The following is a 110,583-nucleotide window of genomic DNA, read 5'->3' as shown; positions in this document are numbered from 1 at the left end:
GGCTCCGGGGGCGGTGCGCGGTCGGAAATTACGGGACCGGGAGGTCAGGCGCCCATCATGTGCACGCCGCTGTCGACGTGGATGATCTCGCCGGTGGTCCGCGGGAAGAAGTCGGAGAGCAGCGCGACGATGCCGCGGCCGGCCGGCTCCGGGTCCTTCATGTCCCAGGCGAGCGGCGCGCGGGTGTTCCACACGTCGGCGAGCCCGTCGAAGCCCGGGATGGACTTGGCGGCCATGGAGCCGAGCGGCCCGGCCGAGATCAGGTTGCAGCGGATGCCGTCCGGGCCCAGGTCGCGGGCCAGGTAGCGGGAGGTGGCCTCCAGGGCGGCCTTGGCCGGGCCCATCCAGTCGTACTGCGGCCAGGCGAACTGCGCGTCGAAGGTGAGGCCGACGATCGAGCCGCCCTCGCTCATCAGCGGCTTGCAGGCCATGGCGAGCGACTTCAGCGAGAACGCCGAGACGTGCATCGCCGTGGAGACCGACTCGAACGGGGTGTTGAGGAAGTTGCCGCCGAGCGCGTCCTGCGGCGCGAAGCCGATGGAGTGCACGACGCCGTCCAGCGAGCCCAGCTCGTCGCGGACCAGGCCGGCGAGGCGGTCCAGGTGCTCCTGGTTGGTCACGTCCAGCTCGATGACCTTGGCGGGCTTGGGGAGCTTCTTGGCGATGCGCTCGGTCAGCGTGGGCCGCGGGAACGCGGTCAGGATGACCTCCGCGCCCTGCTCCTGCGCCACCTTGGCGGCGTGGAACGCGATGGACGACTCCATCAGCACACCCGTGATGAGGATGCGCTTGCCGTCGAGAATTCCGCTCATGGTGATCAGTGACCCATGCCCAATCCGCCGTCAACGGGGATGACGGCTCCAGTGATGTACGACGCGTCGTCGGAGGCGAGGAAGCGCACCGCGGCGGCGATCTCCTCGGGCTGCGCGTAACGCGCGAGCGGCACCTGGGCCACGATGCCCTTGCGCTGCTCCTCGGTGAGCACCTGCGTCATGTCGGTGTCCACGAAGCCGGGCGCGACGACGTTGAAAGTGATGTTCCGCGAGCCGAGCTCGCGCGCCAGGGACCGGGCGAATCCGACCAGACCGGCCTTGGACGCCGCGTAGTTGGCCTGGCCGGCCGAGCCGAGGAGGCCGACGACCGAGGAGATCAGGACGACGCGGCCCTTCTTGGCGCGGAGCATGCCGCGGTTGGCGCGCTTGACGACCCGGAAGGTGCCGGTGAGGTTGGTGTCGAGGACGGACGTGAAGTCCTCCTCGGACATGCGCATCAGCAACTGGTCCTTGGTGATACCGGCGTTGGCGACCAGCACCTCCACGTTGCCGTGCTTCTCCTCGATCTCCTTGTAGCCCTGCTCCACCTGCTCGGGGTCCGTGATGTCGCAACGGACCGCGAGAACACCGGCTTCGATGAGCTCGGCGGGCGGCTCGCCGGAACGATAGGTGATCGCGACCTTGTCGCCGTTGTCGGCGAAAGCGCGGGCGATGGCGAGGCCGATGCCCCGGTTTCCTCCGGTGACGAGAACCGAGCGGCTCAACGGATCACCCTTTCGTTAGCGGTCTGGTACCTCGGAAACCTATCGGTACCGTCCGCGCGGCGGAGAATCGGCCCCTGACAGCGCCTTTGGCCGGGCACTGTCGGGTTCCTACAGTCCGAGGTCCGGGCCGGCCCGGGGAAATCGTCCGCGACGGTGCGTGGGCCGTGCTTCACTGCCTCGTAAACGATCCGAGGGTATGTGACCGCGAAGGAGAGCCCGCCCGTGCCCCATGAGGTAGATCAGTCGTTCCTGGCGCTTCCGCTACGGGCCCTCGCCGACGCGGCGCTCGCCCGGGCGCGGGCGCTCGGGGCGGCGCACGCCGACTTCCGGTTCGAGCGGGTGCGCAGTGCCACCTGGCGGCTGCGGGACGCCCGGCCCGCCGGGGGCTCCGACACCACCGACCTCGGTTACGCGGTCCGCGTCGTGCACGGCGGGGCCTGGGGGTTCGCCTCGGGCGTCGATCTGACGATGGACGCGGCGGCGCGGGTCGCCTCGCAGGCCGTCGCGATGGCCAAGCTGTCGGCGAAGGTGATCGCGGCGGCGGGTTCCGACGAGAGGGTGGAGCTGGCGGACGAGCCCTCGCACGGGGAGCGCACCTGGGTCTCGGCTTACGAGGTCGACCCCTTCGACGTACCGGCCGGGGAGAAGGCCGGACTGCTCGCCGAGTGGAGCGCGCGGCTGCTGGCGGCCGAGGGCGTGGCGCATGTGGACGCCTCGCTGATGACCGTTCACGAGAACAAGTTCTACGCGGACACGGCGGGCACGGTCACCACGCAGCAGCGGGTCCGGCTGCACCCGGAGTTCACGGCCGTGGCGGTGGACTCGGCGACCGGCGAGTTCGACTCGATGCGCACCATCGCGCCGCCGGTGGGGCGCGGCTGGGAGTACCTGACCGGGACCGGCTGGGACTGGGACGCGGAACTGGAGCGCATCCCCGGGCTGCTGACCGAGAAGATGCGGGCGCCGAGCGTGGAGGCGGGGACGTACGACCTGGTCGTCGACCCGTCCAACCTGTGGCTGACCATCCACGAGTCGATCGGCCACGCCACGGAGCTGGACCGGGCGCTGGGTTACGAGGCGGCCTACGCGGGAACGTCGTTCGCCACGTTCGACCAGATGGGCAAGCTGGCGTACGGCTCGCCCGTCATGAACGTGACGGGGGACCGCACCGCCGAGCACGGGCTCGCGACGGTCGGCTACGACGACGAGGGCGTCGAGGCGCAGTCCTGGGACCTCGTGAAGGACGGAACGCTGGTGGGCTACCAGACGGACCGCCGCATCGCGAAGCTCACCGGCCTCGGCCGGTCCAACGGGTGCGCCTACGCGGACTCCCCCGGCCATGTCCCCGTGCAGCGCATGGCGAATGTGTCGTTGCGGCCGGACCCGGGCGGGCTCTCCACGGAGGACCTGATCGGCGGGGTGGAGCGCGGGATCTACGTGGTCGGGGACCGGTCGTGGTCCATCGACATGCAGCGGTACAACTTCCAGTTCACCGGGCAGCGGTTCTTCCGCATCGAGAACGGCAGGCTGGCCGGACAGCTGCGCGATGTCGCGTACCAGGCGACGACGACGGACTTCTGGGGCTCGATGGAGAAGGTCGGCGGCCCGCAGACGTACGTACTGGGCGGCGCCTTCAACTGCGGCAAGGCCCAGCCGGGCCAGGTCGCGGCGGTCTCGCACGGCTGCCCCTCCGCCCTGTTCCGGGGCGTGAACATTCTGAACACGACGCAGGAGGCCGGGCGATGAGCGGCGACCACGGAACCGGCTGGGGGTCCGGGGGTCGTCCCCCGGGAGAGCACAGCCTGAACACGACGCAGGAGGCCGGGCGATGAGCCGCGTCAGCAAGCCGTACGAGATCGTCGAGCGGGCGCTCGAACTGTCCACCGCCGACGGCTGTGTGGTCATCGCGGACGAGGAGTCGTCGGCCAATCTGCGCTGGGCCGGCAACGCGCTGACCACCAACGGGGTGACCCGGGGCCGGACCCTGACCGTCGTCGCCACGGTCGACGGAGCCGAGGGCACCGCGTCCGCCGTGGTGTCCCGGGCCGCCGTCACCGCCGAGGACCTGGAGCCGCTGGTCCGGGCCGCCGAGGCCGCCGCGCGGTCCGCGGGACCGGCCGAGGACGCCCAGCCGCTGGTCACCGGGGTGCCGGCGTCGCCCGACTTCACGGACGCGCCCGCCGAGACGGACTCCGATGTGTTCGCCGCGTTCGCGCCGGCCCTCGGGGACGCCTTCGCCCGGGCCCGGTCCGGGGGGCGCGAGCTGTACGGCTTCGCCCACCACCAGATGACCTCCACGTACCTGGGCACCTCCACGGGGCTGCGGCTGCGCCACGACCAGCCGAACGGCACGCTGGAGCTGAACGCCAAGTCGCCCGACCGCACCCGTTCCGCCTGGGCGGGCCGCTCCACGCGGGACTTCAAGGACGTCGACCCGGCCGAGCTGGACGCGGAGCTGGCGCGGCGGCTCGGCTGGGCGGAGCGCCGGATCGAGCTGCCCGCCGGGCGGTACGAGACGCTGCTGCCGCCGACCGCGGTCGCCGACCTGCTGATCTACCAGCTCTGGTCGTCCACGGCGCGGGACGCGGCGGAGGGCCGGACGGTGTTCTCCAAGCCGGGCGGCGGTACCCGGCTCGGCGAGACGTTGTCCCCGCTGCCGCTGACCCTGCGCAGCGACCCGCACGCGCCGGGCCTGGAGTCGGCCCCCTTCGTTATCGCGCACTCCTCCGGCGACGGCGGCTCGGTCTTCGACAACGGGCTGCCGCTGGCCCGGACCGACTGGATCGCCGGCGGCCGCCTGGAGCAGCTGACGACGACCCGGCACACCGCGGCACTGACCGGGCTCCCGCTCGCCCCGGCGATCGACAACCTCCTCCTGGAGGGCGGGGGCGAACGGTCGCTGGAGGAGATGGTCGCCGCGACGACCGGCCGCGCGCTGCTGCTGACCTGCCTCTGGTACATCCGCGAGGTGGACCCGGCCACGCTGCTGCTGACCGGGCTGACCCGGGACGGGGTCTACCTGGTGGAGGACGGCGAGGTGGTGGGCGAGGTGAACAACTTCCGGTTCAACGAGTCCCCCGTCGACCTGCTCTCCCGGGCCACCGAGGCGGGCCGCACCGAGAAGACGCTGCCGCGTGAGTGGGGCGACTGGTTCACCCGGGCCGCGATGCCCGCGCTGCGCATCCCGGACTTCAACATGAGCTCGGTCAGCCGGGGCGTCTGACCGGCCTAGACTGACACGTAAAACGTATCGCCTTAAGGAGCACTGGAACCGTGACGGACATCGTCGACGAGCTGAAGTGGCGCGGGCTGTTCGCCCAGTCCACCGACGAGGACGCATTGCGCAAGGCTCTCGCGGACGGTCCCGTCACCTTCTATTGCGGCTACGACCCGACCGCGGCCAGCCTGCACGTCGGCCATCTGGTGCAGGTGCTCACGATGCGCCGGCTCCAGCAGGCCGGGCTGCGGCCGCTCGCCCTGGTGGGCGGGGCCACCGGCCAGATCGGTGACCCCCGGCCGACCGCGGAGCGCACGCTGAACGACCCGGAGACGGTCGCCCAGTGGGTGACCCGGCTGCGTTCGCAGATCGAGCCGTTCCTGTCCTTCGAGGGCGAGAACGCCGCGGTCATGGTGAACAACCTGGACTGGACCGCGGGCCTGTCCGCGATCGAGTTCCTGCGGGACATCGGCAAGCACTTCCGGGTCAACAAGATGCTGACCAAGGAGTCCATCGCCCGACGGCTGGAGTCCGACGAGGGCATCAGTTACACCGAGTTCAGCTACCAGCTGCTCCAGAGCATGGACTTCCTGGAGCTGTACCGCCGCTACGGCTGCACCCTCCAGCAGGGCGGCAGCGACCAGTGGGGCAACCTCACGGCCGGCCTGGACCTGATCCACCGCCTGGAGCCGGGCGCCGAGGTGCACGCGCTGGCGACGCCGCTGATGACGAAGGCGGACGGCACCAAGTTCGGCAAGTCGGAGGGCGGGGCCGTCTGGCTCGACCCCGGGATGACGACGCCGTACGCGTTCTACCAGTTCTGGCTGAACGTGGACGACCGCGACATCTCGCGCTACATGCGCATCCTCAGCTTCCGGACCCCGGCCGAGCTGGAGGAGCTGGAGAAGGTCACCGAGGAGCGCCCGCAGGCGCGGACGGCGCAGCGCGCGCTGGCCGAGGAGCTGACGACGCTCGTCCACGGGGCGGACCAGTGCGCTGCGGTCGTCGCCGCGTCGAAGGCCCTGTTCGGTCAGGGTGAGCTCGGCGAGCTGGACGAGGCGACGCTGGGCGCCGCCCTGTCCGAGGTGCCGCACGCCCGGGTCACCGAGCTGGGCCCGCTGGTGGACCTCCTGGTGGAGGCCGGTCTGGCGCCGAGCAAGTCGGGGGCGCGGCGCACGGTCAAGGAGGGCGGCGCGTACGTGAACAACGTCAAGGCCGTCGACGGCGAGGCCGTCCCGGCCCGCGAGGAGCTGCTGCACGGGCGCTGGCTGGTGCTGCGCCGGGGCAAGAAGAACCTGGCGGCGATCGAGGTCACGGCCGGCTGAGCCGTATCCGTACCGCATGACGGAGGCCGGGCGCGCATGGAGCGTGCCCGGCCTCCGCCGTGGGTTCCGGGGGATTCAGGTGCGCTGTCTGTTGCCCCGCAGCGAGGCGTACAGCATGTCGCCGAGACCGACGATCACGACCGCGCCGATGAGCTGGAGCACATGGCGCGTCCAGTCGATGCCCTTGGTGTCGTTGACGCCGATCCACGTGGCGACAGCATTTCCGAGGATGCTGCCGACCATGCCGCAGATGATCGTCAGCCAGAGGGGGATCTGCTGTTTGCCCGGCAGGATCGCCTTGGCGATCAGTCCGAGCACCAGGCCCACGATGATTGCCCACAACCAGCCCATGTGCTGCCTCCTTGTGCGACACGGTGTCGCGCATGTCCCGCCCAGTCTCGGCGCTGCGGCGCTCAGCCGCACGTTGTGGGGGTCCGTGCGGGCCAGGGGCGGAATGCACGCAATTGGCGCGACCCGGTCTCGTACGCGGCGGAGGCCGGGCGTAGCGTAGGAGCGGCCGGTCCGGGGCCGGGGAAGGTTGGTGGGGACGTGGTGCGCAAACAGGGTGGTGCGGAGGTCTTCCGGATCACGGGGGCCCGGCAGGGACTCGCCGAGGACGTGCGCGGCAGACAGCGCCGCTATGTGATCTCGATGAGCGTGCGCACGGTGTCGGTGGTGGCCGCCGCCGTCCTGTGGAACGTGGAGCGGCACATCGCGTTCGTGGCGCTCGGCCTCGGAGTGCTGCTGCCGTACGTGGCCGTCGTGATCGCCAACGCGGGCCGCGAGACGAGCCCCGCGCTGCCGTCGACGTTCGTCCTGCCGCCCCAGTCGTACCCGGCGCTCGACGCCGGTACGGCCGTGCCCTCACCGCAGTCCGGACGCGGTTTCCGGTCTCCGGATGGGACGGAGCACGACTGAGCCCACGACGGGCCCAAGCTCAAGAAAAGCTCAGATCAATCATGAAGTTCCGGTGCACCGCGACAGGGTGTGCGTGACATACTTGCCACGCGCTCCGCATCCCCCGTCGGAGCGACGGACCGACGCCGGGCAGCTCCCCCCGTGGCTGCCCGGCGTCGCCATGTCCGGCAGCGGACGCGCCGCAGGGCGCGCCCTGTCGCCCCCCCCTGCCCCCACGAAGCCCGTCAGACCGCTGACGGGCTTTTCCTCATCCGCCCGCACGCCCCCCGAAGCTCAAGAAAAGCTCAGATCAGTCACGGAGTTCCGGTGCACCGCCCCCGGACACGCGTGCCATAGTTGCCGTCGGGCTGGCGCCAACCCCTCAACGCCCATGCGAAAGGGGTCACCTCACATGAGACACGGACCGCGGAGACATCCGCTCGACGGGCTGGATGATCACCGCACCTGGCTGATCATCGTCATCGTCATCGTCGCGGCTGCACCATGGGTCGGTGAGCAATCCGCCGCTGCCGCGCTCACCCTGCTCACGGCCGCGCTCCCCGCGACCGCCCGAGCCCGCCGCGAGAACACGACCTGATCCCACCGTCGACGGCAAGTGCTCGGCTCCGGAAGTCCGGGCCGAGCACTTCGCACGTCAGCCCCCACTTCCACTCGGCCAACGGCCCCTCGGGCTCCCGGGAAGCGAGAGATTAGGGTGAGTCCGTGAACTCCCCGGAATCCGCCGAGAATCCCGCCCCCGTGTGTTCGGCCAAGGGCTGCCGGGCCGACGCCGTCTGGGTGCTGGCCTGGAACAATCCGAAGCTGCACACGCCGGAGCGCCGCAAGACGTGGCTGGCCTGTGAGGAGCACCGGGAGCACCTGTCCTCGTTCCTCGGGGTGCGGGGCTTCCTCAAGGACGTGGTGACGCTGGCCGAGTGGGAGGCGCGCCCCGCGTCCTCGTGACCGGGACGGGGTCAGCCGCCGATCGCGGACATCGGGCGGTCGGGCTGGAGGAAGCTCGGGTCGTCAAGTCCGGATCCGGCCTTCTTGCCCCACATCGCCTGCTCCCAGAGGCGGGCGATCTCCTCGTCGGGCGCCTCGGAGCGCAGCGCGCCGCGCAGGTCGGTCTCCTCGCGGGCGAAGAGGCAGGTGCGGACCTGCCCGTCGGCGGTGAGCCGGGTGCGGTCGCAGGCCCGGCAGAAGGGGCGGGTGACGGAGGCGATGACGCCGACCCGGTGCGGTCCGCCGTCGACGGTCCAGCGCTCGGCGGGGGCGGAGCCGCGCTCGGCGTCCTCCTCGGGGGTGAGGTCGAAGCGGGTGCGCAGCGAGGCGAGGATGTCACCCGCGGTGATCATGCCGTCGCGCTTCCAGCCGTGCTGAGCGTCCAGCGGCATCTGCTCGATGAAGCGGAGCTCGTAACCGTGCTCGACGGCCCAGGCGAGCAGGTCGGGGGCCTCGTCGTCGTTGAGCCCCGGCATCAGGACGGTGTTGACCTTGACGGGGGTGAGCCCGGCCTCGCGGGCGGCCTCCAGGCCGGCCAGCACGTCGTGGTGGCGGTCGCGACGGGTGAGGGTCTTGAACACCTCGGGCCGCAGGGTGTCGAGCGAGACGTTGACCCGGTCGAGGCCGGCGTCCTTGAGGGCGGCGGCGGTCCGCTTGAGCCCGATGCCGTTGGTGGTGAGGGACATCCTCGGGCGGGGGTCCAGCCCGGCGCACCGCTGGACGATGGAGACGAGGCCGGGGCGCAGCAGCGGTTCCCCGCCGGTGAAGCGGACCTCGGTCACGCCGAGCCGGGTGACGGCGATGCGGACGAGCCGGACGATCTCGTCGTCGGTGAGCAGGTCCGGCTTGCCCAGCCACTGCAGGCCCTCCTCGGGCATGCAGTAGGTGCAGCGGAGGTTGCACCGGTCGGTGAGCGAGACGCGCAGGTCGGTGGCGACCCGCTCGTAGGTGTCGATGAGCACGGTGGGCCCCCTCCCCCGGTGACTTCCCGGTCGCGGTATCTGACTCTTTCGAGCCTACGCGAGACCGGTGGCGGTGGAGGGGCCCGTTTGGCACGAGGTGCGGCGAGGCCGCGTCGTAGGACCCTACGACGCGGCCTCGTACGGGCACGGGGTCAGTGGGCCCCGATGCCGGTGAGGGACTTGACCTCCAGTTCGGCGTACTTGCCCTTGTCCGGCTCCTCCTTGGACAGGAGCGAGCCGATCCAGCCGAGCAGGAAGCCGAGCGGGATGGAGATCAGGCCGGGGTTCTCCAGCGGGAACCAGGCGAAGTCGACGCCCTTGAACATCGAGGACTTCTCGTTGCCGGAGACGACCGGCGAGAACAGCACCAGGAGCACGGAGGAGGCCAGGCCGCCGTAGATCGACCACAGCGCGCCCCGGGTGGTGAAGCGCTTCCAGAAGAGGCTGTAGAGGATCGTCGGCAGGTTGGCGGAGGCGGCGACGGCGAAGGCGAGGGCGACGAGCCCGGCGACGTTCATGTCGCGGGCGAAGACGCCGAGGACGATCGCGGCGGCGCCGATGAAGACGGTGGACCAGCGGGCTGCCTTCATCTCCTCCTGCTCGGTGGCCTGTCCCTTGCGGATGACGTTGGCGTAGATGTCGTGCGCGAAGGAGGACGAGGAGGCGAGGGTCAGTCCGGCGACGACGGCGAGGATGGTGGCGAAGGCGACGGCGGAGATGACGGCGAGCATGATCGCGCCGCCGGTGGTGCCCACGCCTCCGAGGTATTCGGCGAGCTGCGGGGCGGCGGTGTTGCCGGGCGCGGCGATGTTCTTCGGGCCGATCAGCGCGGCGGCGCCGAAGCCCAGGGCGATGGTCATCAGGTAGAAGGCGCCGATGATGCCGATGGCCCAGTTGACGGACTTACGGGCGGCCTTGGCGGTGGGCACCGTGTAGAAGCGGATCAGAATGTGCGGGAGGCCGGCGGTGCCGAGGACGAGGGCGATGCCGAGGGAGAGGAAGTCCAGCTTCGAGGTGCCGGTGGCGCCGTACTTCAGTCCGGGCTCCAGGAACGCGGAGCCGTGGCCGCTCTTCTCGGCGGCGGTGCCCAGCAGGTCGGAGACGTTGAAGTCGAACTTCCACAGCACCATGAGGGTCATCAGGAGGGCGCCCGCGATGAGCAGGACGGCCTTGACCATCTGGACCCAGGTGGTGCCCTTCATGCCGCCGATGGTGACGTAGACGATCATCAGTACGCCGACCAGCGCAACGATGAGGATCTTTCCGCCGTCGCTGCTGATGCCGAGGAGCAGGGTGACCAGCGCTCCGGCGCCCGCCATCTGAGCCAGCAGATAGAAGATCGACACGATGATGGTGGAGACGCCCGCCGCGGTGCGCACCGGGCGCTGGCGCATCCGGTAGGCGAGGACGTCGCCCATGGTGTAGCGGCCCGAGTTGCGCAGGGGTTCGGCGACGAGCAGGAGCGCCACCAGCCAGGCGACGAGGAAGCCGATCGAGTAGAGGAAGCCGTCGTAGCCGAAGAGGGCGATGGCGCCGGCGATGCCGAGGAAGGACGCGGCGGACATGTAGTCGCCGGAGACCGCGAGTCCGTTCTGGAAGGCGGTGAACTGCCGCCCGCCCGCGTAGAAGTCGGAGGCGCTGCGGGTCTGGCGGCCGGCCCAGACGGTGATGCCGAGGGTGGCGGCGACGAAGACCGCGAACAGCGTGATGATGAGCGGCCGGTGCTCGCTGGTGGACGAGGCGGCGAGGGTCACGGCGGTGTGGGAGTGGTACGCGGCGCTCATGCGTCGGCCTCCATGCGGTCCTTGATGGCCTCGGCCTTCGGGTCCAGCTTCGCGTTGGCGTGGCGCGAGTAGAACCAGGCGATGAGGAAGGTGGTGACGAACTGGGCGAGGCCGAAGACGAAGGCCACGTTGATGTTGCTGAAGACCTTGGTGCCCATGAAGCCGCCCGCGTAATTGGAGAGCAGCACGTAGAGCAGGTACCAGAGGACGAAGGCGATGGTCAGCGGGAAGGCGAACGAACGGTAGGAGCGGCGCAGTTCGCCGAACTCCGCGCTGCCCTGCTCCGCGAGGAACGCCTCGGTCGTGGGCTGGGCAGGGCTCTTCTCCGTACTGCCCTCGGGCGGCGGTGCATCGGTAGCCACGGATTCTCCTCGCGACGCGGGTGCGGTGGTGGGGACGGTGGGTTGCACTGGGGACCTCGTGTTCAGGGGGTGGTGGTGCGCTTCCCCTGACAACGGCACGCAACGCGCGGCGAAGCGGTTCACTTGGGTTCGCCGCTTCTCTCCGTCACCCCTTCGGGGGGTCCGATGTGCACGTGTTCGCGCGAATCGATTGATGTGCCGGGATGATCGGCGCTAGCTTCACTGGTCATGTACGCGACCGGACACGCCTCGTGTCCGGTCGGCTGACACGGATGAAGTGGAGACCCCATGGCTCATCTGGGATCCGGACGGACGCGCGCACTGACGCTGCCCGTCGGATTGGCCCTCACCGCCTCGCTCGGCTTCCTGCCGGCGGGGGTCGCCTCCGCCGCCCCGGCGGGGCACGGTGCCCCCGCCGCGGCGGCGGCGGACGGACCGGAACTGTCGTACGTGGTCAACACCCAGGGCGGTCCGGGGACCGTCAAGCAGGTGCGCAAGGCGATAGAACGGGCCGGCGGCACGGTGGTGATCGCCTATGACCGGATCGGCGTCATCGTCGTCCACTCGCAGAACCCGGACTTCGCGAAGACGGTCCGCCAGGTCAGGGGCGTCCAGTCGGCGGGCGCCACGCGGACCAACCCGATCGTGCCCCAGGCCACCAAGGACATCGGGGTCGAGCAGCCCCTGACGGCCGCGCAGGAGAAGGCCGCGGCGGCGAAGGCGACGGCCGACCAGGACCCGATGGAGCCCCTGCAGTGGGACCTGCCGGCCATCAAGGCGGACAAGGCCCACCAGAAGTCGCTGGGCAGCTCCAGGGTGACGGTCGCGGTCATCGACACCGGGGTGGACGACACCCACCCGGACCTCGCGCCCAACTTCGACCGCGCGGCCTCCGCGAACTGCGTGTCGGGCGCCCCGGACACCACGGAGGGCGCCTGGCGTCCGAACCCCGGCGAGAGCGACCACGGCACCCATGTCGCCGGCACCATCGCGGCGGCCAAGAACGGCATCGGTGTGACGGGCGTGGCGCCGGGCGTGAAGGTGTCCGGCATCAAGGTCGCCAACCCGGACGGCTTCTTCTACACCGAGTCCGTGGTCTGCGGCTTCGTCTGGGCCGCCGACCACGGGGTCGACGTCACCAACAACAGCTATTACACCGACCCGTGGATGTACAACTGCAAGAACGACCCGGACCAGGGCGCCCTGGTCGAGGCCGTGTACCGGGCCACCCGGTACGCCGAGCTGAAGGGCGCGGTCAACGTCGCGGCCGCCGGGAACTCCGCCGAGGACCTGGCGGCGGACTCCATCGAGGACACGACCAGCCCGAATGACACCACCCCGGGCGGCCGCACCGTCGACCCGCGCCAGTGCCTGGACATCCCGACGATGCTCCCGGGCGTCGTCACGGTCTCGGCGACGGGCGCGAAGGGCCTGAAGGCGTCGTACTCGAACTACGGGAACGGGGTCATCGACGTGGCCGCGCCCGGCGGGGACTCGACGATCTACCAGACGCCGGAGCCCCCGGCGACGAGCGGACTGATCCTCTCGACGCTGCCGGGCGGCAAGTACGGCTACAAGGCCGGTACGTCGATGGCGTCCCCGCACGTCGCCGGCGTCGTGGCCCTGATCAAGTCGAAGCACCCGTACGCCCCGCCCGCCGCGGTCAAGGCGCTGCTGACCCTGGAGGCGGACGCGAAGGCGTGCGACGCCCCGTACGACATCGACGGTGACGGCACGGCCGACGCGGTCTGCGAGGGCGGCAAGAACCGCAACGGCTTCTACGGGGCCGGTGTGGTGGACGCGCTGGACGCCGTGCGCTGGTGACGCCGGGGTCCGGGGGCCGGTGCGTCACGGCCCCCGGACCGCCGGGTCACGGGTGGTTCACGGCGTGATGAGGACCTTCAGCGCCGTGCGCCCGTCCATCGCCTTGTAGCCGGCCGGTACGCCGTCGAGCCCGACGGACAGGTCGAAGACGGGCGAGGGGTCGATGGTGCCGTCCAGCACGTCGGGCAGCAGCTCCGGGATGTACGTGCGCACGGGGGCGACGCCGCCGCGCAGCGCGATGTTCCGGTTGAACATGTCGCCGAGGTCGAGTCCGGTGCCACTGCCGTGCGGGACGCCCACGTAGCCGATCGCCCCGCCGTCCCGGGTGATGCCGACGGCGGTGCGCATCGACTGCTCGGTGCCCACGGCCTCGATCACACTGTGCGCGCCCTCGCCGCCGAGCAGCTCCCGCACGGCCGCGACCGCCGCATCGCCGCGCTCGGCGACGACGTCCGTGGCGCCGAAGTCGCGGGCGATGTCCGTGCGCGCCGCGTGCCGGCCGAGCGCGATGATCCGCTCCGCGCCGAGCCGCTTGGCGGCCATCACCCCGCACAGCCCGACGGCCCCGTCCCCGACGACGGCGACGGTCGAGCCGGCCCGTACGCCCGCGCCGACCGCCGCGTGGTGGCCGGTGCCGAGCACGTCGGAAAGGGCCAGCAGGGCGGTGAGCAGCCGGTCGTCGGAGGCCGCGGCGGCGGGCAGGGCGACCAGGGTGCCGTCGGCGAAGGGGACGCGGACGGCCTCGCCCTGCCCGCCGTCGGAGCCCACCGAGCCCCAGAAGCCGCCCTGCGGGCAGGAGGTGGTCAGGCCCTCGGCGCAGTACGCGCAGGTGCCGTCGGACCAGACGAACGGGGCGACGACCAGGTCCCCGGCGGAGAAGCCGCGCACCTCGGACCCGGCCTCCTCGACGATCCCGAGGAACTCGTGGCCGATGCGCTGGCCCGGCTGCCGGGCGGACTCACCCCGGTAGGCCCACAGGTCGCTGCCGCAGATGCAGGCCCGCAGGACCCTCAGCACCACGTCGGTGGGCTGCTGGATCACCGGGTCGGGCACCTCCTCGACGCGGATGTCGTGGGGGGCGTGGATAACGGTGGCGCGCATGCGTGGGGGTCCTTGCTGATCTCAGATGCTGATACTCCTTTCACGGTACGCCCCCGGCGCGGCTTCCCGCCGGGCCGGGCCCAGCGCCCCCAGGGTGAGCAGGAGCTGCGCGGCGACGTAGGTGAGCATCACCCAGAAGCCGGGGGCCGGGAGCTGGGGCCAGTTGGCGATGCCGGTGGCGATGAGCGCGTCGGAGAGCAGGAAGAGGGCCCCGCCGGCCGCCGCGTACCGGCCGAGGACGCCGGAGCGGTACGCCATGGCGGTCAGCAGCAGGCTGTAGCCGGCCATCGGGATCCGCAGCCCGGCCGGCAGCCCGTCCCAGATGAGGACGAGGAACACGGTGAGCACGACGGCGTACACGAGCGCCGGGATCAGCGCCCCGCGCGCCCGCCCGAACAGCACCAGGTAGCAGACGTGCCCGGCGGCGAACCCGGCCATCCCGACGAGGAACGCCAGGTCGGAGTCGATCAGCAGGAACACATCGCCCGCCCAGCCGCACAGCAGCGCCGCGATCAGCAGCCTCGGCCCGCGCCGGGCGAGGGCGTATCCGGCGAGCAGCGGCATCAGGAGCGGCTTGGCGCCGAGGTGGAGCCAGTCGGGGCCGGTGAGCACGCCGACGAGGTCGGCGGCGCACGCGACGAGGAAGGCGACGAGCAGGGGCCGGGCGAAGCGCTCGTTCATGCGGTGCCCTCAGGGGCGGGCGCGGCGACGGGAGCGGGCGCGGCAACGGCGACGGGGGCGGTGGGGGCACCGGACGGCCGCCAGCCCGGGCCGCGGAAGATCCGCCCGGCCCGCTCGCCCCAGCTGCCCGCCGCACGGACGTCGCGGGCGATGGCGGCGTACTCGTGGGTGGCGACGCGCAGCGGGTTGTACGTGTGGATGTTCTTGGTGAGCCCGTAGACCGGCCGCACCGTCTCCTGCGCGAACGAGCCGAACCAGCGGTCCCACACGATGAGGATGCCGCCGAAGTTGCGGTCCAGGTAGCCGCCCTGCGAGGCGTGGTGCACCCGGTGGTGCGAGGGCGTGTTGAGCACGTACTCGAAGGGCCGGGGCAGCTTGTCGATCCGCTCGGTGTGCACCCAGAACTGGTAGACGAGGTTGGCCGACGAGCAGAACGCGAGCGCCGCCGGGTGCACCCCGCACGCGATGAGCGGCAGGTAGAACGGCCAGGAGGTCAGCGAGGTCCAGGGCTGGCGCAGCGCGGTGGAGAGGTTGAACTTCTCGCTGGAGTGGTGGACGACGTGGCAGGCCCACAGGATGCGGATGACGTGGTGGCCGCGGTGGGACCAGTAGTAGAAGAAGTCCTGCGCGAGCAGCATCAGCGGGACCGTCCACCACAGGACCGGGACGCGCAGCGGCGTCAGCTCGTACACCGCGGTGTAGAGGGCGACGATGGGCACTTTCCACATCAGGTCGAAGACCAGGCTGCCCAGCCCCATGGTGATGCTGGTGGCGGCGTCCTTCGCCTCGTACCCGGCGGCGTCCTCATCGGGATGGAAGTGGTGCAGCGCCATCTCCAGGACGGTGAGCAGGACGAAGGCCGGTATGGACCAGAGCACTACGTCGGGCAGGTTCGTCGGCATGCCTGCACGGTAGGGCCGGGTCCGGCCGGGGGCCAGATGTTGTTACCAACAAGTATGGGAGACCTGCGGTCGGCGCTCTTTGGTGACTTCCGACAGGGTGCGCGTCGCACGATCGCTGCACCGGTGTGGCTCTGGGAGAGGAACTGCCGTGCCGGGAATGGAAGTTGCGCCGCTAAACCCCAGCCGCCCCCAGCAAATGCCCCGCCGCATACGTCACCGCCATGGCCACCGCTCCCCCGCCCATGTTCCGCAGCACCGCCGGGCCCGCCGCAGCCTCGCCCAGGCGGGCGCTCCACCAGCCCGTCACGGCCAGCACCGCGAGAACGGAGAGCACGGTCACCGGGACCCGGGCGGCGGACGGGGGCAGCACGATGGCCAGCAGCGGGAGCAGGGCGCCGACGGTGAACGCGAGGAAGCTGGCGCCCGCCGCGTGCCACGGGTTCGTCAGGTCGTCCGGGTCGATGCCCAGCTCCACCTCCGCGTGGGCGCGCAGCGCATCGCGTTCGGTGAGCTGGACGGCCGCCTCCCGGGCCACCTCGCGGCTCAGCCCCTTGCCCTGCAACAGGCCCGTCAGCTCGGCGAGTTCCTCCTCCGGGGTCTCCTGGAGCTCCCGCTTCTCCGTGGCCAGCGCGGCCTTCTCCGAATCGCGCTGGGTGGACACCGAGACGTACTCCCCGGCCGCCATGGACAGCGAACCGGCGAGCAGCCCGGCCAGCCCGGCCGTCAGCAGGGCGCCCCGGTCGTCGGTGGCGCCGGCGACACCGACGACGAGCCCGGCGGTGGACACCACACCGTCATTCGCCCCGAGCACGGCGGCCCGGAGCCAGTTGAGCCGGGTGCCGAGGCCGGCACCGTGCGGTTCGTCGTGCTCCGGCGCTCGTGTCATCCCGGGATGTTCTCATCTCGCGCCGCCCGCGGGCGTGCACGCCCACCGAATAGGGGACTGTCCGAGTCGGCCCGTATTCTCTGTGACCATGCTCGACGACCCGCAGACCGCAGCACCGTGGCCCGCCGCCTACCCGCAGGGGTACGCGGTTGTCGACGTGGAGACCACCGGGCTCGCCCGGGACGACCGGATAGTGTCCGCTGCCGTCTACCGCCTGGACGCGCGGGGCGATGTCGAGGACCACTGGTACACGCTGGTCAATCCGGAGCGCGATCCGGGTCCGGTCTGGATCCACGGGCTGACGAGCGACGTGCTGGAGGGGGCGCCGCTCTTCCCGGAGATCGCCGCCGAGCTGTCCGAACGGCTCGCGGGCCGCGTGCTCGTCGCGCACAACGCCGCGTTCGACTGGTCGATGCTGGCCAGGGAGTACGCGCGCGCCTCGGTCACCGCGCCGGTCCGGCAGCGGCTGTGCACCATCGCGCTGGCCAAGGAGCTCCGGCTGCCGCTGGCCAACCACAAGCTGGCGTCCCTCGCGGAGCACTTCGGCGTGGTCCAGCAGCACGCGCACCACGCGCTGGACGACGCGCGGGTGCTGGCCGAGGCGTTCCGCCCGAGCCTGCACGCGGCGGCGCGGGACGGAGTGCGGCTGCCGCTCCTCGAATGCCGCCCGCTGACCGAGTGGCAGCACTCGCCGGTGACCCCGCGGTCCGGCTCGTCGTCCTCGTACGGGGGACACGGCACCTGGCGCGCCTCGCGGAAGCGTCCGGCGTGCCCGTATCCGAATCCGGGACGGTACGAGAAGGACAAACCACTCAAGCAGGGCATGCGGGTGGCGTTCTCCGGGGACACCTCGGTCGACCGCGAACTGCTGGAGGACCGCGCGGTGGAGGCGGGGCTGCACGTGGCGACCAGCGTCTCCCGGCTGACCAGCCTGCTCGTCACCAACGACCCGGACTCGGCGACGTCGAAGACGGTGAAGGCGAAGGCGTACGGCACCCCGGTCCTGGACGAGAGCGCCTTCACGCACCTCCTGCGTGATGTCGCCCCGGCCGTCGCGAAGGTGCCGGCGCCCACGCCGTCATCGGAGTGAACCGGGGGCGACTCGCCGCCCGCCGACCGCCCGCCGCCGCCCCCGCGTCCGACCCTGTGGCGCATGGCACGTTGTGAGGTCTGCGGAAACGATTACGGGATGTCCTTCGAAGTGCACGCGCAGGGCGCGGTGCACGTCTTCGACTGCTTCGCCTGCGCCATCCACCGCATGGCGCCCATCTGCGAGCACTGCCGGGTCCAGGTCATCGGCCAGGGCGTCGAGGTCGACGGGCACTGGTTCTGCGGCGGGCACTGCGCCCGTGCGGAGGGGAAGGTGGGCATCGTGGACCGCGTCTGAGGACACGGGGCGGCCACCCCTTCGGCCACCCCGTGCGCGAGACACCCCACGGCCGGTTGTACCGTCGTGGGGTGTACCGCTTCCTGATGACCCGGCAGTGGCTGATCCTCGCCCTCCTCTCGCTCGTCCTCATCCCCACGATGATCGAGCTGGGTTTCTGGCAGCTGCACCGGCACGAGCACAAGGTCGCGCAGAACGCCCTGATCTCCCGCAACCTGAAGGCGGACCCGGTCGCCGTGTCCGCGCTCACCTCCCCCGGGCACACCGTTCCGCGGGCGGACTACTGGCGCGCCGTGACGGCCACCGGGACCTTCGACGAGAAGCACGAGGTCGTCGTCCGCCGCAGGACCGCCACCGACGGCTCCATCGGCGTCCATGTGCTGGTCCCGTTCGACCTCAAGGGCGGCGGCACGGTCCTGGTCAACCGGGGCTGGGTCCCCTCCGCCGACGACCAGCACGCCTTCCCCGACGTACCGGCCGCCCCGAAGGGCGAGGTGACCGTCACCGGGCGGCTCAAGGCGGACGAGACGACCGGCGCGAGCGGCATCAAGGATATCTCGGACCTTCCGGACCGTCAGGTGATGCTGATCAACAGCGCCCAGCAGGCCCGGCTGCTCGACCGCCCGGTGCTCGGCGGCTACATCGAGCTGACCTCTCCGGCACCGAAGAACGGCTCGCCCGAACCGATCGAGGCCCCCGACGACAGCTCCATCGGCCCGCACATGGCGTACGCCGTGCAGTGGTGGCTGTTCGCCGCCGGGGTCCCGGTGGGCTTCGTGGTCCTGGCCCGGCGCGAGAAGCGCGACCGGGTCGCCGCCGCGCAGGCGGCCGCCGCCGCCGAAGAGGACGCCGCACCGGAGCCGGAGCCCGAACCGGCCCAGGGGTGACACCCGCCTCTCCCGGCACACGGTCTGCTTAACGGAGGCCGGGTTCGGGAAGACGCCTGAACGTGACACCACGCATCGAGGACTACGCCCTCATCGGCGATCTCCAGACCGCGGCCCTGGTCGGCAAAAACGGTTCTGTCGACTGGTTGTGCCTGCCCCGCTTCGACTCGGGCGCCTGCTTCGCCGCGCTGCTCGGCGACGAGGACAACGGCCACTGGCGGATCGCACCCAAGGGCGCGGACACCTGCACCCGGCGTGGCTATGTGGGCGACTCCCTCGTCCTGGAGACGTACTGGGAGACGCGCACCGGCACCGTCAAGGTCATCGACTTCATGCCGCAGCGCGACAAGGAGCCGGACGTGATGCGGATCGTCGAGGGGGTCAGCGGCACCGTCGAGATGGCGTCCGTGATCCGGCTGCGCTTCGACTTCGGGTCCATCGTGCCCTGGATGCGCCGTTCGGACGGGCACCGGGTCGCGGTCGCCGGGCCGGACTCCGCCTGGCTGCGCAGCGAACCGCCGGTCAAGACGTGGGGCCAGCAGTTCTCCACCTGTTCCTCCTTCACCGTGTCCGAGGGCGAGAAGGTGGCCTTCGTGCTGACCTGGCACCCCTCGCACTCCCCCCGGCCCAAGCTCGTCGACCCGTACCAGGCGCTGGAGAACTCGCTGACCGACTGGGCGGAGTGGTCCGCCCGCTGCAAGTACGAGGGGCCGTACCGGGACGCCGTGATCCGCTCGCTGATCACCCTCAAGGCGCTCACCTTCGGACCGACCGGCGGCATCGTGGCGGCCCCGACCACCTCGCTCCCGGAGGAGATCGGCGGCGTACGGAACTGGGACTACCGCTTCTGCTGGCTGCGGGACTCCACGCTCACCCTCGGCGCGCTGGTCTCGGCCGGCTATCTGGAGGAGGCGGCCGCCTGGCGGGACTGGCTGCTGCGGGCGGTCGCCGGGGACCCGGCGGACCTCCAGATCATGTACGGGCTGGCCGGTGAGCGCAGACTCCCCGAGTCCGAGCTGCCGTGGCTGCGCGGTTACGAGAACTCCGCCCCGGTCCGCATCGGCAACGCGGCGGTGCGCCAGCGCCAGCTGGACGTGTACGGGGAGGTCATCGACTCGCTCCGGCTGGCCCGGGACGCGGGCCTGGACGACAAGCCGCACGCCTGGAGCCTCCAGCTCAGCCTGCTCGGGTTCCTGGAGTCCACCTGGCGCGAACCGGACGAGGGCCTGTGGGAGATCCGCGGGCAGCGGCGCCACTTCGTGCACTCGAAGGTGATGGCCTGGGTCGCGGCCGACCGGGCGGTGCGCAGCCTGGAGGACGACCCCTCGCTGGCCGGGGACGCCGACCGCTGGCGGGCCATGCGGGACGCCGTGCACCGGGAGGTGTGCGAGAAGGGCTACGACCCGGTGCGCAACACGTTCACCCAGTCGTACGGCTCCCGGGAGCTGGACGCCGCGACGCTCCTGATCGCCCGGACCGGCTTCCTGCCGCCGGACGATCCCCGGGTGATCGGCACGGTGGACGCGGTGCGCGAGGAGCTGGGCAGCGGCGGCCTGGTCCGCCGCTACAGCACGGACGGCGGCTCGATCGACGGGCTGCCGGGCGGTGAGGGCGCGTTCCTGGCCTGCTCGTTCTGGCTGGCGGACGCCCTGCGGATGACCGGCCGCACCGAGGAGGCCACGGAGCTCTTCGAGCAGCTGCTCGCGCTGCGCAACGACGTCGGCCTGCTGGCCGAGGAGTACGACACGGCGGCCGGGCGCCAGCTCGGCAACTTCCCGCAGGCGTTCAGCCACATCGGCCTGGTCGGCACGGCGGTCGCGCTGGCCGAGGCGCAGCCCGCCGAAGCACGGGCCGCCGAGGACGGTGCCGGGGGCGGCACGGCAGGATAGGGCCATGGATCTTGGACTGAAGGACCGTGTGTACATCGTCACGGGAGCGACGCGCGGGCTCGGCTACGCCACCGCGCGGGCCCTGGTGGCGGACGGCGCGAAGGTGATCATCACCGGCCGGGACGAGCGGCGCGCCCAGCAGGCCGCCGCCGACCTGGGCCCCGGCGCCGTCGGCCTGGCCGCCGACAACGCCGATCCGGCGGCGGCCGGACGGCTTGTGGAGGCCGCCCGGGAGGGCCTGGGCCGGCTCGACGGCATTCTCATCAGCGTCGGCGGCCCGCCGCCGGGCGGCATCGCGGACAACACCGACGAGCAGTGGCAGTCGGGCTTCGAGTCCGTCTTCCTGGGTGCGGTACGGCTGGCCAGGGCGGCCGCCGCGGCGCTCGGCGAGGGCGGGGTCATCGGCTTCGTGCTCTCCGGCTCCGTCCACGAGCCGATTCCCGGGCTGACCATCTCGAACGGGCTGCGCCCCGGTCTGGCGGGCGTCGCGAAGTCGATGGCCGACGAGCTGGGCCCGCGCGGCATCCGGGTCGTGGGTCTGCTGCCGGCCCGGATCGACACGGACCGGGTGCGGGAGCTGGACGCGCTGTCGGGCGACGCGGAGAAGGCGCGTACCGCCAACGAGGCGAACATCCCGCTGCGCCGCTACGGCACCCCGGAGGAGTTCGGCCGCACGGCCGCGTTCCTGCTGTCCCCCGCCGCCTCGTATCTGACGGGCATCATGGTGCCGGTCGACGGCGGTCACCGGCACGGCTTCTGAGCCTCGTGCGGTGATACGGCGGTGGCGCGGGATGCCGCGCCACCGCACCGCCCGTCAGCTCACCCGCGAGGCCCGGTGCTTGACGGCCTTGAGCCGGACCTCGGCGGGCAGCCGGGCCAGCCCCGCGGAGTCCCGGGCGTGGGCCAGCGCCTCGTCGCTCAGCCTCCCCAGTGCCTCGTCGGGCGCGGCGTGCGGCTCCATCAGCAGCCGGACCCGGGCGGCCGGGGTGGAGCGCTTGCCGGTCAGGGTGACCTGGGCGCGGGCGACCCCGTCCAGGGCGCCCGCCTCCCCGGCTAGCACGCCCTCCAGGGCGCGGCCGCGCAGCAGGGCACCCTCGCCGTCGCCGCTCTCCACCAGCACCTCGTTCAGACGGGCGCGGCGGAACTGGGCCAGCAGCCACCACAGGGCGAGGACCACGAGGACGGCGAGGACCGCGATGACCGTCGGCCACCACCAGCCCTCCCCGCGCCAGCGGTCCCGGTCCGCCTCGCTGAGCAGCACGTCGTTCTTGCCGTACCAGGGCCACCAGGACGGCACGGAGAGGCCCGCCGCCGCGGCGAGCACCCCGCCGCCGACGCAGAGCAGCACCAGTCCGGCCAGGCCCAGCAGTACCCGGTTGACGGTCCTGAGCACGCCGCTCACCCCTTCTTCGCCGGCCGGCGGACATGGACCGACAGGCTCGGCTGCCTGGCCAGTCCCAGTTCCCGGATGCCTGTGGAGAGCACGGTGTCCAGGTCGGCCCGTACGTCGTCGAGTTCCCGGAAGTGCGAGACGGCACGCACTCCCACCTTGCGCCGGCCCATGCGGACCCGGACCGACTGGACGCCGGCCACCTCGACGGCCCGGTCGCGCAGCACCATGGCCGCCGCCGTCCGGTCGAGCCCGGCGCGCACGTCGGGGTGTTCGCGGCGCATCGGCAGGAGGTCGCGCAGCCCGGGGGTGAGCGCGAGGAGCAGCAGCCAGAGCCCGAGGGCGGCCGCGACGGACGCGCCGGTCAGCACCCAGACGTCGTCGAGCTTCCGCGTCGCCAGTTCGTCCGCCAGGGTGCGGCGCCACTGCATCGCGGGGTGTCCGGCGCGGACCGCCGACACGTCGTAGAGGAGGAGGCCGCTCGCACCGAGGACCACCGCGGCGACGATGCCGGCGGGGATGCGGCGGGCGGACCAGAAGCGCCCCGCGCCGCCCTCGGGCCGTTCCTTGTCGGGCACGGGGTCGTAGGCCGCGGAGGAGGCCGACTGGTCGAGCGCGAGGACACTGCCGTGTTCCACCGCCCCGGCCTCGGGCGGCCGCCGGGTGCCGTCGTCCGGGTCGTGGGGCTCGGTCATCGAATCCTCCCCTGTGCCGCCAGGCTCGCTCCGGTGGGATGCAGGCGTTCGACCTGGACGGCCACTTCGGGCACCTCCATCCCCGCCAACGCCTTTACCCGCTCGGCGACCCGTCGACGCACGGCACCGCACTGGTGGCCGATGTCGGTGGGATATCCCAGCTCCAGGCTCACCCGTACGCGGGCGGTGTCGCGGTGCACGGTGACCGTGGCACGCGGCGACGCCGCCTCCTTCGGGGCGGCGTCGACCGCCTCCTTGGCCGCCTGCGCGGCGATCTTCGCGACCACCCGGTCGGCGATCCGCGTCTCTCCGCGCTCCCCGGCCGGGACCGGCCCGTTCGCCCCCGACACCGCCGTCACCGCCGTCGGTCGCCGCGCTCGCGACTGCGGAAGAAGTCGCCGGGTTCCAGGTCGCCGTCGACGAAGCGGCCGGCGACGAAGCCGACCGCTCCCAGGGCGGCCACCAGCACAAAGGCTCCGAACCCGCCGAAGTACCCGGCGAAACCGAGCGCCATGCCGGCCAGCAGACCGGCCACAGCCATGCTCATCGTGTGCTCCTCAACCGCTCGGGGATGCCGGGACTACTGGACGCGGGACTCTGACTCGTCGTCATCGTCGTCCTCGTCGGGCAGCTTCACGTCGCTGACGGCGATGTTGACCTCGACCACTTCCAGGCCCGTCATGCGCTCGACGGCCGCGACGACGTTCTCCCGCACATCGCGGGCGACGTCCGCGATCGACACGCCGTAGTCGACGACGATCTCCAGGTCCAGCGCGGTCTGGGTCTCGCCGACCTCGGCCTTGACGCCCCGGGTGACGGACTTGGAGCCGCCGGGGACCCGGTCGCGGACCGCGCCGAACGTGCGGGACAGGCCGCTGCCCATCGCGTGCACCCCGACGACGTCGCGTGCGGCCATTCCGGCGATCTTCTCGACCACTCCGTCGGCGATGGTCGTACGGCCGCGGGTGCCGGGGTCGCCTCCGCCGCGCTTGGTGAGGCTGCTGCCGCCCGAGGCGTTGCTGTCGGAGTTCTCGGGCCGGTTCCGCTGTGGGGTCTCGGTCATCGCCACTCTTCCCTTCGGGGCAGATTTGACTACTTTGCACACATTAAGGGCGCTTGCCCCGGCTCGCGCCGTGGATACGGCAGTCTGGTGGCCATGACGACGGCTGACGGCCCGCACAGGGCCCACGCGTGGACGGCTGCGGTACGGCAACGGCTCTCACTGGGCCGGCTGCTCCCTCTGGGCGGTCCGGCGGACGGCGCCTGGATCGCGGAGCGGGCGGCGGTGGCGGAGCTGCGCCGGGCTGTGGCGGGCCCGGAGCCCGGCCCGGTCCTCGGTGCGCTGCGGATCGCCGTGGCCGACCCGGACTCGGCCCCCGCCGCACAGGTGCCCCCGCCCCCGAGCGCACTGCCGCCGGGTCCCCTACGAATCGAGGCGACGATGACCGCGACCGCCGACCGGCCCCTGCCCGCAGCCGCCGACGCCTTGCGCGCGGCCCTTCTGTCGGCCGCCGCGCGCCGGCTCGGCCTGGTGGTCTCCGAGGTGGACCTGCGGGTGACGGGGCTGCTCGACGGCTCACCCGAACGGGTGGAGCCGGAGCCGGTGGAGGTGCGCCCGGTGGACGCGGAGAACGCGGCGGGGCGGGCCGCCGCCTCGGTGACCGGGGTCGCGGCGCTGACCGGGGTGCTGGGCCCGGCGGTGCGGACGGGCGAGGACCATGTGCGCGTCGAGCTGGCGACGGAGAGCGGTCACCGCGCGCTGGACGTGGCCCGGGCCGTCCGCGAGGCGGTGACGGAGGCGGCCGAGGGGCGGCCCCCGGTCGCGGTGCTGGTCACGGCGGTCGCGGAGGGCGGCGCGGCGGGCTGACCCCGGTGCGGGGTGCGGGCCGGAGGGCGCGTCGCGGCTCCGGCCCGCCCGTACGTCAGCCGAGGGCGCTCGCCAGATCGCGCAGGCGGCGGCCCTGCGCGGCCCGCTCGGCGGCGCGCTGCTCCTCGTACGTACGCGAGAGGGCACCGCCCAGCAGGGCCTTGGTCTCGATGACGGCGTCGCGCGGGGCAGCCAGCAGGGCGCCGGCCAGATCGCGCGCGGCGCCTTCGAGCTCGGCGGCGGGCACGACGAGGTTGGCCAGGCCGGTGCGCTCCGCCTCCTCGGCGTGGACGTAGCGGCCGGTGGCGCAGATTTCCAGCGCGCGGGCGTACCCGACGAGGTGCACCAGGGGGTGCGTGCCGGTGAGGTCGGGCACCAGGCCGAGGCTGGTCTCGCGCATGGCGAACTGGACGTCCTCGGCGACGATGCGCAGGTCACAGGCGAGGGCGAGCTGGAAGCCCGCACCGATGGCATGGCCCTGGACGGCCGCGATCGACACGAGGTCGTTGCGGCGCCACCAGGTGAACGCCTCCTGGTACTCGGCGATCAGCGCGTCGAGCTCGGCCTCCGGGCCGCGCCCCATGTCGAGGAACGACGGCTCGCCGTCAAAACCCTCGGGGGTGAACGCCTGGCGGTCGAGCCCGGCGGAGAACGACACGCCTTCGGCGCGCAGCACGACGACCCGCACACTCCCGGGCAGGGCCCGTCCGGCCTCGGTCAACGCCCGCCACAGAGCGGGAGACTGGGCGTTGCGCTTCGCCGGGTTGGTGAGGGTCACCGTGGCAACCGCGTCGTCGACGGTGAGTCGTACGCCGTCCTGGTCGAGCACGGAGTCGAGCGAGGTCATACGGGGCCTCCGGTTCGGGTGCAGTCAGCACATGAAGCTAAGTGACTGAACAGTAACCACCGGATCGGCTCTGGGGCCGACCGGGTGGCGCACCCGGACCAGGGAACTCCCGTCAGGCCGTCGCGGCCTTCTTGCCTCGTGTGGCGCCGCCGCGTCCGCGGAGCGTCACGCCGGATTCGCTGAGCATCCGGTGGACGAATCCGTAGGAGCGGCCCGTTTCCTCGGCCAGCGCCCGGATGCTCGCACCGGAGTCGTACTTCTTCTTCAGGTCTGCCGCGAGCTTGTCACGCGCGGCGCCGGTCACCCGGCTGCCCTTCTTCAGAGTCTCGGCCACCCGTGCCTCCTCATGGGAAGTGCGCTCTGGACTCTCATGATCACCCCTCCCGCGCTTCCTGGCCACCCATTCGGCAAGGTCTCTGCGACCGGATTCGCGCCCCGGGAGTGCGCCGGTGCGACCGGAATGCCTCATTCCAGCAGGTCGCGGGGCGCGTCGGGCGGGCACCCGGGAAGGAACCTCCAGGTCAGGGCCCGCACGGGCGGGGAGGCGCACATGGGTGCGCCCGGCAGCTATCTGCCGGGCGCCGCGCCGAGGTATGAGACGTACTCACACAGATGACGGATCTCGGATAGGCCGAATGATCCAGTCGGGGGGATCAGGCCAGGGCGACCAGGTCCCGGTAGTCCGCTCCCCACAGGTCCTCGATGCCGTCCGGGAGCAGGATGATCCGCTCCGGCTGGAGGGCCTCGACCGCGCCCTCGTCGTGCGTGACCAGGACGACCGCGCCCTTGTACGTGCGCAGCGCGCCGAGGATCTCCTCGCGGCTGGCCGGGTCCAGGTTGTTGGTGGGCTCGTCGAGCAGGAGCACGTTGGCGGAGGAGACGACCAGCGTCGCCAGGGCCAGCCGGGTCTTCTCGCCGCCGGAGAGCACCCCGGCCGGCTTGTCCACGTCGTCCCCGGAGAACAGGAACGAGCCGAGCGTCTTGCGGACGGCGACGAGGTCCAGGTCGGGCGCGGCGGAGCGCATGTTCTCCAGGACCGTGCGGTCCGGGTCCAGGGTCTCGTGCTCCTGGGCGTAGTAGCCGAGCTTGAGGCCGTGGCCCTCCACGACGCGGCCGGTGTCGGGCTTCTCGGCGCCGCCGAGGAGCCGCAGCAGCGTGGTCTTGCCGGCACCGTTGAGGCCGAGGATCACGACGCGGGAGCCCTTGTCGATGGCCAGGTCGACGTCGGTGAAGATCTCCAGCGAGCCGTAGGACTTGGAGAGCCCTTCGGCCATCAGGGGGGTCTTGCCACACGGCGAGGGGTCGGGGAAGCGCAGCTTGGCGACCTTGTCGGCGACCCGGACCTCGTCCAGGCCGGACAGCAGGCGGTCGGCGCGCTTGGCCATGTTCTGGGCGGCGACCGTCTTGGTCGCCTTGGCGCGCATCTTGTCCGCCTGCGCGTTGAGGGCGGCGGCCTTCTTCTCGGCGTTCTGGCGCTCGCGCTTGCGGCGCTTCTCGTCGGCCTCGCGCTGCTGCTGGTAGAGCTTCCAGCCCATGTTGTAGACGTCGATCTGGGAGCGGTTGGCGTCGAGGTAGAACACCTTGTTGACGACCGTCTCGACCAGCTCGACGTCGTGGGAGATCACGACGAAGCCGCCGCGGTAGGTCTTGAGGTAGTCGCGCAGCCAGACGATCGAGTCCGCGTCGAGGTGGTTGGTCGGCTCGTCCAGGAGCAGCGTGTCGGCGTCCGAGAAGAGGATGCGGGCCAGCTCGACGCGGCGGCGCTGACCGCCGGAGAGGGTGTGCAGCGGCTGGCCGAGCACCCGGTCGGGCAGGCTGAGCGCGGCGGCGATGGTGGCGGCCTCGGCCTCGGCGGCGTAACCGCCCTTGGTGAGGAACTCCGTCTCCAGGCGCTCGTACTTCTTCATCGCCTTCTCGCGGGTGGCGCCCTTGCCGTTCGCCATCCGGTCCTCGTTCTCCCGCATCTTGCGCAGGATCTCGTCCAGGCCGCGGGCGGACAGGACCCGGTCCCTGGCCAGGACGTCGAGGTCGCCGGTGCGGGGGTCCTGCGGGAGGTAGCCCACCTCGCCGGAGCGGGTGATGGTGCCGGCGGCGGGGACGCCCTCGCCCGCGAGGCACTTGGTGAGGGTGGTCTTGCCCGCTCCGTTGCGGCCGACGAGGCCGATGCGGTCGCCCTTGGCGATGCGGAAGCTGGCGGATTCGATGAGCAGACGGGCGCCGGCGCGCAGCTCGATGCCGGAGGCGGTGATCACGGGGAGGTACTCCAGGGCGGAAGGGAGGGCGGAGGAACGACGGGTGGTGACGGATCGACGCCGCTACTCACGCACACGCACAAGGAGAACTGCCATGGAAACCAGTCTACTGGCGGTGTCCAACGACTTTTCCGCGTGCTCCGTACCGGGCGCCCCCACGGGCGCAGGACGTGAACAGGGCATGACGGGGCGTATCACCGGATACTCGGCTGAGGGACCGTGATCCGTGGCGGAGGGTGTGCGATGCAGTTCGACGACGACGCCGGTCTGGACACGTCGGAGGTCAGGGACGTACGCGGCAGCCGCGTCCCGGGCGGCCGGGCCACGGTGGGCGGTGGCATCGCCGGGGTGATCGCGCTGATCCTCGGCCTCCTCTTCGGGGTGGGCCCCGATCAGCTCGGGCTCTCCTCGGGCGACTCGCCGACGGCGACCGCGTCCTCGGCGGGGCAGGTGGCGAGCGAGTGCCGGACCGGGCGGGACGCCAACACGAAGGACGACTGCCGGATCGTCGCGGTGGTCAACAGCGTGCAGGACTACTGGGGACAGGAGTTCGCCCGGCGCGACGCGCGGTACGCGACGGCGCGGACCGTCCTGTTCACCGAGCGGGTCGGCACGGCGTGCGGCTCCGCGACCTCGGCCGTGGGGCCGTTCTACTGCCCCGGCGACCGGCAGGTCTACCTCGACCTGGGGTTCTTCGACGAGCTGCGGACGAAGTTCGGGTCGAGCGGCGGGCCGTTCGCCCAGGCGTACGTCGTCGCCCACGAGTACGGGCACCACGTCCAGAACCAGATGGGGACGCTGGGCCGGACCCAGGACGGGCGGACCGGCGAGAACAGCAACGCGGTCAGGGTGGAGCTCCAGGCGGACTGTTACGCGGGGGTCTGGGCGCACCACGCGACGACCACGCCGGACGAGTCGACCGGGCGGCCGCTGATCACCGAGGTCACCCGGGCGGACATCCGGGACGGCCTGGACGCGGCGGCGTCGGTCGGGGACGACCGCATCCAGGAGCGGTTCCAGGGGCGGGTCACGCCGGAGTCCTGGACGCACGGGTCCGCGGCGCAGCGGCAGGAGTGGTTCAGCACGGGATTCCGGAGCGGGGACATGGGGGACTGCGACACGTTCCGCTGATCCGTCACCGGGGGCGGCTCCACCGGATCACGAGCCGCCCGTGTGGACCTGGAAAGCCGCCTTGCGGACCGCCTTGGCCAGGGCCGGGTCCGGGTGGGCCGCGGCCAGGGCCACCAGGACCTGGACCGTGCGCGGGTGGCCGACGGCGCGGACCTCGTCCAGGAGGGCCGGGACCGTGCCCTGGACCGCCGAGTCGAGGTGGCGGACCAGGAGGCCCGTCTCACCGTGGTCGGCGACGGCCGCCGCCGTGTCGACCCAGAGCCATGTGGCCTCCTCGCGGCTGAGGACCTCCTGAGCGTCCTCGGGGTCCTTGCCGTCGTACTCGGCGAGCCAGAGCAGCGCGTACGGGCGCAGCGACGGGTCGGCCAGGACGGCCCGGACCTCGGGCTCCGCGGGGGCGCCGACCACGCGCAGGGCCTCGAAGGCGAGCCCGCGCAGCAACGCGTCCTCGCCGCGGGCCACGCCGAGCAGTTCGGCGACGGCGCTGCCGACGGGGCGGGCGGCCAGCCAGGCGCGGTATTCGGCGCGGGCGGGGCCGGGGGTGAGGCGGGCGCACCCGAGGAGCATGTCGGCGGCGGCCTGCTCGATGTTGCCGGCGGGGCTCTGCGCGGCGACGCAGATCTGTTCCAGCTTGACCCAGACCGCCCAGTTGCCGAGCGGGGTCAGCGTGGCCTGGCCCGTGCCGAGGGTGAGCGCCCCGACGTCGGCCAGGCCCTCCAGGGCCCAGTCGAGCAGGCGGGCGACGAGCGCCGGGGGGTGGGCGGTGAGGGCCGGTTCGGCGGGGGCGGGCAGCGGCTCGGGGCCGTACGGCACCTCGCAGCGCTCCTCGTGGAGCTCGGCGACGCGCTGGCCGAGGAGGTCGAGGAGGGCGGGCACGGTGACCGGGCCGGCCGAGAGCTGGAGCAGCGAGAGGACCTGGGGCACGGCCTCGACGGCCTCGGCGACGGCGGTGGACTCGACGCCCCGGGGCGCGGGGTGGACGAGCGACCAGGCGTCGAAGAGGGCCACCCAGCCGCGCAGCACCGCAGAGTCGTCCCGGTCCCAGGCGCGCAGCCGCCAGCCGGGCCGTGCGGTGTCACCGTGGAGTTCGACCAGTCCGGCGAGCCGGGCCCGGTCCCAGCCGGAGCGCACCTGCTCCGGGGAGATGTCCAGCGCGGCGGCGGCGTGTTCGAGGGCGGCCGGCGGTGTGGTGCCGGGGACCGCCCCGTCGGCCGCCCAGCGGGCGATGCGTACGGCGTCGGCGAGGACCGTCCGGGCCTGGCGGGCCAGCTCCGCCCGGGGTGGGGTGCCCTCGGGCGGGCGCGGCGCCGGCCTGGTGCGCCGGGTGGTCACGGCCCTTCGGGCGGTGGTGAGGGGTCGCGGGCGGACAAGACGCAGCCTGGAGTCGCGCGGGGTACGGGACGTCACGGGAGCAGTCTTGCCCCTGACGGCCCGAAAGCCCAAACGGAACCCGGGTCACTGGCGTTGACGGGCCCGCGCGGCGCCGGGACCAATCGGCCGAACCGGCGCATCACCTCACATCAGGGGCGTGAGGAAGCGGCGCAGGATCTCTTCGTAACGGGCCGGGTCGGCATTCCACATCGCCGCATGCGGAGCGCGGTCCACGGTGTGCAGGGCGACCGTGTCGGGGCGGGTCGCGGCGAGCCGGCGGGAGTGCACCCAGGGCGCCAGGGTGTCGTCGGGGCCGTGGAAGATCAGCGTCGGGACGTTCAGGGTCGTCGGCAGCGAGGTCTCCAGGAGCCCCGTGCCGTGCAGTCCGGTCTGCCCCTGGGCGGCGCGGACGGCCAGCGGCAGCAGCGCGGCGGGGACCCCGCGTGCGGCGGCCAGGCCGCGCAGGGTGTCGGTCCAGTCGAGGACGGGCGAGTCCAGGACGAGGCCGGAGATCCGGTTGCGGAGCGCGGAGCCCACGCAGGCGTGCACGGCCATGGACGCGCCGGTGGACCAGCCGTACAGGACGACCTGCTCGGCGCCGCCCCGGACGGCGAAGCGGATCGCGGCGTCCAGGTCGCGCCACTCGGACTCGCCGAGGTGGCCGAGCCCGTCCGGGGAGCGGGGGGCGCCCGGGTCGCCCCGGTAGGCGAGGTCGAGCACGGGGAACTGCTGGTCGTGCAGGAAGGGCACGAGGTTCAGCGGGTGCTCGCGCGTGGCCCCGATGCCGTGGACGGTGATGACCCAGGTGGAGCGGGGCCCCGGGACGTACCAGGCGGGCAGTTCGCCGAGTTCGCCGGGGATCCGCACCTCGCGGAAGGCCAGGCCGAGCGCGCTGCCGGGGTCGCCGCTGTGGACCTGGGGCGTGAGGCGGACCTTGTCGCCGGGGGCGAGGATGCCGTGGTCGACGCGTTCCAGTCGGCGCCCGACGGTGTCGGCGGCCTGGTGGGCGCGGTCGAGGACGGGGCCGACGACGGCGTGGACGTCCTTGCCGGTCAGCCCGTACGTGCCGGGGCGCAGCGAGGTGAGGGACCGGGTCAGGGTGACCTGCCCGGCGGCCGTCGCGTGGACGGTGAGTTCGCGGTCGGCGGGGAGCGGTCGGCCGGGCGGCGTCCTGAGGGCGACGTCGCCGGCGAACCGGCCGGCCGCGACCGCTGCCGCGCCGGCGCCGATGAGTGTGGTGACGGCCGCTGCCGTCGCGGTAACCGGGCGCACACCCTCAGTGTCGGGGTCGCAGCGCCCCGATGCCAGTGGGCAGGGCCGTCCGGGCCGGTCCGGACCGCGTACGGACCGCGTACGGACCCCGTACGAACCGCCTCAGCGCTGCCCGTATCCCTTCAGGGCCTCCAGCACCTCGCCGAGCTGGTCCGCCGAGAGCAGGGCCGGGGTGCGGCCGGGCACGGCGCTCGCGGTGAGCCAGACGTGGCAGAGCCATTCGAGCTGGGCGGTGCGGTCGTACGCCTGGTCGAGGGTGGCGCCGTAGGTGACGGTGCCGTGGTTGGCGAGCAGGCAGCCGGTGCGGTCGCGGAGGGCGGTGAGCATGTTCGCGGCGAGTTCGGGGGTGCCGTAGCGGGCGTAGGGGGCGACGCGGACCGTCCCGCCCAGCATCGCGGCGGCGTAGTGGACCGGGGGGACCTCGGTGACGAGGGTGGAGACGGCGGTGGCGTGGACCGCGTGGGTGTGCACGACGGCCCTCGCGTCGGTGTTCCGGTATACGGCGAGGTGGAGAGGAAGTTCGCTGGTGGGGGTGAGTTTCCCGAAGGTCTGGTTGCCTTCCGGATCGACGCCGGTCAAGTCCTCGGGACGCAGCCGGTCGTACGGCACTCCGCTGGGGGTGACCAGCACCGTGTCGCCCACCCGCAGCGAGACGTTTCCGGAGGTTCCGACGACCAGTCCCTCGGCCGCCGTGCGGCGTGCCGCAGCGACGACGGACTCCCATCCACGGGCCAGCGCGCCGTGCTCTCCGTCACTCATCCGAAGATCCTTTCCAAGCCCCGTCCGGCCCCCGTTCAGGGGGTCACCGCAACGCCCTGCTCAGTTCATCTTCCGTTCACTCAAGTTGCCTACGTTCCACGTGCCAATGACGTCGAACGATTGCCTGGGTAAATGGAACACATCACGCTGCTGCTCGCGATAGTGATCGTGACAGCTCTAGTGTTCGATTTCACGAACGGTTTCCACGACACCGCCAACGCGATGGCCACGACCATCTCGACCGGCGCACTCAAACCCAAGACGGCGGTCGCGATGTCCGCCGTTCTCAATCTGGTCGGCGCGTTCCTGTCCGTGGAGGTCGCCAAGACGATCTCCGGCGGGATCGTCAACGAGGACGGCCTCAGAACCGAGGTCATCTTCGCGGCGCTCGTCGGCGCCATCCTGTGGAATCTTCTGACCTGGCTGGTCGGGCTCCCGTCCAGCTCCTCCCACGCACTGTTCGGCGGCCTCATCGGCGCCGCGGTGATGTCCGCCGGCTGGTCGTCGGTCAACGGCGGCACCGTCGTCACCAAGGTGCTGCTGCCCGCCGTCGCCGCCCCGATCGTGGCCGGTGTGGCCGCGCTCCTGGCCACCAGGCTCACGTACCGGATCGGCGGGAAGATCCGCAACGACGCCCAGGAGAAGGCCACCGCCAAGGGCTACCGGGCGGGGCAGATCGCCTCGGCCGGGCTCGTCTCGCTCGCCCACGGCACCAACGACGCGCAGAAGACGATGGGCATCATCACCCTCGCCCTGGTCACCGGCGGCGTCCTCTCCCCCGGCTCCAACCCGCCGGTCTGGGTCATCGTCAGCGCCGGCCTGGCCATCGCGCTCGGCACGTACCTCGGCGGCTGGCGCATCATCCGCACCATGGGCAGCGGCCTGACCGAACTGAAGCCCCCGCAGGGCTTCGCCGCCCAGACCAGCGCGGCCACCGTCATCCTGGCCTCCTCGCACCTCGGCTTCTCCCTCTCCACCACGCAGTCCTGCTCCGGGGCCGTGATGGGCGCGGGTCTCGGCCGTGCCGGGGGTGTGGTCCGCTGGTCCACCGCCACCCGGATGTTCGTCGCCTGGGGCCTGACCCTGCCGGCCGCCGGTCTGGTCGGCGCGGGCGCCGAGTTCCTGACGAAGCAGGGCACCTGGGGCGTCGTGGTCGTCGCGGCCCTCCTGGTCGCCGGGTCCGGGGCGATCTGGGTGCTCTCGCGCCGCAAGCCCGTCGGCCACGGCGATGTCGCACCCGGCACCGAGGACACGGCCCCGGCCGAGCCCGCCGGTGTCGTCACCCAGGCCATCGCGGCCGTGAGCCCGCCGCCCACTGTGGCGCACGACCTCGCCGCCACCATCCCGGCGCCCGCCGCTCCGGTCGCCGCCGATCCGGCCCGACCCGCCACGGTCTGACAGACCCCGGTACTCCGGTAAAGGACACCCCGTATGAACATCGACTGGGCAGCTCTGGGCACCGTCTTCGGCGTCTCCCTCGTCACCACCGTCGCCCTGGTGGGCCTCTTCACGCTCGGCATCGTCGGCCTCTCCAAGCAGCCGGAAGCGGCTGCCGGGGGCGGTCCGGCGGGCGGGTCGGTCCTGCTGGCGCGGGCCGGGGCGTACGTCTGCTTCGGGCTGTGCGCGGCGGCGGTCGCGTACGGCATCTATCTCATCGTCGCCTGACGCGGCACCACCCCATCGGGCCGGACGCACCTCGGGTGCGCCCGGCCCGATGTGCGTCCGCCCACACTCCGCCACCGCAGGTCAACGGCGAGTTGACGGGCGTTCGCGGGGCGTGGTGGACTGCCGGAGCCATTACGGCGACAGCAGAGGAAGCCGGTGCGAATCCGGCGCGGTCCCGCCACTGTCACCGGGGAGCGGTCCCCCACCGCACGTCACGGCCCGCCCAGCGGGCTGGAAGACCGGGGGAATCCGCCGATCCGGAAGCCAGGAGACTCCTGTCGCCGTCACGTCGAACCAGGGCGCGGACCCTGAGTGAGGACATATCGCCATGCCCGGCTGCCGTGCGCCCCTCTCCCCACAGCCCCTTCCGGCGGACTCCGGTACGGCCGGCTGAACCGTGCGTGCCGATCGCATCTACGCGTACGGCGCCACCGCCGGCCTGATCGGCGACCTGCTGCTCGGTGACCCCCGCAGGGGCCACCCGGTCGCCGCCTTCGGGCGGGCCGCCGCGGCCGTCGAGGACCGGCTCTGGCGCGACCACCGCGGCCGGGGCGCCCTGCACACCCTGATCTGCGCCGGGGGCGCCGCCGGGAGCGCCGCGCTCGCCGCCCGCGCCCTGCGCCGCCACCCCGCCGCTTCCGTGGCGCTGACCGCCGCCGCCACCTGGTCCGTCGTCGGCGGTACGTCGCTGGGGCGCGAGGCCCGGGCGATCGGCGGGGCGCTCGCCGCGGGGGACATCGAGCTGGCCCGGGAGCGGCTGCCGCACCTGTGCGGGCGCGACCCACAGGCGCTGGACGGCCCCGGGATCGCGCGCGCCGTGGTGGAGTCCGTCGCCGAGAACACCTCGGACGCCGTGGTCGGCGCCCTCGTCTGGGGCGCCCTCGCCGGAGTTCCCGGGCTCGTCGGCTTCCGCGCCGCCAACACGCTCGACGCGATGGTCGGCCACAAGTCGCCGCGCCACCTGCGGTACGGCTGGGCATCGGCCCGGCTCGACGACCTCGCGGGCTGGCCCGGCGCCCGGCTCACCGCCCTGCTCGCCGTGGCCTCCGGCGGCCGCCCCCGGGAGGCCGTACGCGCCTGGTCGGCGGATGCCGCGAAGCACCCGAGCCCCAACGCGGGCCCGGTGGAGGCCGCGTTCGCCGGGGCACTCGGCGTACGCCTGGGCGGGACCCTGGCCTACGGCGGGCGCGTCGAGCACCGGCCCGTGCTCAACGGGGAGGCCGGGCGGGCGGTGGAGACCGGGGACATCGAGCGCGCGGTGCGGCTCTCGCGCCGGGTGGGCGTGCTCGCCCTCGGCGTCACCGTGGCCGCCCGGCTGGGCGCGGCGGCGGTCGCGCGCCGCATCGCGGGAGCGGGGCAGGCCCGGAGACCTCACGGATCCCGTACTGCTGGACGGAGAGCGATATGAGTGGCGGACTGCTGGTCGCCGGGACCACATCGGACGCGGGCAAGAGCGTCGTCACGGCGGGCATCTGCCGCTGGCTGGTGCGCCGGGGCGTGAAGGTCGCCCCGTTCAAGGCGCAGAACATGTCGCTGAACTCCTTCGTCACCCGCGAGGGTGCCGAGATCGGCCGGGCCCAGGCCATGCAGGCCCAGGCCGCCCGGGTGGAGCCGACCGCCCTGATGAACCCGGTGCTGCTCAAGCCCGGCGGCGACCGCTCCAGCCAGGTCGTCCTGATGGGGCGGCCGGTCGGCGAGATGAGCGCCCGCGGCTACCACGGCGGGCGGCAGGAACAGCTGCTGTCCACCGTCACGGACTGCCTGGAGCAGCTGCGGGGCACGTACGACGCGGTGATCTGCGAGGGCGCGGGCTCGCCCGCCGAGATCAACCTGCGCCGCACGGACATCGTGAACATGGGCATCGCCCGCGCCGCGCGCTTCCCGGTCGTGGTGGTCGGGGACATCGACCGGGGCGGGGTGTTCGCCTCGTTCTTCGGCACCACCGCGCTGCTCGCGCCGGAGGACCAGGAGCTGATCGCGGGGTATCTGGTCAACAAGTTCCGGGGCGACGTCTCGCTGCTGGAACCGGGGCTCGACATGCTGCGCGATCTGACGGGCCGTCCCACGTACGGGGTGCTGCCCTTCGCGCACGGGCTCGGCATCGACGAGGAGGACGGTCTCAGGGTGTCGCTGCGCGGCACCGTACGCGAGTCGACCGTCGCCCCGCCGCACGGCGAGGACGTCCTGCGCGTCGCCGTGTGCGCGATCCCGCTGATGTCGAACTTCACCGATGTGGACGCGCTGGCCGCCGAACCGGGCGTCGTCGTGCGGTTCGTGGACCGGCCCGAGGAACTGGCCGACGCCGACCTCGTCATCGTGCCCGGCACCCGGGGCACCGTGAAGGCGCTCGCCTGGCTGCGCGAACGCGGGCTCGCCGACGCGCTGCGGCGGCGCGCCGCCGAGGGCCGGCCGGTGCTCGGGATCTGCGGCGGCTACCAGATCCTCGGCGAACACATCGAGGACGAGGTCGAGTCGCGCGCCGGGCAGGTCGACGCGCTCGGGCTGCTGCCCGTACGCGTGCGCTTCGACCGCGAGAAGACCCTCGCCCGGCCGGCCGGCGAGGCGCTCGGTGAGCCCGTCGAGGGGTACGAGATCCATCACGGCGTCGCCGATGTGCGCGGCGGCGAAGCGTTCCTGACGGACGGCCGGGGCACCCCGCTGGACGGCTGCCGGTCCGGTGCCGTCTGGGGCACGCACTGGCACGGCTCGCTGGAGAGCGACGCCTTCCGCCGCCGTTTCCTGGCCGAGGTCGCCCGGCTCACCGGCCGCCGCTTCGTGCCCGCGCCCGACACCTGCTTCGCCGCGCTGCGCGAGGAACAGCTCGACCGCCTCGGCGACCTGATCGAGGAACACGCGGACACCGACGCGCTCTGGCGGCTCATCGAGTCGGGCGCGCCGTCCGGTCTGCCGTTCATCCCGCCGGGAGCGCCCGCCATGCCCGTCAAGGAGGCCCTGTGAGTACGCCCTACCCCTTCACCGCCCTCGTCGGCCAGGACGACCTGCGGCTCGGGCTGCTGCTCAACGCGGTCAGCCCGGCCGTGGGCGGGGTGCTGGTCCGTGGCGAGAAGGGCACCGCCAAGTCGACCGCCGTGCGCGCGCTGGCCGCGCTGATGCCGGAGGTCGCCGTCGTGCCGGGGTGCCGCTTCTCGTGCGACCCCGGCTCGCCCGACCCGGCGTGTCCGGACGGCCCGCACGAGGACGCGGCCGGCGCGTCGCGGGCGGCGCGGACCGTGGAGCTGCCGGTCGGCGCCTCCGAGGACCGGCTCGTCGGGGCGCTCGACATCGAACGGGCCCTCGCGGAGGGCGTGAAGGCCTTCGAACCGGGGCTGCTCGCGGACGCGCACCGCGGCATCCTGTACGTGGACGAGGTCAACCTCCTCCACGACCATCTGGTGGACCTGCTGCTGGACGCGGCGGCCATGGGTGCCTCGTACGTGGAGCGCGAGGGCGTCTCCGTACGGCATGCGGCGCGGTTCCTGCTCGTCGGCACGATGAACCCGGAAGAGGGCGAGCTGCGGCCCCAGTTGCTCGACCGGTTCGGGCTGACCGTGGAGGTCGCGGCGTCCCGGGAGACGGACCAGCGGGTGGAGGTCGTGCGGCGGCGACTCGCTTACGAGGACGACCCGGCGGGCTTCGCGGCGCGCTGGGCCGACGAGGAAGCGGAGTTGCGGGACCGGATCACCGCCGCCCGGGCGATGCTGCCCGACGTGGTGCTCGGTGACCAGGCGTTGCGGCAGATCGCGGCGACCTGCGCGGCCTTCGAGGTCGACGGGATGCGCGCGGACATCGTCATGGCCAGGACCGCGACCGCGCTGGCCGCGTGGGCGGGGCGCACCGACGTACTCGCCGAGGACGTCCGGCAGGCGGCGCTGCTCGCGCTCCCCCACCGGAGGCGGCGCAACCCCTTCGACGCGCCGGGGCTCGACGAGGACAAGCTCGACGACACGCTGGAGCAGAACGGCGGCGGGGACGACGAGCCGGAGCCGGACGGGCCCGGTGACGGCGGCGGTGGCGGCGGGCTCCCGCCGCGGGGGGACGGACCCGACACGCCGCCCGCGCCCGCCGACGGGGCGGACGACACGCCCGGCCGGGGCGACTCGGAGCAGTCCGGGCCGGGCGCGCCCGTGCCCGGGCAGGGCGGTGAGCAGCAGCCCGTACGGGCCGGTGAGCCGTTCCGTACGAAGATGCTCAGCGTGCCGGGGCTCGGCGAGGGCGCGGCGGGGCGGCGGTCCCGGGCGCGCGCCGAGCACGGGCGGACGACGGGGGCGCGGCGGCCCGAGGGCGCGCTGACCAAGCTGCATCTGGCCGCGACGGTCCTGGCCGCCGCCCCGCACCAGCGGGCGCGGGGCCGGTCCGGGCGGGGGCTCGTGGTGCGCCGGGACGATCTGCGGCAGGCGACGCGGGAGGGGCGCGAGGGCAATCTCGTGCTGTTCGTCGTGGACGCCTCCGGGTCGATGGCCGCCCGGCAGCGCATGGGCGCCGTGAAGGGCGCGGTGCTGTCCCTGCTGATGGACGCCTACCAGCGGCGCGACAAGGTCGGTCTGGTCACCTTCCGGGGCCGGGACGCGGAAGTGGCGCTGCCGCCGACCTCGTCGGTGGATGCGGCGGCGGCCCGGCTGGAGTCGCTCCCGACGGGCGGGCGGACCCCGGTGGCCGCAGGGCTGCTGAAGGCGCACGACGTGCTGCGGGTGGAGCGGCTGCGCGACCCGTCCCGGCGGGCCCTGCTGGTCGTGGTGACGGACGGACGGGCGACCGGTGGCCCGGACCCGGTGGCGCTGGCGGCGCGGGCCGCCCGGCTGCACGCGGCCGAGGGCACCGCGTCGGTCGTCGTGGACTGCGAGACGGGCCCGGTCCGGCTGGGGCTCGCGGCGGACCTCGCGGCCGAGCTGGGCGGCACCGCCGTCACGCTGGACGAGCTGCGCGCCGAATCGATCGCCGGGCTGGTCAAGGACGTCCGGGGCGCGGGCCCCGGGCACACCGACAGGAGGGTCGCGTAATGCCGCAGGGACAGCCGGAGAGCGTGCCGGACGACGGACTCACCACCCGGCAGCGGCGCAACCGGCCGCTGCTGATGGTGCACACCGGCATCGGCAAGGGGAAGTCGACGGCGGCCTTCGGGCTCGCGCTGCGCGCCTGGAATCAGGGGTGGCCCATCGGGGTCTTCCAGTTCGTCAAGTCGGCGAAGTGGAAGGTCGGCGAGGAGAACGCGCTGAAGGTCCTCGGCGCGAGCGGCGAGGGCGGGTCCGTCGCCTGGCACAAGATGGGCGAGGGCTGGTCCTGGGTCCAGCGCGACGACCAGACGGACAACGAGGCGAAGGCCCGGGAGGGCTGGGAGCAGGTCAAGCGCGACCTGGCCGCCGAGACGTACCGGCTGTACGTGCTGGACGAGTTCGCCTATCCGCTGCACTGGGGGTGGATCGACACCGACGAGGTCGTCTCGGTCCTGCGCGACCGTCCCGGTACGCAGCACGTGGTGATCACGGGCCGCAACGCGCCCGCCGCGCTGCTGGACGCGGCGGACCTGGTGACGGACATGTCGAAGGTCAAGCATCCGATGGACGCCGGGCAGAAGGGCCAGAGGGGCATCGAGTGGTGAACATCCCCCGGCTGGTCGTCGCCGCGCCCTCGTCCGGGAGCGGCAAGACCACCGTCGCGACGGGGCTGATGGCCGCGTTCGCCGCGCGGGGGCTCGCCGTGTCCGGGCACAAGGTGGGCCCCGACTACATCGACCCCGGCTTCCACACGCTGGCGACCGGGCGCCCGGGGCGCAACCTCGACGCGTACATGTGCGGGCCCGAGCTGATCGCGCCGCTCTTCGCGCACGGCGCGCAGGGGTGCGGGCTGGCCGTGGTCGAGGGCGTGATGGGGCTGTACGACGGGGCCTCGGGCCTCGGTGAGCTGGCGTCCACGGCGCACGTGGCGAAGCTGCTGCGGGCGCCGGTGGTGCTCGTCGTGGACGCGTCCTCGCAGTCGCGGTCGGTCGCGGCGCTGGTGCACGGGTTCGCGTCCTGGGACGCGGAGGTGCGGATCGGCGGGGTGATCCTGAACAAGGTGGGGTCCGACCGGCACGAGGCGCTGTTGCGGGAGGCGTTGGAGGAGTCGGGGGTGCCGGTGCTCGGGGCCTTGCGGCGGGCGGAGGGGGTTTCCGTGCCGTCGCGGCATCTGGGGTTGGTGCCGGTGGCGGAGCGGCGGTCCGATGCGGTGGCCGCTGTCGCGGCGATGGCGGGGCGGGTGGCGGAGGGGTGCGATCTGGAGGGGTTGTTGGCGTTGGCGCGGTCGGCGCCGGTGTTGCCGCCGGGTGGGGTGTGGGATGCGGGGGCTGCCGTCGCCGGGGGTGTTCCCCTACCCGCCCCTTCCCGTAACCGGGGCTCCGCCCCGGACCCCGCTCCTCAAACGCCGGAGGGGCTGGGTGGGACGGCGGCGGGGCTGGGTGGGACGGCGGCTCGGCCCGTCGTTGCCGTTGCCGGTGGGGCCGCCTTTACGTTCTCGTATGCCGAGAACACCGAGTTGCTTGCCGCTGCCGGGGCCGACGTCGTCTCCTTTGATCCGCTGCGGGACGAGGCTCTGCCGCTCGGGACCCGGGGTGTCGTCATCGGGGGCGGGTTTCCCGAGGTGTACGCCCCCGAGTTGTCGGCCAACGAGGCCTTGCGGAAGGCCGTGGCGGCGCTGGCGTTCTCCGGGGCGCCGGTGGCTGCCGAGTGTGCCGGGTTGCTGTATCTCGCGCGGTCGCTGGACGGGCTGCCGATGTGCGGGGTGCTCGACGCCGATGCGCGGATGACCAAGCGGCTGACGCTCGGGTACCGGGACGCCGTGGCGCTCACCGACAACGTGCTGGCGCCCGCCGGGGCGCGGATGCGGGGGCACGAGTTCCACCGGACCGTCATCGAGCCGGGGGCCGGCGACGAGCCCGCCTGGGGCATGCACCGGCCCGAGCGGCGCGTCGAGGGGTTCGTCCGGGGCAACGTACACGCGAGTTATCTGCACACGCACTGGGCCGCCTCGCCCGGGACGGCCGCGCGGTTCGTCGAGCGGTGCCGGGGGTGAACGCGCGGGCGCGGTCACTGCGCGAGGCCCACCACCAGCCAGATGAAGCACACTCCGGCCACCGTGCACAGCAGCGTGGAGCGGGCCGGGTGGTCGTGGTGGGCCTCGGGCAGGATCTCGGCGGCGGCGAGGTAGAGCAGCGCGCCGCCGAAGAAGCCGAGATAGCAGCCGAGCAGTTCCTCCGGCAGGGTGAACAGCAGCGTCGTGGCCGCCCCGACGACGGGCGCCGCCGCGTCCGCGAAGAGCATCGTCAGGGCCTTGCGGCGGGCGTTCCCGTACAGGCTGGTGATCGTGTACGTGTTGAAGCCGTCCGCGAAGTCGTGCGTGATCACGGCGAGCGCGACGGCCGCCCCCATGCCGCCGCCGACCTGGAAGGCGGCGCCGAGCGCCACCCCGTCCATCAGGCTGTGGCCGACCATCGCGGACGCCGCCGTCAGCCCGACCTGCGGGACGCGCTCCTCGGCGGCCCCGTGGGCCGCCTGGCGCACCGCGAGCAGCCGCTCCACGAGGTGGGCGACGAGGAAGCCGCCGACGAACAGCAGCAGCGCCGCCGGGACGCCGAAGACCAGGCCTCCCGCCGCCTCCACCGCCTCGGGCAGCAGGTCCAGGCCGACCACGCCGAGCATCAGCCCGCCGGCCAGCCCGAGGACCAGGTGGCGGCGGTCGCTGACGCGCTGGGCGACCCAGCCGCCCGCCAGGGTCATCAGGAACGCGCCGAGCGCGACGAACACCGCCATGGCCTCTTGCTAGCCGATGCACCCCGTTCCGCGCATCTCGGCGCGCTCGTCGCCGGCGTCGGCGCCTCCCGGGGAGTCTCCGCCGACGAGGTCACCGGACTGGTCCTGGAGGTGCTGCGGGAGGCGGGGCTCACGGGGATCGCCGAGCTGGTCACCGTGACGGCGAAGGCCCGGGAGCCGGGACTGCTGGGCGCCGCCGCGCGGCTCGGGGTTCCGCTGCGCGCGTACCCGGCGGAGGTGCTCGCCCTGGTGCCCGTCCCGCACCCCTCCGGGGAGGCGCTCACCGCCCTCGGCACCCCCTCGGTGGCCGAGGCCGCCGCCCTCGCCGGCGGCGGTCAACTCCTCGTGCCCAAAAGGAAGTCACGGCCGCGCCACGGGCGCCCGTCGATGGCCACCTGCGCGCTCGTGCGCCGGCCGGTCGGGACCGTTGCGTGAAACAGGGTGCGGGGCGCATAGTCATCCTGCCGGAGTCCACCCAGGCCACGGCGCACACCCCCACACCACACCCCCACCACGGCGGTCATGCACACTCCCACTGAGAGTCCCGACGCGACAGGCGCGGGCACCCACGATCTGCGTCACCACGGAGACGCGGAAGTACGCGGACGGGGCCGGGATCTGACCGATCTCGCCGTCAACGTACGGGCCGGTACCCCACCGGCCTGGTTGCAGGAACGTATAGCCGGCTCCCTGGGCACGCTCGCCGCGTACCCGGACGGCCGCGAGGCCCGCGAGGCCGTCGCCGCCCGGCACGAACTTCCTCCCGAACGTGTGTTGTTGACGGCAGGTGCGGCTGAGGCGTTCGTCCTCATCGCACGCGCGCTGCCCGCCCGGCGGCCGTACGTGGTGCACCCTCAGTTCACCGAGCCCGAGGCGGCGCTGCGCGCGGCCGGGCACGAGGTGGGGCGGGTGCTGCTGCGGGCCGACGACGACTTCCGGCTCGACCCGGCGGACGTGCCCGACGAAGCGGACCTGGTGGTCGTCGGCAACCCGACCAACCCGACGTCCGTCCTCCATCCCGCCGCCGTCCTCGAACGCCTGGCGCGTCCCGGCCGGACCCTGGTGGTGGACGAGGCGTTCATGGACGCGGTGCCGGGCGAGCGCGAGGCCCTGTGCGGGCGTACGGACCTCCCCGGGCTCGTCGTCCTGCGCAGCCTCACCAAGACCTGGGGGCTCGCCGGGCTGCGCATCGGTTACGCGGCGGCCGACCCGGAGACGATCCGCACCCTGGAGGAGGCGCAGCCGCTGTGGCCGGTGTCGTCGCCCGCACTGGCGGCGGCGGAGGCGTGCGTGGAGCCGCGCGCGCTGGCGGAGGCCGCCGGGGCGGCGGACCGGATCGTGGTGGACCGGGCGCATCTGGTGGCCGGGCTGCGGGAGTTCGCGGAGGTCCAGGTGGTGGAGCCGGCCGAGGGGCCGTTCGTGCTGATCCGCCTCGACGGGGCCGCCGAGATAAGGGAGCGGCTGCGGATGCTGGGGTTCGCGGCGCGGCGAGGAGATACGTTTCCCGGTCTCGGGGACGGCTGGCTGCGGCTGGCGGTAAGGGACCGGACGACGACCAACCGCTTCCTCCAGGCGCTGGACCTGGCGCTCCAGGCACTGACGGTGGCGGGGCGTTAGCGGGGCGCTCCCATAAGTGAGCGGTGCTCCCCCCTCGGAGCACCGCTCACCATCCCCTCCCCCGGGGTTCCTCCCCTCGGGCCGTCAGCCTCGGGCGCGGCGCCGGGTCAGGACCATGGCGCCCGCCCCGGCCGCCAGCAGCAGTGCCGCGCCGCCCGCGATGTACGGGGTGCTGGAGCTGCTGCCCGTCTCGGCGAGGTCCGCGTCGGTGGCGGCCGGGGCCTGGTCCGTACCCGTCTGGGTCTTCACGTCGCCGCCGCCCCCGGTGGAGCCGGCCTGGTCGCCGCCGCCCGTGGAGCCGCCGTTACCGGAGCCGCCGTCGGTCGCGCCGCCGTCGGTCGCGCCGCCGTCACCCGAGCCGCCGTCCGTGGAACCGCCCCCGGTCGCGCCGCCGTTCTCGTTGCCGCCGTTCTCGTTCCCGCCGTTGTCACCGCCGCCGTTGTGGCCGCCACCGTTGTCGCCGCCGCCCGTGTGGCCGCCGTGCTCCTTCGGGGTTTCGCAGGTGGCCTCGGCGAGCGTGACCTCGCCCTTGACGTCCGCGACGTTCAGGTCGAGCGGGTTGACCGACACCTTCAGCTGGAGCGCCACCGCGGCGGCCGTGCGCGAGGTGGTCTGCGTCTTCGACAGGTCGAGCGTCACCTCGCCGACATGCGGCACCGCGACCCGCGTGGTGCCACCGGCCGTGAGCGTGACGCGCTTGCCGAGCACGGAAACCGACCCGAGCACATTGGACTCGGCGACCGGCCGGCTGCCCACCTCGCAGACCGCCTTCGAAGTGACCTTCTCCACCTTGAGCAGCGGGAACACCGTGAGCCCGGGGAGGCTCACCCTGGCGTTGGCGAGGTTGCTGTACCCGGCGGCCCGGTGCTTGTCGGCGGTGGCCTTCGCGGTGGCCACATCGGCCTTGAGGACGCTGAACGGCTTGCCGTGGTCCACCCCGTCGAGCCGCACGCTGAGCGCGGTCTGCTCGGCGCTGCGCGGAGCCTGCACCTCGTTGAGGGTGACCTTCAACGGCACGTCGACCGTCTTGTTGAGGAGGGAGACGTCGAGTGCGGTACGGAGCACGACCGCGCTCGCCTTCCCGCCGCGGGCCGAGTCGGTGGTCGCGGGGGCGGCGTGGGCCGGGACCGCGACCAGGGCGGCGACGGGGGCGGCGGCGACCGCCAGGGCGGCGAGGCGGAAGGTGTTGCTGTTCAAGATGGTGGAACCCCCACAGGAGACATGGAGCCACCGGTGCGCCGTCCAATGGGGGACATCGCGGGCACCGGTGGCCTCGACTCCGTGAATCTTTACGCACAGAGGGTGAACTGGCGGACACCTGGAGCCAGTTCACTCCAAAGGGGGGTTTCCGCGCCTGTATTCGAATATTCCGGCACGTGCGTTCCTCGGGTTCACCCGCTTCACTGAGCGCCGGGGCGTTTCGGACCGCGCGGGGGCCGCCCGTAACGCCGGCGCTCCGCAGGCGCGGAGAAGTTCAACGAGCCGGCCGCCCTCCGGTCACTGCTGGTCAACGCGGCGTGTCAGCCGATCACGCGCCCGTTCAGGACGACCCGGCGTGGCCCGGCCAGCACCCGCACGTCCGCCCGCGGGTCCTCGTCGTACACCACGAGGTCGGCCGGTGCCCCCTCCTCCAGGCCCGGCCTCCCGAGCCAGGCCCTCGCACCCCAGGTCGTCGCGGACAGCGCCGTCAGCGGCGGGATGCCCGCCTTGACCAGCTCCGCGACCTCGTCGGCCACCAGGCCGTGCGCGAGGACCCCGCCCGCGTCGGTGCCGACGAAGACCGGCACCCCGGCGTCGTAGGCGGAGCGCACGGTGTCGTAGCGGCGTTCGTGGAGCCGGCGCATATGGGCGGACCAGCGCGGGAACTTCGCCTCGCCGCTCTGCGCCAGCGCGGGGAAGGTGGCGATGTTGACCAGCGTCGGCACGATGGCCACACCGCGCTCCGCGAAGAGCGGGATGGTGTCCTCGGTGAGGCCCGTGGCGTGCTCGACGCAGTCGATCCCGGCCTCCACCAGGTCGCGCAGCGAGTCCTCCGCGAAGCAGTGCGCGGTGACGCGGGCACCCAGCCGGTGCGCCTCCGCGATGGCCGCCCCGACCGCCTCGCGCGGCCAGAGCGCCGTCAGGTCGCCCACCTCGCGGTCGATCCAGTCGCCGACCAGCTTCACCCAGCCGTCGCCCCGGCGCGCCTCCTGGGCCACATGGGCGACGAGTTCGTCGGGCTCGATCTCCCAGGCGTAGTTACGGGTGTAGCGGCGGGGCCGGGCGATGTGGCGGCCGGCCCGGATGATCTTCGGCAGGTCCTCGCGGTCGTCGATCCAGCGGGTGTCGGCGGGCGAGCCCGCGTCCCGCAGGAGCAGCGCCCCGGCCTCCCGGTCGGCCAGGGCCTGCTTCTCACTGGTCGCCGCGTCCACCGCGCCGTGGTGGTCGAGCCCGACGTGGCAGTGGGCGTCGACCAGGCCGGGCAGGGCCCAGCCGGTGACGGTGACCGCGTCGTCCGCGCCGGGCGGACGCTCGTAGGTGACCCGGCCGCCGACCGCCCAGAGCTCGTCCCTGACCTCCTCGGGTCCGACGAGCACCCGCCCCTTCACATGCAGCACCCGCGATGCCTCGTGATCACTCATGCACAGCACTGTACGAGGGGCCCACCGCGTGCGACATGCCCTGTCCCAGCCGGTCCGAAGGGTGCTGGGTACTCTCAAAGGCGCCCGGTCAGCAGGCCGGAGCCCGCCGACCGAAACCGAAGAGAGCACCGCCGTGACGCACCCCTTCCTCGACCTCGCTCCGCTGACCGCCGCGCACTTCGCGGCGATCGAGCGGCGGGTGGCCGGTCTGCTGGCCACCGAGCAGGACGTCGTCATCATGCAGGGCGAGGCGCTGCTGCCCCTGGAGGGCTGCATCCGGGGCGGCGCCCGGCCCGGCTCGACGGCGCTGAACGTGGTGACCGGGCCCTACGGGCAGACCTTCGGCAACTGGCTGCGCGACTGCGGGGCCGAGGTCATCGACCTGGAGGTGCCGTTCCACACGGCCGTCACCGCGGACCAGGTCGCCGAGGCGCTGGCCGCGCACCCGGAGATCGACTTCGTCTCGCTGGTCCACGCCGAGGCGGCGACCGGCAACACCAACCCGGTCGCGGAGATCGGCGAGGTGGTCCGGGCGCACGGCGCGCTGTTCATGCTGGACGCGGTCGCCTCGGTGGGCGCCGAGCCGCTGCTGCCGGACGCCTGGGGCGTCGACCTGTGCGTGATCGGGGCGCAGAAGGCGATGGGCGGGCCCGCCGGGGTCTCGGCGGTGTCGGTGAGCGCGCGGGCCTGGGAGCGGATCGCCGCCAACCCGCAGGCGCCGCGCCGGTCCTACCTGTCGCTCCTCGACTGGAAGGAACGCTGGATCGACGGGGGCCGCAAGGCGCTGCTGCACGCCCCGGCCCAGCTGGAGATGCTGGCCCTCGAAGCGTGCGTGGAGCGGATCGAGGCGGAGGGCCTGGACGCGGTGATGGCCCGCCACTCGGCGGCCGCGGCGGCCACCCGGGCCGGTGCGGTGGCGCTGGGCGGCGGCCTGACCCCGTACGTCCACGAGGCCCGGGACGCGGCGCCGGTGGCGACGACGCTGCGCACGCCGGAGGGCGTGGACGCGTCCGGGCTGGTCGCCCGGGCGCTCGCGGGTGAGCCCTCGCAGCCGCTGATCGCGGGCGGGGGCGCGCTGGCCGAGGAGATGATCCGGGTCAATCACTACGGGGTGGATGCGACGCGGGGCGCGGTGCTCTCCTCGCTCGCGGCTCTGGGGTCGGCGCTGGCCGAGGCCGGCCGGCAGGTCGATCTGGAGGCTGCCCGGAAGGCCGTTTCGGAAACCTGGCCCAGCGCATAAAAGCGCATCCGATAAACAATGCGGGGAGCTGTCTGAATCAGAACAGCTCCCCGCATTCTTATGCCCGCATCCCCCAGGGCTAAACACCCCAGTTATCAAGCTGTTCCCGGACCTCATTTCGGTTGTGTGTGGAGAGAGTTATGGGCTTGTGACCGACTCCACACAGTCGGAGATTTGCCCGAAAAATACCGGACAGAACGCCAGAAACCGAAGACGATTCGCGCCGGTGCGCGCACCCGCCTGATAACACAGATGGCCGCCCCACCCAACCCCTTGCCTCGATGCAATTTAAAGACTTGCTAGGTAAATTCAAATGCCATGACCGCCGCACCAGCAGATTTTGCAAGTGCCCGAAGCGAATTCCTTACGATCGACACGCCGCGAGTGGAGGACGGGGCCGCGATCTGGCGTATCGCCCGCGACTCCGAGGTCCTGGACCTCAACTCCTCGTACAGCTACCTGCTGTGGTGCCGTGACTTCGCGGCGACCTCCGTGGTCGCCCGTGACGAGACCGGCTCCCCGGTCGCCTTCGTGACGGGGTACATCAGGCCGGACCGTCCCGAGACGCTCGTCGTCTGGCAGGTGGCCGTCGACCACGGCCACCGCGGTACGGGCCTGGCGGCGAAGCTGCTGGACGCCCTGACCGCGCGGGTCGCCGCCGAACAGGGCCTGGCCTCGGTCGAGACGACCGTCACCCCGGACAACACCGCGTCGGACCGCCTGTTCACCTCCTACGCGCAGCGCCACGACGTGGCCCTGGAGCGCGAGGTGCTCTTCGACGGCGGACTGTTCCCCGAAGGCACCCACCTGCCGGAAGTGCTGTACCGCATCGGCCCGTTCCACGCCTGAGCGCGCACTCCGCCCACCGCAGCATCCTTCAACGCCGCCCGTCACACCCCCTCACGCAGGAGACCCGCTGTGACCATCACCCCGCCTGCCCTCAGTGTCTTCGAGACCCTGGAATCCGAGGTCCGGAGCTACTGCCGCGGCTGGCCCGCCGTGTTCGACCGCGCCCAGGGCGCCCGGCTGACCGACGAGGACGGCCACTCGTACCTGGACTTCTTCGCCGGCGCGGGCTCGCTCAACTACGGCCACAACAACCCGGTGCTCAAGCGCGCGCTGATCGACTACATCGAACGCGACGGCATCACGCACGGCCTCGACATGGCGACCACCGCCAAACGGGCCTTCCTGGACACCTTCCAGAACGTCGTGCTGCGCCCCCGCGACCTTCCGTACAAGGTGATGTTCCCCGGCCCGACGGGCACCAACGCCGTCGAGGCGGCGCTGAAGCTGGCCCGTAAGGTCAAGGGGCGCGAGTCCGTCGTCTCGTTCACCAACGCCTTCCACGGCATGTCGCTCGGCTCGCTGGCCGTGACCGGCAACGCGTTCAAGCGGGCCGGTGCCGGCATCCCGCTGGTGCACGGCACGCCAATGCCGTTCGACAACTACTTCGACGGCCAGGTCCCCGACTTCCTCTGGTTCGAACGGCTCCTGGAGGACCAGGGGTCCGGGCTCAACCACCCGGCCGCCGTGATCGTGGAGACCGTCCAGGGCGAGGGCGGCATCAACGTGGCCCGCGCCGAGTGGCTGCGCGCGCTCCAGGACCTGTGCCACCGCCAGGACATGCTGCTGATCGTCGACGACATCCAGATGGGCTGCGGCCGTACCGGCGGCTTCTTCTCCTTCGAGGAGGCCGGTATCACGCCGGACATCGTGACGCTGTCGAAGTCCATCAGCGGTTACGGACTGCCCATGTCGCTCTGCCTGTTCAAGCCGGAGCTGGACGTCTGGGAGCCCGGCGAGCACAACGGCACCTTCCGGGGCAACAACCCCGCGTTCGTCACCGCCGCCGCCGCGCTGGACGCCTACTGGGCGGACGGCCAGATGGAGAAGCAGACGCTGGCCCGGGGCGAGCAGATCGAGCAGACGATGCTGGCCATCTGCGGCGAGCACGACAGTGCCCGCTTCCGGGGCCGCGGTCTGGTCTGGGGCCTGGAGTTCGACGACCCGGCGCGCGCCGCCGCGGTCTGCGCCCGCGCGTTCCGGCTGGGGCTGCTCCTGGAGACCTCCGGCCCGCAGAGCGAGGTCGTGAAGCTGCTGCCGCCGCTCACCATCACGCCCGAGGAGCTGGACGAGGGCCTGCGCACGCTGGCCCGTGCCGTCCGCGAGACCGCCTGAACCGCACGACCCACCGACGCACCACCGTCGTAAAGAGAAAGGCACCGAACCACCGTGATCGTCCGATCCTTCGCCGACGTCGAGAACACCGACCGGCACATCAAGGCCGCCTCCGGCACCTGGGAGAGCAAGCGCATCGTGCTCGCCGAGGAGAAGGTCGGCTTCTCGCTCCACGAGACCACGATGTACGCGGGTACCGAGACGTCGATGTGGTACGCGAACCACATCGAGGCGGTCCTGTGCGTCGAGGGCGAGGCAGAGCTGACCAACGACGAGACCGGTGAGAAGCACTGGATCACGCCGGGGACCATGTATCTGCTCAACGGCCACGAGCGCCACACGATGCGGCCCAAGACCGACTTCCGCTGCGTCTGCGTCTTCAACCCGCCGGTCACCGGACGGGAGGAGCACGACGAGAACGGTGTCTATCCACTGCTGACCGAGGAGGGCTGAACCCATGACCACCGACGTACGCACCGATCTGTACCCCTCGCGCGGCGCCGCCGAGATGACCACTCCCCGCCAGGACCCGGTCATCTGGTCCGCGCCGGGCGCACCGGGTCCGATCAGCGCCAAGGAGCTCCAGGGCTACGAGCACGACGGCTTCCTGACCGTCGAGCAGCTGATCACCCCGGACGAGGTGGCCGGCTACCACACCGAGCTGGAACGGCTGATCACCGACCCGGCCGTCCGCGCCGACGACCGCTCGATCATCGAACCGAAGTCGCAGTCCGTGCGGTCGGTCTTCGAGGTCCACCGGATCAGCGAGGTCTTCGCCCGGCTGGTCGCCGACGAGCGGGTGGTGGGCCGGGCCCGCCAGATCCTCGGCTCGGACGTCTACGTCCACCAGTCGCGGATCAACGTCAAGCCCGGGTTCGGGGCCTCGGGGTTCTACTGGCACTCGGACTTCGAGACCTGGCACGCCGAGGACGGTCTGCCGAACATGCGGACGGTGTCCGTGTCGATCGCGCTGACCGAGAACCACGACACCAACGGCGGGCTGATGATCATGCCCGGCTCGCACAAGTCGTTCCTCGGCTGCGCGGGTGAGACGCCGAAGGACAACTACAAGAAGTCGCTCCAGATGCAGGACGCGGGCACCCCGTCCGACGAGGCGCTGACGAAGATGGCCGACCGGCACGGCATCAGGCTCTTCACGGGCAAGCCCGGTTCGGCGACCTGGTTCGACTGCAACGCGATGCACGGTTCGGGCGACAACATCACGCCGTACCCGCGCAGCAACGTGTTCATCGTGTTCAACAGCGTGGAGAACACCGCGCAGGAGCCGTTCGCGGCTCCGGTCCGCCGCCCGGAGTTCATCGGGGCGCGCGACTTCACCCCGGTGAAGTAGGGCCTTCGGAGGGGGTGGTACGGATTTCCGTGCCACCCCCTCCGGCATATCCCGGTGGACCGGGGCAGGCCCGGCGGCGAAAGTGAGCGCATGACATCCCACGTACAGCACATCACCATCGACTGCGCCGACGCCTACACCCTGGGCACCTTCTGGGCGGCCGTGCTCGGTGCCCCGCTCTCCGACGACGACTACCCCGGCGACCCCGAGGCACTGGTCGAAGCGGAGGACGCCGCCCTCCTGTTCGTCACCGTGCCGGACAAGAAGCAGACCAAGAACCGCGTCCATCTGGACATCAGGCCGGCGGACCGCACCCGGGACGAGGAGGTCGAACGGCTGCTGGCCCTCGGCGCGACCCTGGTCGCCGACCACCGCAAGCCGAACGGACGGGGCTGGGCGACCCTGGCCGATCCGGAGGGCAACGAGTTCTGCGTGGAGTGCGGTGCCGGCGAACGGGCCGCGCTCAGCGGCACGCGGCTGCCGGTCACCGCGGACGACGTGACCGAGGCGGTCCGCCTTGCGGTCGACACGCTCGCCGCCGCCCCGGACGCCGACTGGCGCGTCCCGGCCGGGACGCTGACGTGGGACTGCTGGGAGACCGCGGAGCACCTGAGCGACGACCTGTTCGCGTACGCCGTCCAGCTCGGCCCGCGCACCCCCTCGCTGGAGACCGAGGTGCCCTACCACTGGGGCCCCCGGCGCGAGGGCGGCCCGTGGAACGCGGTCTTCGCCGACCCGGAGGCGGGCGTGTCCGGGCTGCTCCGGACCGTGGAGGCGAGCGGCGCGCTGCTGGCCTCGATGGTCCGTACGGCCTCGCCGGCCACCCGCTCGTTCCACGGCTACGGGGTCTCCGACCCGGAGGGTTTCGCGGCCATGGGCGTCGTGGAGACCCTGGTGCACGCCCATGACATCGCCTCGGCCCTGGGCGTCTCCTGGGAGCCGCCCGCCGCCCTGTGCGACCGGGCGCTGGCCCGGCTCTTCCCGGGGGCGCCGGACGACAAGGACCGGTGGGCCGTGCTGCTCTGGTCCACCGGCCGCGCCGAACTGCCCGGCCGCGAGCGCCTGACGTCGTGGAAGTGGCGGAGCGCCCCGCTGGACGCCCAGGACTAGGGGCTGTCTGTCAGACAGGACCTAGGAAGCCAGCGCGTCCAGCGCGCGGTCCACGTCGGCCTCGGTGTTGTAGAGGTGGAAGGACGCGCGCAGGTTGCCGGCCCGGCCTGCGACCAGCACCCCGGCCCGTTGGAGCTCCGGTGCCCGGTCGCCGAGGCCGGGCACCGCGACGACGGCGGTGTCCGCCGCCACGGGCTCGTGCCCGAGGGCCGTCACTCCGGCACGGAAGCGGCCGGCCAGCGCGATGGCGTGGTCGTGCAGCGCCTCGACACCGATCTCGTGGAGCAGGGCGAGGGAGTGCTCGGCGCCGTGGTACGCGAGGTAGACGGGCGGCTCGTCGTAGCGGCGGGCGTCGGGCGCCAGCTTGGTGACCGGTCCGTACACGCTGCCCCACGGGTCCTCGGACGCGGCCATGCCCACGTCGACCGGCTTCACGTCCTCCTGCGCCTCCTCGGTGACGGTGAGGAAGGACGTGCCGCGCGGGCAGAGCAGGTACTTGAAGCCGCCGGTCACCGTGTAGTCGTAGGCCCCCGCGTCCAGCGGCAGCCAGCCCGCGGACTGGGTGGCGTCCAGCAGGGTACGGGCGCCGTGCGCGGTCGCGGCGGCCCGGACCGCGTCCAGGTCGGCGCGGCGGCCGTCCGCCGACTGCACCGAGGAGAAGGCGACGACCGCGGTGGAGGGGCGCACGGCCCCGGCCAGCTCGGCGAGCGGCACGTAGCGCATGTCGAGGTCGCCGCGGACCGCGAAGGGGCTGACGACCGAGCTGAACTCGCCTTCGGGAGCGAGCACTTCGGCCCCGGGCGGCAGGGAGGCCGCGATCAGGCCGAGTGGGCGACGACCGAGCTGCCGACGGCCACCCGGTCCGCCCCGACGCCGGCCAGCCGTGCGAAGCCGTCCCGGGCGCGGTTCACCGCCTCGAAGTCGCCCGAACCGGCGCGGCGGCCGGTCGCGCTCTCCTCGGCGAGGGCCTTCACCGCGTCGACGGTACGGCGGGGCAGCAGCCCGCAGGTGGAGGTGTTGAGGTAGGTGGTCTCGGGCGCGAACTCGCCGGCGACGGCGCGGCTGAGCGGAGAGATCGTCATGCGTTCAGCCTGAACCCTCGCCGACCTGGGGTCAATTGACATAAATTCACGGTCGACCCCAAGCGATGCTTATGTGTCCGGCCCCGCGGGCGCGACCGGTGCGCGGGCCGCCGGGGCGGCCCGCGCGGCGGGGTCAGGCGTTCCGGGCCGCCGTCCCGGGGACCTCGCAGGCCCCGTCGGCGTCGCAGGCCGCCGCGTCGTCGCCGGCGGTCACCGGGCGGTCCTTCCACGCCTGCTCCAGCGCCTGGGCGAAGACCTCGGCGGGCTGGCCGCCGGAGACGCCGTAGCGCCGGTCGAACACGAAGAACGGCACCGCGTTGGCGCCCAGCTCGGCCGCCTCCCGCTCATCGGCGCGCACCTCGTCGGCGTAGGCCTCCGGGTCGGCGAGCACCGCGCGCGCCTCCTCGGCGTCGAGTCCCGCCTCGACGGCCAGGTCCAGCAGGACGGAGTCGTCGAAGACGGACCGCTCCTCGGCGAAGTTGGCCCGGTAGGCGAGGGCCAGCAGCTCGTCCTGGCGGCCGCGGGCCTTGGCCAGGTGCAGCAGGCGGTGGATGTCGAAGGTGCTGCCGTGGTCACGGCCCTCGGTGAGATAGCCGAGCCCTTCGGCCTGTGCGTTGGCGGCGACGTTGGCCTCCATCGCGCGGACCTCGTCGGGGGTGCGCCCGTACTTCCGCGCCAGCATGTCGGTGACCAGCTCGGTGTCGTCCTTGGCGCGGCCGGGGTCGAGCTCGAAGGAGCGGTGCACCACCTCGACGTCGTCGCGGTGGGCGAAGCCCGCGAGGCCCTTCTCGAAGCGGGCTTTTCCGACATAACACCAGGGGCAGGCGATGTCGCTCCAGATCTCGACGCGCATGACTCTTCTTCTCTCCGGACTCATCGACGACTGCGGCAGGGGCGGAGGCTCCCTCCGCTCCCCGCCCCAACGCGTGGCGGGCCCGTGCCATTCCCGGGCCCGCGCCCCTTGTGGTCAGCCTCTCGCGGGCGCGTCCGGCGCTGCTTCTGGAACCGCGAGGCGCAGCACCACATGGTCGCCGTGCCGGGGCGTCTCCGGGTCGGTGACCCAGCCGGACGCGGCGTAGAACGCCTGGGCGCGCTTGTTGGGCCCGAAGACCTCCAGCCGGGCCCGCGTCACACCGCGCCGCTGCCAGTCGGCGACGCACGCGCGGTGCAGGGCGCTGCCGACGCCCTCGCGCCAGCGGGCCGGGGAGACGTGGAGCTGGGTGAGATACGTCCATCCGTCGCGTACGGAGTGGGCGGCGATGCCGACGAGGGCGCCGTCCCTCTCGGCGACGAGCACGGTGGCGTCCTCCCGGTCCACGGCGCGCGACCAGCCGTCCCGGCTCCGGCTCACCTCGGCCGGGCCCGCGTACTCCTCCTCGTCGAGATGCCCGCTGTAGTAGGTGGCCCTGGCCTCGGTGTGCAGGGTGACTATCGCGTCGAGGTCGTCCTGCGTCGCTGTACGGATCATGGTGGGGAGGACGTAGGGGCCGGGGCTCCGGTTCCGGTCAGGGACCGAACCGCTCCCCCGCCCGCAGCGCCCGTACGACGACGGCTCCGGGCTCGTCCGCGCGCCGGACGAGGCGCACCTGCCCCGTCCCGGCCACCGTCGCCCGGCCGTCGGGCGCGACGGACAGCGTGGTGTTCTCGTCCAGGGCGAGGCCGCGTTCCACCTCGCCCCGGGCCACCGCCGCGACGAGCCGGCCGAGCGTCCCCCAGGCGGAGGCGTGCACGTCGACGGTGTACGGGACGAGCCCCAGGCCCACGCGGACCTCGATCTCCTCCAGGTCCTCCGCCGCGTCGTCCGGGCAGACCGCGACACCCCGGTCCAGCCACCCCCCGACGAGCGCGTGCTCCGCGGCGACGACGGCACCGGCGGAGAACCCCGCGTACGGCAGTCCGCGCTCCGCGACGGCCCGGGCCACGGCCCCGCGCACGGGGGCGAGGGCGGCCTGATAGGCGGGGGTCAGTCCGCCGCCGACCAGCAGTCCGTCGAGCCCGGCCAGCGCCCCGGCGTCGAACACGCCGCCCTCCGGGACCAGGAGGGGGACCGGCCGGACGCCCGGTGCGACCCGGCGCAGCGCGGTGGCCCAGCGGGCGAACTGCTCGCGGCCGTCGCCCTCGTCGACGAGGAGGCAGCCCACGACGCCCTCGTGCCCGGCCTCGGCGAGGAACGGGCCGTGGACGAGCGGCGCGGCCTCCTCGTCCCAGCCACCACCGGTCAGATGCACACCCATGACGCTCTCCGCCCCTTTTCCGGCCCGGCTCCCGGACCGTCGGGCAGGCTCTCACGGGCGGGCGGCGGGCGGCACGGAATTTCCGCGCGCCGCCCCGCCGCGTGCCGGGTGCGTCAGCTGCCGTCGCGGAGGTCGGCCAGGCCCTCCGGGCGGAAGGTGATCCGGTCGAAGGTCACCTCGCAGCCCTCGCCGGTGGGCGACTGGGCGAGGAAGCCGACGGATGCGGTGGCCACCCGGTCCGGAGTGCCGAGGGTGAAGACGCGGACGAAGGTCCACTTCTCGCCGTCGGCCGAGGCGTGGAAGGCGAAGGCGTGTCCCGTACGGCTCAGGCGCAGCCAGTGGGTGTCGCCGTCCACCACGGAGGAATTGACGTCGTCCGAGTGGCCCCGGGTGACCACCGTGCAGATGGTCGGGCGCTCCGGGGACAGCTCCAGGCAGAGCTTGGCCCACTCCCGGTCGCCGACGTGGAGGTAGAGCACGCCCGCGTCGAAGGCTGCGGCGAAGCCCACCGTCACCCGGGCGATGAGCTGGAAGTCGCCCGCCGGGGCGGCGCCGAGCAGCCGGGGCGCGTCGCTCGCCGGTTCCGGGCTGTCGCCGCCCGGCGGGACGAAGCGGTCCTGGCGGGCTCCGGCGCGACCGGTGAGCGTGCCGTTCTCGTACGTCCAGCCGCCCTCGGGGCCGTACGGCCGGAGCGCGAAGGGGAGTTCGGGGAGGTTCATGCGGGTCGTCCGTCCACGCGGCGGGGCAGGCCCAGCGGGTTGTCCTCGCGCAGCTCCGGCGGGAGGAGCGCTTCGGGGGTGGTCTGGTAGCTGACCGGGCGCAGCCAGCGCTCGATGGCGGTGGCGCCGACCGAGGTGGAGGTGGAGGTGGTGGCCGGGTAGGGGCCGCCGTGGTGCTGGGCGGGGGCGACGGCGACGCCGGTCGGCCAGCCGTTGACGAGAACCCGCCCGGCGAGCGGGGTGAGGGCGGCGAGGAGGTCCGCGGCGCCGCCCTGCGCCTCTTCGGCGGCGATGTGGAGGGTGGCGGTGAGGTTGCCGGGGAGGCGGGTGAGGACGGCGGTGATCTCGTCCTCGGAGGCGTAGCGGGCGACGACGGCGACCGGGCCGAAGCACTCCTCCAGGAGCGCGTCGTGCGGGCCCTCGGCGGTGAGTTCGCGGGCCGGGACGGTCAGGAAGCCGGCCGCGACGGTGTGCTCGCCGCCCGCGCCGGGGGTGACGGGCGCCTCGACCCCGGGGAGCGCGGCGCGCTCGGTGACCCCGGCGAGGAAGGCGTCGCGCATGCGGTGGTCGAGGAGGACCCCGGCCTCGGTGTCGCTGACGGCCTCGGTGAGCGCCTTGAGGAGGCGGTCGCCGCCCTCGCCCTCGGGGACCAGGACGAATCCGGGCTTGGTGCAGAACTGGCCCGCGCCCATGGTCATCGAGCCGGCCAGGCCCGCACCGATCTCCTCGCCGCGCTCGGCGGCCGCGGCCTCGGTGACGACGACGGGGTTGAGGGAGCCCAGCTCGCCGTGGAAGGGGATGGGCGCGGGGCGGGCTGCGGCCGCGTCGAACAGGGCGCGACCGCCGCGCACCGAGCCGGTGAATCCGGCGGCGGCGACGAGCGGGTGCCGGACGAGGGCGACGCCCGCCTCGAAGCCGTGGACGAGGGTGACGACGTCCTCGGGCAGCCCGGTGCGCGCGGCGGCCCGGCGCAGCACCGAGGCGCAGAGCTCGGAGGTCGCCGGGTGGTCCGGGTGGGCCTTGACGACGACGGGGCAGCCGGCCGCGAGGGCGCTGGCGGTGTCGCCGCCGGGCACGGAGAAGGCCAGCGGGAAGTTGCTGGCGGCGTAGACCGCGACGACGCCGAGTGGGATCTTGTAGCGGCGCAGGTCGGGCCAGGGCGGGGTGCGGGTGGCGTCCGCGTGGTCGATGTGGATGTCGAGGAAGGCGCCCTCGTCGACGACCTCCGCGAAGGCCCGCAACTGGGCCGCCGTGCGTGCGAGTTCGCCGGTCAGCCGGGCCGGGCCGAGGGCGGTCTCGGCGTCGGCGGCCTCGATGACGTGGTCCCCGGCCTCGGTGAGCAGTTCGGCGGCCGTACGCAGGAACGCGGCGCGCTTCGCGCGGTCGGCGAGGGAGCCGCGCACCGCGTGGGCGGCGCGGACCGCGCGGTCGACCTCCTCCGCTGTGGCCTCCACCGCAACCTGCTCGCGCGGGTTCCCGGTGCGGGGGTCGACGCTCCAGACTGGTGCTGCTGCCACCGTGTTTCCTTCCGCTCCACTGCCGCACATCAGAAGTCGTCCGGTATAAGCTGTTCGGTATTCTGAACAGCGTTCCTGAACGTGAATGTGAAGCGACTCTATTTCCGGGCGTTCGGTGTTGGCAAGAAGTCGCAGGGTTTCGTCGGCGGGGTGAAAGGGGTCAGGGCGATGTCGGTTCCCGAGTCGGGTGGGGCGCAGGTCAAGTCCGCGGTACGGACGGTCGAGCTGCTGGAGTACTTCGCGGGACGGCCCGGCATGCACTCGCTCGCCGCGGTCCAGGAGGCCGTCGGCTACCCGAAGTCCAGCCTCTACATGCTGCTGCGCACCCTGGTGGAGCTGGGCTGGGTGGAGACCGACGCGACCGGCACGCGGTACGGGATCGGCGTACGGGCCCTGCTGGTCGGGACCTCGTACATCGACGGTGACGAGGTCGTCGCCGCGGCCCGCCCCACGCTCGACCGGCTCTCCGACGACACCACGGAGACCATCCACCTGGCCCGGCTCGACGGCACCAACGTGGTCTACCTCGCCACCCGCCAGTCCCAGCACTATCTGCGCCCCTTCACCCGGGTCGGCCGCCGGCTGCCCGCGCACTCCACCTCGCTCGGCAAGGCGCTGCTGGCCACCTACAGCGACGAGCAGGTCCGCAAGATGCTGCCCGAGACGCTGCCCGCGCTCACCGAGCACACCCTGACGGACCGGGAGAAGCTCATCGAGGAGCTGCACCAGATCCGCGAGCAGGGGTACGCGGTGGACCGCGAGGAGAACACGCTGGGGCTGCGCTGCTTCGGCGTCGCCGTCCCGTACCGCACCCCGGCCCGGGACGCCATCAGCTGCTCGGTGCCGGTCGCCCGGCTGACACCCGCGCACGAACAGATGGTCAAGGACGCGCTGTTCGACGCGCGCGACCGGCTGACGCTCGCCACCCGCAGGCTCTGACACCCCAGGGCTTTCGGAGGACCCGGTCCGTCTCCCCCGCGCGGCGGAGGCGGATCGTCGCCGGGCAGGAGGTGCGGGGGCGCGCCGCCCGGCAGCGTGGAGGCCATGACCACCGCCTCAGCCCGCACCGCGCTGCGCACCGTCGCCATCGCCGCCTGTCTGCCGTACATCACGCTCAAGCTCGCCTGGGTGGCGGGCAGCCGCGTCGGGATCCCGGCCGGCAGTGAGCTGCTGGACCACCGCGCCCTGATGGCCGTCGCCAACGGCGGTTCGGTGCTGATGGACGGTGCGGTAGTGGTCCTGGCCCTGCTGCTCACCCGGCCCTGGGGGCTGCGGGTGCCCGCGTGGCTGCTGGCGCTGCCGGTGTGGACGGCGACCGGGCTGCTGCTGCCGATCATGACCGGCTATCCGGCGCAGCTGCTGGTCCGGGCGCTGGGCGGGAGCACCGACGGCGCGGACGCCGCGGGCCGGCCGTTCCTGCGCGAGTGGGTGTTCGGTGTCGTCTACGGCGGCTTCATCCTCCAGGGCCTGTCCCTGGGCGCCCTGTTCGTGCTGTACGCACGCGAGCGCTGGGGTCACCTCTGGCGGGGCACGCTGGGCGAGCTGCCCGCGAGCCCGACCGCCCCCGCGCTGCGGGCCGCCGCCGTCACCGCGTCGCTGCTCGCCCTGGCGCCCGGCACCGCGCATCTGCTGTGGGCGGCGGGCTCGACGGCCGGGCTCACCCCGGACCGGGTGGCCGGGCGGGACAGCGGCTTCCACGTGCTGGAGGCGGTGTACGTGCTGTGGATCGCGGTCGCCGTGGCCGGGGTCCTGCTGCTGGCCTTCCGCCGGTCCGCGCTGCCGCTGCGGGTGCCGCTGGCGCTGGCCTGGGGCGGGTCCGGGGCGACGGCCTGCTGGGGCGGCTGGCTCTGCCTGGCCGCGCTGGGGTCGGCCGGGGAGGGCGCGGAAAGCGCCACGCCCGGCATGGTGCTCACCTACGCTGTGCAGATGCTGGTCGGAACGCTGGTGGTGACCCTCGGCGCGTACTTCCTCGCGGAACGCGCGGCCGGGACGCGGAACGCCTCGGCATGACCCCGCTCATACTCCGGCCGGTGGGCCGCCGGGCCCGGCTGCGGTGGCTGCACCTGATCATCGGCGGTGCCCTGCTGATGCCGTACTTCCTGGTCGGCACGGTGGTCGTCGGCCTCTACGCGCCCGGCGCCAACCCCTTCACCTCGCTCTCCGCCCAGTTCTCCGCCTTCGGTTACGCGCTGCCGATGGCCGCCGTCACCGCGCTGCTGCCCACCGCCCGGCCGCTCTCGGTGGCCACCGCCCGCGCCCTGTGCGGGCTCGCCCCGGACCGGCCGCTGGCGGACGGGCCCGCCACCTCCCGGCAGGCCCGGGTGCGCTCGGCCGCCTGGTTCACGCTGCACGTCGGGCTCGGCGGGATCATCAGCGGGATGACCCTGGCGCTCGTTCCGTTCGCGGTCTGCGTGATGGCGCTGCCGTTCGTCCCGGCCCTCCGCGCATCCCCCGCCCTGGGCGCCCGCCCGGCCCTGGACCACACCTGGGTCCTGGCCGTCGCACCCCCGGCCGGGGCGGCCATGCTCCTGGCACTCGCGGGGTGCGCGGCGGCGGCCGGGGCGCTCCTCGCGAACCGGGCGCCGGTGCTGCTCGGTCCGACCCCGGACGACCGGCTCGCCGCCGCCGAGCGCCGGGCCGGCGAACTGGCCGTCCGCAACCGGCTCGCCCGGGAGCTCCACGACTCGGTGGGCCACGCGCTGAGCGCCGTCACCCTCCAGGCGGGGGCCGCCCGCCGGGTCCTGGACAGCGACCCCGGGTTCGTCCGGGAGGCGCTCACCGCGATCGAGGAGACCACGCGGCGCACGGTCGGCGAACTCGACGCGGTCCTCGGGCTGCTGCGGCAGGACGGCGACGGGTCCGACGCGCTCGCCGGCCCCGGGCTCGACGTGCTCGGCGGGCTGCTCGCCCGGTGCGGGGTGCCCGTGCGCTACGAGGCCGACGGCGACCCGGGCACGGTGCCGGGACCCGTCTCGGCCGAGGCGTACCGGATCGTGCAGGAGGGCCTGAGCAACGCGGTGCGGCACGGCGTCCCCGGCTCGCCGGTGCGGCTGCGGATCGGCGTCGGCCCCCGCGAGCTGGCCATCGTCCTGGACAGCGCGCTCCCGCCGCGCCCGCCGGTCGTCCGCCCCGGCGGCGGACGCGGACTGACCGGCGTCGCGGAACGCGCCCTGCTGCTCGGCGGCGCCACCGAGGCCGGGCCACGCGACGACGGCGTGTGGCGGCTGGCCGCCCGCCTCCCCCTGCGTCCCCCCGCGAAGGAGCCCCGATGAGCACGCCGGTCCGGATCGTCCTCGCCGACGACGAACGCATGGTGCGCACCGCGCTGCGGGCCATCCTGGACGCCGAGGACGGTCTGGAGGTCGTCGGCGAGGCTGCCACCGGTGCCGAGGCGGTCTCCGTGGTGCGGGCACTGCGCCCCGACGTGGTGCTGATGGATGTGCGGATGCCCGAGACGGACGGCATCCGGGCCACCGGGCAGATCCTCGCCACGCTGGACCCGGCCCCGCGCGTCCTGGTCGTCACCACCTTCGAGCACGACGCCTATGTCTACGAGGCGCTGCGCGCCGGGGCGGCGGGTTTCCTGCTGAAGCGGGCGGCGGCCGCGGAGCTGGTGCAGGCGGTGCGGCTGGTGGCGTGCGGCGACTCGCTGCTCTTCCCGGCCGCCGTGCGGCAGCTCGCCGCCGCGTACGGGACGCCCGCGCCGGCCCCCGCCCCGCCGTGGGCCGCCCGGCTCACCGAGCGGGAGGCGCAGGTGCTGCGGCTGATCGCGGCGGGGCTGACGAACGCGGAGATCGCGGACCGGCTGGCGGTGGGCGCGGCGACGGCCAAGACGCATGTGGCGGCGGTCCTCGCGAAGACCGGGGCCCGGGACCGTACCCAGGTGGTCATCACCGCGTACGAGTCGGGGTTCATCACGCCGGGCTGAGCCCGTGCGGCCGTGCACGCCGTGGTCACCGTATGAGGAATCGGTGAGAAGCGGCACAACCGGGAACGACCCGCCCCGCCCCGCTCGTCCACCGAGCGGGATGAACAAGACGATCAAGCGCGCCTCGGTCTTCTGCCTGCTGCTGGTCCTCGCCCTCCTCGGGCGGGCGACCTGGGTGCAGGCGTACCAGGCCAAGGCGCTCGCAGACGACGACCACAACCGGCGGAATTCCATCGCGCAGTACGCGCAGCCGCTGGGCGACATCATCGTGGCCGGTTCGCCGGTCACGGGCTCGAAGCGGACGGAGGGCAGCGATCTCGCGTACAAGCGCACCTACACACAGGGCGACCTCTACTCGTCCGTGACCGGCTACAGCTCGCAGGCGTACGGCTCGACGCAGCTCGAAGGGATCTACAGCCATGTGCTGGACGGCACCGACGACCGGCTGAAGAGTCCGCTGGACGCGATCACCGGGAAGCGGCCCGCGCCCGGTGACGTGGTGACGACGATCGACCCGGACGTCCAGAAGGCGGCGAGCGACGCGCTCGGCGACGACAAGGGCGCGGCCGTGGCGATCGACCCGAGGAGCGGGCAGATCCTGGGCATGGTCTCCTCGCCGTCGTACGACCCCTCGGACATCAGCGGGACGAACGACGGGGACACCTGGCAGAAGCTGCTCGCCGACCGGGACAAGCCGCTGGTGAACCGGGCGATGCGGCAGCCGCTCGCGCCCGGCTCGACGTTCAAGCTGGTCGTGGCGTCGGCCGCGCTGGAGAACGGGCTGTACGACTCCGTGGACGAGCCGACGAAGAGCCCGGTGCCGTACACGCTGCCGGGCACCAGCACCCCGCTGCGGAACGAGAGCGCGTCCGCCCCCTGCGAGAACGCCTCGCTGCGCGTCGCCCTCCAGTACTCGTGCAACAACGTCTTCGGCAAGGTCGCCGCCGACCTGGGCCAGGCCAAGGTGCGGGCGATGGCGGAGAAGTTCGGCTTCAACGAGAAGGAGCTGGACGTGCCGGTGCGGGCGTCCGAGAGCGTGTATCCCGAGGACATGGACAGGCCGCAGACGGCGTTGTCGGGCATCGGCCAGTTCGAGGTGACCGCGACCCCGCTCCAGATGGCGATGGTCTCCGCCGCCCTGGCCAACGGCGGTGAGCTGGCGGCCCCGCACATGGTGTCGAAGGTGACCGACGGGGACGGTGGCACGCTGGAGGACTTCGCGGACGGCGACACGAAGCGGATCGTCTCCGAGGACACCGCGAAGCAGCTGCGCAGCGCGATGGTGACCGTGGTGGAGAAGGGCACCGGCACCAACGCCCGGATCGCCGGGGCTGAGGTCGGCGGCAAGACGGGCACCGCCGAGAACGGCGTGGACAACAGCAACACCCCGTACGCCTGGTTCACCTCGTACGCCAAGTCCGGCGGCCAGGAGGTCGCGGTGGCGGTGATCGTGGAGGACTCCGGTTCGACCGCGTCGGAGGTCAGCGGCAACGGGCTGGCGGCGCCGGTCGCCAGGAAGATGATGGAGGCGGCGCTGCGGCGGTAGCCCTCTCCTTCTGTCGAAGCGCTTGCGGTACGCTCACGCCCCGGCGGGGGGCGTACCGGGCGGGCCGGGCGGGCGAGCGCAGGGGACGGGGTAGCCGTGGGCACAGCAGTCGACGATGCCGCCGCCGAGTTCCACGCGTTCTTCGAGGCCCATTACGCGGAGCTGGCCCGCCTCGCCCATCTGCTGACCGGTGAGGCGGATGCCGCCGACGATCTCGCGGCCGACGCCCTGCTCGCGCTCTGGCACCGCTGGGACCGGGTCCGCGAGGCCGGGAACCCGGTGGCGTACGCGCGGGGTGTGGTCGCCAATCTGGCCAGGACGCGCATCCGCAGCGCGGTCCGGGAGCGGCGCCGGATCGCGCTGTTCTGGGCGCCGCGCGGCGGCGGGGACGGCGGGGCGGCCGAGGGGCCCGACGTCCCGGCGGTGGTGGACGTGCGGGAGGCGCTGCGCAGGCTGCCGTTCCGCAAGCGGGCCTGTGTGGTGCTGCGGCACGCCTTCGACCTCTCGGAGCGGGACACCTCGCTGGTGCTGGGGATCTCGGTGGGTACGGTGAAGAGCCAGACCTCGCGCGCCGTCGCGGAACTGCAGCGGCTGCTGGGGCCGGAGACGCCCGCCGCGCGGGTCCGGCTCGCCGTCGCGGCGCAGCGCAGCGGAGGAGAGCGGTGAACGACGAGGAGTTGTCCGGGCGGCTGCGGGAGGCCGCCGAGGCCCACCGCCCCGACCGGGCCCGGATGCTGGCCCGGATCGAGCGCGGGATGGCGGGCGGCCGTCCGGCACCCCGGTCCGTGCGCCCGCCGCGCGCGGTCCGCCCGTGGCTGCGGGTGGCCGGGGCGACGGCGGCGGTCTGCGGGGTGCTGGCGGCCGGAGCGTTCGCGGCCACCTCGGCGGGCGACGACGGCCGGGCACGCGGCGGGCGGGTGGCGTCGGCGCCCTCCGTCACCGCGAAGGCCCCGCACTCCCCCGCCGCGAAGGCGCCGCTCCGGCCCGAGGACGGACCGCTGTGGACCGGCGGCGTGGTCGACCCGCACAGCAACGCGTACTGGGCGCAGAGCAACGTCACCCTGCGGACCACCGAACCGCTGTCCGCGCTCACCGTGGAGCTGCGGGTGGCCCAGACCGGCGGGGTGAACAGCACCGGCTCCTGGCGCTCGCTGCCCGAGCCGGACTTCACCGTGTCGGTGGACGAGAGCGGCGGCTTTCTGGTCTACCGGTGGACGCTGCGTCCCGGCCGGACCGTCCCGGCCGGGACGCACACGTTCGCCGGGCAGTACAACCACGCGGAGGGCGACCGGGACGCCACCGGCGACACCGTGACCGCGCACGCGGTCCGTGCCTCGGGCGGCGAGGCGGCGGTGGGCGACCGCTTCGGGCGGTCGCGTTAGGGCCTCCAGTCGCCGAACCAGGCGGCGGGGGTGTGCTGCCGCGCCTCGGTCCGGGTGAGCTGGGGGCGGTTGGCCGGGACGGTGACGCGCGCGCCCGGTCCCGTGTTGCGGTACTCCGCGAACCGCTGGTCCTGCCACGGGAAGCCCGCCGACATGGTGCCGTACGGCTCGTCCGTGTCGATGCCCGCGCCGAGGTGGCTGTCGCGGACGGTGAGCATGGGGTGCGCGGTGAGGTCGGAGGACGGCACCCAGGGGCGGGCCAGCTTGAAGTACCCGTCGGGGGCGGTGCTGGTGACCCGGGAGCGCAGGACCAGGAAGCCGTGCGGGTCGGCCCCGGCGGTGCTGGGCGCGAAGACGAAGCCGTGGGGCGGTCCGGTCAGGTCGGTGCGGGCCAGGGTGCGGAAGTGGCAGCGGTCCAGGACCGCCGACGCCCGGCCGAAGACGAAGTCGACGTCCCCCTCCACGTAGCAGTCGCGGTAGTGCTGCCGGGCGAAGTCGGTGAGGGACGCGGAGTCCGCGTACAGCGTGTCCTGGTGGCCCAGGAAGCGGCAGCCGGTGAACGACGAGCGGTCGCCGGTCACCTTGAGGGCGACGGCCTGGGTGCCGGTGTAGTCGGGGTGGTCGGCGCGCAGCCAGTCGTTGGCGAAGGTCAGGTCGCGGGCGGTGAGTCCGGCGGGCCGGGCGGTGACCGTGGCGGACCCGCTGGTGCCGTAGGTGCCCGAACCGTCGGGGCGCGGGGTGCCGTTGGCGTTGTCGTACACGATCACCGTGTCGCGCGCGTCGCCGCTCGCGCCGATCAGGGTGAGGCCGGTCCGGTCGGCGGGGATGTCCACGGTCTCCCGGTAGGTGCCGGGGGCGATGACCAGGGTGCGCCCGGTACCGGTGGCCGCGTCCACGGCGGCCTGGACGGTGGTGTGGTCGCCCCGGCCGCGCGCGTCGACGTACAGGGTGGCGCGGTCGCGGCGGCGGGCGGGCGAGCCGTGGCGGCCGAAGGGGCGGGCGTGGGCGAGGGCGGGCGGGGCGGTCCCGAGGGCGAGGGCGGTGGCGGAGCCGGCGAGGAGGGCCAGGGCGGTGCGTCGGGTGGGCATGGGTGCTCCTTTCTGCGGGGGCGGCCTCCGCCGGTGCCCGCGCGGGCACCGGCGGAGGAAGGGGCGGCCGGTCAGGCGCCGGGCAGCCGGCCCGCGCCCGCGCCGAGGCCCACGACGAGCGGCACCAGCAGCGGGTGGTCGACCCGGTTGCGCAGGGTCGGGGTCCAGCCGGCGCCCGTGGTCAGCTGCTCCTCGGGGACGCCCGCGTTGTGGACGGCGATCAGGTCGGTGCGGCGGCCGTTGACCCAGTTGTCGGCGGCCGTCAGCGAGGACTCCGACCACTTCTTGAGGATCTTGGCCTTGTCGAACTCGCCGCTGAGCGTGAACGCGTTGTGCTCGGCGACCAGATGGGACTCGGCGCCGATCCCGTACGAGTAGCCGTAGACGCTGCCCTTCGTGGCGACGAAGTGGTTGTTGTACGAGTCGACCTGTCCGAAGCGGACGCGGGGCGCGCGCTCGTTGACGTCCTTGAACAGGTTGTGGTGCAGGGTGACGCGGAGCTTGCCCCGGTCGGTGTCCCCGGCCTTGTCGCTGTTGCCGAGGAGCATCGTCTTGTCGTGGTCCTTGAGGACGTTCCAGGAGGCGGTGACCAGGTCGGCGCCCTTGACGATGTCGAAGAGCCCGTCGTGCTGCTGGTACAACTCGTCGAAGTAGCGGGGCTGGTCGGCGTCCGGGCGGTCCCCGTCGCTGAAGGTGTTGTGGTCGACCCAGACGTGGTCGGAGCCGTAGACGACGAGGTTGTCGTACTCGGAGTTCCAGTGGCCGGTGTCGCCGTCGGTCGGGTCCCACTGCGGGAAGCAGTCGTAGGTGTCCTCGAAGGCGATGTTGCGCACGATGACGTTGGAGACGTCCTGGATCTGGATCGAGGCGCCGATGACCGTGGCGTCCCGGCCGACGCCGATCAGTGTGGTGTTGGACGGGACGTAGACGTTGACGGCGGCCTTCTGGAGCTTGGCGGAGGCGAGCCGGGCGTCCTCCATCGGCCCCGAGGGGACCTCCTCGCGGCCCCAGGTGTCGGGGTCGTAGGCGGCGAGGTACTTGTCCAGGGTGTAGCCGTCGGTCTGGTACGCCTCGCAGTCGATCGGGTTGCCCTCGGCGTCGGCGTTGCCGTGCACGGTCCCGGCGATCCGGACGATCTTCGGGGCGTCGCCCGCGTCCTCGAAGGCGGCAATGAGCTCGGCGCGGTTGTGCACGGTGTAGACGTGGTCGGGCGTCGCGGCCGCACCGCCGGTGGTGGAGCCCTCGGCGGAGGCCCAGCCGTCGCCCTTCGCGAGGACGGCGCGCTCGGCGCCCCTGGTGCCGTGCGGCCGCGGGGCGGCCTGCGCGGGGACGCTCAGGGCGAGGGCCAGCGAGGCGCAGCCCATCGCGACGGCGATGGCACGGGCACGGTTCCTGCGGGACGGAATGAATGTGGACATGACAAATCCTCGGTTCTGGTGCGGGACCTGTGGAAGGGAGAGGAAGGGGGGTGGCGGGGCGGGGCGGGCCGTCCGTGCGACGGGCTCGCGCCCGGCCCCGCGCCGGGGGGCCGGATCAGCCGTTGCCGCGCTCCTTCCACTCCTTCTGGGCCGCGTTGAGCTCGTCGGCCATCTTGTCCAGGAACGCCTTGGCCGTGACCTTGCCGAGCAGCAGCTTCTGGAACTCCGGCTCGTTGTCGGCCTTGCTGATGTTGTTCCAGTCGGGCAGGTAGTACGGCAGCTGCACGATCTTGGTGGAGCCGTCGGTGAGGGCCTTCGCGGCCAGCTCGGTCGGCGCGGCCTCGCTGATCCACGGGTCCTTGGCGGCCTCGGTGTTGGCGGGGATGGCTCCCGCGGACTCGTTCCACTTGCTGTTCGACTCGTGCGAGGCGGCGAACTCGATGAACTTCCAGGCGGCCGTCTTGTTCTTGCTCGCCTTGAACAGGCCCAGGCCGTCGACCGGGTTGGAGACCTGGACGCGGGTGCCGCCGTCGCCGACCGGGTTGGGGATGCCGGCGAACTTGTCCTTGCCGAGGGCCTTCAGGTGGTCCTGGTAGGAGCCGAGGTTGTGGCTCAGCATGCCGATGGTGCCGGTGTCGAACTGGGCGACCATCTTGGTGAAGTCGTTGTTGACGTCGGCGGACGGCGTCGTCTTCTTGTAGAGGGCGGCGTACTTCTCCAGCGCCGCCACGTTCTTGGGGTCGTTGAGGGTGGTCGTGTCGCCGTTCCAGAACTCGGTGATGCCCGACTGCCCGTACGCAGCGTCGAGGGCCTGGGCGATGGAGCCGGCGCCGCCGCGGATGGTGTAGCCGAACTTGTTCTTCCCGGCGTCGGTCAGCTTCTCGGCGGCCTGGTAGAACGTGGCCCAGGTGGTGGGCGCGTCGAGCCCGGCCGCCTTGAAGAGGTCGGTGCGGTACCAGAGCGCGCCGTTGTTCGCGGAGGTCGGCACGGTGTACATCTCGTCGTCCCGGCCGGCCGCGTCCTTGACGCTCTCGACCATGCCCTCGACGAGCTTGCCGTTGAGCGAGGAGTCCTTGATCCGGTCGCCCAGCGGCTCCAGGGCGTCCTGCGAGACCATGTTGGCCAGGTAGGCGGTGCCGACGCCGCCGACGTCCGGCACTCCGCCGCCCGCGATGGCCGTGTCGTACTTGGACTGCACGTCGGCGATCGGGATCGGCACGTACTTCACCTTGATGTCCGGGTACTTCTTCTCGAAGTCCTGGATGATCTCCTTCCAGACGGCGGTCCGCGGACCGCCGTTGTTGTCCCAGAAGGTGATCTCGCCCTTGCCGCTGCCCTCGCCGCCGCTCGCGCTGCCGTCGTCGCCGCACGCGGTCGCCGTCAGGGCGAGTACCGCCGCGAGGGAGACGGCGGCCGCGGCGCGCCCCCGCTGCGTCTTCGAGATGTTCATGATCGGCTCTTCTCTCTCGGTTCGATTGCGTGTGACGCGGTTACGTGGAAGCCGGTGAAGCGGGCGGTCCCGGTCGGGCCCGTCCCGGGCGGCGCGGTGGCGAACAGCCCGAGCAGCGCGCCGACCCAGCGCCACGGGGTGGCGGCGAAGACCTGCCCGGAGGGCCGGAACCCGGTCCCGTCCCCGGTGTCGGCGAGGAAGCGGCACCGGGCACCCGCCGCCACCTCGATCCGCAGCCGCGCCGTCCCCGAAGGCGCCGCCCTGGCCTGCCCCGCGTCGCGCTCGGCGGCGGCCGCCTCGGCGAACCGGTGCACCAGCCGCACCCCGCCCTCCGCCGGCCGTTCGAGCCCGATCCAGGAGTAGGCGTCCCCGAGCACGGCGACCCCCGCCCTCGCCCCGGGCGCCTCGCTGTCGAGGGCGAGGCCCACCTCGGCGGTGAACGTCTCGGCGGGCAGCCGCTGGACCAGGACGTGGGGCAGGAGCCGCAGGTCGTGCGCGTCGTCCGCCGGTACGCAGCTCAGCCGCAGCCCGTCCCCGGCGTGCTCGACGGTCCAGCCGGGGCGCGGGTTCGCCGTCCACTGCCACTGCCTGCCGTGGCGGCCGCCCGGGAATCCGTCGTCGCAGGCCGGGGCCTCGACGGGCTGGGCGGGCAGGGCGGGCTTGCGGTGCGTGGCGACGGGTTCGCCGGCGTCGCCGATGACCGGCCAGCCGTCACCGTCCCAGCGCATCGGCTGGAGGTGGACCACCCGGCCGTAGGCACCGCGCTCCTGGAAGTGCAGGAACCAGTCCTCACCGGCCGGGGTGTCCACCCAGGCGCCCTGGTGCGGCCCGTTGACCCCGGTCCGGCCCTGGGCGAGGACGACGCGCTCCTCGTAGGGGCCGAAGAAGTCGCGCGAGCGAAACGCGCCCTGCCAGCCCGTCGCGACCCCGCCCGCCGGGGCCAGGATCCAGAACTCGCCGTTGCGCCGGTGCAGCTTGGGGCCCTCCAGGGTGAACCAGCCGGGCAGTGCGTCGGCGTCGATCAGGGTCTTGCCGCCGTCGAGGAGTTCCCGTCCGTCGGGGCTCATCCGGTGTCCGGTGAGCCGGTTCTTGATCCCGGAGCGGGACTTGGCCCAGGCGTGCACGAGGTACGCCTCGCCGGTCTCCTCGTCCCACAGCGGGCACGGGTCGATCAGCCCCCGTCCGGCCTTGACCAGGTGGGGCGCGGTCCACGGGCCCCGGACGTCCTCGGCGCTGATCTGCTGGATGCCGTGGTCGGGGTCGCCCCAGAAGATCCAGAACCGCCCGGCGTGGTGCCGCAGCGCGGGCGCCCACACCCCGCAGTCGTGGCGGGGCGCGGCGAACTCGGCGGCGGGCTCCAGGCGGTCCAGGGCGTGCCCGGTCAGCGTCCAGTTGACGAGGTCGCGGGAGTGGAGCAGCGGCAGCCCGGGGGCGCGGCCGAAACTGGAGGCGGTGAGGTAGAAGTCGTCGCCGACGCGGATGACGTCGGGGTCGGACCAGTCGGCGGCGAGCACCGGGTTGCGGTAGGTGCCGTCGCCGAGATCCGCGGTCCAGGGGCGGGTTCCGGTCACGCGGTCACCGCCCGGCGGACGAGGGCGGCGGCGCCTGCCCGGTCGAGGCGGCCGTCCGCGACGACGGTGACCACGCGGCGTACGACCGTGGCCCCCGCGGGCACGGGCAGCCGTTCGGTGGCGGCGAGGGATGAGCCGACGCCCGGGTACTCGGCGGTGCGCACGAACCACGGGTCGCGGCGGGTCTCCTCGGTCGCCCCGGCGAACACCAGCGACCAGCCGTCGCCGCGGAGCGCGACCCAGTCGGCGGCCCGCCCGTGCACCGCCCCCTCGCCGTCCGCCTCCGGGCCGAACACGGCGGGCGGGGACGCCTCCTTGGGGGCGCGCCAGAAGAAGCCGCCGTATCCGGCGCCGGGGCGGCCGTTGGTGGCGGGGCTGCCGATCGACAGGTCACCGGGGCCGGGGTTGGTGAGCGAGAAGGAGAGGTCGAGCGCCCAGGCGGTGTCCGAGAGGGCGGTGGCGGCCACCGTGCGGTGCTCGCGCAGCAGTTCGCCGCCTGCGGCCTCCCAGCCGAGCTCCTCCACGAAGCCGTCCGGGTCGCAGAGCTTCCAGCCGAGGTGGCGCTGGGTGCCGTGGTTGTCGAGCACGGTGGGCCCCTGGCCCCGGACGAAGGTGCGCCCGCCCCAGAAGTTGTGCCCGGAGACGTCCGGGACGGCGACGGAGGCGCCCAGGTGGTGGATGTGGTCGGCGGGGCGCTCCTCGGTGACGGAAATCCCGGCGAGGGTGGTGACGGGGTGGAGGTAGGGGCGGCCCGCGTCGGCGGGGCGGTAGGTGTAGCGGCCGACGGGGCGGCCGGCGCAGCTGAGCAGAGCGGTGTTCGTCATGAGGAGGTCACCTCGCTGCGGGCCCAGGGGGCGCCGAGTTCGGAGAAGAGCGCGAGGGTTTCGGCGCCGGACGCGACCAGGGCGTCGATGCCGCGCACCACCCGGCGGGTGGCCCCGGAGCCGGGGACGGGGGCGGTGTGCCAGGCGTCGGACGGCAGGGGGCGCGGTTCGGGCGCGGTCCGTACGGCCTCCACGACCTCCATGAAGGCGCCGGTGCGCTCCGGCGGTACCAGGAGCGGGGCGCCCTCGGTCAGGTGGGCGGCCAGGTTCTCCAGGAGGTCGGTGCGCCCGTGCACGGTCTCCAGGGGGCCGTGTCCCGCGCGCTGGACGAGGACGCGGTCCTGCTTGTACCAGAAGGTGATCCGGCCGCGGTCGCCGTGGACGATGACGTACGGCTCCCCCGCCTGTTCCGCGCAGAGGGTGACGGCGGCGGTGACGGGCGGCCCGGACGCGGTGGTGACGCGTACGCAGGAGGTGTCGTCGGCCTCGATGTCATGGGCCCGGAAGAGCTCGGTGTCGATGGCGGTGACGTCCTCGGCGGTGGTCCCGGCGAGTTCGAGGGCCGTGGCGACGGCATGGGCGAGCGGGTTGGTGAGGACTCCGTCGACCACGTCGGTGTTCCCGATCCGGCGCCGCCCGGCCCAGGGCGCCCGCCGGTAATAGGCGTCGTCGCGGACCCAGGCGCCCGCCGCCGCGTATCCCCGTACGGTGCCGATGGCACCGGTGGCGACGAGTTCCCGGATGGCGGGGACGGCGTGCGAGCCGAAGGACTGGAAGCCCACCTGGCAGGCGGTGCCCGCGTCGCGCACCCCGGCGAGGATGCGGTCGAAGTCGGCGCGGGTGGCGGCGGGTGGCTTCTCCAGGAGGAGGTGCACGCCGCGCCCGGCGGCGGTCAGGGCGAGGGCGGTGTGGGTCTGGATGGGGGTGCAGATCACCGCGGCGCGGGCCCCGGTGGCGTCCAGGAGGGCGCCGAAGTCGGCGGACTGCTCGGGGGGTTCGTCCGCGAAGGCGGCGAGCTCGGTGGCGTCGAGCGGGGTGAGTTCGCAGATGCCGGCGAGGCGGACGAGGCCCTGGTGCTGGAGGCGGCGGATGTTGGCGAGGTGCCGGAGGCCGTGGCCCCGGGCGCCCGCGAGGACGATCGGGAGGGGGGTGACGGCGGGGGGCAGCGAGGTCATGTGCGTCACCCCTTCACGGCGCCGGCGCTGAAGCCGGTGATCAGCCACTTCTGGATGAAGGCGAAGACGATCACCACGGGCACCGCGGCGATCACCCCGCCCGCGGCGAGCGCGCCCAGGTCGACGCTGTCCGCGCCGATGAGGGTGTTCAGGCCGACCGGGATCGTCTGCTTGTCCTGCTCGCTGAGGAACATCAGCGCGAACAGGAAGTGGTTCCAGCTGTGCACGAAGGCGAAGGAGCCGACGGCGATCAGCCCGGGCCGCAGCAGCGGCAGCACGACGGCGCAGAAGGCCCGGAAGCGCGAGCAGCCGTCCACCCAGGCGGCCTCCTCCAGCGAAGGGGGCACGTTCTTGATGAATCCGCTGATCAGGATGATGGAGAGCGGCAGTTGGAAGACCGTCTCGGCGATGACCACGCTCCCCAGGGAGTTGATCATTTGGAGGTTCTTGAAGATCTCGAAGAGCGGGACGAGCATCAGGGCGCCGGGGATGAACTGCGAGCAGAGCAGCGCCAGCATGAAGCCGTTCCTGATCCTGAAGTCGAACCGGGCGAGGGCGTAGCCGCCGGCCAGCGCGACGAGGGTCGTGGCGATCAGGGTGCAGACGCCGACGATCATGCTGTTCTGGAAGAAGACGGCGAAGCTGCGCTCGTTCCAGACCTTGGAGAAGTGCTCCCCGGTCATCGGCCACGGCACCAGCGAGGTGGAGCCCGCGGGCCGGACGGCGAAGAGGAACATCCAGTAGAACGGGACGAGCGTGAAGACCAGGTAGAGGCCCAGCGGTACGTAGATCTGCCAGCGCGGTACGTCGTCGAAGGCGCGTTCGCGGCGGGGCGTGGCGGGCGGCGGGCCCTCGGGGGCGGCCGGCCGTGCGGCCCGGGTGCCGTTCTTCTCGGCGAGTGCGGCAGTCACTTGTGGTCGCCTCCGAACTTGCTCAGGCGCAGATAGACGATCGAGCAGAAGAGGAGGATCACGAAGGCGACGGTGGTGAGCGCGGATGCGTAGCCGAAGTCGTGGCCCTCGATGCCGGTGTTGGCGACGTAGAGCGGCAGGGTGGTGGTCTCGCCGGCCGGTCCGCCGCCGGTGAGCGTGTAGAGGAGGTCGACGTTGTTGAACTCCCAGACGCCGCGCAGCAGCGTGGACAGGATGATCGCGTCGCGCAGGTGGGGCAGGGTGATGTGGAAGAACTGCCGCAGCCGTCCGGCGCCGTCCACGGCGGCCGCCTCGTACAGCTCCTTGGAGACGGACTGGAGGTCGGCGAGGATGAGGATGGCGAAGAAGGGGACCCCGCGCCAGAGTTCGGCGACGGTCGCGGCCCAGAAGACGGTGCCGGTGTCGGAGAGCACCGAGGTGCCGTACTCGCCGATCCCGGCGTCGGCGAGATAGCGGCTGAAGCCGGTCGACGAGTTGTAGAGCAGGATCCAGATGGTGCTGGTCAGCACACCGGAGACGGCCCAGGGCGAGAAGACCATGGCGCGGGAGATGCCCCGGCCGATGAAGGTCTGGTTGACGATCAGGGCCAGCGCGAGCCCCAGCGTGAGCTGGAGCGCGACCTGTACGAGGACCCACTGGGCGCTGAAGCCGAGGGTCGTCCAGAACTGGTCGTCCTCGGTGAAGATCCGGGTGAAGTTGTCGAGGCCCGCGAAGCCGTTCCGCCACGGCTTGGTGACGTTGTAGTTCTGCAGGCTGTAGTAGAAGACGCTGACCACCGGGTAGGCGATGAAGCCGAGCATCAGCAGCCCCGCGGGGGCGATCAGCAGATACGGCAGCCGGCGGGGGCTCGCGGAGCGGCGCCGGGGCACCTTGGGCGGTGTGGCCGCGGCGGAGGCTTGGGCCATGACACGTCTCCGTTCTCTCTGTACGGGGGTGCGGGTGGTGCGGTGTTCCTTCGTGCGGTGGTACGCGGCGGAGCCGGTGGTGCGTGTAGTACGCAAGCGCTTCCCGCATGCTGTTCGGTATCCCGAACAAGGAGGCGCCGGGATTCCTGCGGGGCCGTTCAGCCGGCGTACGGGTCGGGCACTTCTCCCGGCCGGGCCAGGAAGGCGAAGTCGCAGCCGGTGTCGGCCTGGGTGATCTGGTCCTGGTAGAGCGCCTGGTAGCCGCGCTCGTACCGGACGGGCGGCGGGGTCCACTCGGCGCGGCGGCGCGCCAGTTCCTCGTCGGGCACGTCGAGGCTGAGCAGCCGCGCCTCGACGTCCAGGGTGACGAGGTCACCGGTGCGGACGAGGGCGAGCGGCCCTCCGACGTAGGACTCGGGCGCGATGTGCAGCACGCACGCCCCGTAGCTGGTGCCGCTCATCCGGGCGTCGGAGAGCCGGACCATGTCCCGTACACCCTGCTTGAGCAGGTAGTCGGGGATCGGGAGCATGCCGTACTCGGGCATCCCGGGACCGCCCTTGGGCCCCGCGTTGCGCAGGACCAGCACATGGCCGGGGGTGAGCGCGAGCGCCGGGTCGTTGATGGTGCGCTGCATCTCGCGGTAGTCCTCGAAGACGACCGCGGGTCCGGTGTGGCGCAGCAGGTGCGGTTCGGCGGCGATGTGCTTGATGACGGCGCCGTCCGGGCAGAGGTTGCCGCGCAGCACCGCCACGCCGCCCTCGTCGGCAAGGGGGTTGGAGCGCTTCCGTATGACGTCGTCGTTGTGCACGAGCGCCCCGTCGAGCTGTTCGCGCAGGGTGTCGTGGGCGACCGTCGGGCGGTCCAGGTGCAGGACGTCGGTGAGCCGGGCCAGGAAGCCGGGGAGCCCGCCGGCGAAGTGGAAGTCCTCCATCAGGTATTTCCCGCCGGGGCGGAGGTTGGCGAGGACGGGGACGGTGCGGGCGATGCGGTCGAAGTCGTCCAGGGTGAGCTTGATCCCGGAGCGTCCGGCCATCGCGATGAGGTGGATGACGGCGTTGGTGGACCCGCCGAGCGCGAGGACGGTCGCGACGGCGTCCTCGTACGCCTCCGCCGTGAGGATCTGCGACAGTTTCCGCTGCTGCCACACGAGTTCGACGATGCGGAGGCCGGAGGCGGCGGCCATCCGGTCGTGGCCGGAGTCGACGGCGGGGATCGAGGAGGCCCCGGGGACGGTGACGCCGAGGGCCTCGGCGGCGGCGGTGAGGGTGGAGGCGGTGCCCATGGTCATGCAGTGGCCGGGCGAGCGGGCGAGGCCGTTCTCCAGCTCGCCCATCTCGCAGTCGCCGATGAGTCCGGCGCGCTTGTCGTCCCAGTACTTCCACATGTCGGTGCCGGAGCCCAGGACCTCGTTGCGCCAGTGCCCCGGCAGCATCGGCCCGGCCGGTACGAAGACGGCCGGCAGGTCCACGGACGCGGCGCCCATCAGCAGGGCCGGGGTGGACTTGTCGCAGCCGCCGAGCAGGACCGCCCCGTCGACCGGGTAGGACCGCAGCAGCTCCTCGGTCTCCATCGCCAGCATGTTCCGGTAGAGCATCGGGGTCGGCTTCTGGAAGGTCTCCGAGAGCGTGGAGACCGGGAACTCCAGCGGGAAGCCGCCCGCCTGCCAGACCCCGCGCTTCACGGCCTGCGCCCGGTCGCGCAGGTGTACGTGGCAGGGGTTGATGTCCGACCAGGTGTTGAGGATCGCCACGACCGGCTTGCCCAGGTGCTCCTCGGGGAGGTAGCCGAGCTGGCGGGTGCGGGCGCGGTGGCTGAAGGAGCGGAGCCCGTCGGTGCCGTACCACTGGTGGCTGCGCAGTTCCTCGGGGGCGATGCGGGCGGTCATATGGACCAGCCGGCGATCTGGTCGGCGACCTCGGCGCGCTGCGCCTCGGGCAGCACCCTGCTGGGCGGGCGCACCGCGCGGTCGCACAGCCCGAGCGCGGCCAGGGCCTCCTTGACGACGGTCACGTTGTTGGCGGACTGCCGGTCGGCGCGCAGCTCCTCGAAGCGGCGGATCCGCTCCCAGACCTTCATGGCCGCCGGGTGGTCGCCGGCCCGCAGCGCCTCCAGCATGGCCAGCGAGACGCCGGGCGCCACGTTGACGAGCCCGGAGGTGAAGCCGGTGGCGCCCGCGGAGAAGTAGGCCGGGGCGTACAGCTCGGCGAGCCCGGCGACCCAGACGAAGCGGTCCAGCCCGGCGTCGCGGGCGAAGGCGGCGAACCGGGCCGCGTCCGGCACCGCGTACTTGACGCCGATGACGTTGGGGCAGCTGTCGGCGAGCACGGCCAGGCAGGCGCCGTCCAGGTGCGGGTTGCGGATGTACGGGACGATCCCGAGCCCGGGCACGGCCTCGGCGATGGCCCGGTGGTAGTCGATCCAGCCGTCCTGCGAGACGTACGGGTGGACGGGCTGGTGGACCATCACCATCTCGGCCCCGGCGTCCCGGGCGTGCTCGGCGGCGGCGACGGCGGTCGGCACGTCGTGCCCGACGCCGACCAGGACCGTGGCCCGGCCGCCGGCCTCCTCGACGGTGAGCTCGGTGACGGTGCGCCGCTCATCGGGGGTGAGCGCGTAGAACTCCCCGGTGTTGCCGTTCGGGGTGACGATGCGCACGCCGCCGTCGAGCAGTCTCCGCAGCAGGGCGCGGTGCGCCGCCGTGTCGATGGACCCGTCCCCGGCGAACGGGGTCACCGGGATCGCCACGACATCTGCGAGGGCCGCCTTCAGCGGGGTGAGGTCCATGCGGACTGGCCTTTCTTCGGTGTGCCGGTTCACGCCGCGCCGCCCCCGTCCTCGTCGTCGGGGAAGGCGCGGCGGACGAACGACGCGATGTGGTCGTGCAGGGCCCCGGCCGCCGCGTCCGCGTCGTCGGCGAGCGCGAGCCGCAGGATCTCCCGGTGCTCGGCCGCCTCCCGCTCCCAGGACGGGATCGCCGACCAGGCGACCGTGGAGACCAGCGCCGCCTGGTCGCGGACCTCGTCCAGCATCCGGGCCAGCAGCGGGTTGCCGCAGGGCAGGTAGAGCGCCCGGTGGAAGTCCCGGTTGGCGAGCGAGCGGTCGGCCGTGTCGCCTGCCGAGTCCGCCCGCTCCAGGGCCTCCTGGGCCGCGTCGAGGGACGCCCTGCGGGTGATCGAGCGGCGCAGCGCCTCGGGTTCGAGCAGCAGCCGTACGTCGTACACCTCGCGGGCCATGGCCGCGTCGACGAGCCGGACGGTGGCGCCCTTGTACTGGCTCATGACGACGAGTCCGGTGCCGGCGAGGGTCTTCAGCGCTTCGCGGACGGGGGTCTTGGAGACCCCGAACTGCGCGGCGAGCTCGGTCTCCACGAGCGCCTGCCCCGGCCTCAGTTGTGCCGTGAGGATCGCGTGCTTGATCGCCTCCAGCACGTACTGGGTGCGGGACGGAATCGGGGTGGGCGCAAAGGTCATGGGGGAAGGGCTCTCACATCTCGCGTATCGCGTCTCATATATGACGTACGGAGTACGACGCGATGAAGCTAGGGCCGCCGCAAATGTTTCGTCAACGCTTCTGACCAAAGAACTTCGCGGGACCGGGACATGTGCCGTACACGGATTCCGGTCCTCCGCACGGGAGTTCCGCCGGGTAGGGCATCTGCCCGATGCCGTGCCGGGGCCTCAGCCGCCAGCCTGACCGCAGGACGAACGCGCAGGTCGGAAAGGTGCGGTGGGTGTGATGGCGGTGGGCCGGGTGCTGCGGAACAGGACGGCGGGGGTGTTCCTCGCGGCGGTCGTGGTCTCCGGGTTCGGCAGTTCGGCGATGCGGCTGGCGGCCGGGATCTGGGCCAAGTCGCTGACGGGCTCGGACGCGCTGGCGGCGCTCGCCCTGTTCGCGGTCTGGCTGCCGGTCCTGTTCGGCCCGCTGCTCGGGGCGGTGGCGGACCGGCTGCCGCGCAAGCCGCTGCTTGTGGGCACGAACGTCGTCCTGGCGGCCCTGATGGCCATGCTCGCGGTGGTGGGCGGGGAGGGGCGCGTTCCGCTGCTGTTCGCGGTGCTGGTGCTGTACGGGTGCCTCTCGGTGCTGATGGACTCGGCGGAGTCGGCCGTGGTGGCGGGGGCGGTCCCGGCCGAGCTGCTGGGCGACTTCAACGGCCTGCGGATGATGGCGAACGAGAGCATGAAACTGGTCGCCCCGCTGACCGGCGCCGGGCTCTACGCCCGCTTCGGGGGCGGCGCGGTGGCGCTCCTGGACGCGGTCTCGTTCGCCCTCGCGGCCGGTCTCTACGCGCTGCTGCGGGTACGGCGGACGGCCGGGCCGGCCCGCCTGGGACCGCGCGGCCGGGCGGCCGGGCTGCGGCAGCTGCGGGGGTCACCGGTGCTCCGCCCCCTGGTCCTCGCCGCCTCGGCCACGATGCTGTGCGCCGGGCTCAACGGGGCGACGCTGTACGCCGTCGTGGACGATGTCCTCGGCCACTCCCCCGCGTACGCGGGTGTGCTGTCGGTCGCCCAGGGGCTCGGGTCCGTCGCGGTCGGGCTGTGCGCGGGCGCGCTGATGCGCCGACTGCCGGAGCGGGTCTTCGCGGCGGCCGGGATCGCGGTGTTCGGGGTCGCGGTGGGGCTGCGGGCCGTACCGTCCGACGCGATGGCGCTCGCCGCGTGCGCGCTGATCGGGGTGGGCCTGCCGTGCGTGCTGATCGCCGCGCTGACCGCGGTGCAGCGGGAGACCCCGGACGCGGTCCTGGGCCGGACGGCCGCGACCGCCGACACGCTGATCATGTCGCCGAACGCGGTGGCGCTGGGGATCGGCGCGGGTCTGGTGGCGCGGGTGGACGTCACGGTGCTGCTGCCGCTGGTGGGCGCGGGGGCGGTCCTGACGGCGGGGCTGCTGCTGACGGCGGGCCGCCGGGAACGGGTGGCTCCCGGCGGCCCGGTGGCCCCGGCCTCAGCCGAGGCGTGACAGCGCCCCCGCAACGGCTGCCAGGTCCGGATCCGATGCCAGGCCCGCGTGGTACAGGCGGAGTTGGTTCGCGCCGAGCGAGGCGGCGTGCGCGGCGTCCCGCTCCAGCGTGTCCGGGCTGCCGCCCATGCCGCGCACCACGGTGAGGTTGGCGGCGACGACCGCACCGTCCGCCCGCCCGGCGAACGGCCCGAGCACCGCCTCCCGCGCCGCGTCCGCCCCGGTGCACGGCAGCACCACGCCGTCGGCCACGGACAGGATGTGCCCGGGGTCGACGCCCGCGTTGGCCCCGCAGCGGTACGGGGCGGGGTCGGCGTGCAGCAGCACCTGGAACCCGGGCGCCGCCGCGGCCCGCACCGCGCCGGTCACCGCCTCCTGGAGGCTCCGGGCCACCTCGGTGCGCCACCGCAGCGTCGCCTCCGCGAGGTCGGTGCCGCGGACACGCCCCAGCAGCGTGCCGACGGCGTCCCAGCCCGCGTCCGGCGATCCGGACCCGGACCAGACGGGGGCCAGCGCGCCGCGCACGGCCGCCCGCAGCTCCTCGGGATCGAGGCCCTGTCCGGCGTAACCGGCCCGGCAGACCCCGCAGAAGCAGAGCGACATCAGGTACTGCGCCGCGTCCCCGAGCCCGACGCCCGCCACTTTGTCGTGGGCGTGGAGGTGGGCGAAACCGTACCAGCCGCAGGACTCCAGCTCGGTGCCCCGCGCCCCGTCGCGTACCGCCGCCTCCGCCGCCAGGTCCACCAGGTAGGCGCGGACCTCCGGGCGCGCGACGCAGGGCGCCCACGGATAGCGGTCCCCGTATGCGTTGACCACCGAGGTGTCCGGATGGTCGGCGCCCAGCCGTGAGCTGTGCGCGAGGACCACCCAGCTGTGCACGTCGAGACCGGCGCCGGCAAGCGCGTCGGCGGCCTCGGCGAAGGGGTCGTCGGACGCGGACCACGTCTGCCGGTGCGGACGCGGCGCCCGGCCCGCCCAGCGGTCCTCGTCCGGCGGGTACTGGACCGCCGCGTACTCGGCCGTGACGATGCGGTGGCCGGGGTGGCGGGGGGTCAGCGCCCGGGTCGAGTGGTAGGCGGCGGCGAGCGTCACCTGCCGGACGCCGAGGTCCGCGATGCGGGCGGGGGCGTCCGGGTCGCCGACGACGTCCCAGGGGTAGAGGAAGGCGGACGTCCTCATCCGCGCTCCTCCAGCAGCGCGCGCCCGGCGGCGATGATCTCCGTCAGCTCCTTGATGTGGGCGGCGGGCGGCTCGGTGAGCGGACTGCGCACCGGCCCGACGTCCAGACCGTGCATCCGGACGCCCGCCTTGACCAGCGAGACGGCGTAGCCCCGGCCCTGGGCCCGGAGCTCGACGAGCGGCCGGTAGAAGGAGTCGAGCAGCGCGTTGACCAGGTCGTCGTCGCCGGATTCCAGGGCGCGGTAGAAGGCGAGCGCGAGGTCGGGGGCGAAGGCGAAGACGGCCGAGGAGTACAGCGTGACGCCGATGCCCCGGTAGGCGAGGCCGGTGAGCTCGGCGGTGGGCAGCCCGTTGAAGTAGAGGAAGTCCTGCCCGGGCAGCCCGCTGCGCACCGCGCTCACGATGCGCTGCATGAGGTCCAGGTCCCCGTAGCCGTCCTTCAGGCCGATGATCCCGGGGGTCTGCGCCAGGGCGAGGACGGTCTGCGGGGTGAAGACGGCGTTGTCGCGCTGGTAGACGATGGTCTCCAGGCCGGTCGCCCCGGCCAGCGCGGTGTAGTGGGCCAGCAGCCCTTCCTGGTCCGCGTGGACCAGGTACGGGGGCATGGCGAGCAGCCCGTCCGCGCCCGCCTCCTCGGCGAGCCGGGCGAACTGGACGGCCAGCGCGGTGCCGTATCCGGCGCCCGCGACGACCGGCACCTGTCCGGCGGTCTCCTCCACCGCGGCGGCGACGACGCTCCGGAACTCCTCCGGGGTCAGGGCGTGGAACTCCCCGGTGCCGCAGCACGCGAAGACGGCCGCCGCGCCCGCGTCGATGCCCTGGCGGACGTGCGCCCGGAAGACGTCCAGGTCGACGGAGCCGGTCGCGTCGTACGCGGTGACGGGGAAGAAGAGCGGCCCGGCAACGGCGGTGAGCCGGGCGGCAAGCGGGTCTGAGCTCACGGGCGCCTCCTGAGGCGTGCGCATCTCTGATTGGTGTCCATATTTATGAACGATGCCTAAGCTAGGCCCGGCGGGGCTCCGGGGTCAAGGCGACGACGCCCCAGTCCGGACCAACCCTCCACGGGTTCCCTTGACGCTCCCCGGGCCCCCGCATACCTTGTCCACGCATGTGAACCTGATCCAAGAGGAGACCCCGCATGCCCGCCGAAAAGCCCCGCACCGTCCTGCTCACCGGCGCCGCCGGCGGCCTCGGCACGCTGATGCGCGAGCTGCTGCCCGCCCACGGCTACACGCTGCGCCTGTTCGACATGGTGCCGATCGAGGGCGAGCCGGACGCGATCACCGCCGACCTCGGGGACCGGGAGGCGCTGCGCGCGGCCGTGACCGGGGTCGACGCGATCATCCACCTCGCGGGCATCTCCCTGGAAGCCTCCTTCGACAAGATCCTCAGGGCGAACATCGAGGGCATGTACAACCTGTACGAGGCCGCGCGCGAGGCCGGCGTCCCGCGCGTCGTGTTCGCCTCCTCCAACCACGCGGTGGGCTTCACCCCGCGCCCGCTCCCGGGCGATCCGCTGATCCCGGTGGAGACCCCGCGCCGCCCCGACACCTTCTACGGCCTGTCCAAGTCGTTCGGCGAGGACCTCGCCCAGCTGTACTGGGACCTGCACGGCCTGGAGACGGTCTCCGTCCGCATCGGCTCCTGCTTCCCGGAGCCGACGTCCGTACGGATGCTGTCGGTGTGGATGAGCCCGGCCGACGGAGCCCGGCTCTTCGACGCCGCGCTCACCGCCGGGAACGTCGGGCACACCGTCGTGTACGGCTCCTCGGACAACACCCGGCTGTGGTGGGACCTCACCTCGGCCCGCGCGCTGGGCTACGAACCACAGGACGACTCGGAGCCGTACGCCGCGAAGCTCGTCGCGGAACACGGCGAGCTGGACCCGGCCAATCCGGACCACGCCCACCTCGGCGGCCACTTCTGCACCAACCCGCCGGTCTGGCCGCACTGAGGCCGCGGCAATGCCGTCGCCCGGACCGCTCCGGCGCGGCATGATGCGGTCATGGCGAGACCCTCGGGATTCCGGTACGAGCGGCACGGCGACGCGAGCGTCACCGTCACCCACCACGGCCGCCCGGCGGGCACCCTGCGCGGCGGCCGGGCGGAGAAGTTTCTCGCCGAGGTGACGGCGGGCGACGCCCAGCTGGTGATGGCCCGCTGGACGGGGGCGTACAAGCACGGCAACGAGCGCACCGCGCGCAACCACCCGCGCAACCGCTGACGGGAGCCGGCACCCGGGCACGGAACGAGGGCTTCCGCCGTACGGGCGAAGCTTCCGAAAGGTAAGGGAACGGCAAAGCCGGGTCGTTCGTTCATCCGGACATGACCGCTATGACACCCGGCTCGAACCTCCCGCTGAACGCCGTCCGCGTGGCGGTGGACGTCGCCGCGCCCGTGCGGCTCGACGTCTCGGGCCTGCTGCTCACCGCCGACGGCAAGGTGCGCTCGGACGACGACTTCATCTTCTACAACCAGCCCACCGGCCCCGGTGTGAGCTACCGCTCCGGCGACGGGAGCGCGCCGGACGCCGTCGTCGTGGACACCGCGTCGGTGCCCGCCGGCATCGAGAAGATCGTCGTCACGGCGAGCCCGGACGAGGCCGGGCGGACCTTCCAGGGCGTCGAGCCGACCGCCACCGTGCGCAACGCGGACGACGGCACCGTCCTCGCGTCCTTCACCCCGCCCCGGCTGGGCACCGAGACCGCCCTCGTGATCATGGAGGTCTACCGGCGCGGCGGCGCCTGGAAGGTCCGCGCGGTGGGCCAGGGCTATGCGAACGGCCTGGCCGGCATCGCCACGGACTTCGGCGTCACGGTCGAGGAGCCCGCCGCCCCCACGGCCCCGGCGGTCACCGCCCCCGCTCCCCCGCCGCCGGTCGCCGCCCCGGCACCGGTCGCCGCCCCCGCTCCCCCGGCCGCCGCCGCGGCGCCGCCCGCGCCCGGCCGGATCAACCTGGACAAGGGCCGGGTCAGCCTCCGGAAGAACGAGACGGTCTCGCTGGTCAAGGCGGGGCGCCCGCTGCTCTCCCGGGTCAAGATGGGCCTCGGCTGGGAGCCCGCCTTCCGGGGCAAGGACATCGACCTGGACGCCTCGGTCATCGCGTACGGACCCCAGCGCAACCACCTGGACAGCTGCTACTTCGGCAAGCTGTCCATCCTGAACGGCGCGATCAAGCACTCCGGGGACAATCTCACCGGTGAGGGCGCGGGGGACGACGAGGTGATCGTCGTCGACCTGGGGCAGATCCCCGCCGAGGCGACCGGCCTGGTGTTCACGGTCAACTCGTTCACCGGCCAGAAGTTCACCGAGGTGGCCAAGGCGTACTGCCGGCTGGTGGACGCCGCCACCGACGAGGAGCTGGTCCGCTTCGATCTGACCGGGGCCGAGCCGCAGACCGGCGTGATGATGGCCAAGCTGATCAAGCAGTTCTCCGGCGAGTGGGAGATGACAGCGCTGGGCGACTTCGTGAAGTCGCGGACCGTCCGGGGCATGGTCAAGCCGGCCGCCCAGGCGCTGTAGAGCCCGGGCCCGGGCATGACTCAGGGGCCGTCCGCGCGGCTGGCGGACGGCCCCTGTGGCGGCCTCAGAGCTTGGTGAGCTTGGAGTACGGGCTCATGATGCGGCCCTGGCGGCCCGCGAAGTCGATGAGCACCGCGTCGTTGTCGCCCTCGACGGCGAGAACGCGCCCGAGACCGAACTGGTCGTGCGAGACCCGGTCACCCACGTCGAACAACTCGACCGGTGGGGCCGCCTGGGCCGGGCGGTTGAAGGGACTGGACGGCAGGTGGCGGCGGGAGCCGGCTGACTGTTTCATTGCTTTGAGTATGCGCCCCCGGCGCGCCCGACGCCATGCCCCGCAGCTAAGAGCCTGTCCGGTGGGCCGGGGCCGGGGTCTATCGGTTGGGCTGCCGCTTCCACGGACCGGTGATCGCGACCATGATCCCCGGGGTCTGGATGTTGGCGAACAGCGTCCGCCCGTCCGGTGAGAACGTGACCCCGGTGAACTCGCTGTACTCCGGCTCCTCGGCGCTGCCGATGTTCAGCTCGTTGCGCGCGATCGGGTACGTACGGCCACTCTCGGTGGCCCCGAAGAGGTGCTGGACGCCCTCGCCGTCCTCGGCGATGACCAGGCCGCCGTACGGCGAGACGGTGATGTTGTCCGGACCGTCGAACGCGCCGTCCTTCGACGGGTCCGGGTTGACGCCGAGGAGCACCTTCAGCGTCAGCGTGCGGCGCTTCGGGTCGTAGAACCAGACCTGGCCGTCGTGCTGGACGGGGCTCTCGTCACGGGCGAAGGAGGACACGACGTACGCACCGCCGTCGGCCCACCACATGCCCTCCAGCTTGCGGGCGCGGGTGACCGCGCCGTCCGCGAACTGCTTGCGCACCGAGACGGACTTCGCGTCGCGGTCCGGCACGTCCACCCAGTCCACGCCGTACACGGTGCCGGTCTTCGTGGCCCGGGAGAGGTCGTCGACGAACGTGCCGTTCTTGTCGAAGCACTTGAACGCCTGGAGCACGCCCGCGTCGTCGGCGAGGGTGCGCAGCTTGCCCCGGCCGTGCCGGAAGCCGTGCGGCGGCACCCAGCGGTAGAGCAGGCCGTTGGGGCCCGAGGCGTCCTCGGTGAGGTAGGCGTGGCCCTGCTTGGGGTCGATGACGACCGCCTCGTGCGCGTACCGGCCGAACGCCTTGATGGGGTGCGGCGAGTGGTTGGCGCGCCGGTCGTACGGGTCGACCTCGAAGACGTAGCCGTGGTCCTTCAGGAGGCCGTTCTTGCCGGCCTTGTCCTCGGTCTCCTCGCAGGTGAGCCAGGTGTTCCACGGGGTGGCGCCGCCCGCGCAGTTGGTGGAGGTGCCGGCGATGCCGACCCACTCGGCGGTGCGGCCGTCGCGGCGGGTCTCCACGACGGTGCAGCCGCCCGCCGCGACCGGGTCGTAGACCAGGCCGTCGGTGAGGGGCACGGGGTGCTCCCAGCCGGCCCGGGTGCCGCTCAGCTCGTGGTTGTTGACCAGGAGGGTGACCCCGCGCGGGCCCTCGAAGGCGGCCGTGCCGTCGTGGTTGGACGGCGTGTACTCGCCGCTGTCCAGCTTGGTGACCCCGCAGTGCGTGACGATCCGGTACGAGAATCCGGCGGGCAGCGCGAGTATGCCCTTCGGGTCGGAGCGCAGCGGGCCGTACCCGGGACCGTGGTCATGGCCGTGGTCGTGACCGTGGCCGTCGTGCCCGTGTCCGTGGTCGTCGTGGCCGTGACCGCGGGAGTCCCCGGCGGCGAGAGCGCCGGGCGCGGTGGCCAGCGCTGCGACGGTTCCGGTGAGGGCGATGCCGGCGCCGGTGAGGGCGGACTGTCTGGTGAATTCCCTGCGCGTGAAGGCCATCACGTACTCCTGGTGCTGCGGGGGCTTGCTGTTGACGGCCCTCACCGTTCCGTCCGTTCCCCAACACCAGTTGAACCGGCGACGGCTTCGGGGCGACCTGTTCGGTGAACTTCGGCCGCCCCGCACCCCGTCGTGGTACGTCCGCTCAGTCGGCCGATCCGGCGCGGGAGCGCGCCTTGAACGCGGCCTTGCGGGCGTCCTTGGCCTGCTTCTTGTCGCTGTGCAGCCGCCCCATCGCCTCCAGGACGTCCGCCGTGGCCGGGTGGTCGACGCGCCACGCCTCCTCGAAGAAGCCGCTGTGCTGGCCGGACAGCCCCTCGACCAGGCCCTGGAGCTCTTCGAGGTCGCCGGCGGCCTCCAGCTGGGCCGCGATCGTGTCGATGGCGAGCCAGAAGATCATCGCTTCCGAGGGCGCCGGAACGTCCTGCGCGCCGTGCTCGGCGAGCCAGACCCGGGCCAGGCCGCCGAGTTCCGGATCGTCCAGGACCGCGCGCACGGCGGGCTCCGCCTCGGCGCCGACCAGGGCGAGCGCCTGCTGGCAGTGCAGCCGGCGCAGCGGGCCCAGCTCGTCCGTGCCCCGGGCGGCGTCCAGGAGTTCGGCGGCGGCGCCGTCCGGGCCCCGGCGGGTGAGCCACAGCTGGATCTCGGCGCGCGCGGCGGCCTCCGGGTAGTGGGCGACGCCGCCGAGGAGCGCGTCGGCGCCCTTGTCCGTGAGGTCGCCGATCGCCGGGGCGTCCACCCCGGCGTCCAGCATGCGGGCGCGGATGCCGTAGAGGCCGAGCGGGGTCAGCCGGACCATGCCGTACCGGGTGACGTCCTCCTCGTCGCCCGGGGACAGGGCGTCCTCGCCCTCCTCGACCAGCAGCGCCTCGTCCACCGGCTGGTACTCGACGATGCCGATGGGTTCGAGGACCCGGAACTGGTCGTCCAGCCGCATCATCGCGTCCGAGACCTGCTCCAGGACGTCGTCGGTGGGCTCGCCCATGTCGTCGGGGACGATCATCGAGGCGGCGAGCGCGGGCAGCGGCACGGGCGCCCCGTCCGCCCCCCCGCCGACGGTGAGCAGGTAGAGGTTGCCGAGGACCCCGTCCAGGAACTCCGTCTCGGTCTCCGGGTCCCAGTCGAGCGCGTCGAAGTCGACCGAGCCGTCCTCGCCGATGAGGTCCGCGAAGTCGTCGAAGGCGGGCGCGGTGGCGTCGGCGTACGCGGCTTCCAGGCCGTCGAGCCAGATCGCGAGGACGTCCGCCGGTGAACCCCCGGTCAGCAGCGCCAGGTTCTCGCCGGGCGTGACGGTGCCGGCCGGCTCCTCGTCCCCGGCCCCGGGCTCGTCGTCCTCGTCGAAGCCGTCCGCCCCGGCGAAGTTGTCGTCCGGGTCGCCCGTCTCGTCGGCGGGGTCCTCGATGTCGACGAGACCGGTGTCCACGGCGAGCCGCCACGCCTCGCTGGCCTCGGCCGCGCCGTCCTCGTCCGGGGTGAGGCCGAGGAGTTCGGCGGCGGCGGGCAGCAGCGCGTCGACCAGTTCGCCGCCGGCGCCGACCCGGGTGTCCGGACCGGCCCAGCGGGCGAGCCGGGCGGCACGGGCGAGCAGCGGCGCGGCCAGCGCGTCCCGTGCCAGCTCGGCCTCGGTGTGCAGCCGGACCGGCGGCAGGGTCGGGCGCTCTGCGGACATCAGGGGGTCTCCTCGGAACGTACGGGGGTGTCGGTCGCCGGGCCTGTGAACGGGGCCGGGGCTCAGAACGTGCTCCGCGCCGCCCGGCATGGGGCCGCGTTTCCGGAACACGCCCCAAGCCTAGACGCATTTCGCCGCGCGCCGGCCGGAACGCGGTCCCGGGCCCCGGCGCCCGGGGCCGGCCCGCCGCGCGCCGGGACGCCCGTGCCAGAATCCGGGGCGTGCACCTGCGTATCGCCACCCGCTCCGACCTGCCCGCCGTGCTCGCGCTGCTCGCCGACGAGGACGCGGTGACCGACCCCGCTTCGATCGTCGTGGGCGAGGCGTACGAGAAGGCGTTCGCGGACATCACGGCCGACCCGCGCAACGAGATCCTGGTGCTGGACACGGACGGGACGGTGGTGGGCTGCCTGCAGGCCACGTACATCCCCGGGCTCGGCAAGGGCGGTGCCGAGCGGGCGCTGATCGAGGCCGTGCGGGTCCGGGCGGACCGCCGGGGCGGCGGGCTGGGGCGGCGGCTGATGGAGCTCGCGGTCGAGCGGGCCCGGCTGCGCGGCTGCGCACTGGTACAGCTCACCAGCAACCGGAGCCGGACGGACGCGCACCGCTTTTACACCTCGCTGGGGTTCACCGCGAGCCACGAGGGCTTCAAGCTCGCCCTCTGAGCGCGCCCGAGCACCCTGGACGCCCGGAAGTGCCCGGCTCCGGGCGATGATTGAGCATTGCTTCACCTTCACCCGCAGCAGATCTAAGTGGACCTTCACGGTCCGACGGACCGAGACTGCCGGTATGACGCCTTCCGTTTCCGCCCGCCCGCGCCCCTTCGGCCGCGCCCTCTGTGCCATGATCACGCCGTTCACCTCCGACGGCGCCCTCGACCGGGAGGCCGCCGCCGCGCACGCCGCGGCGCTGGTCGCGGGCGGCTGCGACGGGCTGGTGCTCAGCGGCACGACCGGCGAGTCCCCGACCACCTCCGACGCCGAGAAGGCCGAGCTGGTGCGGGCGGTGCGCGAGGCGGTCGGGCCGGGCGTGCCGCTGGTGGCGGGCGTCGGCACGGCGGACACCCGGCACACGATCGAGCTGGCGCACCAGGCGGAACGGGCCGGCGCGGACGGGCTCCTGGTGGTGACCCCGTACTACAGCAGGCCCCCGCAGGCGGCCGTGGAGGCGCACTTCCGGCGGATCGCCGACGCGGTGGGCCTGCCGGTGATGCTGTACGACATCCCCGGCCGCACCGGCACCCGCATCGAGCCGGAGACGATGCTCGCCCTCGCGGAGCACCCGCGCATCGTGGCCGTGAAGGACTGCTCGCAGGACCTGCTGACGGCGACCCGGGTGATCGCGGCCGGCGGGCTCGCGTACTACTCGGGCTGCGAGGAGCTGAATCTGCCGCTGTACGCGGTGGGCGGCGCCGGGTACGTCAGCACGGTCGCCAATGTGGTGCCGGGCCGGATGCGGGCGGTGCTGGACGCGTTCGACGCCGGGGACACCGCCGGGGCCGCCCGGCTCAACGCGCGGCTCGCCCCGCTGACCGCGCTGATGATGGCGTCCGGGCTGCCCGGCACGGTGACCGCGAAGGCGCTGCTGGCGGCGGGCCCGGTCCGTGAACCGCTGCAGCCCGCCGGGCGCGAGGCGTCCGACGGGCTGCGTGCGGCGTACGAGGAACTCCTCGTCCTGGCTTAGTTGTTGCTGTGCAGGACGTCGTTGAGGCCGTCCCAGACCGCGTTGTTCGGGCGGGCCTCGACGGCTCCGGTGACCGAGTTGCGGCGGAAGAGGATGTTCGAGGCGCCGGAGAGCTCGCGGGCCTTGACCACCTGGCCGTCCGGCAGGGTGACCCGGGTGCCGGCGGTGACGTACAGACCGGCCTCGACCACGCACTCGTCGCCGAGCGCGATGCCGACCCCCGCCTCCGCGCCGACCAGGCAGCGCTCGCCGATCACGATGCGCTCCTTGCCGCCGCCGGAGAGCGTGCCCATCGTGGAGGCGCCGCCGCCGATGTCCGAACCGTCACCGATGACGACGCCGGCCGAGATGCGGCCCTCGACCATCGACGTACCGAGCGTGCCGGCGTTGAAGTTGACGAAGCCCTCGTGCATGACGGTCGTGCCGGAGGCGAGGTGCGCGCCGAGGCGCACCCGGTCGGCATCCGCGATCCGTACGCCCTTGGGGGCCACGTAGTCCGTCATGCGCGGGAACTTGTCGACGGAGGTGACCTGGAGGTGCAGGCCCTCGGCGCGGGCGTTGAGCCGCACCTTCTCCAGGTCGTCCACGGCGACCGGACCGAGCGAGGTCCAGGCGACGTTGGCGAGGTGGGCGAAGATGCCGTCCAGGTTCTGCCCGTGCGGCCGGACCAGCCGGTGGGAGAGCAGGTGGAGGCGCAGGTAGACGTCGTGCGCGTCGAGCGGCTTGTCGTCGAGCGAGGCGATGACCGTGCGCACGGCGACGACCTCGACCCCGCGGCGGGCGTCCACGCCGATGGCCTTGGCGGCGCCCTCGCCGAGCAGGTTGACGGCCTGGTCCGGGCCGAGCCGCTCGGTCCCGGCGGGGCCGGGCTCGGCGGTGAGTTCGGGGGCGGGGAACCAGGTGTCGAGGACGGAACCGTCGCCGGCGATGGTGGCGAGGCCGGCGGCGACGGCGCCGGTGGTACGGGTGGAAGTCGTGTCGGTCATGACCAGAAACCTAACCGGACCGGGGCCGCGCGGGCGAACCGGTCTCAGCGTCCGGGCGACGCGCCGCCGGGACCGGCGCGGAAGGCGCGGAAGGCGCGGGCAGCCGCCGGGCCGCGAGCACCGCGCACCCGGCCAGCCCCGCCAGGACCGCGCAGACCGGCCAGAGCAGCGCGGGCGCGGCGGCGTACAGGGCGCCGCCCAGCGGCGGGGCCAGGACCTGGCCGCTGATCGAGGCGCCCGCGTACAGGCTCTGGGGAAGCGGCCCTGCGCGTGGGCGGGCGCCTGATCGGCGACGTAGGCCGTTGCGGGGGTCTTGTACAGGATCTCGCCGAGGGTGAGGGAGACCATCATCAGGACGGCGTATCCGGCCCCGGCGCCCGGGATCAGCAGCGCGTACCCGGCCGCGACCAGCAGCAGTCCGGCGCCGATGATCCCCAGTGGGGCGCGGGCGCGCAGGGCGTGGGCGGCGGGCAGTTCCAGGCAGAGGATCACCCCGCCGTTCACGGCGATGAGCCAGCCGTAGAACGCGGTGCCGTGGCCGTGGTCCGCGAGGAAGACCGGCAGGGTGGAGTACTGCTGGCGGTAGACGGCGTCCACGCAGACGATCGCGGCGAGCAGGACCGGGACGGACGGCCTGGCCAGCAGTGCGCGCCACAGCCCGGGGGCGCCGGGCGGCGGGGGCGCGGGGCGGGAGTGCGCGGTGCCCCGGGCGGGAAGGATGCGGGCCGCGTAACAGGCGAAGAGCAGGGTGCCCACGCCGTCGACGAGGAACAGCCAGTCGTACGAGAAGCGTGCGGCGATCAGCGCTCCGGCGGGCGGTCCGAGGGTGAAGCCGCCGTTGGAGGCGAAGCGGGTGAGGGCGAAGCTCTGGCGCCGGCCGCCCTCCGGGACGGAGACGGCGACCAGCGCGGAGTTCGCGGCGCGCACGACGCCGCTCGCGTACTGGGCGAGCGGCAGCGCGGCGTACAGCGCGGCGAGCGGCAGCAGCGGCAGGGCGACCAGCACCGCACCGCTCACACCGGCGCCGAGCAGCAGCATCCGGCGGTGCCCGTAGTGGTCGCCGAACCAGCCGCCGGTGAAGTTCCCCGCGACCAGATCGATGCCGCCGATGCCGGTGAGCAGCCCGGCCTGGGCGACGGAGAGCCCGCGCGGGCCGGTCAGATAGACGAAGAGGTAGACGAAGGTGAAGCTCACCACCGCGTTGAAGAAGGCCCCGAAGGCCAGCAGCCGCACCGTGCGCGGCACACCCGTCAGCATCCCCATCCGAACACCCTCCCCAGCGGAACACCGGCGGAACATCAGCGGCCGAGCCAGTGAGTTCCTTTTGGGAACTGACTATGGCAGCATGGATTCCGCAGGTCAACGCGGCCCGATGGAGTTGAATGGCAGCCCCGGACCACCGAGGAGGCCCCATGCCCCAGCGCATCAGCCAGGCCGATGCGGACTGCGCCATCGCGCAGGCGCTCGACGTGGTCGGCGACTGGTGGACCCTGCTGATCGTGCGGGACACCGCGCGCGGCGTGCACCGGTTCGACGCCCTCCAGCGCGAACTGGGCATCTCGCGGAAGGTCCTGACGGAACGGCTGCGGCTCCTGGCCGACGCGGGCGTGCTCTCCCGCGAGCCGTACCAGGAGCGGCCGGCGCGGTACGAGTACCGGCTGACCCCGCGCGGCCGCGCCCTGCTGCCGGTACTGATCGCGCTCCAGGACTGGGGCGACGCCTGGGTGATGGGAGACGGGGAGACGATGGCGACCACGGAGGAGACCTCACGGGAGGCCGCACGCGTGCACGCGCTGCGCGGGACGCGCGTGCCGGAGCTGACCCTGCCGGGCGCCGACGGCGACCGCCGGGACCCGGTGGCGGACACCCCGTACACCGTCCTGTACTTCTTCCCCGGCGCCTATGCCCGCCAGGAGTCCTATCCCCCGGGCTGGTCCGGAATCCCCGGCGCCCGCGGCTGCACGCTCGAATCGTGCACCTACCGCGACCGGCTGGCCGACTTCACGGCGGCGGGCGCGAGCGTGCGCGGCGTCTCCACGCAACGTCCGGACGAACAGGCGGCGTTCGCCGAGGCGGAGGGGCTGCGCTTCCCGCTCCTCTCCGACGCGGACCTGGAGCTGACGGCCGCCCTGCGCCTGCCGACGTTCCGCGCCGGCGGGGCCGCCCGCGCCAAGCGGCTGACCCTGGTGGTGGACCGGGACCGCACGGTCCGCGAGGTGCTGTACCCGGTCACCGACATCGAGGACAGCGTGCGGGCGGCCCTGGCGGCGGTGTCCCGGTCCTGAGGGCGCTCAGCCCGCGATCCGGCCCAGCATCTCGCGGGCGTACGCCTCGTCGTACGCGCCGCCCGTCAGCAGCACCTGGATGCAGATGCCGTCCATCAGGGCGACCAGGGCGCGCGCGGTGGCCGGGTCGGTACGCGGGCGGAGCAGGGCGGTCACGCCGTCGGTCCACTCGGCGGCGACCGGGCGCAGCGCGGGCCTGCGCACGGCGGCGAGATACAGCTCGTACTCCAGCTCGGCCCGGCCGCGCCCGCCCGCGAAGAACTCCCCGAGCAGACGGGCGAGTTCGGCGGCGAGATCGCCCCCCGGGCCGGCGAGGGCGGAGCTCTCGCGCAGGACGGCGGCGAAGTTCTCGTTGGTCCGGCGCAGGGCGGCGATCAGCAGTTCGTCGAGCGAGGCGAAGTGGTACGTGGTCGAGCCCAGCGGCACATCGGCCTCGGCGGCGACGGAGCGGTGGCTCAGCCCGGCGATCCCCCGCTCGCCGACCACCCGGATCGCCGCGTCGACGATCCGGTCGCGCCGCTCGGGGTCGTACCGGCGTGCCATCAGTGCGCCCCGCCCAGGTTGAGCACCACCACACCGGCGATGACCAGCAGGACGCCGAGCGCCTTGAGCGGAGTGGCGGACTCCCCCAGGAAGAACATGCCGATGAGGGCCACGGCCGCGGTGCCGACGCCCGCCCAGATCGCGTAGGCGGTGCCGACGGACAGCGTCTTGAGGGTCTGCGCGAGCAGGGAGAAGGCCAGCAGATAGCCGGCGACCGTGATCAGGGAGGGCCAGAGCCGGGTGAATCCCTCGCTGTACTTCATGGCGGTCGTCCCCGCCACCTCCGCCGCGATGGCCGCGGCGAGCAGTCCGTATCCCATGTGTACAAGTGTACGCAACGCCTTGCCGCTACCGTGTTCCGCTCAGGACGTGATCGAACAGACGGGCGGGAGCAGCAGTGGCGCAGGACGCAGGGTGGGGCGGCTGGGGTGGCGGGGGTTGGGCTCCACCGAAGCCGGGGGTCATACCCCTGGGGCCGTTGAAGCTCGGGGACATATTCAACGGCGCCTTCTCGACGCTGGGCCGCTACTGGAAGCAGCTCCTCGCGGTGGGCGCGACGCTGTACGGCGGGGCGCTGGTCGTGGTCGGCGCGGCGGTCGCCGTCGGGTACGGAGCGGTCTCGGACCATCTGGACCGGCTGTTCGCGCTGGAGGACGGCGAGAGCGCCGCCTCCGGGGACGTGGCGCCGGTGGTCGTCGCGTTCGGCGCGGTCGCGCTGCTCGGCATCCTCGCGATGGTGGTCGCCTCGGCCGTGGTCTACGCGGCGGTGCCGGCGGTCCTCCAGGACGCGGTACTGGGCCGGCCGACGACGTTCTCCGCGGTCTGGCGGCGGGCGTGGGCGCGAACACCCGCGGTGATCGGCACGCTCCTGCTGACCGGGCTGATCACCATGGTGCCGATGCTGCTGGCGACGGGCGCGCTCACCGCGGGCATCATCGCCGCGGTCGCCACGGACGGCGGCGGGAGCGCGGTGGCGCTGATCGTCGTGGGCGCGGTCGGCTTCCTCGCCTTCGTCCCGCTGGTCCTCTGGCTCTGGGTGCGGCTGTCGCTCGCCCCCTCGGCCGCCGTCTTCGAGAACCAGGGCCCGACGGCCTCGCTGCGCCGCTCGGCCCTGCTGGTGCGCGGCGACTGGTGGCGGATCTGCGGAATGATGCTGCTCGCGAGCGCCATCGCCTCCACGGTCGGCTACATCATCCAGCTGCCGTTCAACCTCCTCGGCATGTTCACCGGGGCGGTGGGCACCACCACCCTGGACGAGCACACGCACCCGGCCGCGATCATCACGGCCCTGGGCGGCTACCTGGTCCTCGCGGCGCTCGGCCAGCTGGTGGGCCAGCTGGCCGTCGCCGTGTTCCCGCCACTGGTGACGGGGCTGCTGTACGTGGACCGCCGCATCCGCACCGAGAACCTGGCCCCGGTTCTCGCCGAGGCCGCCTCCGTGCCGCCGCCGTACGCGCCCTAGAGCTTTCGTCACATTCCCGTCCGCCGGGCGGACGACGGCCATGTGACGACAGGACCTAGTCGGTCAGCGTCTTCTTGGGGCGCAGTACGCAGAACTCGTTGCCCTCGGGGTCGGCCAGCACCACCCACGTCACGTCGGACGGCTGGCCGACCTCGATGCGCCGGGCGCCGAGCCCGGTCAGCCGCTCGACCTCGGCCGCCTGGTCGTCCGGGGAGAGGTCGATGTGCAGCCGGTTCTTGACCGCCTTGTCCTCGGGCACGGGCAGGAAGCAGATACCGGGCAGCGCGGTCTCGTCGGCGCCGATGACGATCTCGTCCTCGTCCTCGTAGAGCACCCGCCAGTCCAGGGCGGCACACCAGAAGCGGGCCTGGGCGGGCAGATCGTGGGCGTCGACGGCGAGTTGATAGAAGCGAAGGGCCATGGGCCACAGTCTGCCCGGCGGGCCGTGCGCCCACAACGCCGAAACGGCCCCGGCGGGAAGCCGGGGCCGTTTCGGGTGGTACGCGGATCTCAGACGTTGAAGCCCAGCGCGCGCAGCTGCTCGCGGCCGTCGTCCGTGATCTTGTCGGGACCCCACGGCGGCATCCAGACCCAGTTGATCCGGAGCTCGTTGACGATGCCGTCCGTCGCGGACTTCGCCTGGTCCTCGATGACATCGGTCAGCGGACAGGCCGCGGACGTCAGGGTCATGTCGAGGGTGGCGATGTTGGCGTCGTCGATGTGGATGCCGTAGATCAGCCCCAGGTTGACGACGTCGATGCCCAGCTCGGGGTCGACCACGTCGTACAGCGCTTCGCGGACCTCCTCCTCGGAGGCCGGCTTGGTCGTCACGGTCTCGTTGTCGCTCATGCGGTCTTCCCTTCGGACAGCGCCTGCGCCGTCGCGTCCTTCCACGCCATCCAGCTCAGCAGCGCGCATTTCACCCGGGCCGGGTACTTGGAGACACCGGCGAACGCGACCGCGTCCTCCAGCACCTCTTCCATCGCGTCGTCGGGCTCCAGCTGCCCCTTCGACTGCATCAGTTCCAGGAACGCGGCCTGGATCTTCTGCGCCTCGCCCAGTTCCTTGCCGACCAGCAGCTCGTTCAGCACGGAGGCGCTGGCCTGGCTGATGGAGCAGCCCTGGCCCTCGTAACTCACGTCGGCGACGGTCTCGCCGTCGTACCGCACCCGCAGCGTGATCTCGTCACCACACGTCGGATTGACGTGGTGCACCTCGGCGTCGCCGTCCCGCAGACCGCGCCCGTGCGGGTGCTTGTAGTGGTCCAGGATCACTTCCTGGTACATGGAATCCAGCTTCACGAGTTCAATCCCCAGCCGCGTCTAGGCGAAAAAATTCCGGACGTGTTCCAGGCCGTCCACCAGGGCGTCGACCTCGGCGGGCGTGGAGTACAGATAGAACGACGCTCGCGTCGTCGCAGGAATTCCGTACCGCAAGCAGACCGGGCGGGCGCAGTGGTGGCCGACCCGGACCGCGATGCCCTGTTCGTCCAGCACCTGCCCCACGTCGTGCGGATGGATGTCGCCGAGCGTGAAGGAGATCGTCGCGCCGCGGTCCTCCGCGGTGGCCGGGCCGATGATCCTGAGGTCCGGCACCTCCAGGAGCCGCTTCACCGCGTAGGCGGTGATGGCCTGCTCATGGCGGTGGATGTTCTCCATGCCGATCGAGGAGAGGTAGTCCACGGCCGCGCCGAGGCCGACGGCCTGGGCGATCGGGGGCGTACCCGCCTCGAACTTGTGCGGCGCGGGGGCGTAGGTCGAGGAGTGCATCGACACGGTCTCGATCATCTCGCCGCCGCCCAGGAACGGCGGCAGGTCCTCCAGGAGTTCCTGCCGCCCCCAGAGCACGCCGATGCCGGTCGGGCCGACCATCTTGTGACCGGTGAAGGCCACGAAGTCGGCCTGGAGCGCCTGCACGTCGAGCACCATGTGCGGGGCCGCCTGGGAGGCGTCGACGCAGACGAGCGCACCGACCTCCTGGGCGCGGCGGACGATCTGCTCCACCGGGTTGTGCGTGCCCATGATGTTCGAGACCAGCGTGAAGGAGACGATCTTCGTCTTCTCGGTGATGATCTCGTCGATGTTGGACAGGTCGAGCCGGCCGTCGTCGGTGATGCCGAACCACTTCAGCTTCGCGCCCGTGCGCTGCGAGAGCAGCTGCCAGGGAACGATGTTGGAGTGGTGCTCCATCTCCGTGGTGACGATCTCGGTCTCGTGGTCGACCCGGTAGGGCTCGTCGGCCCAGCCGAGCATGTTGGCCACGAGGTTCAGCGACTCGGAGGCGTTCTTCGTGAAGATGACCTCGTCGCGGCTGGGCGCGTTGATGAAGGCGGCGACCTTGTCGCGGGCGCCCTCGTACAGCGCCGTGGCCTCCTCCGCGATCGTGTACACCCCGCGGTGCACGTTGGCGTTGTGCCGCTCGTAGTACTCGTTCAGGGCGTCGAGGACCTGGCGCGGCTTCTGCGAGGTCGCCGCGCTGTCCAGGTACACGATCTTCTTGCCGTCGTGGACCGTGCGGTCCAGGAGGGGGAAGTCCTTGCGGATCGCCTCGGTGTCGAGGAGGCCCGGCAGATATGTCACGCGGCAGCGCCACCCTTCACGTATGCCTCGTAGCCCTCGTTCTCCAGCTTGTCGGCGAGCTCGGCGCCACCGGACTCGGCGATCCGGCCGTTGGCGAACACGTGCACGAAGTCGGGCTTGATGTACCGGAGGATCCGGGTGTAGTGCGTGATCAGCAGGGTGCCGACCTCGCCGGTCTCGCGGACCCGGTTGACGCCCTCGGAGACGATGCGCAGGGCGTCGACGTCCAGGCCGGAGTCGGTCTCGTCCAGGATGGCGACCTTCGGCTTCAGGAGCTCCAGCTGAAGGATCTCGTGGCGCTTCTTCTCACCGCCGGAGAAGCCCTCGTTGACGTTGCGCTCGGCGAAGGCCGGGTCCATCTGGAGCTGGGCCATCGTCTCCTTGACCTCCTTCACCCAGGTACGCAGCTTGGGCGCCTCGCCGCGGACGGCGGTGGCGGAGGTACGCAGGAAGTTGGAGACCGAGACACCGGGGATCTCGACCGGGTACTGCATGGCGAGGAACAGGCCGGCGCGGGCCCGCTCGTCCACGGACATCTCCAGGACGTCCTCGCCGTCCAGGGTCACCGTGCCGCTGGTGATCGTGTACTTGGGGTGGCCTGCGAGGGAGTACGCGAGGGTGGACTTGCCGGACCCGTTGGGGCCCATGATGGCGTGGGTCTCGCCCTGCTTCACGGTCAGGTCGACGCCCTTGAGGATCTCCTTCGTGGCGTTGTCGGCCTCGACGGAGACGTGCAGGTCGCGGATTTCAAGCGTTGCCATGGGTGACTCAGGACTCCTGGGTGACGGAGACGAGCACATCGTCCCCTTCGATCTTGACGGGGTATACGGGGACGGGGCGCGTCGCGGGAAGGCCGGACGGCTTGCCGGTGCGCAGGTCGAAGCTCGATCCGTGCAGCCAGCACTCGATCGAACAGTCCTCGACCTCGCCCTCGGACAGCGAGACGTTCGCGTGCGAGCAGATGTCGTTGATCGCGAACACCTCGCCCTCGGTGCGGACGACGGAGACCGGCGTGCCGTCGAGCTCCACCCGCTTGGGGGTGTCGTCCTCCAGCTCGCTCAGCGCACAGGCTTTGACGAAGGCCATCAGACCGACGCCTCCAGCTCGGCCTCGATCTTGTCGAGCAGCCGGGCCTCGACGTCCGGCAGACCGATCTGCTGGACCAGCTCGGCGAAGAAGCCGCGCACCACGAGGCGGCGGGCCTCCTCGGCCGGGATGCCGCGGGACTGGAGGTAGAACAGCTGCTCGTCGTCGAAGCGGCCGGTCGCGGAGGCGTGGCCGGCGCCGACGATCTCGCCGGTCTCGATCTCCAGATTCGGCACGGAGTCGACCCGCGCGCCGTCCGTGAGGACCAGGTTGCGGTTCATCTCGTAGGTGTCGGTGCCCTCGGCGGCGGCCTGGATGAGCACGTCGCCGATCCACACCGCGTGCGCCTCGTCGCCCTGGAGCGCGCCCTTGTAGGCCACGTTGGACTTGCAGTGCGGGGTGTTGTGGTCGACCAGGAGGCGGTGCTCCTGGTGCTGGCCCTTGTCGGTGAAGTACAGGCCGAACAGCTCGGCCTCGCCGCCGGTGCCCGCGTAGGCGACCCGGGGGTGCAGCCGGACCACGTCGCCGCCGAAGGTGACGACGACCGACTTGAACGAGGCGTCCCGGCCGACCAGCGCGTTGTGCTGGCCGACGTGGACGGCGCGCTCGTCCCAGTCCTGCACGGAGACGACGGTCAGCTTGGCGCCGTCGCCCAGGACGTAGTCGACGTTGGCGGCGAGCACCGCGTCACCGGTGTGGTCGATGACGACGACGGCCTCGGCGAAGGCGCCCAGCTCCACGACCTGGTGGCCGTAGGCGACACCGCCCTCGCCGTGCACGGCGATCCGGATCGGCTCGGTCAGCACGGCCTCCTTGGGGACCGTGACGACGTGGGCCTGCTCGAAGGACGAGTAAGCCTGCGCGGCCACCCGGTCGACCGGCTTGCCGGCCTTGCCCAGCCGGGCGTCGTCGCGGCCGACGGTCTCGACCACGACGCCCTCGGGGGCCTCGATGGCGACCTTCACACCGCTGCCGGTGGCGGCGGCGGTGCCGTCGTGCAGACCGCGCAGCCGCTCCAGCGGGGTGAACCGCCACTCCTCCTCGCGGCCGTGCGGGACGGGGAAGTCCGCGACGTCGAAGGACGGGGGCGCGCTCATGCGCGTGGCGACGGTCGACTCCGCGGCCACCGCGATGGAACCGGCGGTGGTGGACCCCGCGGGGATGTTCTGAGCCTCAGCCATGGCTGTCGTAGTGCTCGCTTTCTCAGTCAAGAACTCTTCGAGGACGCGTTCGGCGGCGTATCAGCCGACAGAACCCTCCATCTGCAGCTCGATCAGCCGGTTGAGCTCCAGGGCGTACTCCATCGGGAGCTCCTTGGCGATCGGCTCGACGAAGCCGCGCACGATCATCGCCATGGCCTCGAACTCGGTCATGCCGCGGCTCATGAGGTAGAAGAGCTGGTCCTCGGAGACCTTGGAGACGGTCGCCTCGTGGCCCATCGAGACGTCGTCCTCGCGGACGTCGACGTACGGGTAGGTGTCGGACCGGGAGATCGTGTCCACGAGCAGCGCGTCGCACAGCACGTTGGACTTCGCGCCCGGCGCGCCCTCGCCGATCTCGATCAGACCGCGGTAGGAGGTGCGGCCGCCGCCTCGCGCCACCGACTTGGAGACGATGTTGGAGGAGGTGTTCGGGGCCATGTGGACCATCTTGGCGCCGGCGTCCTGGTGCTGGCCCTCGCCCGCGAAGGCGATGGACAGGGTCTCGCCCTTGGCGTGCTCGCCCATCAGGTAGACGGCCGGGTACTTCATGGTGACCTTGGAGCCGATGTTGCCGTCGACCCACTCCATGGTCGCGCCCTCGTAGGCCACGGCGCGCTTGGTGACCAGGTTGTAGACGTTGTTCGACCAGTTCTGGATCGTCGTGTAGCGGCAGCGGCCGCCCTTCTTCACGATGATCTCGACGACCGCGGAGTGCAGCGAGTCGGAGGAGTAGATCGGGGCCGTGCAGCCCTCGACGTAGTGGACGTAGGCGTCCTCGTCCACGATGATCAGCGTGCGCTCGAACTGGCCCATGTTCTCCGTGTTGATACGGAAGTAGGCCTGGAGCGGGATGTCCACGTGGACACCCTTGGGCACGTAGATGAAGGAGCCGCCGGACCACACGGCCGTGTTCAGCGACGCGAACTTGTTGTCGCCGACCGGGATGACGGTGCCGAAGTACTCCTTGAAGAGCTCCTCGTGCTCCTTCAGCGCGGTGTCGGTGTCGACGAAGATGACGCCCTGCTCCTCCAGGTCCTCACGGATCTGGTGGTAGACGACCTCGGACTCGTACTGCGCGGCGACACCGGCGACGAGGCGCTGCTTCTCCGCCTCCGGGATGCCGAGCTTGTCGTACGTGTTCTTGATGTCCTCGGGCAGGTCGTCCCAGGAGGCCGCCTGCTTCTCCGTCGAGCGGACGAAGTACTTGATGTTGTCGAAGTCGATGCCCGACAGGTCCGAGCCCCAGTTCGGCATCGGCTTCTTGCCGAAGAGCCTCAGGCCCTTGAGCCGCAGCTTCAGCATCCACTCGGGCTCGTTCTTCTTCTCCGAGATGTCGCGGACGACGGCCTCGGAGAGGCCGCGCTTGGCCGCCGCGCCTGCCGCGTCGGAGTCGGCCCAGCCGAATTCGTACGTGCCCAGGCCCTCGAGCTCAGGGTGGGCAGTCTCCGTGGGGAGCGTCATGCGGGGTTCCTCCCGGCCGTGCTTGCAGATGCTGAATCGGTGGTCTGTGGGGTGGGGTGTCCGCTGCGCGGAATGTACGTCGTGCACACCCCGTCGCCGTGGGCGATGGTGGCCAGACGCTGCACATGGGTCCCCAGGAGGCTGGAGAAGATCTCCGTCTCCGCCTCGCACAGCTGCGGGTACTGCTCGGCGACGTGCGCGACCGGGCAGTGGTGCTGGCACAGCTGCTCACCCTGCTGCGGGCCCGGCGCGCTGCGCGCCGTAGCAGCGTACCCGTCGGCGGACAGCGCCCTGGCCAGCGCCTCCGTACGGGCCTCGGGGTCCGCGGCCTCGATCGCCGCGCGGTACGCCGCCGACTGCTCGGCGGTCCTGGCCCGGGCGAACGCCATGACCGCTTCGTCGCCCGCGGTCTCGGCGATCCAGCGCAGGGCGTCCGCGGCGAGCGTGTCGTAGGACTGGTCGAACGCGTCCCGGCCGCAGTCGGTGAGGGCGAAGACCTTGGCCGGACGGCCCCGGGTCCGCGCCCCGTAGACCCGCTTCTCGCGGGCCTCCACGACGCCGTCGCAGGTGAGCGCGTCGAGGTGACGACGGACGGCGGCCTGGGTGAGCCCCAGCCGCTTCGCCAGCTCCGCGACGGTGGACGGGCCGTGGTCCAGGATGGACCGCGCGACGCGGTTGCGCGTCGAGCGCTCACCGGTCGCGAGTTCCTCCTGAGGAGCCTCGTCCGTGTATTTCACAACGCCATTGTTGCGTAATTAATCGCGCTCTGACAACCACGGTCCGAAACGATCAACGGTGCCTTCCATCACTTAGGGTTACCTAATCAAGCCCCGGGGCCGGGCTCGGCCGGGCCGCTGCCTACACTCGTTTGCCATGAACAGCGAGCCCCGCCCGGCCGTCCGGATCAGCGGCCTGGTGAAGCGGTACGGCGACAAGACCGCGGTGGACGGCCTCGACCTGGAGATCCCGGCCGGCGCGGTCACGGCCGTGCTCGGCCCCAACGGCGCCGGCAAGACCACCACCATCGAGACCTGCGAGGGCTACCGCCGACCCGACGGCGGAACGGTCCGGGTCCTCGGCCTCGACCCCGTCGCCGACGCCGCGCGGCTGCGCCCCCGGATCGGCGTGATGCTCCAGTCCGGCGGGATCTACTCCGGCGCCCGCGCCGACGAGATGCTCCGCCACATGGCCAGGCTGCACGCCCACCCGCTCGACGTCGACGCCCTGATCGAGCGCCTCGGCCTCGGCTCCTGCGGGCGCACCACCTACCGCAGGCTCTCCGGCGGCCAGCAGCAGCGGCTCGCCCTGGCCATGGCGGTCGTCGGCCGGCCCGAGCTGGTCTTCCTGGACGAGCCCACCGCCGGCCTCGACCCGCAGGCCCGCCGCTCCACCTGGGACCTGGTCCGGGAGCTGCGCGCCGACGGCGTGAGCGTGGTGCTCACCACCCACTTCATGGACGAGGCGGAGGAGCTGGCCGACGAGGTCGCCGTCATCGACGCCGGCCGGATCGTCGCCCAGGGCTCCCCCGAGGCGCTGTGCCGGGGCAGCGCCGAGAACACCCTGCGCTTCACCGGCCGCCCCGGGCTCGACCTCGGCTCGCTGCTCAAGGCGCTGCCCGACGGCACCCAGGCGGACGAGCTGAGCTCCGGCGCGTACCGCATCACCGGCGAGATCGACCCGCAGCTTCTGGCCACCGTCACCTCCTGGTGCGCGCAGCACGGAGTGATGCCCTCCGGTATCTCCGTGGAGCGCCACACCCTGGAGGACGTCTTCCTCGAACTGACCGGCAAGGAGCTGCGCGCATGAGCGCCGGTACGTACACCCCCCGGCCGGGCGCCGCCCCGCTGCCGCGCATGATCGCCGCGCAGACCGCGCTGGAGACCCGGATGCTGCTGCGCAACGGCGAGCAGCTGCTGCTGACCGTGGTCATCCCGACGCTGCTGCTGGTGCTGTTCAGCTCCGTGGACATCGTGGACACCGGGGCGGGCGAGCGGGTCGACTTCCTGACGCCCGGCGTGCTGGCGCTGGCCGTGATGTCGACCGCATTCACCGGACAGGCCATCGCCACCGGCTTCGAGCGGCGCTACGGGGTGCTCAAGCGGCTCGGCGCCTCACCGCTGCCCCGCTGGGCGCTGATGACCGCGAAGACCCTGTCCGTGCTGGTCACCGAGGTCCTTCAGGTGGCCCTGCTGACGGTGATCGCCTTCGCGCTGGGCTGGTCGCCGCACGGCAACCCGTTCGCGGTGCTGCTGCTCCTGGTGCTCGGAACCGCCGCCTTCTCGGGGCTCGGGCTGCTGATGGCCGGGACGCTGAGGGCGGAGGCGACGCTCGCCGCGGCCAACCTGGTCTTCCTGCTGCTCCTGGTGGGCGGCGGGGTGATCGTGCCGCTGGAGAAGTTCCCGGACGCGGTGCAGTCGGTGCTGGGCCTGCTGCCGATCGCGGCCCTCTCGGACGGGCTGCGGGACGTCCTCCGGCACGGCGCCGGGATGCCGTGGGGCGACCTGGGCATCCTCGCGGCCTGGACGGTGCTGGGGCTCGGCACGGCGGCCCGCTTCTTCCGCTGGGAGTGAGCCCCCCAACGCGTTCCGTCGCCGTTACGCGTAACTCGTCCCCCTCGTGAAAGCTTGCACAAGCGGCGTCCTACCATGGTGCGCGTGCCCAAGCTGACCCGAGCCGAAGTCGCTCAAGCCCTGCGCAATCCGCTGCTGTACATCGCCGAGCGCTGGACGCCCGAGCCCCGGACGGTGCGCCGCGCGGCCATGTCCGCGGTCGTGATGGCCGTCGTCATCGTCGTGACCGGCGGCGCCGTCCGGCTGACCGGCTCCGGCCTCGGCTGCCCGACCTGGCCCAAGTGCACCGACGAGAGCCTGACGGCGACGAGCGCGATGGGCTTCCACGGCGCCATCGAGTTCGGCAACCGCATGCTCACGTACGTCCTGTGCGCGGCCGTCGGCTGGGCGATCATCGCGGCCCGGTCCGCGAAGCCCTGGCGGCGCGGCGTCACCCGGCTCGGCTGGGTCCAGTTCTGGATCGTGATGGGCAACGCGGTGCTCGGCGGCATCGTGGTGCTCGTCGGGCTCAACCCGTATACCGTCGCGGCGCACTTCCTGCTCTCCACCGCGCTGCTCACGGTCGCCCTGACGACCTGGCAGCGGACCCGCGAGGGCGACGAGGCACCGCGCCCGCTGGTCGGCAAGGCGGTCGCGCAGCTGGCCTGGCTGCTGGCCGTCGCGGCGGGGCTCCTGATCGCCGTGGGCACGGTGGTCACGGGCGCCGGGCGGCACGCGGGCGACTCCAGCGACGTGCACCGCATCCCGATCGACTGGAAGACGGTCGCCCAGCTGCATGCGGACCTGGCCTGGGTCGTGGTGGCGCTGACCGTCGCGCTCTGGTTCGTCCTGAAGGCAGTGGACGCGCCCATCGGCCCGCTGCACCGGACGCGTGAGCTGTTCCTGATCCTGATGGCCCAGGGCGTCATCGGCTATGTGCAGTACTTCACCGACACGCCGGAGATCCTGGTCGGCGTGCACATGTTCGGCTCGTGCCTGGTGTGGATCGGGGTCGTACGCGTCATGCTGTCGCTGCGGGAGCGGCCGGTGGCCGTCGCCGGGGTGCCGGCACCGGCGGCCGAGCAGGCTCAGCCCGCCGCGGCCGGCTGAGCCGGGCCCACCGAACACGGAACGGACCGGGGCTCCCGCTCCGACGGCGTAGCGCCGTGGAGCGGGAGCCCCGGTCCGTTCGTGGTGTCAGGGCGTGTTGGACGGGCCGCCGACCTGGATGCCGGCCATCCGGGTCCACTCGTACGGGCCCGTGCGCACCTTCGCCGCGAACTCACCGTCGAAGGACTCGTGGAGCGTGATCCCGGACTTCCGCGCGGCGCTCTCGGCGATCTCGTACGAGGGAGCGACCAGATCGCCCCAGTCGCCGTCCTCGCCCACCAGGACGATGCGGGCGCCCATCTGACCGAGGTAGGCGACCTGCCCCTCGGCACCGCCGTGCGCCTTCGCGAAGGCGCCGATCCGCTTCGCGAGCCGGGCCGCCCCGCGCTCCGCGCGTGCCGCCCGCCTGCCGTCCACCTGCTGGGTCTCAGCCTCTGCCGTCTCTGCCATGGACAGGATGCTACCGGCGGGTAGATCAACCGGCGACGGGCGGGGAGCGTGGCATCGGCCACGCTCCCCGCCCGTCGGACGGAGCTGCGGTCCTACCGCAGGAAGGGGTCCACCGCCACGGCCACGAAGAGCAGCGACACATAGGTGATCGACCAGTGGAACAGCCGCATCTCCTTGAGCTTCGCGCCCGTCACCCCGGCCTTGGCCCGGCTGAGCAGGCCGTGCGCCTCCCAGAGCCAGAAGCCGCCGGTGAGCAGCGCCACGGCCGTGTAGAACCAGCCGGTGTAGCCCAGCGGGGTGAGGAGCAGCGACACGGCGACCATCACCCAGCTGTAGGCGACGATCTGCCGGGCTACCACCCGGTTGGACGCGATGACCGGGAGCATCGGGACGCCGACGCGGGCGTAGTCGTCCTTCACCTTCATGGAGAGCGGCCAGTAGTGCGGCGGCGTCCAGAAGAAGATGACGGCGAAGAGGATCACCGCGGCCCAGGACATCTCGTCGGTCACGGCGGACCAGCCGATGAGGACCGGCATGCAGCCCGCGATGCCGCCCCAGACGATGTTCTGCGCGGTGCGGCGCTTCAGCAGCATCGTGTAGATCACGACGTAGAAGAGCAGGGCGCCCAGCGACAGCGCCGCCGACAGCCAGTTGACCAGCAGCCCGAACCAGACCGTCGAGACCACCGCGAGGGTGATGCCGAACGCCAGGCACTCACGCGGGCTCACCATGCCGGTGACCAGCGGGCGCTGCGACGTACGGTCCATCAGCGCGTCGATGTCGCGGTCGATGTACATGTTCAGTGCATTGGCACCGCCGGCGGACAGATAGCCGCCGATGGTGGTAGTGAGCACGAGCCACAGGTCGGGTACACCCTGAGCGGCCAGGAACATCACCGGAACAGTGGTGATCAGCAACAGCTCGATGATCCGAGGCTTGGTCAGTGCCACGAATGCCTTGACACGGGCCCCGAATGGGCGTTGGCCCCCTGGGCTCGGAGTCAAGGCGACCCCTGCGGGTCGGGACTCGACGGCCGTCACGCACACCCCTGACAGAGAAATCCCAGCAAGCTCCGGGCGTGAGGGCCCAGTAAAGACTTGCGCGAACCCGACCACTGTAGACGTTGGGGACAGGCCGCCCTTCGCGGGGGTGGGGTCGTGTTGATGTGGCGCGGACGGCCGCCCCGGCCCGGCCGCGAGCCGTCTCGTACGCACGAGTGACGCACTGGTGTCGCAGGGTCCGCGCGACCCGCTTCCGGGGCCTTTGCAACCGCGCTCCACGCCGCTCTTCGGAGCGCCCAGGAGTGGCTCTCCGCGCTCATCGGAGAAGCCCATCGGTGAGCCCTTCCGCTCATACGGGAGGCGGATTCCGCGGGCCGCCCGCACCCTGGTAGGAGCCGGAAAACACGGGTACGGACGGGGGTAGGCTCGACAGCATCCGGTGCGGTCGAAGTCACCGGTCTACAACAGTTGGAGAGGAGCCCTGACTCAGGGTGAGCACCAAGCCGACCACCACAGACCTCCAGTGGACCGAATTGGACCAGCGGGCCGTGGACACCGTCCGCGTCCTCGCCGCGGACGCCGTACAGAAAGTCGGAAACGGCCACCCGGGCACGGCGATGAGCCTGGCTCCCGCCGCGTACACCATCTTCCAGAAGGTGATGCGGCACGACCCGGCGGACGCGGACTGGACCGGCCGCGACCGGTTCGTGCTCTCGGCGGGCCACAGCAGCCTGACCCTGTACATCCAGCTCTACCTGGCCGGCTACGGGCTGGAGCTGGCCGACCTGGAGTCGTTCCGCACCTGGGGCTCCAAGACCCCGGGCCACCCGGAGTACGGCCACACCACCGGGGTCGAGACGACGACCGGCCCGCTGGGCCAGGGTGTCGCCAACGCCGTGGGCATGGCGATGGCCGCCCGCTACGAGCGCGGTCTGTTCGACCCGGAGGCGGCCCCCGGCACCTCCCCGTTCGACCACATGGTGTGGGTCGTCGCCGGTGACGGCTGCCTCCAGGAGGGCATCTCCGCCGAGGCGTCCTCGCTGGCCGGCCACCAGAAGCTGGGCAACCTGGTCCTGCTGTGGGACGACAACCACATCTCCATCGAGGGCGACACGGAGACCGCGGTCTCCGAGGACACCCTCAAGCGCTACGAGGCGTACGGCTGGCACGTCCAGCGCGTCGACCAGCTGCCCAACGGCGACCTGGACCCGCAGGGCCTCTACGACGCACTGCTGGCCGCCAAGGCCGAGACCGGGCGCCCCTCCTTCATCGCGGCCCGCTCGATCATCGCCTGGCCCGCCCCGCACGCCCAGAACACCGAGGCGTCGCACGGCTCGGCGCTCGGCGACGACGAGGTCGCCGCGACCAAGAAGGTGCTCGGCTTCGACCCGGAGAAGTCCTTCGACGTCGCCGACGAGGTCATCGCGCACACCCGCCGCGCCCTGGACCGGGGCCGCGAGGCGAAGGCCGAGTGGCAGAAGGGCTTCGACGCCTGGCGCGCCGCCAACCCCGAGCGCGCCGCCGACTTCGACCGCATCGCCGCGGGCGAGCTGCCCAAGGGCTGGGAGGACAGCCTGCCGGTCTTCGAGACCGGCAAGGGCGTCGCCACCCGCGCCGCGTCCGGCAAGGTGCTCCAGGCGCTCGGCGGGATCATCCCCGAGCTGTGGGGCGGCTCCGCCGACCTGGCCGGTTCGAACAACACCACGATCGACAAGACGTCGTCGTTCCTCCCCGCGGGCAACCCGCTGCCGGAGGCCGACCCGTACGGCCGCACGATCCACTTCGGCATCCGCGAGCACGCCATGGCCGCCGCGATGAACGGCATCGCGCTGCACGGCAACACCCGCATCTACGGCGGCACCTTCCTGGTGTTCTCCGACTACATGCGCAACGCCGTGCGCCTCTCCGCGCTGATGCACCTGCCGGTGACCTACGTGTGGACGCACGACTCGATCGGCCTCGGCGAGGACGGCCCGACCCACCAGCCGGTCGAGCACCTGGCCTCGCTGCGCGCCATCCCGGGCCTCAACGTCGTGCGCCCGGCCGACGCCAACGAGACCGCCATCGCCTGGCGCGAGATCCTGCGCCGCTACACCAAGGTGTTCGGCAAGGGCGCCCCGCACGGCCTGGCGCTGACCCGCCAGGGCGTGCCGACGTACGAGGCGAACGAGGACGCGGCCAAGGGCGGCTACGTGCTCTTCGAGGCCGAGGGCGGCGAGCCGCAGGTCGTGCTGATCGGTACGGGCTCCGAGGTCCAGCTCGCCGTCGAGGCGCGCGAGGAGCTGCAGGCGGCCGGGATTCCGACCCGTGTGGTCTCGATGCCGTGTGTCGAGTGGTTCGAGGAGCAGGATCAGGGTTACAAGGACTCCGTCCTGCCGCCGTCGGTGAAGGCGCGCGTGGCCGTGGAGGCGGGCATCGCCCTGACCTGGTACCGGTACGTGGGGGACGCCGGGCGGATCGTCTCGCTGGAGCACTTCGGCGCTTCGGCGGACGCGAAGGTCCTGTTCCGCGAGTTCGGCTTCACCGGCGAGAACGTCGCCGCCGCCGCCCGGGAATCCCTCGCCGCCGCCACGCGCTGACGCCGGTATTACGACTAGTAGGAGATGCATTTCTCATGACAGACGCACTCAAGCGCCTCTCCGACGAGGGCGTGGCGATCTGGCTCGACGACCTCTCGCGCAAGCGGATCACCTCGGGCAACCTGGCCGAGCTGATCGACGAGAGCCACGTCGTCGGGGTCACCACCAACCCGTCGATCTTCCAGAAGGCCATCTCGCAGGGCGACGGTTACGACCAGCAGCTCGCCGACCTCGCGGCCCGCAAGGTGACCGTCGAGGAGGCGATCCGCATGATCACCACCGCGGACGTCCGCGACGCGGCCGACATCCTGCGCCCGGTCTTCGACGCGACGGACGGCCAGGACGGCCGGGTCTCCATCGAGGTCGACCCGCGCCTGGCGCACGACACGGTGGCCACGGTCGCCGAGGCGAAGCAGCTGGCCTGGCTGGTGGACCGCCCGAACACGCTGATCAAGATCCCGGCGACCAAGGCGGGCCTGCCCGCGATCACCGAGACGATCGGCCGGGGCATCAGCGTCAACGTCACGCTGATCTTCTCGCTGGAGCGCTACCGCGCGGTCATGGACGCCTACCTGGCGGGCCTGGAGAAGGCGAAGGCCGCGGGCCTGGACCTCTCCAAGATCCACTCGGTGGCGTCCTTCTTCGTGTCCCGTGTGGACACCGAGATCGACAAGCGCCTGGACGCCGTCGGCGGCGACGAGGCGAAGGCCGCGAAGGGCAAGTCCGCCCTGGCCAACGCCCGGCTCGCCTACGAGGCGTACGAGGAGGTCTTCGCCGGTGAGCGCTGGGCCGCCCTGGACAAGGCGCACGCCAACAAGCAGCGTCCGCTGTGGGCCTCGACCGGCGTGAAGGACCCGGCCCTCAAGGACACCCTGTACGTGGTGGACCTCGTCGCGCCGAACACGGTCAACACCATGCCGGAGGCGACTCTGGACGCGGTGGCGGACCACGGCGAGGTCACCGGCAACACCGTCGCCGGTGCGTACGACCAGGCTCGCGCCGACCTCGACGCGATCAAGAAGCTCGGCGTCGACTACGACGACGTCGTGCAGGTGCTGGAGGACGAGGGCGTCGAGAAGTTCGAGACGTCCTGGAACGACCTGCTCAAGTCGACCGAGGCGGAGCTTCAGCGCCTCGCTCCCTCGAAGGGCTGACCACTTTGTCTGGTGTTCCCGGAGCCAACCCGCTCCGTGACGCCCAGGACCGACGGCTCCCGCGCATCGCGGGGCCGTCGGGCCTGGTCATCTTTGGCGTCACGGGCGATTTGTCCCGTAAAAAGCTGATGCCCGCCGTGTACGACCTGGCCAACCGCGGCCTGCTGCCGCCGGGCTTCTCACTCATCGGTTTCGCGCGCCGCGACTGGGAGGACGAGGACTTCGCCCAGGTCGTCCACGACGCGGTCAAGGAGCATTCCCGTACCCCCTTCCGCGAAGAGGTCTGGCAGCAGCTCAGCCAGGGCATGCGCTTCGTGCAGGGCAACTTCGACGACGACGTGGCCTTCGAGACCCTGAGGGCCACGATCGAGGAGCTGGACAAGGCGCAGGGCACGGGCGGCAACTTCGCCTTCTACCTGTCCGTCCCGCCGAAGTTCTTCCCCAAGGTCGTCCAGCAGCTCAAGAAGCACGGGCTGGCCGACCAGAAGGAAGGCAGCTGGCGGCGCGCCGTCATCGAGAAGCCGTTCGGCCACGACCTGAAGAGCGCGCAGGAGCTCAACCAGATCGTGCACGACGTCTTCCCGCCGAACGAGGTCTTCCGGATCGACCACTACCTCGGCAAGGAGACCGTCCAGAACATCCTGGCGCTCCGGTTCGCCAACACGATGTTCGAGCCGATCTGGAACCGCAGTTACGTCGACCACGTGCAGATCACGATGGCCGAGGACATCGGGATCGGCGGCCGGGCCGGTTACTACGACGGCATCGGCGCCGCCCGGGACGTCATCCAGAACCACCTGCTCCAGCTGCTCGCGCTGACCGCGATGGAGGAGCCCGGCTCCTTCCACCCGAAGGCCCTGGTCGCCGAGAAGCTCAAGGTGCTCACGGCGGTGGAGCTGCCCGAGGACCTGGGCAAGCACACCGTGCGCGGCCAGTACACGCACGCCTGGCAGGGCGGCGAGGAGGCCGTCGGCTATCTGGAGGAGGACGGCATCGACCCCAAGTCGAAGACCGACACCTTCGCCGCGATCAAGCTGACGATCAACAACCGCCGCTGGGCGGACGTCCCCTTCTACCTGCGCACCGGCAAGCGGCTCGGCCGCCGCGTCACGGAGATCGCGGTCGTCTTCAAGCGCGCCCCGTACCTGCCCTTCGAGTCCGGAGCGACGGAGGAGCTGGGCGGCAACGCCCTGGTCATCCGGGTGCAGCCGGACGAGGGCGTCACCGTGCGGTTCGGCTCCAAGGTCCCCGGCACCTCGATGGAGGTCCGGGACGTCACGATGGACTTCGCGTACGGCGAGTCCTTCACGGAGTCCAGCCCGGAGGCGTACGAGCGGCTCATCCTCGACGTCCTGCTCGGCGACGCCAACCTCTTCCCGCGCCACCAGGAGGTCGAGCTCTCCTGGAACATCCTCGACCCGATCGAGGAGTACTGGGACAAGCACGGCAAGCCCGCCCAGTACGCGGCCGGCACCTGGGGTCCGGCCGAGGCGGACGAGATGCTCGCACGCGACGGACGGAGCTGGCGCCGGCCATGAAGATCGATCTCACGGAAACCACGTCCAGCAAGATCAACCAGGCGCTCATCTCGGCCCGGCGCGCGGTCGGCGCCCCGGCGATCGGGATGGTCCTCACCCTCGTCATCGTCACCGACGAGGAGAACGCCTACGACGCGCTGAAGTCGGCGAGCGATTCCTCGCGGGAGC

The 110,583-nt window shown here is 72.5% G+C and carries 108 protein-coding genes, 3 pseudogenes and 1 riboswitch (1 of these 112 only partly in view); of the genes and pseudogenes, 50 read left to right on the top strand and 61 right to left on the bottom strand.

Annotated features, from left to right (window positions below):
• Positions 1-44: 44 nt before the first annotated feature.
• Together fabI and fabG are read right to left on the bottom strand one after the other, a co-directional pair.
• A complete protein-coding gene (fabI, locus tag ACFZAT_RS07795) occupies positions 45-812 on the bottom strand; it encodes an enoyl-ACP reductase FabI (protein ID WP_073864775.1) in 768 nt (255 codons plus the stop codon).
• Between the two features lie 5 nt (positions 813-817).
• Positions 818-1,537 carry a 3-oxoacyl-[acyl-carrier-protein] reductase gene (fabG, locus tag ACFZAT_RS07790; RefSeq protein WP_164401203.1) on the bottom strand — a complete coding sequence of 240 codons (720 nt, stop codon included), beginning with the start codon at positions 1,535-1,537 and terminating at the stop codon, positions 818-820.
• 222 nt (positions 1,538-1,759) lie between these two features.
• On the opposite strand from fabG, the gene ACFZAT_RS07785 reads away from it, so the two are divergent.
• The 3 genes from ACFZAT_RS07785 (at position 1,760) to tyrS (ending at position 6,079) form a co-directional block, all read left to right on the top strand.
• A complete protein-coding gene (locus ACFZAT_RS07785; protein ID WP_391261577.1) occupies positions 1,760-3,283 on the top strand; it encodes a metallopeptidase TldD-related protein in 1,524 nt (507 codons plus the stop codon).
• Between the two features lie 82 nt (positions 3,284-3,365).
• Complete coding sequence (locus ACFZAT_RS07780; RefSeq protein ID WP_391261574.1) at positions 3,366-4,760, top strand: metallopeptidase TldD-related protein; 1,395 nt, start codon at positions 3,366-3,368, stop codon at positions 4,758-4,760.
• A gap of 50 nt (positions 4,761-4,810) precedes the next feature.
• On the top strand, positions 4,811-6,079 hold the full coding sequence (gene tyrS, locus ACFZAT_RS07775) for a tyrosine--tRNA ligase (protein ID WP_391261571.1): 1,269 nt from the start codon (positions 4,811-4,813) through the stop codon (positions 6,077-6,079).
• A gap of 75 nt (positions 6,080-6,154) precedes the next feature.
• Here the strand turns inward: tyrS and ACFZAT_RS07770 are convergent, their stop codons facing one another.
• Complete coding sequence (locus tag ACFZAT_RS07770) at positions 6,155-6,430, bottom strand: GlsB/YeaQ/YmgE family stress response membrane protein (RefSeq protein ID WP_391261569.1); 276 nt, start codon at positions 6,428-6,430, stop codon at positions 6,155-6,157.
• A 198-nt stretch (positions 6,431-6,628) separates the two neighbouring features.
• Here ACFZAT_RS07770 and ACFZAT_RS07765 point away from each other — a divergent pair, with 198 nt between their 5' ends.
• The 3 genes from ACFZAT_RS07765 (at position 6,629) to ACFZAT_RS07755 (ending at position 7,939) form a co-directional block, all read left to right on the top strand.
• On the top strand, positions 6,629-6,997 hold the full coding sequence (locus ACFZAT_RS07765) for a DUF3099 domain-containing protein (protein WP_391261566.1): 369 nt from the start codon (positions 6,629-6,631) through the stop codon (positions 6,995-6,997).
• Positions 6,998-7,388: 391 nt separating this feature from the next.
• Positions 7,389-7,574, top strand: coding sequence for a hypothetical protein (locus tag ACFZAT_RS07760; protein ID WP_391261563.1), 186 nt, complete (start codon positions 7,389-7,391; stop codon positions 7,572-7,574).
• 125 nt (positions 7,575-7,699) lie between these two features.
• Positions 7,700-7,939 carry a hypothetical protein gene (locus tag ACFZAT_RS07755; RefSeq protein ID WP_391261560.1) on the top strand — a complete coding sequence of 80 codons (240 nt, stop codon included), beginning with the start codon at positions 7,700-7,702 and terminating at the stop codon, positions 7,937-7,939.
• An 11-nt stretch (positions 7,940-7,950) separates the two neighbouring features.
• On the opposite strand, the gene moaA is transcribed toward ACFZAT_RS07755, so the two are convergent.
• The 3 genes from moaA to ACFZAT_RS07740 all read right to left on the bottom strand — a co-directional run bounded on the left by moaA (position 7,951) and on the right by ACFZAT_RS07740 (position 11,086).
• Positions 7,951-8,940, bottom strand: a complete 990-nt coding sequence (gene moaA, locus ACFZAT_RS07750; RefSeq protein WP_391261557.1) for a GTP 3',8-cyclase MoaA — start codon at positions 8,938-8,940, stop codon at positions 7,951-7,953.
• A 152-nt stretch (positions 8,941-9,092) separates the two neighbouring features.
• Entirely contained in the window at positions 9,093-10,724 is a 1,632-nt protein-coding gene (locus tag ACFZAT_RS07745) for a cation acetate symporter (protein WP_391261554.1), read from the bottom strand.
• Positions 10,721-11,086, bottom strand: a complete 366-nt coding sequence (locus tag ACFZAT_RS07740; RefSeq protein WP_391261551.1) for a DUF485 domain-containing protein — start codon at positions 11,084-11,086, stop codon at positions 10,721-10,723. The genes ACFZAT_RS07745 and ACFZAT_RS07740 overlap by 4 nt, the downstream gene beginning before the upstream one ends.
• 288 nt (positions 11,087-11,374) lie before the next feature.
• On the opposite strand from ACFZAT_RS07740, the gene ACFZAT_RS07735 reads away from it, so the two are divergent.
• Positions 11,375-12,910 carry a S8 family serine peptidase gene (locus tag ACFZAT_RS07735; protein ID WP_391261548.1) on the top strand — a complete coding sequence of 512 codons (1,536 nt, stop codon included), beginning with the start codon at positions 11,375-11,377 and terminating at the stop codon, positions 12,908-12,910.
• Positions 12,911-12,967: 57 nt separating this feature from the next.
• On the opposite strand, the gene ACFZAT_RS07730 is transcribed toward ACFZAT_RS07735, so the two are convergent.
• The 4 genes from ACFZAT_RS07730 to ACFZAT_RS07715 form a co-directional block, all read right to left on the bottom strand.
• Positions 12,968-14,011, bottom strand: coding sequence for a zinc-binding dehydrogenase (locus ACFZAT_RS07730; RefSeq protein WP_391261545.1), 1,044 nt, complete (start codon positions 14,009-14,011; stop codon positions 12,968-12,970).
• A 21-nt stretch (positions 14,012-14,032) separates the two neighbouring features.
• Positions 14,033-14,692 (bottom strand): lysoplasmalogenase family protein, encoded by a 660-nt coding sequence (locus tag ACFZAT_RS07725; RefSeq protein ID WP_391261543.1) that lies wholly within the window; start codon positions 14,690-14,692, stop codon positions 14,033-14,035.
• Complete coding sequence (locus ACFZAT_RS07720) at positions 14,689-15,594, bottom strand: sterol desaturase family protein (protein WP_391261541.1); 906 nt, start codon at positions 15,592-15,594, stop codon at positions 14,689-14,691. Before ACFZAT_RS07720 ends, ACFZAT_RS07725 begins: the two co-directional genes overlap by 4 nt.
• 172 nt (positions 15,595-15,766) lie before the next feature.
• On the bottom strand, positions 15,767-16,480 hold the full coding sequence (locus ACFZAT_RS07715) for a VIT1/CCC1 transporter family protein (RefSeq protein WP_391261538.1): 714 nt from the start codon (positions 16,478-16,480) through the stop codon (positions 15,767-15,769).
• An 82-nt stretch (positions 16,481-16,562) separates the two neighbouring features.
• Between ACFZAT_RS07715 and ACFZAT_RS07710 the strand changes: the two genes are divergently transcribed.
• From ACFZAT_RS07710 to ACFZAT_RS07690, 5 genes are all read left to right on the top strand, one after another.
• Positions 16,563-17,570: a DEDDh family exonuclease gene (locus ACFZAT_RS07710; RefSeq protein WP_391261535.1), complete on the top strand. Its 1,008-nt coding sequence runs from the start codon at positions 16,563-16,565 to the stop codon at positions 17,568-17,570.
• Between the two features lie 63 nt (positions 17,571-17,633).
• The gene (locus ACFZAT_RS07705) at positions 17,634-17,867 is read left to right on the top strand and encodes a hypothetical protein (RefSeq protein ID WP_026171732.1); all 234 of its coding nucleotides are present in this window, start codon (positions 17,634-17,636) and stop codon (positions 17,865-17,867) included.
• A gap of 71 nt (positions 17,868-17,938) precedes the next feature.
• Positions 17,939-18,754 (top strand): SURF1 family cytochrome oxidase biogenesis protein, encoded by an 816-nt coding sequence (locus ACFZAT_RS07700; RefSeq protein ID WP_391261531.1) that lies wholly within the window; start codon positions 17,939-17,941, stop codon positions 18,752-18,754.
• A 62-nt stretch (positions 18,755-18,816) separates the two neighbouring features.
• Entirely contained in the window at positions 18,817-20,643 is a 1,827-nt protein-coding gene (locus ACFZAT_RS07695) for a glycoside hydrolase family 15 protein (RefSeq protein WP_391261528.1), read from the top strand.
• Positions 20,644-20,647: 4 nt separating this feature from the next.
• Complete coding sequence (locus tag ACFZAT_RS07690; RefSeq protein WP_391261525.1) at positions 20,648-21,403, top strand: SDR family oxidoreductase; 756 nt, start codon at positions 20,648-20,650, stop codon at positions 21,401-21,403.
• A 54-nt stretch (positions 21,404-21,457) separates the two neighbouring features.
• Here ACFZAT_RS07690 and amaP read toward each other — a convergent pair whose 3' ends face one another.
• Genes amaP through ACFZAT_RS07665 form a run of 5 tightly spaced genes read right to left on the bottom strand, consistent with a single transcriptional unit; the run spans position 21,458 to position 23,791 of the window.
• Positions 21,458-22,045, bottom strand: a complete 588-nt coding sequence (gene amaP / locus ACFZAT_RS07685) for an alkaline shock response membrane anchor protein AmaP (RefSeq protein WP_391261523.1) — start codon at positions 22,043-22,045, stop codon at positions 21,458-21,460.
• On the bottom strand, positions 22,042-22,728 hold the full coding sequence (locus tag ACFZAT_RS07680; RefSeq protein WP_391261520.1) for a DUF6286 domain-containing protein: 687 nt from the start codon (positions 22,726-22,728) through the stop codon (positions 22,042-22,044). Before ACFZAT_RS07680 ends, amaP begins: the two co-directional genes overlap by 4 nt.
• Positions 22,725-23,087, bottom strand: a complete 363-nt coding sequence (locus tag ACFZAT_RS07675; protein ID WP_391261518.1) for an Asp23/Gls24 family envelope stress response protein — start codon at positions 23,085-23,087, stop codon at positions 22,725-22,727. The genes ACFZAT_RS07680 and ACFZAT_RS07675 overlap by 4 nt, the downstream gene beginning before the upstream one ends.
• On the bottom strand, positions 23,084-23,275 hold the full coding sequence (locus tag ACFZAT_RS07670; RefSeq protein ID WP_018104700.1) for a hypothetical protein: 192 nt from the start codon (positions 23,273-23,275) through the stop codon (positions 23,084-23,086). The genes ACFZAT_RS07675 and ACFZAT_RS07670 overlap by 4 nt, the downstream gene beginning before the upstream one ends.
• A gap of 33 nt (positions 23,276-23,308) precedes the next feature.
• Complete coding sequence (locus ACFZAT_RS07665; protein WP_391261513.1) at positions 23,309-23,791, bottom strand: Asp23/Gls24 family envelope stress response protein; 483 nt, start codon at positions 23,789-23,791, stop codon at positions 23,309-23,311.
• Between the two features lie 93 nt (positions 23,792-23,884).
• Between ACFZAT_RS07665 and ACFZAT_RS07660 the strand changes: the two genes are divergently transcribed.
• Positions 23,885-24,595: a hypothetical protein gene (locus ACFZAT_RS07660; protein ID WP_391261510.1), complete on the top strand. Its 711-nt coding sequence runs from the start codon at positions 23,885-23,887 to the stop codon at positions 24,593-24,595.
• 55 nt (positions 24,596-24,650) lie between these two features.
• Here the strand turns inward: ACFZAT_RS07660 and ACFZAT_RS07655 are convergent, their stop codons facing one another.
• The 3 genes from ACFZAT_RS07655 to ACFZAT_RS07645 form a co-directional block, all read right to left on the bottom strand.
• Positions 24,651-25,442 carry an enoyl-CoA hydratase-related protein gene (locus tag ACFZAT_RS07655; protein ID WP_391261507.1) on the bottom strand — a complete coding sequence of 264 codons (792 nt, stop codon included), beginning with the start codon at positions 25,440-25,442 and terminating at the stop codon, positions 24,651-24,653.
• 112 nt (positions 25,443-25,554) lie between these two features.
• Positions 25,555-25,776, bottom strand: a complete 222-nt coding sequence (locus tag ACFZAT_RS07650; protein ID WP_018518904.1) for a helix-turn-helix domain-containing protein — start codon at positions 25,774-25,776, stop codon at positions 25,555-25,557.
• A gap of 319 nt (positions 25,777-26,095) precedes the next feature.
• Positions 26,096-27,694 carry an ABC-F family ATP-binding cassette domain-containing protein gene (locus ACFZAT_RS07645; protein ID WP_073968398.1) on the bottom strand — a complete coding sequence of 533 codons (1,599 nt, stop codon included), beginning with the start codon at positions 27,692-27,694 and terminating at the stop codon, positions 26,096-26,098.
• A gap of 243 nt (positions 27,695-27,937) precedes the next feature.
• Here ACFZAT_RS07645 and ACFZAT_RS07640 point away from each other — a divergent pair, with 243 nt between their 5' ends.
• On the top strand, positions 27,938-28,825 hold the full coding sequence (locus ACFZAT_RS07640) for a neutral zinc metallopeptidase (protein WP_391261503.1): 888 nt from the start codon (positions 27,938-27,940) through the stop codon (positions 28,823-28,825).
• Between the two features lie 27 nt (positions 28,826-28,852).
• Here the strand turns inward: ACFZAT_RS07640 and ACFZAT_RS07635 are convergent, their stop codons facing one another.
• The 3 genes from ACFZAT_RS07635 to ACFZAT_RS07625 all read right to left on the bottom strand — a co-directional run bounded on the left by ACFZAT_RS07635 (position 28,853) and on the right by ACFZAT_RS07625 (position 32,227).
• Positions 28,853-30,157 carry a hypothetical protein gene (locus ACFZAT_RS07635; RefSeq protein WP_391261726.1) on the bottom strand — a complete coding sequence of 435 codons (1,305 nt, stop codon included), beginning with the start codon at positions 30,155-30,157 and terminating at the stop codon, positions 28,853-28,855.
• Between the two features lie 183 nt (positions 30,158-30,340).
• Entirely contained in the window at positions 30,341-31,468 is a 1,128-nt protein-coding gene (locus ACFZAT_RS07630) for an alpha/beta hydrolase (RefSeq protein ID WP_391261500.1), read from the bottom strand.
• A 102-nt stretch (positions 31,469-31,570) separates the two neighbouring features.
• Entirely contained in the window at positions 31,571-32,227 is a 657-nt protein-coding gene (locus ACFZAT_RS07625; RefSeq protein WP_391261497.1) for a class II aldolase/adducin family protein, read from the bottom strand.
• 132 nt (positions 32,228-32,359) lie between these two features.
• On the opposite strand from ACFZAT_RS07625, the gene ACFZAT_RS07620 reads away from it, so the two are divergent.
• The 7 genes from ACFZAT_RS07620 to ACFZAT_RS07590 all read left to right on the top strand — a co-directional run bounded on the left by ACFZAT_RS07620 (position 32,360) and on the right by ACFZAT_RS07590 (position 40,936).
• Positions 32,360-33,625: an inorganic phosphate transporter gene (locus ACFZAT_RS07620; RefSeq protein WP_333734492.1), complete on the top strand. Its 1,266-nt coding sequence runs from the start codon at positions 32,360-32,362 to the stop codon at positions 33,623-33,625.
• Between the two features lie 33 nt (positions 33,626-33,658).
• Positions 33,659-33,892 (top strand): hypothetical protein, encoded by a 234-nt coding sequence (locus ACFZAT_RS07615; protein WP_391261493.1) that lies wholly within the window; start codon positions 33,659-33,661, stop codon positions 33,890-33,892.
• A gap of 145 nt (positions 33,893-34,037) precedes the next feature.
• Positions 34,038-34,167, top strand: a riboswitch (cobalamin riboswitch).
• Positions 34,168-34,289: 122 nt separating this feature from the next.
• Positions 34,290-35,300 carry a cobalamin biosynthesis protein gene (locus ACFZAT_RS07610; protein WP_391261490.1) on the top strand — a complete coding sequence of 337 codons (1,011 nt, stop codon included), beginning with the start codon at positions 34,290-34,292 and terminating at the stop codon, positions 35,298-35,300.
• The gene (locus ACFZAT_RS07605) at positions 35,297-36,850 is read left to right on the top strand and encodes a cobyric acid synthase (RefSeq protein WP_391261487.1); all 1,554 of its coding nucleotides are present in this window, start codon (positions 35,297-35,299) and stop codon (positions 36,848-36,850) included. The genes ACFZAT_RS07610 and ACFZAT_RS07605 overlap by 4 nt, the downstream gene beginning before the upstream one ends.
• A complete protein-coding gene (locus ACFZAT_RS07600; RefSeq protein ID WP_391261484.1) occupies positions 36,847-38,889 on the top strand; it encodes a putative cobaltochelatase in 2,043 nt (680 codons plus the stop codon). The genes ACFZAT_RS07605 and ACFZAT_RS07600 overlap by 4 nt, the downstream gene beginning before the upstream one ends.
• On the top strand, positions 38,889-39,488 hold the full coding sequence (gene cobO, locus ACFZAT_RS07595; RefSeq protein ID WP_018104683.1) for a cob(I)yrinic acid a,c-diamide adenosyltransferase: 600 nt from the start codon (positions 38,889-38,891) through the stop codon (positions 39,486-39,488). The genes ACFZAT_RS07600 and cobO overlap by 1 nt, the downstream gene beginning before the upstream one ends.
• Positions 39,482-40,936, top strand: coding sequence for a cobyrinate a,c-diamide synthase (locus ACFZAT_RS07590; RefSeq protein WP_391261481.1), 1,455 nt, complete (start codon positions 39,482-39,484; stop codon positions 40,934-40,936). Before cobO ends, ACFZAT_RS07590 begins: the two co-directional genes overlap by 7 nt.
• 14 nt (positions 40,937-40,950) lie before the next feature.
• Here ACFZAT_RS07590 and ACFZAT_RS07585 read toward each other — a convergent pair whose 3' ends face one another.
• Entirely contained in the window at positions 40,951-41,673 is a 723-nt protein-coding gene (locus ACFZAT_RS07585; RefSeq protein WP_164634389.1) for a ZIP family metal transporter, read from the bottom strand.
• Positions 41,674-41,679: 6 nt separating this feature from the next.
• Between ACFZAT_RS07585 and cobC the strand changes: the two are divergent.
• Positions 41,680-43,290 (top strand): annotated as a pseudogene (gene cobC, locus ACFZAT_RS07580) (Rv2231c family pyridoxal phosphate-dependent protein CobC).
• A gap of 84 nt (positions 43,291-43,374) precedes the next feature.
• Here cobC and ACFZAT_RS07575 read toward each other — a convergent pair.
• Positions 43,375-44,487 (bottom strand): SCO1860 family LAETG-anchored protein, encoded by a 1,113-nt coding sequence (locus tag ACFZAT_RS07575; protein ID WP_391261478.1) that lies wholly within the window; start codon positions 44,485-44,487, stop codon positions 43,375-43,377.
• Positions 44,488-44,810: 323 nt separating this feature from the next.
• Positions 44,811-45,911, bottom strand: a complete 1,101-nt coding sequence (locus ACFZAT_RS07570; protein WP_391261476.1) for an amidohydrolase family protein — start codon at positions 45,909-45,911, stop codon at positions 44,811-44,813.
• Positions 45,912-46,044: 133 nt separating this feature from the next.
• Here ACFZAT_RS07570 and ACFZAT_RS07565 point away from each other — a divergent pair, with 133 nt between their 5' ends.
• The 6 genes from ACFZAT_RS07565 to ACFZAT_RS07540 all read left to right on the top strand — a co-directional run bounded on the left by ACFZAT_RS07565 (position 46,045) and on the right by ACFZAT_RS07540 (position 51,793).
• On the top strand, positions 46,045-47,151 hold the full coding sequence (locus tag ACFZAT_RS07565) for an aminotransferase class V-fold PLP-dependent enzyme (RefSeq protein WP_391261474.1): 1,107 nt from the start codon (positions 46,045-46,047) through the stop codon (positions 47,149-47,151).
• Between the two features lie 318 nt (positions 47,152-47,469).
• Positions 47,470-48,000, top strand: a complete 531-nt coding sequence (gene ectA / locus ACFZAT_RS07560; protein WP_391261471.1) for a diaminobutyrate acetyltransferase — start codon at positions 47,470-47,472, stop codon at positions 47,998-48,000.
• Between the two features lie 69 nt (positions 48,001-48,069).
• Positions 48,070-49,332 (top strand): diaminobutyrate--2-oxoglutarate transaminase, encoded by a 1,263-nt coding sequence (gene ectB, locus ACFZAT_RS07555; RefSeq protein ID WP_391261468.1) that lies wholly within the window; start codon positions 48,070-48,072, stop codon positions 49,330-49,332.
• Between the two features lie 54 nt (positions 49,333-49,386).
• On the top strand, positions 49,387-49,785 hold the full coding sequence (locus ACFZAT_RS07550) for an ectoine synthase (protein ID WP_391261465.1): 399 nt from the start codon (positions 49,387-49,389) through the stop codon (positions 49,783-49,785).
• 4 nt (positions 49,786-49,789) lie between these two features.
• Positions 49,790-50,683, top strand: coding sequence for an ectoine hydroxylase (gene thpD / locus ACFZAT_RS07545; protein WP_391261462.1), 894 nt, complete (start codon positions 49,790-49,792; stop codon positions 50,681-50,683).
• Positions 50,684-50,773: 90 nt separating this feature from the next.
• A complete protein-coding gene (locus ACFZAT_RS07540) occupies positions 50,774-51,793 on the top strand; it encodes a VOC family protein (protein WP_391261460.1) in 1,020 nt (339 codons plus the stop codon).
• A gap of 21 nt (positions 51,794-51,814) precedes the next feature.
• Here ACFZAT_RS07540 and ACFZAT_RS07535 read toward each other — a convergent pair.
• From ACFZAT_RS07535 to ACFZAT_RS07510, 6 genes and pseudogenes are all read right to left on the bottom strand, one after another.
• Positions 51,815-52,875, bottom strand: a pseudogene (locus tag ACFZAT_RS07535) (aminotransferase class V-fold PLP-dependent enzyme).
• A 133-nt stretch (positions 52,876-53,008) separates the two neighbouring features.
• A complete protein-coding gene (locus tag ACFZAT_RS07530; protein WP_391261457.1) occupies positions 53,009-53,728 on the bottom strand; it encodes a DsbA family protein in 720 nt (239 codons plus the stop codon).
• A 114-nt stretch (positions 53,729-53,842) separates the two neighbouring features.
• A complete protein-coding gene (locus tag ACFZAT_RS07525) occupies positions 53,843-54,343 on the bottom strand; it encodes a GNAT family N-acetyltransferase (RefSeq protein ID WP_391261454.1) in 501 nt (166 codons plus the stop codon).
• Between the two features lie 37 nt (positions 54,344-54,380).
• Positions 54,381-55,109 carry a hypothetical protein gene (locus ACFZAT_RS07520; RefSeq protein ID WP_391261452.1) on the bottom strand — a complete coding sequence of 243 codons (729 nt, stop codon included), beginning with the start codon at positions 55,107-55,109 and terminating at the stop codon, positions 54,381-54,383.
• A gap of 113 nt (positions 55,110-55,222) precedes the next feature.
• Entirely contained in the window at positions 55,223-55,828 is a 606-nt protein-coding gene (locus tag ACFZAT_RS07515) for a DUF1349 domain-containing protein (protein ID WP_391261450.1), read from the bottom strand.
• On the bottom strand, positions 55,825-57,345 hold the full coding sequence (locus ACFZAT_RS07510) for an aldehyde dehydrogenase family protein (RefSeq protein ID WP_391261447.1): 1,521 nt from the start codon (positions 57,343-57,345) through the stop codon (positions 55,825-55,827). Before ACFZAT_RS07510 ends, ACFZAT_RS07515 begins: the two co-directional genes overlap by 4 nt.
• Positions 57,346-57,513: 168 nt before the next feature.
• Here ACFZAT_RS07510 and ACFZAT_RS07505 point away from each other — a divergent pair, with 168 nt between their 5' ends.
• From ACFZAT_RS07505 to ACFZAT_RS07475, 7 genes are all read left to right on the top strand, one after another.
• Complete coding sequence (locus ACFZAT_RS07505) at positions 57,514-58,284, top strand: IclR family transcriptional regulator (RefSeq protein ID WP_018104665.1); 771 nt, start codon at positions 57,514-57,516, stop codon at positions 58,282-58,284.
• Between the two features lie 105 nt (positions 58,285-58,389).
• Complete coding sequence (locus ACFZAT_RS07500) at positions 58,390-59,355, top strand: hypothetical protein (protein WP_391261444.1); 966 nt, start codon at positions 58,390-58,392, stop codon at positions 59,353-59,355.
• Complete coding sequence (locus ACFZAT_RS07495) at positions 59,352-60,617, top strand: histidine kinase (RefSeq protein WP_391261440.1); 1,266 nt, start codon at positions 59,352-59,354, stop codon at positions 60,615-60,617. Before ACFZAT_RS07500 ends, ACFZAT_RS07495 begins: the two co-directional genes overlap by 4 nt.
• Entirely contained in the window at positions 60,614-61,273 is a 660-nt protein-coding gene (locus ACFZAT_RS07490; RefSeq protein WP_391261437.1) for a response regulator, read from the top strand. Before ACFZAT_RS07495 ends, ACFZAT_RS07490 begins: the two co-directional genes overlap by 4 nt.
• A gap of 100 nt (positions 61,274-61,373) precedes the next feature.
• Positions 61,374-62,819 (top strand): penicillin-binding transpeptidase domain-containing protein, encoded by a 1,446-nt coding sequence (locus ACFZAT_RS07485; protein WP_391261435.1) that lies wholly within the window; start codon positions 61,374-61,376, stop codon positions 62,817-62,819.
• 96 nt (positions 62,820-62,915) lie between these two features.
• A complete protein-coding gene (locus tag ACFZAT_RS07480; protein WP_391261432.1) occupies positions 62,916-63,485 on the top strand; it encodes a SigE family RNA polymerase sigma factor in 570 nt (189 codons plus the stop codon).
• Entirely contained in the window at positions 63,482-64,201 is a 720-nt protein-coding gene (locus ACFZAT_RS07475; RefSeq protein ID WP_391261429.1) for a hypothetical protein, read from the top strand. The genes ACFZAT_RS07480 and ACFZAT_RS07475 overlap by 4 nt, the downstream gene beginning before the upstream one ends.
• Here the strand turns inward: ACFZAT_RS07475 and ACFZAT_RS07470 are convergent.
• The 11 genes from ACFZAT_RS07470 to ACFZAT_RS07420 all read right to left on the bottom strand — a co-directional run bounded on the left by ACFZAT_RS07470 (position 64,198) and on the right by ACFZAT_RS07420 (position 77,035).
• Positions 64,198-65,289 (bottom strand): pectinesterase family protein, encoded by a 1,092-nt coding sequence (locus ACFZAT_RS07470; RefSeq protein ID WP_391261426.1) that lies wholly within the window; start codon positions 65,287-65,289, stop codon positions 64,198-64,200. The two genes, ACFZAT_RS07475 and ACFZAT_RS07470, sit on opposite strands and share 4 nt — an antisense overlap.
• A gap of 71 nt (positions 65,290-65,360) precedes the next feature.
• Complete coding sequence (locus ACFZAT_RS07465) at positions 65,361-66,707, bottom strand: polysaccharide lyase family 1 protein (RefSeq protein ID WP_391261423.1); 1,347 nt, start codon at positions 66,705-66,707, stop codon at positions 65,361-65,363.
• 115 nt (positions 66,708-66,822) lie between these two features.
• Positions 66,823-68,157, bottom strand: a complete 1,335-nt coding sequence (locus ACFZAT_RS07460; protein ID WP_391261420.1) for an extracellular solute-binding protein — start codon at positions 68,155-68,157, stop codon at positions 66,823-66,825.
• The gene (locus ACFZAT_RS07455; protein ID WP_391261417.1) at positions 68,154-69,728 is read right to left on the bottom strand and encodes a family 43 glycosylhydrolase; all 1,575 of its coding nucleotides are present in this window, start codon (positions 69,726-69,728) and stop codon (positions 68,154-68,156) included. Before ACFZAT_RS07455 ends, ACFZAT_RS07460 begins: the two co-directional genes overlap by 4 nt.
• A complete protein-coding gene (locus tag ACFZAT_RS07450; protein ID WP_391261414.1) occupies positions 69,725-70,552 on the bottom strand; it encodes a DUF6807 family protein in 828 nt (275 codons plus the stop codon). The genes ACFZAT_RS07455 and ACFZAT_RS07450 overlap by 4 nt, the downstream gene beginning before the upstream one ends.
• A complete protein-coding gene (locus tag ACFZAT_RS07445) occupies positions 70,549-71,727 on the bottom strand; it encodes a Gfo/Idh/MocA family oxidoreductase (RefSeq protein ID WP_391261412.1) in 1,179 nt (392 codons plus the stop codon). Before ACFZAT_RS07445 ends, ACFZAT_RS07450 begins: the two co-directional genes overlap by 4 nt.
• Positions 71,728-71,732: 5 nt before the next feature.
• Positions 71,733-72,638: an ABC transporter permease subunit gene (locus ACFZAT_RS07440; protein ID WP_391261409.1), complete on the bottom strand. Its 906-nt coding sequence runs from the start codon at positions 72,636-72,638 to the stop codon at positions 71,733-71,735.
• Positions 72,635-73,564, bottom strand: a complete 930-nt coding sequence (locus ACFZAT_RS07435) for an ABC transporter permease subunit (RefSeq protein WP_391261406.1) — start codon at positions 73,562-73,564, stop codon at positions 72,635-72,637. Before ACFZAT_RS07435 ends, ACFZAT_RS07440 begins: the two co-directional genes overlap by 4 nt.
• A gap of 158 nt (positions 73,565-73,722) precedes the next feature.
• Positions 73,723-75,450 (bottom strand): L-arabinonate dehydratase, encoded by a 1,728-nt coding sequence (araD, locus tag ACFZAT_RS07430; RefSeq protein ID WP_391261403.1) that lies wholly within the window; start codon positions 75,448-75,450, stop codon positions 73,723-73,725.
• Complete coding sequence (locus tag ACFZAT_RS07425) at positions 75,447-76,349, bottom strand: dihydrodipicolinate synthase family protein (RefSeq protein ID WP_391261400.1); 903 nt, start codon at positions 76,347-76,349, stop codon at positions 75,447-75,449. Before ACFZAT_RS07425 ends, araD begins: the two co-directional genes overlap by 4 nt.
• A gap of 29 nt (positions 76,350-76,378) precedes the next feature.
• Entirely contained in the window at positions 76,379-77,035 is a 657-nt protein-coding gene (locus ACFZAT_RS07420; protein ID WP_391261397.1) for an FCD domain-containing protein, read from the bottom strand.
• Between the two features lie 265 nt (positions 77,036-77,300).
• Between ACFZAT_RS07420 and ACFZAT_RS07415 the strand changes: the two genes are divergently transcribed.
• Positions 77,301-78,521, top strand: a complete 1,221-nt coding sequence (locus tag ACFZAT_RS07415; RefSeq protein WP_391261723.1) for an MFS transporter — start codon at positions 77,301-77,303, stop codon at positions 78,519-78,521.
• Here ACFZAT_RS07415 and ACFZAT_RS07410 read toward each other — a convergent pair.
• Positions 78,507-79,700, bottom strand: coding sequence for a hypothetical protein (locus tag ACFZAT_RS07410; protein WP_391261394.1), 1,194 nt, complete (start codon positions 79,698-79,700; stop codon positions 78,507-78,509). The genes ACFZAT_RS07415 and ACFZAT_RS07410 overlap by 15 nt on opposite strands.
• Positions 79,697-80,641, bottom strand: coding sequence for a 5-dehydro-4-deoxyglucarate dehydratase (locus ACFZAT_RS07405; RefSeq protein WP_391261391.1), 945 nt, complete (start codon positions 80,639-80,641; stop codon positions 79,697-79,699). Before ACFZAT_RS07405 ends, ACFZAT_RS07410 begins: the two co-directional genes overlap by 4 nt.
• Positions 80,642-80,838: 197 nt before the next feature.
• On the opposite strand from ACFZAT_RS07405, the gene ACFZAT_RS07400 reads away from it, so the two are divergent.
• The 3 genes from ACFZAT_RS07400 (at position 80,839) to ACFZAT_RS07390 (ending at position 83,222) form a co-directional block, all read left to right on the top strand.
• Positions 80,839-81,654 (top strand): NAD-dependent epimerase/dehydratase family protein, encoded by an 816-nt coding sequence (locus tag ACFZAT_RS07400; protein WP_391261388.1) that lies wholly within the window; start codon positions 80,839-80,841, stop codon positions 81,652-81,654.
• A gap of 51 nt (positions 81,655-81,705) precedes the next feature.
• Complete coding sequence (locus tag ACFZAT_RS07395) at positions 81,706-81,924, top strand: hypothetical protein (protein WP_391261385.1); 219 nt, start codon at positions 81,706-81,708, stop codon at positions 81,922-81,924.
• Positions 81,925-82,025: 101 nt separating this feature from the next.
• Positions 82,026-83,222 (top strand): TerD family protein, encoded by a 1,197-nt coding sequence (locus tag ACFZAT_RS07390; protein ID WP_391261382.1) that lies wholly within the window; start codon positions 82,026-82,028, stop codon positions 83,220-83,222.
• A gap of 64 nt (positions 83,223-83,286) precedes the next feature.
• On the opposite strand, the gene ACFZAT_RS07385 is transcribed toward ACFZAT_RS07390, so the two are convergent.
• From ACFZAT_RS07385 to ACFZAT_RS07375, 3 genes are all read right to left on the bottom strand, one after another.
• Positions 83,287-83,517: a CarD family transcriptional regulator gene (locus ACFZAT_RS07385; RefSeq protein WP_018104640.1), complete on the bottom strand. Its 231-nt coding sequence runs from the start codon at positions 83,515-83,517 to the stop codon at positions 83,287-83,289.
• A gap of 79 nt (positions 83,518-83,596) precedes the next feature.
• Positions 83,597-85,078, bottom strand: a complete 1,482-nt coding sequence (locus ACFZAT_RS07380; RefSeq protein ID WP_391261720.1) for an alkaline phosphatase PhoX — start codon at positions 85,076-85,078, stop codon at positions 83,597-83,599.
• Between the two features lie 145 nt (positions 85,079-85,223).
• Positions 85,224-86,747, bottom strand: coding sequence for a hypothetical protein (locus ACFZAT_RS07375; protein WP_391261378.1), 1,524 nt, complete (start codon positions 86,745-86,747; stop codon positions 85,224-85,226).
• Positions 86,748-86,968: 221 nt separating this feature from the next.
• Between ACFZAT_RS07375 and ACFZAT_RS07370 the strand changes: the two genes are divergently transcribed.
• Entirely contained in the window at positions 86,969-87,412 is a 444-nt protein-coding gene (locus ACFZAT_RS07370; RefSeq protein ID WP_391261375.1) for a GNAT family N-acetyltransferase, read from the top strand.
• Positions 87,413-87,536: 124 nt separating this feature from the next.
• Positions 87,537-88,430 (top strand): 4-hydroxy-tetrahydrodipicolinate synthase, encoded by an 894-nt coding sequence (dapA, locus tag ACFZAT_RS07365; RefSeq protein WP_391261372.1) that lies wholly within the window; start codon positions 87,537-87,539, stop codon positions 88,428-88,430.
• Here dapA and dapD read toward each other — a convergent pair.
• The gene (gene dapD, locus ACFZAT_RS07360; RefSeq protein ID WP_391261369.1) at positions 88,427-89,416 is read right to left on the bottom strand and encodes a 2,3,4,5-tetrahydropyridine-2,6-dicarboxylate N-succinyltransferase; all 990 of its coding nucleotides are present in this window, start codon (positions 89,414-89,416) and stop codon (positions 88,427-88,429) included. The genes dapA and dapD overlap by 4 nt on opposite strands.
• Positions 89,417-89,426: 10 nt before the next feature.
• Positions 89,427-90,679 (bottom strand): annotated as a pseudogene (locus ACFZAT_RS07355) (MFS transporter).
• Positions 90,680-90,828: 149 nt separating this feature from the next.
• Here ACFZAT_RS07355 and ACFZAT_RS07350 point away from each other — a divergent pair.
• Positions 90,829-91,701: a winged helix-turn-helix transcriptional regulator gene (locus ACFZAT_RS07350; protein ID WP_391261366.1), complete on the top strand. Its 873-nt coding sequence runs from the start codon at positions 90,829-90,831 to the stop codon at positions 91,699-91,701.
• Positions 91,702-91,707: 6 nt separating this feature from the next.
• Here the strand turns inward: ACFZAT_RS07350 and ACFZAT_RS07345 are convergent, their stop codons facing one another.
• Together ACFZAT_RS07345 and ACFZAT_RS07340 are read right to left on the bottom strand one after the other, a co-directional pair.
• Positions 91,708-92,244, bottom strand: a complete 537-nt coding sequence (locus ACFZAT_RS07345; protein WP_391261363.1) for a TetR family transcriptional regulator — start codon at positions 92,242-92,244, stop codon at positions 91,708-91,710.
• Positions 92,244-92,564, bottom strand: a complete 321-nt coding sequence (locus ACFZAT_RS07340; RefSeq protein ID WP_018104631.1) for a multidrug efflux SMR transporter — start codon at positions 92,562-92,564, stop codon at positions 92,244-92,246. The genes ACFZAT_RS07345 and ACFZAT_RS07340 overlap by 1 nt, the downstream gene beginning before the upstream one ends.
• Before the next feature lie 158 nt (positions 92,565-92,722).
• Between ACFZAT_RS07340 and ACFZAT_RS07335 the strand changes: the two genes are divergently transcribed.
• Complete coding sequence (locus tag ACFZAT_RS07335) at positions 92,723-93,706, top strand: hypothetical protein (protein WP_391261360.1); 984 nt, start codon at positions 92,723-92,725, stop codon at positions 93,704-93,706.
• Between the two features lie 55 nt (positions 93,707-93,761).
• Here the strand turns inward: ACFZAT_RS07335 and ACFZAT_RS07330 are convergent, their stop codons facing one another.
• From ACFZAT_RS07330 to ACFZAT_RS07290, 9 genes are all read right to left on the bottom strand, one after another.
• The gene (locus tag ACFZAT_RS07330; protein ID WP_391261357.1) at positions 93,762-94,127 is read right to left on the bottom strand and encodes a VOC family protein; all 366 of its coding nucleotides are present in this window, start codon (positions 94,125-94,127) and stop codon (positions 93,762-93,764) included.
• Positions 94,128-94,216: 89 nt separating this feature from the next.
• Positions 94,217-94,555 carry a metal-sulfur cluster assembly factor gene (locus ACFZAT_RS07325; RefSeq protein ID WP_018104628.1) on the bottom strand — a complete coding sequence of 113 codons (339 nt, stop codon included), beginning with the start codon at positions 94,553-94,555 and terminating at the stop codon, positions 94,217-94,219.
• Positions 94,552-95,007: a Fe-S cluster assembly sulfur transfer protein SufU gene (gene sufU / locus ACFZAT_RS07320; RefSeq protein WP_391261354.1), complete on the bottom strand. Its 456-nt coding sequence runs from the start codon at positions 95,005-95,007 to the stop codon at positions 94,552-94,554. The genes ACFZAT_RS07325 and sufU overlap by 4 nt, the downstream gene beginning before the upstream one ends.
• Positions 95,008-95,028: 21 nt before the next feature.
• Entirely contained in the window at positions 95,029-96,285 is a 1,257-nt protein-coding gene (locus tag ACFZAT_RS07315; RefSeq protein ID WP_330311549.1) for a cysteine desulfurase, read from the bottom strand.
• The gene (sufC, locus tag ACFZAT_RS07310) at positions 96,282-97,046 is read right to left on the bottom strand and encodes a Fe-S cluster assembly ATPase SufC (RefSeq protein ID WP_073968339.1); all 765 of its coding nucleotides are present in this window, start codon (positions 97,044-97,046) and stop codon (positions 96,282-96,284) included. The genes ACFZAT_RS07315 and sufC overlap by 4 nt, the downstream gene beginning before the upstream one ends.
• Positions 97,047-97,053: 7 nt before the next feature.
• Positions 97,054-97,371: a bifunctional 3-phenylpropionate/cinnamic acid dioxygenase ferredoxin subunit gene (locus ACFZAT_RS07305; protein ID WP_018555702.1), complete on the bottom strand. Its 318-nt coding sequence runs from the start codon at positions 97,369-97,371 to the stop codon at positions 97,054-97,056.
• Complete coding sequence (sufD, locus tag ACFZAT_RS07300) at positions 97,371-98,552, bottom strand: Fe-S cluster assembly protein SufD (RefSeq protein ID WP_391261349.1); 1,182 nt, start codon at positions 98,550-98,552, stop codon at positions 97,371-97,373. Before sufD ends, ACFZAT_RS07305 begins: the two co-directional genes overlap by 1 nt.
• 60 nt (positions 98,553-98,612) lie before the next feature.
• Positions 98,613-100,034 (bottom strand): Fe-S cluster assembly protein SufB, encoded by a 1,422-nt coding sequence (gene sufB, locus ACFZAT_RS07295; RefSeq protein WP_391261346.1) that lies wholly within the window; start codon positions 100,032-100,034, stop codon positions 98,613-98,615.
• Positions 100,031-100,771, bottom strand: coding sequence for an ArsR family transcriptional regulator (locus ACFZAT_RS07290; RefSeq protein WP_391261342.1), 741 nt, complete (start codon positions 100,769-100,771; stop codon positions 100,031-100,033). Before ACFZAT_RS07290 ends, sufB begins: the two co-directional genes overlap by 4 nt.
• Before the next feature lie 136 nt (positions 100,772-100,907).
• Here ACFZAT_RS07290 and ACFZAT_RS07285 point away from each other — a divergent pair, with 136 nt between their 5' ends.
• From ACFZAT_RS07285 to ACFZAT_RS07275, 3 genes are all read left to right on the top strand, one after another.
• A complete protein-coding gene (locus ACFZAT_RS07285; protein ID WP_391261337.1) occupies positions 100,908-101,840 on the top strand; it encodes an ATP-binding cassette domain-containing protein in 933 nt (310 codons plus the stop codon).
• Complete coding sequence (locus tag ACFZAT_RS07280) at positions 101,837-102,604, top strand: ABC transporter permease (RefSeq protein WP_391261334.1); 768 nt, start codon at positions 101,837-101,839, stop codon at positions 102,602-102,604. The genes ACFZAT_RS07285 and ACFZAT_RS07280 overlap by 4 nt, the downstream gene beginning before the upstream one ends.
• Before the next feature lie 75 nt (positions 102,605-102,679).
• On the top strand, positions 102,680-103,693 hold the full coding sequence (locus ACFZAT_RS07275) for a COX15/CtaA family protein (RefSeq protein WP_391261331.1): 1,014 nt from the start codon (positions 102,680-102,682) through the stop codon (positions 103,691-103,693).
• A gap of 87 nt (positions 103,694-103,780) precedes the next feature.
• On the opposite strand, the gene ACFZAT_RS07270 is transcribed toward ACFZAT_RS07275, so the two are convergent.
• Complete coding sequence (locus ACFZAT_RS07270; protein WP_391261328.1) at positions 103,781-104,143, bottom strand: hypothetical protein; 363 nt, start codon at positions 104,141-104,143, stop codon at positions 103,781-103,783.
• Positions 104,144-104,235: 92 nt separating this feature from the next.
• A complete protein-coding gene (locus tag ACFZAT_RS07265; protein WP_391261326.1) occupies positions 104,236-105,189 on the bottom strand; it encodes a heme o synthase in 954 nt (317 codons plus the stop codon).
• Between the two features lie 446 nt (positions 105,190-105,635).
• Here ACFZAT_RS07265 and tkt point away from each other — a divergent pair, with 446 nt between their 5' ends.
• The 4 genes in view from tkt to opcA are tightly spaced (at most 35 nt apart) and all read left to right on the top strand, a layout consistent with a single transcriptional unit that may run on beyond the window.
• Complete coding sequence (gene tkt / locus ACFZAT_RS07260) at positions 105,636-107,723, top strand: transketolase (RefSeq protein WP_391261324.1); 2,088 nt, start codon at positions 105,636-105,638, stop codon at positions 107,721-107,723.
• Positions 107,724-107,758: 35 nt separating this feature from the next.
• On the top strand, positions 107,759-108,877 hold the full coding sequence (gene tal, locus ACFZAT_RS07255) for a transaldolase (RefSeq protein ID WP_391261322.1): 1,119 nt from the start codon (positions 107,759-107,761) through the stop codon (positions 108,875-108,877).
• A gap of 5 nt (positions 108,878-108,882) precedes the next feature.
• On the top strand, positions 108,883-110,415 hold the full coding sequence (gene zwf / locus ACFZAT_RS07250; RefSeq protein ID WP_391261319.1) for a glucose-6-phosphate dehydrogenase: 1,533 nt from the start codon (positions 108,883-108,885) through the stop codon (positions 110,413-110,415).
• A protein-coding gene (gene opcA, locus ACFZAT_RS07245; RefSeq protein WP_391261316.1) for a glucose-6-phosphate dehydrogenase assembly protein OpcA crosses the window boundary here: on the top strand, positions 110,412-110,583 show its 5' end (the start). It continues 845 nt past the right edge of the window; 172 of the gene's 1,017 nt are visible here — the first part of the coding sequence; its start codon is at positions 110,412-110,414; its stop codon lies off the right edge, out of view. The genes zwf and opcA overlap by 4 nt, the downstream gene beginning before the upstream one ends.

Origin of the sequence: Streptomyces sp. NPDC008163, from assembly GCF_042956885.1 — a bacterium.
Taxonomy (GTDB): Bacteria; Actinomycetota; Actinomycetes; order Streptomycetales; family Streptomycetaceae; genus Streptomyces; species Streptomyces drozdowiczii_A.
Note: the sequence above shows the minus strand (reverse complement) of the source record. Positions and strands in the feature narration are given on the sequence as shown.

Bases quoted from the DNA above. Each gene is read 5' to 3' on its own strand.
- fabI (WP_073864775.1), bottom strand. From the start codon at position 812: ATGAGCGGAATTCTCGACGGCAAGCGCATCCTCATCACGGGTGTGCTG.
- ACFZAT_RS07780 (WP_391261574.1), top strand. From the start codon at position 3,366: ATGAGCCGCGTCAGCAAGCCGTACGAGATCGTCGAGCGGGCGCTCGAA.
- ACFZAT_RS07770 (WP_391261569.1), bottom strand. From the start codon at position 6,430: ATGGGCTGGTTGTGGGCAATCATCGTGGGCCTGGTGCTCGGACTGATC.
- ACFZAT_RS07760 (WP_391261563.1), top strand. From the start codon at position 7,389: ATGAGACACGGACCGCGGAGACATCCGCTCGACGGGCTGGATGATCAC.
- ACFZAT_RS07745 (WP_391261554.1), bottom strand. From the start codon at position 10,724: ATGAGCGCCGCGTACCACTCCCACACCGCCGTGACCCTCGCCGCCTCG.
- ACFZAT_RS07735 (WP_391261548.1), top strand. From the start codon at position 11,375: ATGGCTCATCTGGGATCCGGACGGACGCGCGCACTGACGCTGCCCGTC.
- ACFZAT_RS07730 (WP_391261545.1), bottom strand. From the start codon at position 14,011: ATGCGCGCCACCGTTATCCACGCCCCCCACGACATCCGCGTCGAGGAG.
- ACFZAT_RS07725 (WP_391261543.1), bottom strand. From the start codon at position 14,692: ATGAACGAGCGCTTCGCCCGGCCCCTGCTCGTCGCCTTCCTCGTCGCG.
- ACFZAT_RS07720 (WP_391261541.1), bottom strand. From the start codon at position 15,594: ATGCCGACGAACCTGCCCGACGTAGTGCTCTGGTCCATACCGGCCTTC.
- ACFZAT_RS07715 (WP_391261538.1), bottom strand. From the start codon at position 16,480: ATGACACGAGCGCCGGAGCACGACGAACCGCACGGTGCCGGCCTCGGC.
- ACFZAT_RS07705 (WP_026171732.1), top strand. From the start codon at position 17,634: ATGGCACGTTGTGAGGTCTGCGGAAACGATTACGGGATGTCCTTCGAA.
- ACFZAT_RS07690 (WP_391261525.1), top strand. From the start codon at position 20,648: ATGGATCTTGGACTGAAGGACCGTGTGTACATCGTCACGGGAGCGACG.
- ACFZAT_RS07680 (WP_391261520.1), bottom strand. From the start codon at position 22,728: ATGACCGAGCCCCACGACCCGGACGACGGCACCCGGCGGCCGCCCGAG.
- ACFZAT_RS07670 (WP_018104700.1), bottom strand. From the start codon at position 23,275: ATGAGCATGGCTGTGGCCGGTCTGCTGGCCGGCATGGCGCTCGGTTTC.
- ACFZAT_RS07665 (WP_391261513.1), bottom strand. From the start codon at position 23,791: ATGACCGAGACCCCACAGCGGAACCGGCCCGAGAACTCCGACAGCAAC.
- ACFZAT_RS07660 (WP_391261510.1), top strand. From the start codon at position 23,885: ATGACGACGGCTGACGGCCCGCACAGGGCCCACGCGTGGACGGCTGCG.
- ACFZAT_RS07655 (WP_391261507.1), bottom strand. From the start codon at position 25,442: ATGACCTCGCTCGACTCCGTGCTCGACCAGGACGGCGTACGACTCACC.
- ACFZAT_RS07640 (WP_391261503.1), top strand. From the start codon at position 27,938: ATGCAGTTCGACGACGACGCCGGTCTGGACACGTCGGAGGTCAGGGAC.
- ACFZAT_RS07625 (WP_391261497.1), bottom strand. From the start codon at position 32,227: ATGAGTGACGGAGAGCACGGCGCGCTGGCCCGTGGATGGGAGTCCGTC.
- ACFZAT_RS07620 (WP_333734492.1), top strand. From the start codon at position 32,360: ATGGAACACATCACGCTGCTGCTCGCGATAGTGATCGTGACAGCTCTA.
- ACFZAT_RS07615 (WP_391261493.1), top strand. From the start codon at position 33,659: ATGAACATCGACTGGGCAGCTCTGGGCACCGTCTTCGGCGTCTCCCTC.
- ACFZAT_RS07605 (WP_391261487.1), top strand. From the start codon at position 35,297: ATGAGTGGCGGACTGCTGGTCGCCGGGACCACATCGGACGCGGGCAAG.
- cobO (WP_018104683.1), top strand. From the start codon at position 38,889: ATGCCGCAGGGACAGCCGGAGAGCGTGCCGGACGACGGACTCACCACC.
- ACFZAT_RS07585 (WP_164634389.1), bottom strand. From the start codon at position 41,673: ATGGCGGTGTTCGTCGCGCTCGGCGCGTTCCTGATGACCCTGGCGGGC.
- ACFZAT_RS07570 (WP_391261476.1), bottom strand. From the start codon at position 45,911: ATGAGTGATCACGAGGCATCGCGGGTGCTGCATGTGAAGGGGCGGGTG.
- ectA (WP_391261471.1), top strand. From the start codon at position 47,470: ATGACCGCCGCACCAGCAGATTTTGCAAGTGCCCGAAGCGAATTCCTT.
- thpD (WP_391261462.1), top strand. From the start codon at position 49,790: ATGACCACCGACGTACGCACCGATCTGTACCCCTCGCGCGGCGCCGCC.
- ACFZAT_RS07540 (WP_391261460.1), top strand. From the start codon at position 50,774: ATGACATCCCACGTACAGCACATCACCATCGACTGCGCCGACGCCTAC.
- ACFZAT_RS07530 (WP_391261457.1), bottom strand. From the start codon at position 53,728: ATGCGCGTCGAGATCTGGAGCGACATCGCCTGCCCCTGGTGTTATGTC.
- ACFZAT_RS07525 (WP_391261454.1), bottom strand. From the start codon at position 54,343: ATGATCCGTACAGCGACGCAGGACGACCTCGACGCGATAGTCACCCTG.
- ACFZAT_RS07520 (WP_391261452.1), bottom strand. From the start codon at position 55,109: ATGGGTGTGCATCTGACCGGTGGTGGCTGGGACGAGGAGGCCGCGCCG.
- ACFZAT_RS07515 (WP_391261450.1), bottom strand. From the start codon at position 55,828: ATGAACCTCCCCGAACTCCCCTTCGCGCTCCGGCCGTACGGCCCCGAG.
- ACFZAT_RS07505 (WP_018104665.1), top strand. From the start codon at position 57,514: ATGTCGGTTCCCGAGTCGGGTGGGGCGCAGGTCAAGTCCGCGGTACGG.
- ACFZAT_RS07500 (WP_391261444.1), top strand. From the start codon at position 58,390: ATGACCACCGCCTCAGCCCGCACCGCGCTGCGCACCGTCGCCATCGCC.
- ACFZAT_RS07495 (WP_391261440.1), top strand. From the start codon at position 59,352: ATGACCCCGCTCATACTCCGGCCGGTGGGCCGCCGGGCCCGGCTGCGG.
- ACFZAT_RS07490 (WP_391261437.1), top strand. From the start codon at position 60,614: ATGAGCACGCCGGTCCGGATCGTCCTCGCCGACGACGAACGCATGGTG.
- ACFZAT_RS07485 (WP_391261435.1), top strand. From the start codon at position 61,374: ATGAACAAGACGATCAAGCGCGCCTCGGTCTTCTGCCTGCTGCTGGTC.
- ACFZAT_RS07470 (WP_391261426.1), bottom strand. From the start codon at position 65,289: ATGCCCACCCGACGCACCGCCCTGGCCCTCCTCGCCGGCTCCGCCACC.
- ACFZAT_RS07465 (WP_391261423.1), bottom strand. From the start codon at position 66,707: ATGTCCACATTCATTCCGTCCCGCAGGAACCGTGCCCGTGCCATCGCC.
- ACFZAT_RS07460 (WP_391261420.1), bottom strand. From the start codon at position 68,157: ATGAACATCTCGAAGACGCAGCGGGGGCGCGCCGCGGCCGCCGTCTCC.
- ACFZAT_RS07450 (WP_391261414.1), bottom strand. From the start codon at position 70,552: ATGACGAACACCGCTCTGCTCAGCTGCGCCGGCCGCCCCGTCGGCCGC.
- ACFZAT_RS07445 (WP_391261412.1), bottom strand. From the start codon at position 71,727: ATGACCTCGCTGCCCCCCGCCGTCACCCCCCTCCCGATCGTCCTCGCG.
- ACFZAT_RS07435 (WP_391261406.1), bottom strand. From the start codon at position 73,564: ATGGCCCAAGCCTCCGCCGCGGCCACACCGCCCAAGGTGCCCCGGCGC.
- araD (WP_391261403.1), bottom strand. From the start codon at position 75,450: ATGACCGCCCGCATCGCCCCCGAGGAACTGCGCAGCCACCAGTGGTAC.
- ACFZAT_RS07425 (WP_391261400.1), bottom strand. From the start codon at position 76,349: ATGGACCTCACCCCGCTGAAGGCGGCCCTCGCAGATGTCGTGGCGATC.
- ACFZAT_RS07420 (WP_391261397.1), bottom strand. From the start codon at position 77,035: ATGACCTTTGCGCCCACCCCGATTCCGTCCCGCACCCAGTACGTGCTG.
- ACFZAT_RS07415 (WP_391261723.1), top strand. From the start codon at position 77,301: ATGGCGGTGGGCCGGGTGCTGCGGAACAGGACGGCGGGGGTGTTCCTC.
- ACFZAT_RS07410 (WP_391261394.1), bottom strand. From the start codon at position 79,700: ATGAGGACGTCCGCCTTCCTCTACCCCTGGGACGTCGTCGGCGACCCG.
- ACFZAT_RS07400 (WP_391261388.1), top strand. From the start codon at position 80,839: ATGCCCGCCGAAAAGCCCCGCACCGTCCTGCTCACCGGCGCCGCCGGC.
- ACFZAT_RS07395 (WP_391261385.1), top strand. From the start codon at position 81,706: ATGGCGAGACCCTCGGGATTCCGGTACGAGCGGCACGGCGACGCGAGC.
- ACFZAT_RS07390 (WP_391261382.1), top strand. From the start codon at position 82,026: ATGACCGCTATGACACCCGGCTCGAACCTCCCGCTGAACGCCGTCCGC.
- ACFZAT_RS07385 (WP_018104640.1), bottom strand. From the start codon at position 83,517: ATGAAACAGTCAGCCGGCTCCCGCCGCCACCTGCCGTCCAGTCCCTTC.
- ACFZAT_RS07380 (WP_391261720.1), bottom strand. From the start codon at position 85,078: ATGGCCTTCACGCGCAGGGAATTCACCAGACAGTCCGCCCTCACCGGC.
- ACFZAT_RS07375 (WP_391261378.1), bottom strand. From the start codon at position 86,747: ATGTCCGCAGAGCGCCCGACCCTGCCGCCGGTCCGGCTGCACACCGAG.
- dapA (WP_391261372.1), top strand. From the start codon at position 87,537: ATGACGCCTTCCGTTTCCGCCCGCCCGCGCCCCTTCGGCCGCGCCCTC.
- dapD (WP_391261369.1), bottom strand. From the start codon at position 89,416: ATGACCGACACGACTTCCACCCGTACCACCGGCGCCGTCGCCGCCGGC.
- ACFZAT_RS07350 (WP_391261366.1), top strand. From the start codon at position 90,829: ATGCCCCAGCGCATCAGCCAGGCCGATGCGGACTGCGCCATCGCGCAG.
- ACFZAT_RS07345 (WP_391261363.1), bottom strand. From the start codon at position 92,244: ATGGCACGCCGGTACGACCCCGAGCGGCGCGACCGGATCGTCGACGCG.
- ACFZAT_RS07340 (WP_018104631.1), bottom strand. From the start codon at position 92,564: ATGGGATACGGACTGCTCGCCGCGGCCATCGCGGCGGAGGTGGCGGGG.
- ACFZAT_RS07330 (WP_391261357.1), bottom strand. From the start codon at position 94,127: ATGGCCCTTCGCTTCTATCAACTCGCCGTCGACGCCCACGATCTGCCC.
- ACFZAT_RS07325 (WP_018104628.1), bottom strand. From the start codon at position 94,555: ATGAGCGACAACGAGACCGTGACGACCAAGCCGGCCTCCGAGGAGGAG.
- sufC (WP_073968339.1), bottom strand. From the start codon at position 97,046: ATGGCAACGCTTGAAATCCGCGACCTGCACGTCTCCGTCGAGGCCGAC.
- ACFZAT_RS07305 (WP_018555702.1), bottom strand. From the start codon at position 97,371: ATGGCCTTCGTCAAAGCCTGTGCGCTGAGCGAGCTGGAGGACGACACC.
- sufD (WP_391261349.1), bottom strand. From the start codon at position 98,552: ATGGCTGAGGCTCAGAACATCCCCGCGGGGTCCACCACCGCCGGTTCC.
- sufB (WP_391261346.1), bottom strand. From the start codon at position 100,034: ATGACGCTCCCCACGGAGACTGCCCACCCTGAGCTCGAGGGCCTGGGC.
- ACFZAT_RS07285 (WP_391261337.1), top strand. From the start codon at position 100,908: ATGAACAGCGAGCCCCGCCCGGCCGTCCGGATCAGCGGCCTGGTGAAG.
- ACFZAT_RS07280 (WP_391261334.1), top strand. From the start codon at position 101,837: ATGAGCGCCGGTACGTACACCCCCCGGCCGGGCGCCGCCCCGCTGCCG.
- ACFZAT_RS07275 (WP_391261331.1), top strand. From the start codon at position 102,680: ATGGTGCGCGTGCCCAAGCTGACCCGAGCCGAAGTCGCTCAAGCCCTG.
- ACFZAT_RS07270 (WP_391261328.1), bottom strand. From the start codon at position 104,143: ATGGCAGAGACGGCAGAGGCTGAGACCCAGCAGGTGGACGGCAGGCGG.
- tal (WP_391261322.1), top strand. From the start codon at position 107,759: ATGACAGACGCACTCAAGCGCCTCTCCGACGAGGGCGTGGCGATCTGG.